Source organism: Pseudomonas sp. CFBP 13719 (genome assembly GCF_014842095.1).
Classification (GTDB): Bacteria; Pseudomonadota; Gammaproteobacteria; order Pseudomonadales; family Pseudomonadaceae; genus Aquipseudomonas.
On record NZ_JACYVB010000003.1, the window covers coordinates 115,344 to 227,817 of the forward strand.

The 112,474-nt window shown below is 59.1% G+C and carries 107 protein-coding genes, 2 tRNA genes and 7 pseudogenes (1 of these 116 running past the window's edge); 53 read left to right on the forward strand and 63 right to left on the reverse strand.

The window, feature by feature from the left end; genetic code table 11:
* The 3 genes from IFT57_RS10835 to IFT57_RS10845 all read right to left on the reverse strand — a co-directional run.
* A protein-coding gene (locus IFT57_RS10835; protein ID WP_192151375.1) for a GH36-type glycosyl hydrolase domain-containing protein crosses the window boundary here: on the reverse strand, positions 1–3,409 show its 5' end (the start). Its footprint begins 4,940 nt before the window's first position; 3,409 of the gene's 8,349 nt are visible here — the first part of the coding sequence; its start codon is at positions 3,407–3,409; its stop codon lies beyond the left edge, outside the window.
* 92 nt (positions 3,410–3,501) lie between these two features.
* Positions 3,502–3,807 carry a DUF6482 family protein gene (locus IFT57_RS10840; RefSeq protein ID WP_122715265.1) on the reverse strand — a complete coding sequence of 102 codons (306 nt, stop codon included), beginning with the start codon at positions 3,805–3,807 and terminating at the stop codon, positions 3,502–3,504.
* A 126-nt stretch (positions 3,808–3,933) separates the two neighbouring features.
* Positions 3,934–5,007 (reverse strand): FUSC family protein, encoded by a 1,074-nt coding sequence (locus tag IFT57_RS10845; protein WP_192151376.1) that lies wholly within the window; start codon positions 5,005–5,007, stop codon positions 3,934–3,936.
* 118 nt (positions 5,008–5,125) lie between these two features.
* Here IFT57_RS10845 and IFT57_RS10850 point away from each other — a divergent pair, with 118 nt between their 5' ends.
* The 4 genes from IFT57_RS10850 (at position 5,126) to IFT57_RS10865 (ending at position 9,380) form a co-directional block, all read left to right on the forward strand.
* Positions 5,126–6,937, forward strand: coding sequence for an ABC transporter ATP-binding protein (locus IFT57_RS10850; protein ID WP_122715267.1), 1,812 nt, complete (start codon positions 5,126–5,128; stop codon positions 6,935–6,937).
* A 217-nt stretch (positions 6,938–7,154) separates the two neighbouring features.
* Positions 7,155–8,063: a glutaminase B gene (glsB, locus tag IFT57_RS10855; protein WP_122476984.1), complete on the forward strand. Its 909-nt coding sequence runs from the start codon at positions 7,155–7,157 to the stop codon at positions 8,061–8,063.
* Positions 8,064–8,298: 235 nt separating this feature from the next.
* Positions 8,299–8,904 carry an SCO family protein gene (locus tag IFT57_RS10860; RefSeq protein ID WP_192151377.1) on the forward strand — a complete coding sequence of 202 codons (606 nt, stop codon included), beginning with the start codon at positions 8,299–8,301 and terminating at the stop codon, positions 8,902–8,904.
* Positions 8,901–9,380 carry a copper chaperone PCu(A)C gene (locus tag IFT57_RS10865; protein ID WP_446731194.1) on the forward strand — a complete coding sequence of 160 codons (480 nt, stop codon included), beginning with the start codon at positions 8,901–8,903 and terminating at the stop codon, positions 9,378–9,380. Before IFT57_RS10860 ends, IFT57_RS10865 begins: the two co-directional genes overlap by 4 nt.
* Before the next feature lie 47 nt (positions 9,381–9,427).
* Here the strand turns inward: IFT57_RS10865 and IFT57_RS10870 are convergent, their stop codons facing one another.
* The 3 genes from IFT57_RS10870 to IFT57_RS10880 form a co-directional block, all read right to left on the reverse strand.
* Positions 9,428–9,958, reverse strand: coding sequence for a Dps family protein (locus IFT57_RS10870; protein WP_122476990.1), 531 nt, complete (start codon positions 9,956–9,958; stop codon positions 9,428–9,430).
* 128 nt (positions 9,959–10,086) lie between these two features.
* Positions 10,087–11,478 (reverse strand): heavy metal sensor histidine kinase, encoded by a 1,392-nt coding sequence (locus tag IFT57_RS10875; RefSeq protein WP_192151379.1) that lies wholly within the window; start codon positions 11,476–11,478, stop codon positions 10,087–10,089.
* Positions 11,471–12,145, reverse strand: a complete 675-nt coding sequence (locus IFT57_RS10880) for a heavy metal response regulator transcription factor (protein WP_122715272.1) — start codon at positions 12,143–12,145, stop codon at positions 11,471–11,473. Before IFT57_RS10880 ends, IFT57_RS10875 begins: the two co-directional genes overlap by 8 nt.
* Before the next feature lie 134 nt (positions 12,146–12,279).
* Between IFT57_RS10880 and IFT57_RS10885 the strand changes: the two genes are divergently transcribed.
* The 3 genes from IFT57_RS10885 (at position 12,280) to IFT57_RS10895 (ending at position 14,266) form a co-directional block, all read left to right on the forward strand.
* A complete protein-coding gene (locus IFT57_RS10885) occupies positions 12,280–12,747 on the forward strand; it encodes a heme-binding protein (protein WP_122797715.1) in 468 nt (155 codons plus the stop codon).
* A 14-nt stretch (positions 12,748–12,761) separates the two neighbouring features.
* Positions 12,762–13,163: a hydroxyisourate hydrolase gene (uraH, locus tag IFT57_RS10890; RefSeq protein WP_122797714.1), complete on the forward strand. Its 402-nt coding sequence runs from the start codon at positions 12,762–12,764 to the stop codon at positions 13,161–13,163.
* 134 nt (positions 13,164–13,297) lie between these two features.
* Entirely contained in the window at positions 13,298–14,266 is a 969-nt protein-coding gene (locus IFT57_RS10895) for an XdhC family protein (protein WP_192151380.1), read from the forward strand.
* Here the strand turns inward: IFT57_RS10895 and IFT57_RS10900 are convergent.
* Together IFT57_RS10900 and IFT57_RS10905 are read right to left on the reverse strand one after the other, a co-directional pair.
* Complete coding sequence (locus IFT57_RS10900) at positions 14,261–16,525, reverse strand: heavy metal translocating P-type ATPase (RefSeq protein ID WP_192151381.1); 2,265 nt, start codon at positions 16,523–16,525, stop codon at positions 14,261–14,263. The genes IFT57_RS10895 and IFT57_RS10900 overlap by 6 nt on opposite strands.
* A gap of 57 nt (positions 16,526–16,582) precedes the next feature.
* On the reverse strand, positions 16,583–16,786 hold the full coding sequence (locus IFT57_RS10905) for a hypothetical protein (protein WP_192151382.1): 204 nt from the start codon (positions 16,784–16,786) through the stop codon (positions 16,583–16,585).
* A gap of 155 nt (positions 16,787–16,941) precedes the next feature.
* Here IFT57_RS10905 and IFT57_RS10910 point away from each other — a divergent pair, with 155 nt between their 5' ends.
* Positions 16,942–18,075 (forward strand): glycerate kinase, encoded by a 1,134-nt coding sequence (locus IFT57_RS10910; protein ID WP_192151383.1) that lies wholly within the window; start codon positions 16,942–16,944, stop codon positions 18,073–18,075.
* Positions 18,076–18,094: 19 nt separating this feature from the next.
* Here IFT57_RS10910 and IFT57_RS10915 read toward each other — a convergent pair whose 3' ends face one another.
* Positions 18,095–19,294, reverse strand: a complete 1,200-nt coding sequence (locus IFT57_RS10915; protein WP_192151384.1) for a hypothetical protein — start codon at positions 19,292–19,294, stop codon at positions 18,095–18,097.
* 222 nt (positions 19,295–19,516) lie between these two features.
* Here IFT57_RS10915 and IFT57_RS10920 point away from each other — a divergent pair, with 222 nt between their 5' ends.
* Positions 19,517–19,924 (forward strand): SRPBCC family protein, encoded by a 408-nt coding sequence (locus IFT57_RS10920; protein WP_192151385.1) that lies wholly within the window; start codon positions 19,517–19,519, stop codon positions 19,922–19,924.
* Positions 19,925–19,968: 44 nt separating this feature from the next.
* Positions 19,969–20,928, forward strand: a complete 960-nt coding sequence (locus tag IFT57_RS10925) for a tyrosine-type recombinase/integrase (protein ID WP_192151386.1) — start codon at positions 19,969–19,971, stop codon at positions 20,926–20,928.
* A 30-nt stretch (positions 20,929–20,958) separates the two neighbouring features.
* Here IFT57_RS10925 and IFT57_RS10930 read toward each other — a convergent pair whose 3' ends face one another.
* Together IFT57_RS10930 and IFT57_RS10935 are read right to left on the reverse strand one after the other, a co-directional pair.
* On the reverse strand, positions 20,959–22,323 hold the full coding sequence (locus tag IFT57_RS10930) for a nucleobase:cation symporter-2 family protein (RefSeq protein WP_192151387.1): 1,365 nt from the start codon (positions 22,321–22,323) through the stop codon (positions 20,959–20,961).
* Between the two features lie 179 nt (positions 22,324–22,502).
* Entirely contained in the window at positions 22,503–23,174 is a 672-nt protein-coding gene (locus tag IFT57_RS10935; protein ID WP_043189407.1) for a Bax inhibitor-1/YccA family protein, read from the reverse strand.
* A gap of 143 nt (positions 23,175–23,317) precedes the next feature.
* Here IFT57_RS10935 and IFT57_RS10940 point away from each other — a divergent pair.
* Together IFT57_RS10940 and IFT57_RS10945 are read left to right on the forward strand one after the other, a co-directional pair.
* A tRNA-Ser gene (locus IFT57_RS10940) sits at positions 23,318–23,408 on the forward strand.
* Between the two features lie 91 nt (positions 23,409–23,499).
* On the forward strand, positions 23,500–23,667 hold the full coding sequence (locus tag IFT57_RS10945) for a hypothetical protein (RefSeq protein ID WP_192151388.1): 168 nt from the start codon (positions 23,500–23,502) through the stop codon (positions 23,665–23,667).
* Positions 23,668–23,680: 13 nt separating this feature from the next.
* Here the strand turns inward: IFT57_RS10945 and IFT57_RS10950 are convergent, their stop codons facing one another.
* Positions 23,681–24,331 carry a DUF2238 domain-containing protein gene (locus IFT57_RS10950; protein WP_192151389.1) on the reverse strand — a complete coding sequence of 217 codons (651 nt, stop codon included), beginning with the start codon at positions 24,329–24,331 and terminating at the stop codon, positions 23,681–23,683.
* A gap of 242 nt (positions 24,332–24,573) precedes the next feature.
* Between IFT57_RS10950 and IFT57_RS10955 the strand changes: the two genes are divergently transcribed.
* On the forward strand, positions 24,574–25,248 hold the full coding sequence (locus tag IFT57_RS10955) for a glycosyltransferase (protein WP_192151390.1): 675 nt from the start codon (positions 24,574–24,576) through the stop codon (positions 25,246–25,248).
* Positions 25,249–25,406: 158 nt separating this feature from the next.
* Positions 25,407–25,655, forward strand: a complete 249-nt coding sequence (locus IFT57_RS10960) for a CsbD family protein (RefSeq protein ID WP_122477013.1) — start codon at positions 25,407–25,409, stop codon at positions 25,653–25,655.
* Positions 25,656–25,756: 101 nt separating this feature from the next.
* Here the strand turns inward: IFT57_RS10960 and IFT57_RS10965 are convergent, their stop codons facing one another.
* Both IFT57_RS10965 and IFT57_RS10970 read right to left on the reverse strand, forming a co-directional pair.
* On the reverse strand, positions 25,757–26,290 hold the full coding sequence (locus IFT57_RS10965; RefSeq protein ID WP_192151391.1) for a hypothetical protein: 534 nt from the start codon (positions 26,288–26,290) through the stop codon (positions 25,757–25,759).
* A 121-nt stretch (positions 26,291–26,411) separates the two neighbouring features.
* Positions 26,412–27,698, reverse strand: coding sequence for a DUF2254 domain-containing protein (locus tag IFT57_RS10970; RefSeq protein ID WP_192151392.1), 1,287 nt, complete (start codon positions 27,696–27,698; stop codon positions 26,412–26,414).
* Positions 27,699–27,928: 230 nt separating this feature from the next.
* On the opposite strand from IFT57_RS10970, the gene IFT57_RS27125 reads away from it, so the two are divergent.
* From IFT57_RS27125 to IFT57_RS10980, 3 genes are all read left to right on the forward strand, one after another.
* Entirely contained in the window at positions 27,929–28,054 is a 126-nt protein-coding gene (locus IFT57_RS27125) for a hypothetical protein (RefSeq protein WP_090358366.1), read from the forward strand.
* A 52-nt stretch (positions 28,055–28,106) separates the two neighbouring features.
* On the forward strand, positions 28,107–28,274 hold the full coding sequence (locus IFT57_RS10975; protein ID WP_192151393.1) for a DUF6021 family protein: 168 nt from the start codon (positions 28,107–28,109) through the stop codon (positions 28,272–28,274).
* Between the two features lie 141 nt (positions 28,275–28,415).
* The gene (locus IFT57_RS10980; protein WP_192151394.1) at positions 28,416–28,685 is read left to right on the forward strand and encodes a DUF1652 domain-containing protein; all 270 of its coding nucleotides are present in this window, start codon (positions 28,416–28,418) and stop codon (positions 28,683–28,685) included.
* On the opposite strand, the gene IFT57_RS10985 is transcribed toward IFT57_RS10980, so the two are convergent.
* Together IFT57_RS10985 and IFT57_RS10990 are read right to left on the reverse strand one after the other, a co-directional pair.
* Entirely contained in the window at positions 28,686–29,936 is a 1,251-nt protein-coding gene (locus IFT57_RS10985; protein ID WP_122797701.1) for an MFS transporter, read from the reverse strand.
* 766 nt (positions 29,937–30,702) lie between these two features.
* Positions 30,703–31,854, reverse strand: coding sequence for an aldose epimerase family protein (locus IFT57_RS10990; RefSeq protein ID WP_192151395.1), 1,152 nt, complete (start codon positions 31,852–31,854; stop codon positions 30,703–30,705).
* 292 nt (positions 31,855–32,146) lie between these two features.
* On the opposite strand from IFT57_RS10990, the gene IFT57_RS10995 reads away from it, so the two are divergent.
* The 3 genes from IFT57_RS10995 to araH all read left to right on the forward strand — a co-directional run bounded on the left by IFT57_RS10995 (position 32,147) and on the right by araH (position 35,711).
* A complete protein-coding gene (locus tag IFT57_RS10995) occupies positions 32,147–33,148 on the forward strand; it encodes a substrate-binding domain-containing protein (protein WP_122797700.1) in 1,002 nt (333 codons plus the stop codon).
* Positions 33,149–33,224: 76 nt separating this feature from the next.
* A complete protein-coding gene (gene araG, locus IFT57_RS11000) occupies positions 33,225–34,724 on the forward strand; it encodes an L-arabinose ABC transporter ATP-binding protein AraG (RefSeq protein ID WP_192151396.1) in 1,500 nt (499 codons plus the stop codon).
* Positions 34,725–34,745: 21 nt separating this feature from the next.
* Positions 34,746–35,711, forward strand: a complete 966-nt coding sequence (gene araH, locus IFT57_RS11005) for an L-arabinose ABC transporter permease AraH (RefSeq protein ID WP_192151397.1) — start codon at positions 34,746–34,748, stop codon at positions 35,709–35,711.
* A gap of 106 nt (positions 35,712–35,817) precedes the next feature.
* Here the strand turns inward: araH and IFT57_RS11010 are convergent, their stop codons facing one another.
* On the reverse strand, positions 35,818–37,170 hold the full coding sequence (locus tag IFT57_RS11010; RefSeq protein WP_122477027.1) for a GntP family permease: 1,353 nt from the start codon (positions 37,168–37,170) through the stop codon (positions 35,818–35,820).
* 105 nt (positions 37,171–37,275) lie between these two features.
* Positions 37,276–37,806, reverse strand: coding sequence for a gluconokinase (locus IFT57_RS11015; protein ID WP_122715290.1), 531 nt, complete (start codon positions 37,804–37,806; stop codon positions 37,276–37,278).
* Between the two features lie 181 nt (positions 37,807–37,987).
* On the opposite strand from IFT57_RS11015, the gene IFT57_RS11020 reads away from it, so the two are divergent.
* Positions 37,988–39,004, forward strand: coding sequence for a LacI family DNA-binding transcriptional regulator (locus IFT57_RS11020; RefSeq protein WP_122797697.1), 1,017 nt, complete (start codon positions 37,988–37,990; stop codon positions 39,002–39,004).
* A 195-nt stretch (positions 39,005–39,199) separates the two neighbouring features.
* On the opposite strand, the gene IFT57_RS11025 is transcribed toward IFT57_RS11020, so the two are convergent.
* The gene (locus tag IFT57_RS11025) at positions 39,200–40,084 is read right to left on the reverse strand and encodes an AraC family transcriptional regulator (RefSeq protein WP_192151398.1); all 885 of its coding nucleotides are present in this window, start codon (positions 40,082–40,084) and stop codon (positions 39,200–39,202) included.
* 169 nt (positions 40,085–40,253) lie between these two features.
* Here IFT57_RS11025 and IFT57_RS11030 point away from each other — a divergent pair, with 169 nt between their 5' ends.
* From IFT57_RS11030 to IFT57_RS11040, 3 genes are all read left to right on the forward strand, one after another.
* Positions 40,254–41,306: an NAD(P)-dependent alcohol dehydrogenase gene (locus IFT57_RS11030; protein ID WP_122478292.1), complete on the forward strand. Its 1,053-nt coding sequence runs from the start codon at positions 40,254–40,256 to the stop codon at positions 41,304–41,306.
* A gap of 338 nt (positions 41,307–41,644) precedes the next feature.
* Positions 41,645–42,715 carry a glycosyltransferase family 4 protein gene (locus tag IFT57_RS11035; protein ID WP_244657297.1) on the forward strand — a complete coding sequence of 357 codons (1,071 nt, stop codon included), beginning with the start codon at positions 41,645–41,647 and terminating at the stop codon, positions 42,713–42,715.
* On the forward strand, positions 42,708–43,760 hold the full coding sequence (locus IFT57_RS11040; RefSeq protein WP_192151399.1) for a hypothetical protein: 1,053 nt from the start codon (positions 42,708–42,710) through the stop codon (positions 43,758–43,760). Before IFT57_RS11035 ends, IFT57_RS11040 begins: the two co-directional genes overlap by 8 nt.
* 16 nt (positions 43,761–43,776) lie before the next feature.
* Here the strand turns inward: IFT57_RS11040 and IFT57_RS11045 are convergent, their stop codons facing one another.
* The 6 genes from IFT57_RS11045 to IFT57_RS11070 form a co-directional block, all read right to left on the reverse strand.
* A complete protein-coding gene (locus tag IFT57_RS11045) occupies positions 43,777–44,052 on the reverse strand; it encodes a DUF1652 domain-containing protein (protein ID WP_122715805.1) in 276 nt (91 codons plus the stop codon).
* A gap of 127 nt (positions 44,053–44,179) precedes the next feature.
* Positions 44,180–45,484: an MFS transporter gene (locus IFT57_RS11050; RefSeq protein WP_192151400.1), complete on the reverse strand. Its 1,305-nt coding sequence runs from the start codon at positions 45,482–45,484 to the stop codon at positions 44,180–44,182.
* Between the two features lie 99 nt (positions 45,485–45,583).
* Entirely contained in the window at positions 45,584–46,525 is a 942-nt protein-coding gene (locus tag IFT57_RS11055) for a sugar kinase (RefSeq protein WP_192151401.1), read from the reverse strand.
* Positions 46,518–47,300, reverse strand: a complete 783-nt coding sequence (locus IFT57_RS11060) for a TIM barrel protein (RefSeq protein ID WP_192151402.1) — start codon at positions 47,298–47,300, stop codon at positions 46,518–46,520. Before IFT57_RS11060 ends, IFT57_RS11055 begins: the two co-directional genes overlap by 8 nt.
* Before the next feature lie 64 nt (positions 47,301–47,364).
* Positions 47,365–48,366, reverse strand: coding sequence for a LacI family DNA-binding transcriptional regulator (locus tag IFT57_RS11065; protein WP_446731187.1), 1,002 nt, complete (start codon positions 48,364–48,366; stop codon positions 47,365–47,367).
* A gap of 982 nt (positions 48,367–49,348) precedes the next feature.
* The gene (locus tag IFT57_RS11070) at positions 49,349–51,703 is read right to left on the reverse strand and encodes an FdhF/YdeP family oxidoreductase (protein ID WP_192151403.1); all 2,355 of its coding nucleotides are present in this window, start codon (positions 51,701–51,703) and stop codon (positions 49,349–49,351) included.
* Between the two features lie 242 nt (positions 51,704–51,945).
* Here IFT57_RS11070 and IFT57_RS11075 point away from each other — a divergent pair, with 242 nt between their 5' ends.
* Positions 51,946–53,622, forward strand: coding sequence for an NAD-dependent malic enzyme (locus IFT57_RS11075; RefSeq protein ID WP_192151404.1), 1,677 nt, complete (start codon positions 51,946–51,948; stop codon positions 53,620–53,622).
* An 11-nt stretch (positions 53,623–53,633) separates the two neighbouring features.
* On the opposite strand, the gene hyi is transcribed toward IFT57_RS11075, so the two are convergent.
* The 3 genes from hyi to IFT57_RS11090 all read right to left on the reverse strand — a co-directional run bounded on the left by hyi (position 53,634) and on the right by IFT57_RS11090 (position 57,139).
* Positions 53,634–54,416, reverse strand: coding sequence for a hydroxypyruvate isomerase (gene hyi, locus IFT57_RS11080; protein WP_192151405.1), 783 nt, complete (start codon positions 54,414–54,416; stop codon positions 53,634–53,636).
* Positions 54,417–54,544: 128 nt separating this feature from the next.
* A complete protein-coding gene (locus tag IFT57_RS11085; RefSeq protein ID WP_122797681.1) occupies positions 54,545–55,831 on the reverse strand; it encodes an MFS transporter in 1,287 nt (428 codons plus the stop codon).
* A 96-nt stretch (positions 55,832–55,927) separates the two neighbouring features.
* Entirely contained in the window at positions 55,928–57,139 is a 1,212-nt protein-coding gene (locus IFT57_RS11090) for a pyridoxal-phosphate-dependent aminotransferase family protein (RefSeq protein WP_192151406.1), read from the reverse strand.
* Between the two features lie 153 nt (positions 57,140–57,292).
* Between IFT57_RS11090 and IFT57_RS11095 the strand changes: the two genes are divergently transcribed.
* Positions 57,293–58,000 (forward strand): GntR family transcriptional regulator, encoded by a 708-nt coding sequence (locus IFT57_RS11095; protein ID WP_192151407.1) that lies wholly within the window; start codon positions 57,293–57,295, stop codon positions 57,998–58,000.
* A gap of 198 nt (positions 58,001–58,198) precedes the next feature.
* Here IFT57_RS11095 and IFT57_RS11100 read toward each other — a convergent pair whose 3' ends face one another.
* The 3 genes from IFT57_RS11100 to nhaR all read right to left on the reverse strand — a co-directional run bounded on the left by IFT57_RS11100 (position 58,199) and on the right by nhaR (position 63,255).
* On the reverse strand, positions 58,199–60,853 hold the full coding sequence (locus tag IFT57_RS11100; RefSeq protein ID WP_192151408.1) for a filamentous hemagglutinin N-terminal domain-containing protein: 2,655 nt from the start codon (positions 60,851–60,853) through the stop codon (positions 58,199–58,201).
* 163 nt (positions 60,854–61,016) lie between these two features.
* Entirely contained in the window at positions 61,017–62,258 is a 1,242-nt protein-coding gene (gene codA / locus IFT57_RS11105; RefSeq protein WP_192151409.1) for a cytosine deaminase, read from the reverse strand.
* Between the two features lie 94 nt (positions 62,259–62,352).
* Positions 62,353–63,255: a transcriptional activator NhaR gene (nhaR, locus tag IFT57_RS11110; RefSeq protein WP_122797677.1), complete on the reverse strand. Its 903-nt coding sequence runs from the start codon at positions 63,253–63,255 to the stop codon at positions 62,353–62,355.
* Positions 63,256–63,436: 181 nt separating this feature from the next.
* Here nhaR and IFT57_RS11115 point away from each other — a divergent pair, with 181 nt between their 5' ends.
* Entirely contained in the window at positions 63,437–64,192 is a 756-nt protein-coding gene (locus IFT57_RS11115) for a TerC family protein (protein WP_192151410.1), read from the forward strand.
* A gap of 84 nt (positions 64,193–64,276) precedes the next feature.
* Here the strand turns inward: IFT57_RS11115 and IFT57_RS11120 are convergent, their stop codons facing one another.
* Complete coding sequence (locus tag IFT57_RS11120; RefSeq protein WP_192151411.1) at positions 64,277–64,462, reverse strand: hypothetical protein; 186 nt, start codon at positions 64,460–64,462, stop codon at positions 64,277–64,279.
* A 213-nt stretch (positions 64,463–64,675) separates the two neighbouring features.
* On the opposite strand from IFT57_RS11120, the gene IFT57_RS11125 reads away from it, so the two are divergent.
* The gene (locus IFT57_RS11125; protein WP_122797675.1) at positions 64,676–65,347 is read left to right on the forward strand and encodes a peptidase C39 family protein; all 672 of its coding nucleotides are present in this window, start codon (positions 64,676–64,678) and stop codon (positions 65,345–65,347) included.
* 281 nt (positions 65,348–65,628) lie between these two features.
* Here the strand turns inward: IFT57_RS11125 and IFT57_RS11130 are convergent, their stop codons facing one another.
* The gene (locus IFT57_RS11130; RefSeq protein ID WP_192151412.1) at positions 65,629–66,912 is read right to left on the reverse strand and encodes an NAD(P)/FAD-dependent oxidoreductase; all 1,284 of its coding nucleotides are present in this window, start codon (positions 66,910–66,912) and stop codon (positions 65,629–65,631) included.
* 172 nt (positions 66,913–67,084) lie between these two features.
* On the opposite strand from IFT57_RS11130, the gene IFT57_RS11135 reads away from it, so the two are divergent.
* Together IFT57_RS11135 and IFT57_RS11140 are read left to right on the forward strand one after the other, a co-directional pair.
* Positions 67,085–67,161: transfer RNA gene (locus tag IFT57_RS11135), tRNA-Val, on the forward strand.
* A gap of 56 nt (positions 67,162–67,217) precedes the next feature.
* Positions 67,218–67,412 carry a hypothetical protein gene (locus IFT57_RS11140; protein WP_192151413.1) on the forward strand — a complete coding sequence of 65 codons (195 nt, stop codon included), beginning with the start codon at positions 67,218–67,220 and terminating at the stop codon, positions 67,410–67,412.
* A gap of 76 nt (positions 67,413–67,488) precedes the next feature.
* On the opposite strand, the gene IFT57_RS11145 is transcribed toward IFT57_RS11140, so the two are convergent.
* From IFT57_RS11145 to IFT57_RS11155, 3 genes are all read right to left on the reverse strand, one after another.
* Complete coding sequence (locus IFT57_RS11145) at positions 67,489–67,722, reverse strand: DUF6555 family protein (protein WP_122715321.1); 234 nt, start codon at positions 67,720–67,722, stop codon at positions 67,489–67,491.
* Between the two features lie 150 nt (positions 67,723–67,872).
* Positions 67,873–68,046 (reverse strand): hypothetical protein, encoded by a 174-nt coding sequence (locus IFT57_RS11150; RefSeq protein ID WP_192151414.1) that lies wholly within the window; start codon positions 68,044–68,046, stop codon positions 67,873–67,875.
* 88 nt (positions 68,047–68,134) lie between these two features.
* A complete protein-coding gene (locus IFT57_RS11155) occupies positions 68,135–68,431 on the reverse strand; it encodes a DUF6388 family protein (protein WP_192151415.1) in 297 nt (98 codons plus the stop codon).
* A gap of 145 nt (positions 68,432–68,576) precedes the next feature.
* Here IFT57_RS11155 and IFT57_RS11160 point away from each other — a divergent pair, with 145 nt between their 5' ends.
* Complete coding sequence (locus tag IFT57_RS11160; RefSeq protein WP_192151416.1) at positions 68,577–69,149, forward strand: SPOR domain-containing protein; 573 nt, start codon at positions 68,577–68,579, stop codon at positions 69,147–69,149.
* A gap of 30 nt (positions 69,150–69,179) precedes the next feature.
* Here the strand turns inward: IFT57_RS11160 and IFT57_RS11165 are convergent.
* Both IFT57_RS11165 and IFT57_RS11170 read right to left on the reverse strand, forming a co-directional pair.
* A pseudogene (locus IFT57_RS11165) lies at positions 69,180–69,503 on the reverse strand (endonuclease); the annotation flags it as partial.
* A 436-nt stretch (positions 69,504–69,939) separates the two neighbouring features.
* Complete coding sequence (locus tag IFT57_RS11170) at positions 69,940–70,401, reverse strand: helix-turn-helix domain-containing protein (protein WP_192151417.1); 462 nt, start codon at positions 70,399–70,401, stop codon at positions 69,940–69,942.
* A 331-nt stretch (positions 70,402–70,732) separates the two neighbouring features.
* Between IFT57_RS11170 and IFT57_RS11175 the strand changes: the two genes are divergently transcribed.
* From IFT57_RS11175 to IFT57_RS11185, 3 genes are all read left to right on the forward strand, one after another.
* On the forward strand, positions 70,733–71,179 hold the full coding sequence (locus IFT57_RS11175) for a hypothetical protein (protein ID WP_192151418.1): 447 nt from the start codon (positions 70,733–70,735) through the stop codon (positions 71,177–71,179).
* Between the two features lie 86 nt (positions 71,180–71,265).
* Positions 71,266–71,661 carry a hypothetical protein gene (locus tag IFT57_RS11180; RefSeq protein WP_192151419.1) on the forward strand — a complete coding sequence of 132 codons (396 nt, stop codon included), beginning with the start codon at positions 71,266–71,268 and terminating at the stop codon, positions 71,659–71,661.
* A gap of 28 nt (positions 71,662–71,689) precedes the next feature.
* Complete coding sequence (locus IFT57_RS11185; RefSeq protein ID WP_192151420.1) at positions 71,690–71,971, forward strand: hypothetical protein; 282 nt, start codon at positions 71,690–71,692, stop codon at positions 71,969–71,971.
* Between the two features lie 256 nt (positions 71,972–72,227).
* On the opposite strand, the gene IFT57_RS11190 is transcribed toward IFT57_RS11185, so the two are convergent.
* Positions 72,228–72,491 carry a hypothetical protein gene (locus IFT57_RS11190; RefSeq protein WP_192151421.1) on the reverse strand — a complete coding sequence of 88 codons (264 nt, stop codon included), beginning with the start codon at positions 72,489–72,491 and terminating at the stop codon, positions 72,228–72,230.
* Positions 72,492–72,831: 340 nt separating this feature from the next.
* Positions 72,832–73,164: a hypothetical protein gene (locus tag IFT57_RS11195; protein ID WP_192151422.1), complete on the reverse strand. Its 333-nt coding sequence runs from the start codon at positions 73,162–73,164 to the stop codon at positions 72,832–72,834.
* 433 nt (positions 73,165–73,597) lie between these two features.
* Between IFT57_RS11195 and IFT57_RS11200 the strand changes: the two genes are divergently transcribed.
* Entirely contained in the window at positions 73,598–74,338 is a 741-nt protein-coding gene (locus IFT57_RS11200; protein ID WP_192151423.1) for a GIY-YIG nuclease family protein, read from the forward strand.
* A 157-nt stretch (positions 74,339–74,495) separates the two neighbouring features.
* Here IFT57_RS11200 and IFT57_RS11205 read toward each other — a convergent pair whose 3' ends face one another.
* The gene (locus tag IFT57_RS11205) at positions 74,496–75,527 is read right to left on the reverse strand and encodes an AAA family ATPase (protein ID WP_192151424.1); all 1,032 of its coding nucleotides are present in this window, start codon (positions 75,525–75,527) and stop codon (positions 74,496–74,498) included.
* On the reverse strand, positions 75,512–77,077 hold the full coding sequence (locus tag IFT57_RS11210) for an ATP-dependent nuclease (protein WP_192151425.1): 1,566 nt from the start codon (positions 77,075–77,077) through the stop codon (positions 75,512–75,514). Before IFT57_RS11210 ends, IFT57_RS11205 begins: the two co-directional genes overlap by 16 nt.
* Positions 77,078–77,522: 445 nt before the next feature.
* Here IFT57_RS11210 and IFT57_RS11215 point away from each other — a divergent pair, with 445 nt between their 5' ends.
* Positions 77,523–79,733 carry a hypothetical protein gene (locus IFT57_RS11215; protein ID WP_192151426.1) on the forward strand — a complete coding sequence of 737 codons (2,211 nt, stop codon included), beginning with the start codon at positions 77,523–77,525 and terminating at the stop codon, positions 79,731–79,733.
* Positions 79,734–80,064: 331 nt separating this feature from the next.
* On the forward strand, positions 80,065–80,241 hold the full coding sequence (locus tag IFT57_RS11220) for a hypothetical protein (protein WP_192151427.1): 177 nt from the start codon (positions 80,065–80,067) through the stop codon (positions 80,239–80,241).
* 296 nt (positions 80,242–80,537) lie between these two features.
* Here IFT57_RS11220 and IFT57_RS27250 read toward each other — a convergent pair whose 3' ends face one another.
* A complete protein-coding gene (locus tag IFT57_RS27250; RefSeq protein WP_080898798.1) occupies positions 80,538–80,972 on the reverse strand; it encodes a MerR family transcriptional regulator in 435 nt (144 codons plus the stop codon).
* A 91-nt stretch (positions 80,973–81,063) separates the two neighbouring features.
* On the opposite strand from IFT57_RS27250, the gene IFT57_RS11230 reads away from it, so the two are divergent.
* On the forward strand, positions 81,064–82,026 hold the full coding sequence (locus IFT57_RS11230) for an arsenic resistance protein (RefSeq protein WP_192151428.1): 963 nt from the start codon (positions 81,064–81,066) through the stop codon (positions 82,024–82,026).
* A gap of 25 nt (positions 82,027–82,051) precedes the next feature.
* Here IFT57_RS11230 and tnpC read toward each other — a convergent pair whose 3' ends face one another.
* From tnpC to tnpA, 3 genes are all read right to left on the reverse strand, one after another.
* Positions 82,052–83,578, reverse strand: a complete 1,527-nt coding sequence (gene tnpC / locus IFT57_RS11235; RefSeq protein WP_192151429.1) for an IS66 family transposase — start codon at positions 83,576–83,578, stop codon at positions 82,052–82,054.
* Positions 83,579–83,639: 61 nt separating this feature from the next.
* Positions 83,640–83,975 carry an IS66 family insertion sequence element accessory protein TnpB gene (gene tnpB / locus IFT57_RS11240; protein WP_122797586.1) on the reverse strand — a complete coding sequence of 112 codons (336 nt, stop codon included), beginning with the start codon at positions 83,973–83,975 and terminating at the stop codon, positions 83,640–83,642.
* Entirely contained in the window at positions 83,972–84,304 is a 333-nt protein-coding gene (gene tnpA / locus IFT57_RS11245) for an IS66-like element accessory protein TnpA (protein WP_054096639.1), read from the reverse strand. The genes tnpB and tnpA overlap by 4 nt, the downstream gene beginning before the upstream one ends.
* A 103-nt stretch (positions 84,305–84,407) precedes the next feature.
* Between tnpA and IFT57_RS11250 the strand changes: the two genes are divergently transcribed.
* Positions 84,408–85,598: a restriction endonuclease gene (locus IFT57_RS11250; RefSeq protein ID WP_192151430.1), complete on the forward strand. Its 1,191-nt coding sequence runs from the start codon at positions 84,408–84,410 to the stop codon at positions 85,596–85,598.
* A 411-nt stretch (positions 85,599–86,009) separates the two neighbouring features.
* Here IFT57_RS11250 and IFT57_RS11255 read toward each other — a convergent pair whose 3' ends face one another.
* Positions 86,010–86,300: a hypothetical protein gene (locus IFT57_RS11255; protein WP_446731195.1), complete on the reverse strand. Its 291-nt coding sequence runs from the start codon at positions 86,298–86,300 to the stop codon at positions 86,010–86,012.
* A gap of 71 nt (positions 86,301–86,371) precedes the next feature.
* Positions 86,372–86,938, reverse strand: coding sequence for a hypothetical protein (locus IFT57_RS11260; protein ID WP_192151431.1), 567 nt, complete (start codon positions 86,936–86,938; stop codon positions 86,372–86,374).
* A gap of 246 nt (positions 86,939–87,184) precedes the next feature.
* Between IFT57_RS11260 and IFT57_RS27160 the strand changes: the two genes are divergently transcribed.
* Together IFT57_RS27160 and IFT57_RS11265 are read left to right on the forward strand one after the other, a co-directional pair.
* Positions 87,185–87,382 carry a hypothetical protein gene (locus IFT57_RS27160; RefSeq protein ID WP_342030341.1) on the forward strand — a complete coding sequence of 66 codons (198 nt, stop codon included), beginning with the start codon at positions 87,185–87,187 and terminating at the stop codon, positions 87,380–87,382.
* A 27-nt stretch (positions 87,383–87,409) separates the two neighbouring features.
* Positions 87,410–87,595: a hypothetical protein gene (locus IFT57_RS11265; protein WP_192151432.1), complete on the forward strand. Its 186-nt coding sequence runs from the start codon at positions 87,410–87,412 to the stop codon at positions 87,593–87,595.
* A 291-nt stretch (positions 87,596–87,886) separates the two neighbouring features.
* Here IFT57_RS11265 and IFT57_RS11270 read toward each other — a convergent pair.
* A pseudogene (locus tag IFT57_RS11270) lies at positions 87,887–88,138 on the reverse strand (hypothetical protein); the annotation flags it as partial.
* A 58-nt stretch (positions 88,139–88,196) separates the two neighbouring features.
* Between IFT57_RS11270 and IFT57_RS11275 the strand changes: the two are divergent.
* Positions 88,197–88,331: pseudogene (locus IFT57_RS11275) on the forward strand (transposase); the annotation flags it as partial.
* Here the strand turns inward: IFT57_RS11275 and IFT57_RS11280 are convergent.
* Positions 88,311–89,402: an acyltransferase family protein gene (locus tag IFT57_RS11280; protein ID WP_342030342.1), complete on the reverse strand. Its 1,092-nt coding sequence runs from the start codon at positions 89,400–89,402 to the stop codon at positions 88,311–88,313. The pseudogene IFT57_RS11275 and the gene IFT57_RS11280 overlap by 21 nt on opposite strands.
* 574 nt (positions 89,403–89,976) lie before the next feature.
* The gene (locus tag IFT57_RS11285; protein WP_192151433.1) at positions 89,977–90,615 is read right to left on the reverse strand and encodes a hypothetical protein; all 639 of its coding nucleotides are present in this window, start codon (positions 90,613–90,615) and stop codon (positions 89,977–89,979) included.
* A 227-nt stretch (positions 90,616–90,842) separates the two neighbouring features.
* Between IFT57_RS11285 and IFT57_RS11290 the strand changes: the two genes are divergently transcribed.
* Entirely contained in the window at positions 90,843–91,352 is a 510-nt protein-coding gene (locus IFT57_RS11290; RefSeq protein WP_192151434.1) for a ProQ/FinO family protein, read from the forward strand.
* A gap of 514 nt (positions 91,353–91,866) precedes the next feature.
* Here the strand turns inward: IFT57_RS11290 and IFT57_RS11295 are convergent.
* Together IFT57_RS11295 and IFT57_RS11300 are read right to left on the reverse strand one after the other, a co-directional pair.
* Positions 91,867–92,412 carry a cysteine hydrolase family protein gene (locus tag IFT57_RS11295; RefSeq protein WP_192151435.1) on the reverse strand — a complete coding sequence of 182 codons (546 nt, stop codon included), beginning with the start codon at positions 92,410–92,412 and terminating at the stop codon, positions 91,867–91,869.
* 99 nt (positions 92,413–92,511) lie between these two features.
* The gene (locus IFT57_RS11300) at positions 92,512–93,402 is read right to left on the reverse strand and encodes an MBL fold metallo-hydrolase (RefSeq protein WP_192151436.1); all 891 of its coding nucleotides are present in this window, start codon (positions 93,400–93,402) and stop codon (positions 92,512–92,514) included.
* A gap of 132 nt (positions 93,403–93,534) precedes the next feature.
* On the opposite strand from IFT57_RS11300, the gene IFT57_RS11305 reads away from it, so the two are divergent.
* Positions 93,535–94,557 (forward strand): GlxA family transcriptional regulator, encoded by a 1,023-nt coding sequence (locus tag IFT57_RS11305; protein WP_192151437.1) that lies wholly within the window; start codon positions 93,535–93,537, stop codon positions 94,555–94,557.
* Between the two features lie 18 nt (positions 94,558–94,575).
* Here IFT57_RS11305 and IFT57_RS11310 read toward each other — a convergent pair.
* The 4 genes and pseudogenes from IFT57_RS11310 to IFT57_RS11325 form a co-directional block, all read right to left on the reverse strand.
* Positions 94,576–95,223, reverse strand: a pseudogene (locus IFT57_RS11310) (hypothetical protein); the annotation flags it as partial.
* Between the two features lie 133 nt (positions 95,224–95,356).
* Positions 95,357–96,331 (reverse strand): GlxA family transcriptional regulator, encoded by a 975-nt coding sequence (locus IFT57_RS11315; RefSeq protein ID WP_122797565.1) that lies wholly within the window; start codon positions 96,329–96,331, stop codon positions 95,357–95,359.
* Positions 96,332–96,963: 632 nt separating this feature from the next.
* On the reverse strand, positions 96,964–99,045 hold the full coding sequence (locus tag IFT57_RS11320) for a TonB-dependent receptor (protein WP_122797567.1): 2,082 nt from the start codon (positions 99,043–99,045) through the stop codon (positions 96,964–96,966).
* A 109-nt stretch (positions 99,046–99,154) separates the two neighbouring features.
* Positions 99,155–99,550: a DUF2946 domain-containing protein gene (locus IFT57_RS11325; RefSeq protein WP_122797568.1), complete on the reverse strand. Its 396-nt coding sequence runs from the start codon at positions 99,548–99,550 to the stop codon at positions 99,155–99,157.
* A 176-nt stretch (positions 99,551–99,726) separates the two neighbouring features.
* On the opposite strand from IFT57_RS11325, the gene IFT57_RS11330 reads away from it, so the two are divergent.
* The 3 genes from IFT57_RS11330 to IFT57_RS11340 all read left to right on the forward strand — a co-directional run bounded on the left by IFT57_RS11330 (position 99,727) and on the right by IFT57_RS11340 (position 102,796).
* On the forward strand, positions 99,727–100,611 hold the full coding sequence (locus IFT57_RS11330; RefSeq protein WP_122797750.1) for a LysR substrate-binding domain-containing protein: 885 nt from the start codon (positions 99,727–99,729) through the stop codon (positions 100,609–100,611).
* Positions 100,612–100,706: 95 nt separating this feature from the next.
* Positions 100,707–101,873 (forward strand): pyridoxal phosphate-dependent aminotransferase, encoded by a 1,167-nt coding sequence (locus IFT57_RS11335; protein WP_122797569.1) that lies wholly within the window; start codon positions 100,707–100,709, stop codon positions 101,871–101,873.
* The gene (locus IFT57_RS11340) at positions 101,870–102,796 is read left to right on the forward strand and encodes an AEC family transporter (RefSeq protein WP_122797570.1); all 927 of its coding nucleotides are present in this window, start codon (positions 101,870–101,872) and stop codon (positions 102,794–102,796) included. Before IFT57_RS11335 ends, IFT57_RS11340 begins: the two co-directional genes overlap by 4 nt.
* 234 nt (positions 102,797–103,030) lie before the next feature.
* Here IFT57_RS11340 and IFT57_RS27255 read toward each other — a convergent pair whose 3' ends face one another.
* The gene (locus IFT57_RS27255) at positions 103,031–103,360 is read right to left on the reverse strand and encodes a sunset domain-containing protein (RefSeq protein WP_446731196.1); all 330 of its coding nucleotides are present in this window, start codon (positions 103,358–103,360) and stop codon (positions 103,031–103,033) included.
* Between IFT57_RS27255 and IFT57_RS11345 the strand changes: the two are divergent.
* The 6 genes and pseudogenes from IFT57_RS11345 to kefC form a co-directional block, all read left to right on the forward strand.
* Positions 103,313–104,269: pseudogene (locus IFT57_RS11345) on the forward strand (FAD-dependent oxidoreductase); the annotation flags it as partial. The gene IFT57_RS27255 and the pseudogene IFT57_RS11345 sit on opposite strands and share 48 nt — an antisense overlap.
* 444 nt (positions 104,270–104,713) lie before the next feature.
* Positions 104,714–105,046: a carboxymuconolactone decarboxylase family protein gene (locus IFT57_RS11350; protein WP_007252395.1), complete on the forward strand. Its 333-nt coding sequence runs from the start codon at positions 104,714–104,716 to the stop codon at positions 105,044–105,046.
* Positions 105,047–105,088: 42 nt separating this feature from the next.
* Complete coding sequence (locus IFT57_RS11355; RefSeq protein ID WP_192151439.1) at positions 105,089–106,195, forward strand: alkene reductase; 1,107 nt, start codon at positions 105,089–105,091, stop codon at positions 106,193–106,195.
* Positions 106,196–106,225: 30 nt separating this feature from the next.
* On the forward strand, positions 106,226–106,444 hold the full coding sequence (locus IFT57_RS11360) for a tautomerase family protein (protein WP_122797573.1): 219 nt from the start codon (positions 106,226–106,228) through the stop codon (positions 106,442–106,444).
* Positions 106,445–106,553: 109 nt separating this feature from the next.
* Positions 106,554–107,074: pseudogene (gene kefF / locus IFT57_RS11365) on the forward strand (glutathione-regulated potassium-efflux system oxidoreductase KefF).
* Positions 107,075–108,898, forward strand: a pseudogene (kefC, locus tag IFT57_RS11370) (glutathione-regulated potassium-efflux system protein KefC). It abuts the pseudogene before it with no gap.
* Positions 108,899–108,931: 33 nt separating this feature from the next.
* Here kefC and IFT57_RS11375 read toward each other — a convergent pair.
* The 5 genes from IFT57_RS11375 to IFT57_RS11395 all read right to left on the reverse strand — a co-directional run bounded on the left by IFT57_RS11375 (position 108,932) and on the right by IFT57_RS11395 (position 112,130).
* A complete protein-coding gene (locus IFT57_RS11375; RefSeq protein WP_122797574.1) occupies positions 108,932–109,261 on the reverse strand; it encodes a thioredoxin family protein in 330 nt (109 codons plus the stop codon).
* 63 nt (positions 109,262–109,324) lie between these two features.
* Positions 109,325–110,023 (reverse strand): DsbA family oxidoreductase, encoded by a 699-nt coding sequence (locus IFT57_RS11380; protein ID WP_122797575.1) that lies wholly within the window; start codon positions 110,021–110,023, stop codon positions 109,325–109,327.
* A 3-nt stretch (positions 110,024–110,026) separates the two neighbouring features.
* Positions 110,027–110,617, reverse strand: coding sequence for a TetR/AcrR family transcriptional regulator (locus tag IFT57_RS11385; RefSeq protein WP_122797576.1), 591 nt, complete (start codon positions 110,615–110,617; stop codon positions 110,027–110,029).
* A 93-nt stretch (positions 110,618–110,710) separates the two neighbouring features.
* A complete protein-coding gene (locus IFT57_RS11390; protein ID WP_192051342.1) occupies positions 110,711–111,484 on the reverse strand; it encodes an SDR family NAD(P)-dependent oxidoreductase in 774 nt (257 codons plus the stop codon).
* Positions 111,485–111,575: 91 nt separating this feature from the next.
* Positions 111,576–112,130: an OsmC family protein gene (locus IFT57_RS11395; protein ID WP_192052840.1), complete on the reverse strand. Its 555-nt coding sequence runs from the start codon at positions 112,128–112,130 to the stop codon at positions 111,576–111,578.
* Between the last annotated feature and the right edge of the window lie 344 nt (positions 112,131–112,474).

Below are 112,474 nucleotides of genomic sequence, written 5' to 3' on the forward strand. Positions count from 1 at the left end.
CTTGCTCTTCGATGACCAGCAACAAGGTGTCGTACAGGCCGGAGGAGGGGGCGAGCGGGCCTTGCTCGGCCCACTGTTCACAAGCGTTGGCCAACGCGATCAGGTGCCCGGCCAGATTGCCGCTGTCGACCGCCGACACGTACACCGGTGGCAGCGGACGCAGGTCCTGGGTGTCGTACCAGTTGTAGAAATGCCCGCGAAAGCGTTCTAGCGTCTGCATGACCGCCAGGCTAGCCTCCAGACGCAACAAGGTCTGGCGGGTGCCCGCCCAGCCGAAATCCCGTGCACTGGCGGCCGCCAACAGGTACAGGCCCATGTTGGTCGGTGAGGTGCGGTGGGCCACCACTGGGTGGGGCTGTTCCTGGAAATTGTCGGGTGGCAGATGGTTGTCGTCGGCCGTGACAAAGGTTTCGAAGTAGCGCCAGGTACGTCGGGCAATCAGCCGCAGGTCTTGTGCCTGCGTGGCGTTGACCTTGGCCGAGGGGGTGATCGAACTGCTGCGGCTGACCCACTGTGCGATGAACGGGGCCGTTAGCCACAGCAGGGCAAACGGCACGATCAGCCCGGCATTGCCGGGCGCCTGGGCCAGTGCGACGGCGCAACCGGCCAAGGCCAGCAGCAGCCCCGGCGCCATACGACGAGCGTGTGCGCTAATACCTGGGCGGGGCGCGGCACCGGCCTGGGCGGCAGTGGTCCACTCCAGCAGGAGGCGCCTGCTGTGAAAGACTCGGTAGAGGCTGCGGAAGATGGCATCAAGCATTGACCAGGCCTGGTCGGGCAGCCAGGCCAGGTCGAGCGCGAACTGCCAGCTGGCCAGGCGCAGGTCATGGGTCAGGCGCTGGGCATGGCTGCGCCAAAGTACCGCCGGGCGCTTGCGCGGCGCGGCCAGGAGCAGTGCCAACACGGCAGGCAGGGCGCTGCAGGCAAGCACGGCGAGGGTCGCGATCCAGGCCGCTGGCCCAGGCAGGCACCAGGCGACCAGCAGGGCGCCCAACGTGGCCGGCGCGACCAGCGAGCGACGCAGGTTGTCGATGATTTTCCAGCGGCCGAGTGCCGGCAGTCGCGACTTCAACAGCCACGGCAGCAACTGCCAGTCGCCCCTTGTCCAACGGTGCTGGCGACGCATCGCAACGTCGACCCGCGCCGGAAAGGCTTCGACCACTTCGATCTCGCTGACCAACCCGGCCCGCGCGTGAATCCCTTCGAACAAGTCATGGCTGAGCATGCTGTCGTCCGGTACACGGCCGTCCAGGGCGGCCTCGAAGGCATCCACATCGTAGATGCCCTTGCCGGTGTAGGACCCCTCGCCGAACAGGTCTTGGTAAACGTCCGATACCGCTGCCGCATAGGGATCCACCCCGCCTGGGCTCGAGAACACTCGCTGGTAGAGGGAGCCTTCGGCGTCGAGCGGCAGGCTGGGCGTGACCCGTGGCTGGAGGATGCCGTAGCCGGTGACCACACTACGCCCGTCGCGACTCAGACGCGGTCGGTTGAGCGGGTGCGCCAACTTGCCCACCAGCCGCTGTGCGGCGTCGCGGGGCAGGCGGGTGTCGGCGTCCAGGGTGATCACCAGACGCACGTCTGTCGGCACGGTCTGCTTACCGAAACTGGTGTGCGCATCGCCGCGCAACAGTCGGTTGAGTTCGTGCAGTTTGCCGCGCTTGCGTTCCCAGCCCATCCAGCATCCCTGTGCAGGGTTGTAGCGGCGCTCGCGGTGCAGCAGCATGAATCGCGCGCCGGCCTCACCAGGCCCGTGCCGCCGGTTGAGTGTGGCGACGGCCGCATGGCCGACCTCGAGCAGGGCTTGATCGCCGGACCTGTGCTGTTCGGCGGCGTCACCGCCATCGACCAGCAAGGCGAAATACAGCTCGCCACAGTTGCCCGACAGGTAGTGCACTTCCAGTTGCTCGATCTCTTCCAGCAGATCTGCTTCGCTGCCCAGCAACGTCGGCACCGCCACCAGGCTGCGCCATGGGCTGGGCACGCCCTCGAGCATGTCCAGCCCCGGCAGGGCGATGGCGCCGAAGGATCGCGTCACCGCCCGGTTGAGCAGGGCGCTGGCCAACTGTGAGGCAGGCAGCGCGGCCAGCACCACCAATGCCGTCAACCACAGGGCCGGCGCGGCGGGCAGCAGCGCCAGCAGGATGCCCAGCAAGCCTGCGGTCAGTGCCAACAGCAGGCCGACATAGCCGCCGACGCCCAGCTGGCGTTGCCAGCGCAGCCAACGCAAGCCGACCGATGGGCGAAAGTCTATTGCCGCTTCCAGCAGGGGTCGGCCTTCGGCGATCAATACGTGGCCCGGATCGGCTTCGCGCTCTTGCTCGGGCCGGGCGCTGGTCAACTGCAGGGCCTGTTCGGCAATCTGCAGTTCGGAAAAGGTAGAGCCACGTGCCAACTGTTCGATGGCACTGCGGTAAAGATTGCGCGTGGTGAAGTCCATGGCGGCGAAACGGCTGCCCGCACGCAGCCTGGCGTCCACCAGGCTGACGTCTTCGAACCATTGCGCCCAATCCAGTGAAGAAATCTGCCGCAGGCTGGTGATCACATTGCGCACACTGAGGTTGGAGGCACCTTGGCGCTGCTGGGCGTGACTGACGGCCTGGCCGACGCTGCTGTTCTGTTCGTGCAGGCGTTGCGCAAGCCAGGCCAGTGCCGGGGTCGTGATCGGGTCCTTGTCGCGCAGGCGCTTGGCCAATTGCGCGGCGAACAGTTCCGACAAGGGCTCGGCATTGCGGCTGCGGATGTCCTCGTCCAGCGCACTTTGCGCGCAGCCGGCAGCGAACAGGCGATCGGCCAGGGCTTCGGCATCCAGGCGGGCGAGGTCAGCGGCGGTGATCTGATCGGTCAGCCGTCGCAGGTTCTCGATCAGCACGATCCGAAGGGTGATCGCCACCGCCCACAACTCGCCGATGGTCAGCGGCTGGACCTTTTGATAGGCGTCGATGAAGCGCTGCAGCGTCGCTGGATCGAAGAAGCTGTCGGTGTGCGCGACGAACGCCCAGGCCAGGCCGAACACCCTTGGGTAGCCGGCGAAGGGCCCGTTCGCCAGCTTGGGCAACTGGCGGTAGTAGCCCGCAGGCAGGTCTTCGCGGACGCCGCGTACGTGCTCTTCGACCAGAGGGTAGTTGTCCAGCAGCCACTGGGCGGCAGGTACCACGGCGATTCCATCGGCGACCGCCGCCGCGCTGGCACGGTAGGCCACCAGCAGCACCTGGGCGTTGTCCTTGAGGCGACGCTGCAACGGCAACACCCGCGGCGGCCGGGTGCTCACGGTCTGCGCGGCAGCCAGGCTCTGGGCATGCTGCTCGAGGCGTTCGATACCGAACAGTTCTTCACGTACGGGGGCGGTGGCAAGCCAGGGATCGCTGCGCAGGGCAGCTCGGAAGGGGGTATTCAGAAACGCGTTCATGGCGGTTGTCCGTTACCCGAAGGGGCCATGCAGCATGGCACATCCAGGGATGTGCCATTGGACAGTTCGCCGTCGTTGCGGAGAAAGGCGTGTTACAGGCTGGAACGCAGGGGGATTTCTTCGCGCATGACCTGGTGGCCTTCTTCGGGGTTGCCGATCATTTCGTCGTGGGCATTGCCCTGCACCAGAAACAGCTTGATATCGGCGACACCGGACAGCACCTTGCGCGCTTCCTCCACCGAGGCCACGTGCAGGGTCGCACCCTTGGCATCGGCGACCGGCTGCGACACGCCTTCCAGGATGGCGTGCAGCACGTACGAGCCACCTTCCATGGACACCAGGTTCACTTCGCTGACGTCGCCATTGTTGACGTGACTACTCAATTTATCGATGTTCATGCACGACCTCGAAACGGCGTGATGGACCGGAATGGCCATCGCTCTTGCCTCATGCATCGTTTGAGGCGGGCCAGACCGACGGAGTTCAATCCAGTGGCGGTGTGCGGCCCATGGCTGCAACCAGGCTCAGATCTTCCAGCGCCCTGCAGTCTTGGCCAGCAGTTGCTGCAGTCCATCGAGGTTATTGACCAACTGCAGCGTCAGCAGGCGATAGCCGATCAGCTCACCGGGCACCACATTGGGCGCGTCGGCATCGGCGCTGGCATAGTTGCGCTCGAGCCGCTCGGTGGCGCCGTCGCGCAGCGCGCGGGCCATGCCCACCAGTTGCCGGCGAATGTGTCGGTGTTCGCCGCTCAGGCATTGCTGCAACTGCGCCATGGCATTGCGGTCGGTGCCGCTGGGGCGCAGGTTGGCGAGGATTTCCAGGGTGCTCAGGCACATGCGGAAGTGGCCCTGGATCGCGTCCAGCTCGGTCATGGAAATCTTCACTTCCTTGGACACCGACGGCAGCAGCGAGCGCAGCTGGACCATGTTTGCGTTGAGCTTGGCCATCAGCTTCAGGTGCTCATCGGCCGAAACCGGCTGGCCACTGATGATGCGGCTATGGATGGTGGCGCAGCCGCGCAGGCCGGTGGCCAGGTTGTAGCGCCACGAATACACCGCGTACAACGGCAGGGCGAACGAGAACGCCAGGGCCAGGGCGATACCGATGAGGATGTCTACGGTGCGCCACAGGCCATCGGTGATCGGGTTGTCGCCGTGGCCAGCGACGATGAACAGGGTGATGGCCGAAAGCAGCGCGGTATAGCCGCCCTTGCCGATGGCATGGTAGGCGAAGAATCCACACGCTACCGACATCAGCAGGTAGGTCACCATCGGCATTTCGAAGTAGTTCTGCTGGGCCACCACCGCCAGCCCGAGCGCGGCACCGATGAGCGTGCCGTAGGCACGTTCGACCGATTTCTTGCCGATGTTGCCGTGATGCTGCAGGCCGCCAATCACGATCAGCAGGGTGACCGAGGCCCATTCACCGTGCGGCAGGCTGAAGCCGCTGGTCAGCAGGATGGACACCAGCAGGGCGACGACGATGCGCGCCGCGTGGATCAGGCGGGCGTGCCGGTAACGGCGGTAGGGATCGAGCAATGGCCGCAGGACGCGACGCAACCAGACGGGTAGGGCGATAGATTTGAATGCATTCATCCGTTAAATGACCATGGGTGCCTGGAATAAGTCCGCCACGCAGTTGTCGACTTTGGGCTGGAACCTAAATTGTGTCATGGCCGCGGCCATTTATCTCGTTCAAGGAATGCTTTCGTCGATGCCTGCCTTCTCCCGCCTCAAGACTTTTCTGGGCCAGGCCCGGCGCGCCCTGCAACTGGTGTGGGCGACCTCGCCCGGCCTGTTGCTGGGGCTGGTGCTGGCCACGCTGGCCGCGGGCATCCTGCCGGCACTGGCCGCCTGGCTGGGCCAGCGCATCGTCGATGCGGTGGTGGCGGCCATGCAGTTGCACCAGCAGACCGGCGCGGCACCCTTGTGGCCGGTGCTGCGCTACGTGCTGATGGAAGCCGGCGTGCTGGCATCGCTGGCGGCGGCGCAGCGCGGCCTCTCGGTGCAGCAGGCGCTACTGCGGGTGCAACTGGGGCAGAAGGTCAATACGCTGATTCTGGAGAAAGCCCAGACCCTCTCGCTGATGCAGTTCGAGGATTCGGAATTCTACGACAAACTGGTACGGGTACGCCGTGAAGCGTCTACGCGGCCGCTGGCGTTGGTAAGCAAGTCGCTGGGCCTGGTGCAGAACCTGATCTCGCTGATCAGCTTCGGCGTGCTGCTGGTGCATTTCTCGCCTTGGGCGCTGGTGATTCTGGTGGTAGGCGCGTTACCGGTGTTCTTTGCCGAAGCGCATTTTTCCGGTGACGCCTTCCGCCTGTTCAGTCGTCGTGCACCGGAGACGCGCCGGCAGAATTACATCGAAACGTTGCTTTCCCATGAAGGCTATATCAAAGAGGTGAAGCTGTTCGGTTTTGCGCCGTTGCTGCTGCAGCGCTACCGCGACACCTTCACCAAACTGTATACCGAAGACCGTCGGCTGACCTTGCGCCGTGACGGCTGGGGCTTCGTGCTGGGCCTGCTGGGTACGGCGGCGTTCTACCTGGCCTACGGCTGGATCGTCATCGATACGGTGAACGGCCATATCACCCTGGGCCAGATGACCATGTACCTGGTGTTGTTCAAGCAGGGCCAGAGTGCGGTGAGCAGCAGCCTCACGGCGATCGGCGGCTTGTATGAGGACGGCCTCTACCTGGCTGATCTGTATGACTACCTGGCTTACCCGGTGCAGCCTGCACAGGGCGATATCACCCAGGGCGTGAAACCGGGCGATGGCTTGCGCTGCGAAGGGCTGGGTTTCAGCTACCCCGGCGCGAGCCGCGCGACCCTGCAAGGCATCGACCTGCACCTGGTGCCCGGCAAGAGCTTGGCGCTGGTGGGCGAGAACGGGTCGGGCAAGACCACCTTGATCAAGCTGCTGACGCGTCTATACCGTCCCGATCAGGGGCGCATCCTGCTCGACGGCAGCGATCTGCAGGAATGGCAGGAAGACGCGCTGCGCCAGCGTATCGGCGTGATTTTCCAGGATTTCATCCGCTATCAGTTCAGTGTCGGGGAAAACCTGGGGGTCGGTGACACGCGCGCGTTCGACGATACGCAACGCTGGCGCGAGGCCGCGGTGCAGGGCACGGCCGAGCCGTTCATCGAGGGTCTGGAGCACGGCTATGCCACGCAGCTGGGGCGCTGGTTCGCGGGCGGTCAGGAGTTGTCCGGCGGCCAATGGCAGAAGTTGGCTTTGTCGCGGGCCTACATGCGCCGCGATGCCGACATCCTGATACTCGACGAGCCCACCGCCGCGCTCGATGCCAGCGCGGAAGCGGCGGTGTTCGAGCATTTTCGCGAGTACGCCCAAGGCCGCATGACGCTGTTGATTTCCCATCGCTTTTCGAGCGTGCGCAATGCCGATCATATCGTGGTGCTGGAACAGGGCAGGGTGCTGGAGCGCGGCGATCATGAACAATTGATGGCCCAGCGCGGACGCTACGCCGAATTGTTCGACCTGCAGGCGCGGGGTTATCGCTGACCGGCCCAGCGCATAGCGCCCTTCGCGGCCGATGACCGCTCCTACAGGGGAAGCGCGGTCACTTGTGGGAGCGGTCTGTGGCCGCGAAGGGTGCGCTGCGGTTTTACCGGTTCACCGCGTGCCATTCTTCGCGGGCAGAGCCCGCTCCCACAGGGGAACTGTGATTCGGTCGCGAGAGCGGCCGTCTATGGCTTGATCCCATGATGCGAGTAGCCCGATGCAAGCGCTTTTGGTTGAGATACTGGATGCCGTCCGCCCCCTGATCGGACAAGGCAAGGTTGCCGATTACATCCCGGCGCTGGCCGATGTGCCTGCCGCGCAATTGGGCATCGCCGTCTACGGCAACGACGGCGAGGTGTTCAGCGCAGGCGATGCGCACACGCCGTTTTCCATTCAGAGCATCTCCAAGGTGTTCAGCCTGGTCCAGGCGATTGGCCATTCGGGTGAAGATATCTGGCAGCGTCTGGGCCACGAACCCTCCGGACAACCCTTCAATTCCCTGGTGCAGCTGGAGTTCGAACGCGGTCGGCCGCGTAACCCGTTCATCAACGCCGGTGCACTGGTGATCTGCGATATCAATCAGTCGCGGTTTGCCGCACCGGCGCTGTCCATGCGTGATCTGGCGCGACGGCTGTCGGGTAATCCACAGGTGATTGTCGACGGTCGGGTGGCGGAGTCGGAATACCAGCACCGTGCGCGCAACGCTGCCATGGCGTACCTGATGAAATCGTTCGACAATTTCCACAACGATGTCGAGGCCGTGCTGCGCAGCTATTTCAGCCATTGCGCACTGCGCATGGACTGCGTCGACCTGGCTCGCGCGTTCTGCTTCCTGGCCAATGATGGCTACTGCAAGCACAGCGGCGAGCAGGTGCTCAGCCGGCGCCAGACCCAGCAGGTCAACTCGATCATGGCTACCAGCGGTTTGTATGACGAGGCCGGCAACTTCGCCTACCGCGTCGGCTTGCCTGGCAAGAGCGGTGTAGGCGGTGGCATCGTCGCGGTGGTACCGGGGCAGTTTACGGTTTGCGTCTGGTCGCCGGAGCTCAATCCTGCCGGCAATTCCCTGGCCGGCATGGCGGCCCTCGAGCTGCTCAGCGAACGGATCGGCTGGTCGGTCTTTTAGAAGTGCGGCGAGTCACTTTACCTCCGTAGGAGCGGTCATCGGCCGCGAAGGGCGCGATGCGGTGTGCCTGGCCGACTGCAGCGCTCCATTCGCGGCCACAGACCGCTCCTACGTAGGATCCCGGTACGTGCATAGGACCGATCATCGCCCGCGATTAAACAAAATGTGACAGGTTGCGGTGCCCAAGCCTGGCGTTGGCCTTTAAACTGCGGCCCTCTCCAGAGGGCACAATGGCATGAACGATTTTCCGACCCGCCGCCGAGTACTCGCCGGCATGGGCATCCTCGGTCTCGGCGCGCTGGCCGGATGTGGCGACAGCAACAAACTGTCGTTCAAGCACGGCAAAGACCTGAGCAACGAGATCCTCGGCCGCACGTTCCGGCTCAAGGATCCGCAAGGCAACGAAAAAACCCTGTCCAGCTTCCGCGGCATGATGCCCATGGTCTTCTTCGGCTTCACCCAGTGCCCGGCCGTCTGCCCGACCACGCTTGCGCGGGCGGTCCAGGCCAAGAAGCTGATGGGCCGCGACGGCGACCGTCTGCAGGTGATCTTCATCACCCTGGACCCCGAACGCGACACGCCCGAAGTGCTCGACGCCTACGTCAAACTCTTCGACCCCACCTTCGTGGCCCTGCGCGGCACCCTGGAACAAACCGCCGATGTCGCCAAGGAGTTCAAGGTGTTCTTCGAAAAGGTCCCGGTCGGCGACACCTACACCATCTCCCACACCTCGACCAGCTACGTCTTCGACTCCCGCGGCGTGCTGCGCCTGGGGTTGTCCCATTCCCTCACCGCACAAGAGTGCGCCGAGGATCTGCTCACCGTAATGGAAGTCTGCTGATGAAACCCGTTGCCAAGAAGAACACCGTCCGCCAACTCGCCACGCTCGTTGCAGCCCTGAGCCTGACTGGCTACGCCATGGCCCAGACCACGGTCGAAGATGCCTGGGCGCGCGCCACCGTGCCGGGGCAACCTGCCACAGGTGCGTTCATGACCCTGAAAGCGGACTCCGACAGTACCCTGATCAGCGTACAGTCGCCTGTCGCCAAAGACACGCAGATCCACCAATCGACCATGAATGGCGATGTCATGAGCATGCTCCCGGTCGACGAAGTCAGCCTGCCTGCAGGTGAACCCGTGGTATTCGATGCCAATGGCTATCACGTGATGCTGATGGGTTTGATAACGCAGGTGAAGGAGGGCGACGCGGTGCCATTGACCTTGAAAATCAAGAACGCACAAGGGGAGGAGGAAACTCTGGAAGTTGAAGCCGTGGCCAGGGCACTCAATGCCCCCGACCACGTTCATGCTCATTGATGCAATGACGCGGGGCTGATGCCAGCGTCAAACACCCGCCATCGGCATCACTTGCCGACGGTCTGACCCAGGAACCAGGCGCGTTCTTCGGCCTGGTCGATCCACTCTTCCAGCAGGCTGGTAGTGGACAGGTCGTTGGCTTCGTCGGTAACGCCGTGGGTGGTACGCATGTAGGCAGCCAGCGACTGGTTGTCGTCATGCAGTTCGGTCAGCATGTCTTCTGGCGACAGGTCAGCCACTTCGCTGCTGGCCAGGCGCTTGAGTTGCACCATCTGCTCCAGCGAACGCACGGTTGGCTCACCGATCTTGCGGGCACGCTCGGCGATCACGTCGGTGATGGCGTAGATCTGTGTGGCTTGCTCTTCCAGCAGCAGATGGTAGTCGCGGAAGTGCGACCCTTTCATGTGCCAGTGGTAATTTTTGGTCTTGATGTACAGCGCGAACACGTCAGACAGCAATACTGCCAGTTCCTGACCGACCTGGGCCTGGTTCTGCAAGCTGGCGCCTTCGCCTTTCTCGGCCTTGGCCTTCACGGACGATACGGTCTTGAGTTCCTGTTTCACATTGGCAACGGCCATTTGAAATCTCCTGGTACGGGTTTGCGGGATTGGGTCTGTAACCACTATGGAAATCGACCGCAGCAAAACCGGTATTGCTCAGAGATATTTTCTATCCAGCCGATGAAGTGTCGCTATGACGCCTTGCTTCATGGTTTCAATGCGTCTGTTGCGGGATAGCTCAAGATGAATCTGGTCACGCCCTCAGCGCTATGGACACTGACGCTGCCACCCACCAGAACCATGATCGACTGCACGATGGCCAAGCCCAGCCCACCCGAGTCTCCCGGTTCCGTGCGCGACGGATCGACGCGGAAGAACCGATCGAACAGTCGCGCCAGATGCTCGGGTGCAATGGTGTCGCCTTCGTTACGCACCGTCAGACGAACGAACCCTGCCTCGTCGTGCCGGCTGAGCAGCACCGTGGTGCCGGGGCGGGCATGGCGGACCGCGTTGGCGAGCAGGTTGCCCAGCGCCCGCTGCAGCAATTGCAGGTCGGTCTGCAGGGTGCCGTGCAGCGCGTGCTGCAGGGCGGCGCCGCGCTCGTCGGCGAGCAGCTGGAAGTAGTCACACAGTTCTTCGCCCAAGTGAGCGAGGTCAATGACCTGCAGATGCACCGGTCGCTGCCCATGGTCGGCACGTGCCAGAAACAGCAGGTTTTCCACCATGCGGTTCAGCCGCTCGTACTCTTCGATGTTCGAGCCGAGCAGTTCTCGGTACTCGTCCACGCTACGAGGCAGGTTGAGTGCCTGGCCGGTGCTGCCCAACAGGGTATGCAGCGGCGTGCGGATTTCATGGGCCAGGTCTGCCGAGAACTGTGACAGCCGTTCGAAGCCCTGTTCGAGCCGCACCAGCATGCCGTTGAGCGCCTGGATCGGCGCCTGCAGCTCAACCGGCGCGGCGGTATCGGCCAGTCGCCGGTGCAGATTGCGCAGATCGATCAACGCCAGCGCGTCGGCCATTTCGCGCAACGGCGTCAGGGCGCGACGCACCAGCAAAAGGCCGATCACCCAGGCCAGCAGCGCACCGGCAGCCACCGCCAGGTACAGGCGCAGCCGGTAGCTGGCCAGGATCGCCTCGCGCTCGTGTAGGCGTTTGCCAACCATCACCGTCAAGGCTTCGCCGGCTGGGCCCACAGCGTCGCCGGCCAGCACCGAGGCGCCGTGGTCCAGGCGAATATCGGCCCGGCTCGGCTGCCGAGCCAGACCGATGCGCGGTGGATCGCCCAGCGTCTCGCCGTGGGGGTTGATCTCGAACACCACGCTGCCATCGGCGCGCCGTACGCGCAGCACGCTTTCCTGATTGCCGAGCATGTTCTGATACAGCTGCGGGCGCTGCTGCAGCGCGCCCAGGCTGTCGCTGTCGTGCAGCAGGGTACGCACCTGCTCGAGCCGTCCGAGCAGCGCGATGTCGTCGCGGTAGGCGATCTCGGCCGCCAGCGAGCGGTAGAGAAACACCGCGACCACGCTCATCACCAGCGAGCAGACCACCGCCACGGCCAGCGCCAGTCGCCACGCCAGGGAGTGGCGGCGTTCACTCATCCAGGTGCTCCAGCCGGTAGCCCACGCCACGCACGGTATGAATCAGCTTGGGCATGAACGGGTCGTCGACCTTGGCCCGCAAGCGCCGGACTGCCACTTCCACCATGTTGGTGTCGCTGTCGAAATTCAGGTTCCACACCTGGGATGCAATCAGCGTGCGCGACAGCGCTTCGCCGGGTCGGCCGATCAACATGTGCAGCAGGGCGAATTCCTTGTTGGTCAGGTTGATGCGCTGCCCACCGCGGCTGACCCGGCGACGCAGCACGTCCACCTCCAGGTCTGCCACCTGGTAGTGCTCGACCTCGCGCACCGCGCCCCGGCGCAGCAACGTCCGTACCCGCGCCAGCAATTCGGCGAAGGCGAACGGCTTCACCAGGTAGTCGTCGGCGCCCAGTTCGAGCCCACGCACACGGTCTTCGATGGCGTCCTTGGCGGTCAGGAACAGCACCGGTGTCGCGCCCTGCTGGCGAATCAGCTTGAGCAACTGCCAGCCGTTCAGGCCGGGCAGCATGACGTCCAGAATCACCAGGTCATACGCCTGCTGTTCGATCAGGTAGCGCCCATCCAACCCATTGAGCGCCACGTCCACGGCAAAGCCGGATTCGCCCAGACCCTTGGCGAGAAAATTCGCCGTTTTCGCTTCGTCTTCAACCAGCAACACACGCATCGTTCAGCTCCTGTACCCGCGCATAGGCTAGGCCTCCGGCGGCCGATTGCCTATTACAAAGTTGTAATCGCTGCGACGGGGTTCTGTCGCGGGCGGGTTGCTAAGGTGCCGGCCACTGATCACGGAGACGCTCGATGAAAGCCCTTTGCATGACATTCACCCTGGCTTGCCTGCTGACCACCCAGGCCCACGCCGCGCTGGCCCAGCACCCAGACCTGGACCTGGCGACCGCGCAGCGGCTGGCCAATGGCAGCGGCTGCATGGCCGCCGTGGCGGTGTTGGACCGTGGCGGCAACCTCATCGTCCAGCAACGCGGCGATGGCGTTGGCCCGCACAACACCGAGGCCGCGCGGTTGAAAGCGTACACCGCGCTGTCGACCAAGACGCCGACGCGGCTGTTCGCCGAGCGTGCCCGCAACAACCCCGAAGCCGCCAATCTGACCTCACTGGGGCAATTGCTGCTGCTGGGCGGCGGCGTGCCTGTCTACGAAGGCAAGCAGTTGGTCGGTGCGATCGGCATCGCCGGTGCCGGCGGCGCCGAGCAGGACGAAGCCTGCGCAATCAAGGCCACCGAATCCGTCGGTCTGGCCATTCATTCTTGAAGGAGCAATACACCATGTTGAAGAAAATGCTTTTGGCCGCCAGCCTGGCCTCCCTGTCCAGCCTAGCGATGGCCGCCAACCCCCTGAGCGTGCATGTACTGAACCTGGAAACGGGTGTGCCTTCGGCCGGTATCGAAGTGACCCTGGAGCAGCATTCGGGTAACCAGTGGCAACCGTTGGGGCAGGGCGTGACCAACGAGCAAGGCCGGATCGCCGGCCTCTACCCGGAACAGCGTACCTTTGCGCCCGGTGAATACCGGGTCGTGTTCAAGACCGGCGACTACTACCGCAAGGTCGGGCATGAAACCTTCTTCCCGGAAATCCCGGTGATCTTCGAAGTGAAGAACACCGAGCAGCACTATCACATTCCCTTGCTGCTCAGCCCCTATGGCTTCAGCACCTATCGCGGGTCCTAGTCGCAAGCCGTTGCCGTCATCCTTTCACGGTGCCCGGAAAACTATTGCCCTGTAGATGCGGTCTGTTGCACCAGAGCGAGCGCCGCAGGGCAGGGCGCCGGCACATTGCGCAGGACGATGACGGGTATCAATAGATGAAGCAGCTTGATCTGCAGGTCATACAGCAGGCGCGGGCCTGGCTCGGCCAGGGCCGCGCCGTATGGCTGTGCACGGTATTGTCGACCTACGGCTCGGCGCCACGCGGGCCGGGGGCGATGCTGGTCGCGCTGGACAACGGCGAACACTGCGGGTCGCTGTCCGGCGGCTGTGTGGAAGATGATTTTCTGGAGCGCGTCGCCGCCGGGTATTTCACACCGGTCAATCAGGTCGTGCGCTACGGCGACGGCGGCCTGGCGCCGACCATGGCGCTGCCTTGCGGCGGCGTTCTCGACGTGCTGGTCGAATACCTCGCGCCTGATGCAGGCACGCTGGAGCATCTGGCGCACATCGAGCAGGCGTTCGCGGGCGGCGAGCTGGTGGCGCGGCAGGTGGTGCCTGGCAGCGATCGGCGCAGCATTCGTGCAGGGCACATGGGCGATGCACGGGTACGGGTGAGCGACGAAGAAATCTGCATACGCATCGGCGCCGTGCAGCGGCTGATTCTGGCCGGCCTGTCGCCAGTAGCCGAATTCTGCGCCGGGTTCGCCCTGACCCTGGGCTACGAAGTAATCCTCTGCGAGCCGCGTCCGGAAGTGCTGGCCCGTTTCGACCTGCCCGGCGTGCAAGTGCACGAAGTCTTGCCTGCGGTGTTTATCGCCGAGGGCGGCTGTCATTCGGCGACTGCGGTAGTGGCGTTGACCCATGACCCTCGACTCGATGACCTGACCCTGCTCGAGGCCGTGCGCACACCGGCTTTCTATATCGGTGCCATGGGCTCGATGCGCACCAGCGAGAAGCGTTTCGAGCGTCTCGAGCGCATCGGAGGGTTGGACGCGACCACCCAGCAGCGTATCCACGCACCGATCGGCCTGAACCTGGGCAGCAAGACGCCTGCCGAGATTGCCCTGGCCGTCATGGCGGATATCCTGCGCGTGGCCAACGGAATCGACCGGCAACGCCTATGATCGCCTGGCGGGTGCCTGGAAGCCTTTGAGCCGCAGCGCATTGGCCAGCACGAACACCGATGACAGAGCCATGGCACCTGCCGCGAACTGCGGCGACAGGGTCAGCCCGTTGACCGGGTACAACAGCCCCGCAGCCACCGGAATCAGCGCCGCGTTGTAGGCGAAGGCCCAGAACAGGTTCTGGCGGATGTTGTTCAGGGTCGCCTTCGACAGCGCAATGGCCGTGGCCACCGCGCCGAGATCATCCGACATCAGCACCACATCCGCAGCTTCGATGGCGATGTCCGTGCCGCTGCCCACCGCGATGCCGACATCGGCCTGGGCCAGTGCCGGTGCATCATTGATGCCGTCACCCACGTAGACCGTGAGGCCGTACTCACGCTGCAATGCCTGTACAGCGGCCACCTTGCCTTCCGGCAGAACCTGCGCCACCACCTGATCGATACCCAATTGGGTAGCGATGGCCTGGGCGGTGCGGCGGTCGTCCCCAGAGATCATCGCCACTGTCAGGCCGAGCCGGTGCAGGGTCTGGATGGCCGCCGAGGTTGTCGACTTGAGCGGATCTGCCACGGCGATCATCGCGGCCAGTTGGCCGTCCACCGCCGCATACAACGGGCTCTTGCCCTGTTCGGCCAGCGTCTGTGCAGCGCTGGCGAAGGGCGCTGTGTCCACCCCCAACTGCGTCATATAGCGTTCGGCACCGATGGCCACGTCCTGTGCGCCGACCGTTGCGCGCACGCCACGCCCGGTGTGCGCCTGGAAATCCCGCGCCTCGGGCCAGTCGAGCTGAGCGTCCTGCGCCGCCGTCACGATGGCCCGTGCCAACGGGTGCTCGGAGAGCGCTTCCACCGCTGCGAGCAAAGGCAATAGCTGCTCGCGGGTGAAGTTGGGGAGCAGTTGCAGGTCGGTAAGACGCGGTTGGCCTTCGGTGAGCGTGCCGGTCTTGTCCAGTGCCACGACACGCGCGCGGCTCAGCTGCTGCAATGCTTCGCCCTTGCGCAACAGAATGCCCAACTCGGCGCCACGGCCGGTGCCGACCATGATCGAAGTGGGCGTGGCCAGGCCCATGGCACACGGACAGGCGATGATCAGGACCGCAACCGCATGCACCAGTGCCATGCCCAGGGCTGGCGTCGGGCCGAGCCAGTACCAACCGATGAAAGTGGCCAGCGCCAGCACCATGACCACCGGCACGAACCATAAGGTCACCCGGTCCACCAAGGCCTGGATCGGCAACTTGCTGCCCTGGGCCTGTTCGACCATGGCGACGATCCGTGCCAGCATGCTGGCGCTGCCCAAGGCGGTCGCCTGGACCCGCAGTGTGCCGTTCTGGTTGAGGGTGCCGCCGACCACGTGGTCGCCGGTCTGCTTGCGCACCGGCATGGGTTCGCCGGTGAGCATCGACTCGTCGACGAAGCTGTCGCCGGCGAGCACGGCGCCGTCCACGGCGATCCGCTCGCCGGGGCGAACCTGCACCACGTCGCCCTGTATCAACTCTTCCAGCGCAATTTCGATCAAGCCGGCCTGGCGTTGCACGTAGGCAGTCTGTGGCTGGAGCCCGAGCAGGCGCTTGATGGCTTGGGATGTGCGGCCCCTGGCCCGCGCTTCGAGGGTGCGGCCCAGCAGGATCAGGCAGACGATCACGCACACCGCTTCGTAGTAGACGGCGGCCGTGGCGGTGGGTAGCACGTGCGGGGCGAACGTAGCCACCAGCGAAAAGCCGTAGGCGGCGAAGGTGCCCACCGCCACCAGCGAGTTCATGTCCGGCGCGCCGCGCAGCAGCGCCACGGTGCCATTGAGGTAGAAACGTTTGGCGCAGGTGATCAGCACCAGCGTGGTCAGGGTGAACTGCATGAGCCAGTTATCCTGCTGGCTCAGGTGGCGGTCGATCCAGGCGTGGAAGCCCGGTATCAAGTGCGCACCCATTTCCACTATCACCACGGGCAGTGACAGTATCACCGACCAACCCAGGTCGCGTCGCAGACGCGCGGCGTCCTGCTGGCTTTCCTGATTGGCCTGGGCCATGGCGTCTTCAGTGCGTTCAAGCGGCCTGGCGCTGTAGCCGGCCTTGTCGATGGCGGCGATCAGGGCCTGCGCGTCCATGCTGTGGCCTTCGACCCGAGCGCGCTCGGTGGCCAGGTTGACCGCCGCTGCCGTCACACCTGGCACCTTGAGCAAGGTACGCTCGACCCGACCCACGCACGATGCGCAGGTCATGCCGTGGATACCCAGCTCGATCACACTTTCGTTCGCAGCCACGCTGCCTTCCTCCTTCCAGCCTGTACCTCGACTCTGACCCTTCCCACCATGGGAAGGTCAAGCCCCCGCTCGCACGCGCTCAATGTGGGAGCGGGCTCTGCCCGCGTAGAGCCCTTCGCGGCCGATGACCGCTCCCACGAATAGTTGCGAACTCATGTAGGAGCGGTCCGTGGCCGCGAAACCGACACCGCGGTCCACCAGGCACACCGCGCCAAGTCCTTCGCGGCCGATGACCGCTCCTACGGATATTTGCGAACTCATTGTGGGAGCGGTCCGTGGCCGCGAAAAGGGCACCACGGTGCACCAGGCACACGGCGCCAAGCCTTTCGCGGCCGCTGACCGCTCCTACGCGTGACGGCAGTCGCGCAGCGGCGGTGAAAATGGCAGCATGGCTGCACAAGAACTGGAGAACTGCCATGAAGATCGTCATCGCCCCTGACTCATTCAAAGACAGCTTGAGCGCCGCCGATGTTGCCTCGGCCATCGCCCGGGGCTTGCGCCAAGCCCTGCCGGACGCGCAGCTCGTCGAGCGGCCAATGGCCGATGGCGGTGAAGGCACCATGCAAGCCATCATGGCAGCCTGCCAAGGCGAACTGCGCAGCCTCACCGTCGAAGGCCCCCTGGGCGAGCCCGCCCAGGCCCGCTGGGGGTGGTTGCCCGAGGAGCGCACCGCCGTCATCGAAATGGCCGAAGCCAGCGGCCTGCAACTGCTCCAGCGGCAGCAACGCGACGCCTGCAACAGCAGCACGTATGGCACTGGCCAACTAATCGCTGCAGCTGTCGAGGCCGGTGCGCGGCGCATCATTCTCGCCATCGGCGGCAGCGCCACCAACGATGCCGGCACCGGCATGCTCTGCGCGCTCGGTCTGCGCCTGACCGACGCACAGGGCAGTGAATTGCCGCGCGGTGGCCTGGCGCTGGCACAAGTAGCCAAGGTCGACGCCAGCGGCCTCGACCCACGTCTGGCCGATGTGCAGTTCGAAGTCGCCGCAGATGTCGACAACCCGCTGTGCGGGCCCCACGGTGCCTCGCACATTTTCGGCCCGCAAAAAGGCGCCACCGCCGAACAGGTGCTGGCGCTGGACAAGGCGTTGGGTCATTTCGCCGACCGTTGCGTCCCGGTGCTGGGCCAGGACTGCCGTGATGCGCCTGGTTGCGGCGCGGCGGGCGGCATGGGCTTCGCGGCCAAGGCTTTTCTTGGCGCCTCGTTCCGCCCAGGAGTCGAAGTGGTAGCGCAACTGGTGGGCCTGGCCGATGCCGTCACCGGCGCCGACCTGGTAATTACCGGCGAGGGGCGTTTCGATGCCCAGACCTTGCGCGGCAAGACGCCCTTCGGCGTGGCCCGCGTTGCGCGCGCTGCGGGTGTCCCGGTGGTCGTCCTGGCGGGCACGCTGGGCGAGGGCTACCAGGACCTGTACGCCCATGGCATCGATGCCGCTTTTTCCCTCGCGTCCGGTCCGATGACCCTGGAACAGGCTTGCGCCGACGCCGGTGCGCTGCTCAGCGATCGCGCCCGCGATATTGCCCTGCTTTGGCAGTTGCGCGGTTAGGACACAAGCGCGCCGTCGGTCAATCGCGCTCGCGCATGAAGAAGCCCGCCACGTACTTGCGGAAGGTCTCCAGACTCTTGAAGTCGGCCAGGCGCTTGAAGGTTTCGGAACTGGGCTCCGGCCCCAGCGGCTCCTTCATCAGCGAAACCGAAAGGACCCGGTCCAGGTCCGAGCTGAGCACCAGTTCGTCCATCACCATGGCGCCGATCACCGGTCGGCGCATCACGACCTTGACGCCTTTGCTGGCCATCCAGTCGATCAGCGACACCAGCATCTTCAACGCTTCGCGCTCCTCGTCGCGGAATACCGGGAACAGATGCCCGCGGGTCAGCACCGGCACCGTCGCCACATGGACCATTTCATAGAACTGGCTGCCGGCGGTCGCCGGTGAGTACAGGGCCAGGGCCAGCAGCGGCCCACTGCTGCGCGCGCCACCCCACAGCAGATGATGGCCCTGGAAGTCGAAGCCGGCGTTGCTGCGCTCGGTCATCACCTTGCGCCCGACCACGTCGGACACGCAGTCGAGCAGCAGCCCGTAGCGGCGCTGACCGATGAACGCGGTGGAATCCTTCAGGCGTCCCTTGAGCATCATCATGTGCTTCATGTCGATGCGGGTTTCCAGATAGTTGCTCGCCGGCACCCGGTCGATCAGCGGATAGCGTGTGGCCACTTCGCGCAGGTCGGCGAACTGGCGGGTCAGATCCTTCTTCAGATGCGTGGCGTACACATTGAGTCCGGAGGCTTCGATAAAGGTCAGCAGCAGCGAGAGCAACCGGTGCTGCTCGCGCCGCTGACTTGCCACCACGGCGGTGCCAAGCGTGCCGGGCGTGGCCGGGGCACGGAAATCGCCAATCAGCTTCAGCGGGACATCGGGGGGCAGCCAGGCGGCCGGCAGAGGCCCTTCATCGTCGCGCCCAGGCGTACTGTCGCGCTCGTCATGGATGAAGGGGCAATCTTCGGCATGCTCGGCCGTGCCGGGGTTGTTCTTCAAAAACAGCGTGCCGGTACTGCTGTTGAGCGTCACGTTCATCACCGGCAGCGTGCCGGGTCGACAATCGCACGCCAGCCACTGGCCCTGAGTGCGGACCTTCATCAGCCATTGATTGGCCTGCAGCAGTTTTGGGCCCTCACTGCGGCCTTCGGCGAATTCGGTCACCAACTGCTGTTCGGCAGGGGTCAGGGCGCGTACTGGCGCGCCGGTCTTTTCGATGATTCTCATGACGCTGCAAACGCCCCTTCAATGAACGGATTCAGGCCGGGCTGGCTTCCATGGGACAACGTTCGCGCAGCATGTTTCCATTGCTCGTGCCGCGCCCGAGCCCCCTGCCAGGGCATGTGCGACCCAGCTGGATCGGCCGCATGAACGAATGCACTAACGGCTTGCCGCGCACTCGAACGCCCGCTACCGTTGTAGCCTCAGCCCACCGACAGGAGCCATTACATGGCAAGCACGCAAGCGAGCATCGACATTCCGGCATCGGCCGATCAGGTCTGGAATCTGGTGGCCGGGTTCAACTCCCTGGCCGACTGGCTGCCCATGATCCAGCACAGCGAAGCCCAGGAAAACGGCCGGCTGCGCCACCTGACCACGGTGGACGGTACCGTCATCATCGAGCGTCTGGAGACTTACGACAACGCTGCGCGCACCTACAGCTATTCCATCATCGAAGGTCCCTTTCCAGTGAGCGATTACCTGGCGACGCTGAAGGTCATCGAGGTGGACGCCGGCAACAGCCGAGTGGAGTGGGGCGGTCGCTTCACCCCGGTCGGCATGAGTGATGCCGAGGCGGTGGAAATTTTCGACGGTGTCTATCAAGGTGGCCTGCAGGCGCTGCGCGGCAATTTCTGATCGAACCGGCCGGGTAAGGGCGGACGGGTCAGGCACCGACGCGGATGCTAGAATGGCGGGCGTCCACCCTGGCACTCAAGGATCCCCACGGTTTGTCTGATCTGCAGAACCCTCTGTTGCAATACCTCGCGCGGCTGATGCCGTCCAGCCGCACGACCATGCAATACGTATTGCAGGATGCCGCCGACCGGCTGGGCTTCGACGAGGTCGACATTCGCGAGGTGCCCTGGCACCGCCTGGAACCCGGGCACGTTACCTCGCTGGTGGCCGCCCTGCGCGAAGATGGCTACGCCCCCAATACCACGTCTCTCTACGTCAATGCGGTGCGTGGGGTAATGAACGAAGCATGGCGGCTGAGCCTGATCGACCAGGATCACCTGCTCAAGATTCGCTCGGTCAAGCCCATGCAGGGCACTCGCCTGGGTAACGGCCGCAACCTCAAGCGCAGCCTGATCCGCGACCTGATGGAGGTCTGCGCCAACGATCCGCGGCCGCAGGGTCTGCGCGACGCCGCCGTTATCGCCATCCTGTATGGCTCGGGCATGCGCAAGTCGGAGTCGGTCAACCTCGGCCTGGCCCAGGTCGACTTCAGCGAGCGCAGCCTGCGCGTAACCGGCAAGGGCAACAAGGAACTGATCAAATACGCACCCAGCTGGGCATTCGCGCATCTGCAGACCTGGCTGGCGTTTCGCCGCAGCCAGCTTCCCGCAGGGCAGGCCGATGACGACTTTCTCTTCAACCGCATTCGTCGCGGCGCGCACATCACCCGCGAACGCATCACCAAGCACGCCATCTACTACATCGCCCGACAACGCGGCGCCCAGGTGGGCGTGAAGATCATGCCTCACGATTTCCGTCGCTCGTTCATCACCCGGGTGATCGAAGAGCACGACCTGTCGATTGCCCAGAAGCTGGCCCACCACACCAATATCCAGACCACCGCGGCCTACGACATGCGCGACGACAACGAGCGTCGCCGCGCCGTGGATCGCTTCGACCTTTGAGCCCGTACCGAGTGGAAGCGTCGATCCGGCTCAATGACGGGCCACTGGCCCCGCAGGCAAAAACCAGTTCAGCAGCAGCGCGCAGATACCGCCAGTGGCCACGCCTGACTCCAGCACATTGCGCAATGCGCCAGGCATGTGCGCAAGGAACTCCGGCACCTGGGCCACACCCAGGCCGAGGGCGAGCGATACGGCGATGATCAACAACGCCCGGCGATCGAGCTCGACGCTGGCAAGGATATTGATGCCCGATGCGGCGACAGCGCCGAACATCACCATGGCAGCGCCACCCAGCACCGGTTCGGGCACCGCCTGGATCACCCCGGCAACCGTCGGGAACAGGCCAAGCAGAACCAGCATCCCGGCGATCCACACGCCGATGTGGCGACTGGCGATGCCGGTCAGCTGAATCACTCCATTGTTCTGCGCGAAGATAGAGCTGGGGAAGGTATTGAAGAATCCGGCCAGCAGAGAGTTGGTGCCATTGACCAACACGCCGCCCTTGATGCGCTGCATCCACAGAGGGCCCTCTACCGGCTGGCGCGACACCTTGCTGGTTGCCGTCACGTCACCGATCGCTTCCAGAGAAGTCACCAGGTAGATGACCAGCATCGGAATGAACAACGCCCAGGAGAAACCAAGGCCGAAGTGCAGCGGCACGGGCACCTGGAATACGGCGGCTTGGTGCATGCCGGTGAAATCCAGTCGGCCCAGGTAACCGGCCAGCGCGTAGCCCATGGCCAGGGCAATGACGATCGCGGCGCTGCGCATCCAGGTCACCGGAATCCGATTGAGCACCACGATGATCGCCAGTACCAGGCCGGAAAGCATGAGGTTTTCACCATTGGCGAACGTGCCATTGGCCATGGCGCCGAAGCCGCCGCCCATGCTGATCAGACCGACCTTGATCAAGGTCAGGCCGATCATCAGTACGACGATACCAGTTACCAGCGGCGTGATCAGCCGTTTGACGAAGGGCAGGATCCGCGAAATACCGATTTCCACGAACGACCCTGCGATGACCACGCCGAAGATCGCCGCCATCACAGCTTCCACCGGTGTGCCCTGCTGCACCATCAGTGCGCCACCGGCAATCAGCGGTCCGACGAAGTTGAAACTGGTGCCCTGCACGATCAAGAGGCCCGCGCCGAACGGGCCGATGCGTCGGCATTGAACGAAGGTAGCGATGCCTGAAATGACCAGCGACATGGAAACGATCATGTTGGTGTCACGGGCGCTGACGCCCAGTGCCTGGCAGATCAGCAGGCCAGGCGTGACGATCGGTACGATGATCGCAAGCAGGTGCTGCAGCGCGGCAAGCATGCCCAGCAGTGGGCGAGGGCGGTCTTCCAGGCCCAGGATCAATTCGTCGCTGGGTGGCTGTGGGGTGCTCATGGCAAGGGCTCCTGAGAAAGAGCGCGAAGGCTCCGGCAAAAAGAGCGCGATGGCTCAATCGAAAGGAGCGCGATTCTACGGCGCGGCGCCCATGGGGCAAACCGGTTTTTGCTGAGGATGTTCGAACCAGGGGCAAGAAAAAGCCCGCACGAGGCGGGCTTCGACAGGGCAACGGTGAATCAGTCGTCGCGACCCATGATGCCGAACAGCTGCAGCAGGCTCACGAACAGGTTGTAGATCGACACGTACAGGCTGATGGTCGCCATGATGTAGTTGCGTTCGCCACCATGGATGATCGCGCTGGTCTGGAACAGGATGCACACCGACGAGAACAGCACGAAACCGGCGCTGATCGCCAACTGCAGACCGGCGATCTGGAAGAAGAAGCTCGCCAGCACCGCACCCAGCAGCACGAAGAAGCCTGCGGTGATGAAACCGCCGAGGAAGCTCATGTCCTTGCGGGTGATGAGCACATAGGCCGACAGGCCGCCGAACACCAGCGCCGTCATGGCGAAGGCCGAGCTGACAACTTCGGCGCCGCCCTGCATGCCCAGGTAACGGTTGAGGATCGGGCCGAGCAGGAAGCCCATGAAGCCGGTAAGGGCGAAGGTGGACACCAGGCCCCAGGCCGAATCACGCAGCTTGTTGGTCAGGAAGAACAGCCCGTAGAAACCGATCAGCACGACGAAGATGTTCGGGTAGCCGACGCGCATCTGCTGCGCGACGTAGGCCATCACGCCACTGAAAGCCAGGGTGAGTGCCAGCAAGCCGTAGGTGTTGCGCAGGACGCGGCTAACTTCTAGCTGCTGCACCTGCGAGCCTTGATTAACTGCATAATCCTGTTCGCGCATGGCGAGACTCCTTTGATTGAACACGTCTGAAACGTTCAGATGCAAAGATCATATCAGACCCTTGAGTAGCCGCTCTATCCAGAGTTTGACAGCGTGTTTCATTCCGGTATTATGGCGCCCGCAAAGCAAACAGCAAGACATTCGGGAAATTGGCAGAGTGGTTGAATGCACCGGTCTTGAAAACCGGCGAACGTTAATAGCGTTCCCAGGGTTCGAATCCCTGGTTTCCCGCCAAATATCGAAAAGCCCCGCATTGGCGGGGCTTTTTCGTTTTCGCTGTTCCAGAAGTGCCATGTCGCGAAACCCACTTGTGCAGGTGTCCTGATTGTTGCGTTACAGCAAGAAAAAGATGTCGAGGTTGATCAGGAAAGGCGTCGTCTACGTGACGGTCATGGGGGTAATGGGCAATTCCGGCAGGATCTTCGATCACCTTTCCGTCTGGCAGCCATGGCGCCTGGCCAAACAGATGCTCGGCTATGTATTGATGCATTGAGCTCCTGGGCGCCTCAGTGCGAAGTCAACCGCCCGCGCAGCGCCGAAACCCCGGCGCGCAGCGCATGGCCGCGGCATGTCAGCACCACCAGCGAAGCAGCGGCCGCCACGGCCATGTCTTTCTGGGCATCCCAGAAGTCGCCCTGGGCACCGACGAAGGCCGAGTCGCCACCGCCCACGTACGCAGCACCTGCCCACTCCATCAGTTCATAGAGCATCGAGGTCGACAGCACCAGCGACCATGCGATCAAGGATGCCCATGCGCCCTTGAGCCTACACTTCTGCACGACAATGTCTCTGAGCGGCAGGCTCAGCAACACTCCGTAAGCAAGGTGGACGAATCGGTCGTATTGATTGCGTTTCCAGCCGAACGCCGCATTCAGATCGATGCCGCTGATCCGATGCATAAGCTCGTTGTAAGGGACTTGCGGATAGGTGAAGTGCGTGCCTACCTGATGCAGGCACAGGAACGCGACTACCATCACCCATGACCGGCGGCTCCACTGGAAGTCGTGGCGGGTGAACCATACGGCGAGGGCGCCCACCAGCACCAGGATGTTTTCGATCAGCCAGGTCTGGCGGTCCAGCGGCTGCCAGCCCGAAGCGATCACCGCCAGCAGCAACACACAGTGCCAGTAGCCAATGCCTGTGGTTCGAGTTCTCATCAGCACGCCCTTCGCCAAGTCTCATGCTACAGTTGATCACTGTACCTTTCATTAATTCGCTTCGGCTTGCGCGGCAAGTGCATGCCGCCCGGCTGCAGGTGGAGGCAGTGAAAAAAATCTCGAATCCGACTGAACATTTGCCGAACTACCACCCGTCGTATCTATCTGCAACCAACGCGCGATAGATAGGTCAAGAGACTTACAGCCGCCGGATGCCGGCATCCCCATGACAGGTATCGTCCATGATCGGAATCATCGTTCCCGCGCATAATGAAGAAGCAGTGGTTGCTCAGTGCATCGAGTCGTTGCTGATTGCCGGTGAACATCCGGCTCTGGCGGGCGAGGAGGTGTGCGTGGTCATCGTGCTCGACCAATGCACCGATGGTACCCAGCGTGTGGTCAACCGCTATCCGGTGCAAAGCCTGGTCGTCTCCAACTGCAACGTCGGGCGCACGCGTGCGGCCGGGGCCGAGTTGCTGCTGGAGCAGGGCGCTCGTTGGCTTGCGTTCACCGACGCCGACACATTGGTACCACCCACTTGGCTGGTGGATCAGCTGCGCTTTCGCACCGACGCCGTCTGCGGCACCGTTCGTATAGATGACTGGTCGCTGCATGCCGAAGAAGTCCGCGCTCGCTATGATTCGCTCTACACGCCTGTCGAAGGCCACAAGCACGTTCACGGCGCGAACATGGGGGTAAGCGCTCAAGCTTACCGCCGAGTGGGCGGCTTCAAGCCGCTCAAGGCCCATGAAGATGTGCACCTTGTCGCCGATCTGAACGAAGTCGGGGCATCCATTACCTGGACCTCGATCAACTGCGTCACCACCAGTGCCCGTCTGGATTGTCGCTGCCGCGAAGGCTTCGGCGACTACCTGCGCTCGCTGTCGATCAGCGCCCCGCTCGAAGCCGTCGGTTGATCGTGCTTGAGCGTCCCAGTTGGCGAACATGAACACTGCAAATAAGATCGGAACTATTTTCAACCGGCAACGCCCTAAGTTCAGGCATCAAGTACGAAGCTTACGGTTTACATACTTCAAGTACTGTCACTAAAACGATGATCAAAGTGAGGCTCAACATGAAAAGCGAACAAATCGAAGGCGTAGCAGAAAAGATCGCCGGCAAGGCTCAAGGTGTAGTGGGCAAGCTGGTCGGTGACCACTCCCTGCAGGCAGAAGGCGCAGGCCGTGAAGCGGCTGGCCAGCTGACCAAGACCTACGGCGACGCGCTGAACAATGTGTCTGCTTTCGTCAAGGAAAAGCCAGGTGCCTCGTTGGCCATTGGCGCTGCCATTTTCGTACTGGTCAGCCGTTTCCTGCGTCGCTGATTCTGCTGCGCGTACAGTGTCTTCCCAACCGTTCGATCCCTGGCTTTCAGCCAATTGAACGGTAGGGAAGTGCAGCAGCCTTTCGCACTTCCCCTAATGCTTCAACCTCCCCAACCCAGCGAACGACGAATGACGTCTCTGTAAGGCGTTTCTAGTTGCTGCGGCAGTTGCTCAATGTATTCCCGTGCATGTACTCGCACTTCTCCCGTCAAACTTTGCAGATAGTCGATCACGTCATCGACGGTGGGTATCCGTGCCTCTATACCCGCGAATCGCGGCGGCAAAGCGGTCCAGATGACTGCATCCAGTTCTCGCTCACGAGCCCATTGGGCAAGGACCCCGGTCGACCGGTCGCTGCAGATGAAACTGCCGATGCCATCATCACGCGAATGGGGTATCTGTTCACGTTCGCGCAGTGCCTGGCAGGCGTCCTCGAGCGAGGGTGTGTCCAGCAACGCCCAGAGCGTCGGAACAGCTGGCGCATTCATGCAGATCGCCGTGGCCAGCTCACCGCCGTCGCCGACTCTGCAAAGCTCTACGGGCAACGCTGGGCCGTCGGTATGCCACAGGCTGCGGACCGGTAAAGCACCCGGCTTCCATACGAGCGATCCCCAGGCCAGGCACGCTATCTTCATCATCGTTTTCCGTTTTGGCAGTCGTTGTCTGTAAGTGCAGGTGTCAACTCAGGCCCGCCGAGAGCGACACAAGTTCAGCACCATCGCCCCAGTGGCCGCTTCGGGCGCCGGTGCTCGGCGTTCAGCCCAACAGGGGTTTCGCCAATTCACGCAGCCGCTGCTTGTCTTCATCCAGAGTAAGCGCGCTGTCCGCTCGTTTAAGCAGGCGCGTCGCATGCAGCCGGCACTGGACGGCAAAGGTTTGCGGGCTGATGTCATTCAGGCTGATCAGCGCCTTGATCATGCGAACGTCGACTTCCAGCAGCCCGGCGCCGTCGCGCGCCACGAAGGTAAAGAAGTCGTCGAAAAGATCGGCCACCTGCAAGCCGCGAACGTGCACTCGGCGGCAGTGCGGATCGATCTCATGGGATGTCGCATCGGCCGTGCCATGCACGTGCCAGGCGGTGAAGCACCTGACCCCGCGACCGATCACGTCGATCACCGTACCCGAGTCGTTGGTGGCCGGTGACAGGGCGCGCGAGGCAATCTCCGCCAGCACCGAGATGCCGAAGCGCGGGTCCTGTTCGAAGCTACGGCGCAGGCCGACCGTTACAGCCGCATGGATCTGTGCGGCGAGGTCTTCGCGCGCAGTCGGCTGGTCATCGCTGTCCTTTGTGAACCAGGCCACGGGCGCGCCAAGGTGAAGGAAAGCGCCTGGCAGTACGCTAAGGTAGATCTGCAGCCCGTGCTTCTCGGCGAGTGCGCCAAGGGCAGCGATATCGATGTGCTGCACGTAGCCGGTGTTCTCGCTGCGCACGGTGGCTGCCGTTGGCGGAGTCATCAGATCAAGCGGGTAGGGCGCTGCACCCATGTACGGCCAGCGCGCGCGGTTTTCCAGGGATTGCAGCGCTGCGGCTTCGACGCGGTCGATGGTTTCGCCGACCCGGCCCAGCTTGGACAGGTGGTCGATCCAGCGCAACAGCGTGTAGACAATCAGGATGATCATGACAATGGTCACCGCGAACAGCACCACCCGCCCTTGGGCGCCATAGGCGCCGGTGCTCAGGGCAATGATCCCGACCAGGCTGAACAGGAACGAACCGATGAATGTCGCCAGCGCGTTCTGGGTCGTGGTGTCTTCCATCACCAATGAGGTGGCACGGGGCGTCACGCCGCTGCTGGCAGCGCTGTAGGCACTGACCATGGTGCTGAGCGAAAAGGTGGTCACCGCGAGCATGCTCGAGGCGATGATGGCCAGGATCTTGTCGACCGAGTCGGCACCGATCCGCGTCGGCAGGTCGGCGGGTACGAATTCCTTGAAGACGATGGCGATCAGTGCCGTGGCGATGCCGGTCAGGGAGAACAGGCTTGCGCGGAACCACAAGCGTTTGGTCATCTGACCCAGGGCCCAGCGCCAGCGAGCGATCATCGTGTACTCCTCGGGATTGTCAGTCGGACCGCCAGCAGCCATGCGGGCGCGGCTGCACATTGAGTGCCAAGAGCTGACGAAAGTTTCATGCCACCGTAGGAGCGGTCATCGGCCGCGAAAGGAGCGACGCGGTGTATCGGCCATGACGACAGCGGCCTGGTCGATTGCACGGAACCCCGGATCGGTCTGCAGGCTCACAGTGTAGAGACCCTCATTTAAAGGAACCTATCATGGCCGATGACAAGCAACCGCCCGCCGAGGACACCGAAGACCAGACGCCCGCCCATTCCACTCCGGAAGAGAAGGAACGGCTGAAGGATTTCAACAAGGATGGCATCCCGCCAGGCGTGGCCTGAGGCTGGACGACCGCCAACGCAGCAATGGCCCACATCCAAGACTGGAGCAGTTATGAGCAACGATACCAAGCCTGATAACGACCTAGGGTTCGATCCGGATTCCCCTGATCTTGCTGACCCGCAGATCGATCCGCCCAAGCCGGCCAAGAAGCCCGAAGGCGACACGTCGGAAAAAACCGATGATGCAGATAAATATCCGCCCTATGGCAGCAAGGACTGAGTCTGGTAGCCTTGTGCAGGCAGCCTTCGGAGCCTGCCTGCCGCAATACGCTGAAAGGGTGAGCGCGCCGCCGCTGCCGAGCGGCCGTGCACCCACGCTGCGACACGTCTCCAGCCATGACATCGCCAGGAGAAGCTCTAGATGATTCCCACCACTGAAATGCGCCGCATCGTCGAAGCCAGCTTCACGCCCCTCAAGTGCCACTGCACGTTGAATCCGGGCGGCACCATGACGGTCGAGGTGTCCGATCCGGCCAGCGGTCAAGTCGACCTGTTGATGGTAGGCGTCGATACCCAGCCGCTGTCCAACAGTCGGGCGATAGCCGAACTGGTGGCGCAGCTGCGTGCCGAGCTCAAAGGCAACCAGGAGTGGTTCTGCCGACATGCCCCGCGTGGCGCTACCCGGTCGTGATCAGGCCGGGTCCTTCTGACGCTGGGGCAGTGCCTGCTCGTTGTTCTCGATGGTCCACAACGGTCTGAACAGTCGGGTCCACATCGCCACGATGACCAGTGTGCTGACGGCGCCGAACAACGCTGCCGGTACCGTGCCCAGTGCCGTTGCGCTGACCCCTGCGCGGAATTCGCCCAGCTCGTTCGAAGAACCGATAAACAGCATGTTCACCGCGCTGACCCGTCCGCGCATGTCGTCGGGCGTGGCGAACTGGATCAGCGAAGAGCGAATGTACACGCTGATCATGTCCGCTGCCCCCGCGACGAACAGCGCCGCGCACGACACCCAGAACCAGGTGGACAAGGCAAACACCAGATTGGCCACGCCGAACACCGCCACCGCGAGGAACATGCGTTGGCCCATCCGCGCGTTGAGCGGGCGGATGCTCAGATAGAAGCCCATGCCCAGCTCGCCCAGCGCGATGGCACTGCGCAGCAGGCCCAGCCCGGCAGGGCCGACATGGAGAATCTCCGCAGCATAGATCGGCAACAGCGCCACTACGCCACCGAGCAGCACCGCGAACAGGTCCAGGGATATCGCGCCCAGGATGATCGGTCGCGAGGTGATGAAGCGGATGCCGGCGGTAAAGCGACTCACTGCAGTGGTCTGGTCGTCTACCGGGCGTACGATGCGTACGCTGGGCACCCACTGCAGCAGCAACACACCCAACGCAAAGCCCAGCAGGCAGATGCCGAATGTCCAGCCACCGATGGCGGCATACAACAGCCCGCCCAGCAGGGGGCCGGCAATTACCGCCACTTTCATGATCATGCTGTTGGTGGCAATGGCTTGGGCCAGGTGCTCGCGCGCAACGATCTGCGGCAGCAGGCTCTGCACGGCGGGCCCGGTGAACGCGCGGGTACAGCCGAACACGAACAGCGCGACGTAGTAGGGCCAGGTGTCGACGGTTTCATTCAGCGCCAGCCATAGCAGCGCGGCGGAGGAAAGCACCGACACGCTCCAGCTGATCTGCAGAATCCGCCGTCGGTCGAAGCGATCCAGCAGATCCCCGGCTGGCAGCAGCAACAGCACCATCGGGATGAACTGGGCCAGGCCGACGTAGGCCAGAGTCAATGGATGACGGGTCATGTCGTACATATGCCAGGCGACGACGATGGCCTGGATCTGCATGGCGAACATGGCCGCAAGACGTACCATGAGAAAGGCACTGAAGCCGGGCTGGGAAAAGATGGCGGTGGAATTGCGTTTCAAGGTCGACGTTCTTGTGCCAGTCAATGGGTCGCGCGATCAGCGCATACGTATCAAGATGTTAACGAAACCGAGTGTACGTTATGAGGCGTGAGGTGCGCACCCGGTTGCGCACCGTTCGGGTCCTGCGGCACGTTTCATGTGTCGATAGTGACTATTGACGAACGCAATAGTGGCGGCTCGATTCGGCTGGTATCTTTGATTTCGAAGATTGAATACAAGGCCAGGCGCTGATTCTTCCCCGCATAGTGACTGGCCAAGTGCTCTGCTTCAACTCTCTTTGGTTAAATTTTCAGCCACCTCACGTCAGTGCGGTGGCTTTTTTTTTGCTCACGATCCATGCCCGATATCCGTAGGAGCGGTCCGTGGCCGCGAAACGGGCGCTGCGTTGCGTCAGGCACACCGCAGTGAGCCTTTCGCGGCCGATGACCGCTCCCACAGGTGGCCGCTATCGCAAGCCATCGCCGATGTCCTGTAGGAGCGGTCCGTGGCCGCGAAACGGGCGCTGCGTTCCGTCAGGCACACCGCAGCCAACCTTTCGCGGCCGATGACCGCTCCCACAGGTGGCCGCTATCGCAAGCCATCGCCGATACCCTGTGGGAGCGGTCCGTGGCCGCGAAACGGGCGCTGCGGTCCGTCAGGCACACCGCAGTGAGTCTTTCGCGGCCGATGACCGCTCCTACAGATGGCCGCTGTCGCAAGCCATCGCCGATGTCCTGTAGGAGCGGTCCGTGGCCGCGAAACAGGCGCCGCGGTCCGTCAGGCCGAATCACTGCGCCGAGAAGGCAAACACTGTGGTGTGGGTGTAGGTCTGGCCCGGATCGAGGCGGGTGCTGGCGAACTTGGGCTGGTTGGGGGCATCGGGGAAGTGCTGGGTTTCCAGGGTGAAGGCACCCCAGTGCGGATACACCTTGCCACCCTTGCCGCGAACGGTGCCGTCGAGGAAGTTGCTGGTGTAGAACTGCACCCCCGGCTCGGTGGTGTACAGCTTCAAGGTACGCCCCGAGACCGGGTCGGTCACCTTGGCCGCCTCGCGTTTCAAATCTCCTGCGCTGTCGAGCACCCAATTGAAATCGAACCCGCCTTGTTTCGGCTCGGCGAATGCCAGTTGCTCATGCTTGGCGCCGATGTGCTTGCCGATGGCGGTAGGCGCGAGGAAATCCATCGGTGTGCCTTTCACCGGCGCCAATTCGCCGGTCGGGATCAACTTCGCCGTCACCGGCGTGTAGCGGCTCGCATGCAAGGTGGCCACCTGCTTCAACACATCGCCACTACCAGCACCGGCCAGATTGAAATAACTGTGGTTGGTCAGGTTGAGCACGGTCGGTTTGTCCGTGGTGGCCTTGTACTGCACGCGCAGCTCGTTGCGCTCGTTCAGGCTGTAGGTGACCTCGGTCGACAGGGTGCCGGGAAAGCCCATCTCGCCATCGGGCGAGCGATAGGTGAAGGTGGCCGCGACCTGATCGGCATCTTGCGTGGCCTTGACCGCCCACACGTGTTTGTCGAACCCTTGGGTGCCGCCGTGCAGCGCATTGCTCTTGTCATTGAGCGGTACCGAATAGGTCTGCCCGTCCAGGCTGAACGTGCCCCCGGCCAGACGGTTGCCGAAGCGCCCGATGGTCGCGCCGAAATACACGGTGGGATTGGCCTGGTAGCCCTGCACGTCATCGAAGCCCAGCACCACATCCGCTACCTGGCCCTTCTTGTCGGGCACGTGCAGTGCCTGCAAGGTCGCGCCGTAGGTGATGATGCTGGCTTTCATGCCGTGGCTGTTGCTCAAGGTGATCTTTTCCAGTGGCGTGCCATCGGGCAGCGCGCCGAAGCTTTCGCGGGTCGAAGTCAGGCCTGCCGCATGGGCAGAGATGGAAGCAGTCATGAGGGTCAATCCGATAGCGCCGAGCAGTTTTTGATGAATGGGCATGTAAGGCGTTCCGTATGTTTTTATAGGAATGGGCTGAATGCCAAGGTTGGACAACCTGGCTCCAGTGATGGCTGCAATGGCAGGTATAGCTGAAATTCGACGACCGCTTCAATAAATGGTAATACTATTTGCCGGCCTCGCCGCTGTCTCGCTGATGGCAAGATATCCGCCTGCAAGCCTTCGGCAACGTGTGCGTGACGTTACGTTACAAATGCCTATCCGGATATATGGTATGACTATTCATTGATGTTGCTGGACGCTGTAGCTATTCAATAAAAATAAGGAGTTAGCTATGCTGAGTCGTCATGGGATCCGTTCCCTGTGTTGTGCCGCCCTGACCGCCGCGATGTTCGCAGGCTCGTCGGCTTCGTGGGCCGAAGAGGTCAAGATCGGTTTTCTGGTCAAGCAGGCTGAAGAGCCTTGGTTCCAGACCGAGTGGGCCTTTGCCGAGAAGGCCGGCCGGGACAAAGGCTTCAAGGTCATCAAGATCGCCGTGCCTGACGGTGAGAAAACCCTCTCCGCAATCGACAGCCTGGCCGCCAATGGCGTCAAGGGCTTCGTCATCTGCCCCCCGGACGTCGCGCTGGGTCCGGCCATCGTGGCCAAGGCCAAACTCAACGACATGAAAGTGATGGCCGTCGACGATCGCTTCGTCGATGCCAAGGGCAACTTCATGGAGGACGTGCCGTACCTGGGGATGGCCGCCTTCGAAGTGGGCGAGAAGCAGGGCATGGCCATGGCTGGCGAAGCCAAGAAGCGTGGCTGGGACTGGAAAGACACCTACGCCATCATCAATACCTACAACGAGCTGGACACCGGCAAGAAGCGCACTGACGGCTCGGTCAAGGCCCTGCAGGCGGCGGGCTTGCCGACCGAGCACATTCTGTTCGCCGCGCAGAAGACCCTCGACGTGCCCGGCAGCATGGACGCCACCAACTCCACGCTGGTCAAGCTGCCGTCAGGCGCCAAGAACCTGATCATCGGCGGCATGAACGACAACACCGTGCTAGGTGGCGTGCGCGCCACCGAGAGTGCCGGGTTCGCCGCAGCCAACGTGATCGGCATCGGCATCAACGGCACCGATGCCATCGGCGAGCTGAAGAAGGCCAACAGCGGCTTCTTCGGCTCCATGCTGCCCAGCCCCCATACCGAAGGCTACAACACGGCAAGCATGATGTTCGAGTGGGTCACCACCGGCAAAGAGCCGCCCAAATACACCGCCATGGATGACGTGACCCTGATCACCCGCGAGAACTTCAAGCAGGAACTGGAAAAGATCGGTTTGTGGAACTGATCCGACCGATGGCCTCTGCCCCGGCAGAGGCTGATTCTTCACGGCCTGCCGTGATGCCTGCTCTGGAGTTGTATCCATGCGTGTAGAGTCATTGCGTTTCAACGGTATCGGCAAGAATTTTCCGGGCGTGCGCGCACTGTCGGACATCAGCTTCGAAGTGAGCCCGGGCAGCGTGCATGCCCTTATGGGCGAAAACGGTGCCGGCAAGTCCACCTTGTTGAAGATCCTCGGTGGTGCCTACCAGCCCAGCACGGGCAGCCTGCAGATCGGTGCCCAGGCCCTGGTGTTCAAGTCCGCCGCCGAGAGCATCGGCAGCGGTGTGGCCGTGATTCACCAGGAGCTGCACCTGGTGCCGGAAATGAGTGTCGCCGAGAACCTGCTGCTGGGCCACATGCCAGCGCGGTTCGGCCTGATTGATCGCGGCGCCATGCTGCGCCGGGCCGCAGAACTGCTGGCCGGTCTGGCCGACGAAATCGATCCGCGCCAGCGCCTGGGCAGCCTGTCCCTGGGCCAGCGGCAGTTGGTCGAGATCGCCAAGGCGATGTCGCGCAATGCCCATGTGATTGCCTTCGACGAGCCGACCAGCAGCTTGTCGGCTCGCGAAATCGACCGGCTGATGACGATCATTGCCAAGCTGCGCAACGAGGGCAGGGTGGTCCTCTATGTCTCCCACCGCATGGAGGAGATATTCCGCATCTGCGACGCCGTTACGGTGTTCAAGGACGGTCGCTACGTACGCACCTTCGATGACATGGCCGAGCTGAGCCACGACCAACTGGTGACCTGCATGGTCGGTCGTGACATCCAGGATATCTATAACTATCGTCCGCGCCCCCAGCAGGGCGAGGCGCTACGGGTGGACGGGCTGCTCGGACCAGGGCTGCACGAGCCGGTCAGTTTCAGCGTCGCCAAGGGTGAAGTGCTGGGCTTCTTCGGCCTGGTGGGCGCAGGTCGCACCGAGCTTTTGCGCTTGCTGTCGGGATTGGCGACGAGCAAGGCGGGCAGCCTGACTCTGGAGGGACGCACGCTGACCCTGGCCAATCCGCGCGATGCCATCGCCGCTGGCATTCTGCTGTGCCCGGAGGACCGCAAGAAGGAAGGCATCGTGCCTCTGGCCAGCGTGGCCGAAAACATCAACATCGGTGCGCGCGACCGCCACCTCACCCTGGGGTGCCTGGTGCAGGGCGCGTGGGAAAAGGACAACGCCGCGCGCCAGATCAAGGCGCTGAACATCAAGACCCCGTCCGCCGAGCAGCCGATCATGTACCTCTCGGGCGGCAATCAGCAAAAGGCCATCCTTGGTCGCTGGCTGTCGATGCCGATGAAGGTGCTGTTGCTCGACGAACCCACTCGCGGCATCGACATCGGTGCCAAGGCCGAGATCTACCAGATCATTCATGGCCTGGCCGCCGATGGTATCGCGGTGATCGTGGTGTCCAGCGACCTGATGGAAGTGATCGGTATCAGCGATCGAATCCTGGTGATGAGTGAAGGTGCGTTGACCGGCGAAGTGCTGCGCGAACAGGCGCAGGAATCCAGGTTGCTGCAATTGGCACTGCCGCGCACTCGCGGCTGAACAATAACAACAGAGGTGCTTATGTCTACGCAAAACACGCTGCCGGCGCCCCGTCAGGGCCTCAACCTGCGTCTCTTTCTGGACGAGTGGGTCATGCTGCTCGCCGCGCTGGCGATCTTCGTGCTGTGCACGATGTTCATCGACAACTTTCTCTCGCCATTGAACATGCGCGGGCTCGGCCTGGCCATCTCGACCACCGGCATTGCGGCCTGCACAATGCTCTACTGCCTGGCGTCCGGGCATTTCGACCTGTCCGTGGGGTCGGTGATCGCGTGCGCCGGGGTCATTGCGGCGGTGGTCATGCGCGACACCGAAAGTGTGTTGCTGGGCGTGGGCGCGGCTTTGCTGATGGGTCTGGTGGTTGGCTTGATCAACGGCATCGTCATCGCCAAGTTGCGCATCAATGCCTTGATCGCGACCCTGGCGACGATGCAGATCGTGCGCGGACTGGCCTACATCTTTTCCAACGGCAAGGCCGTCGGGGTCATGCAGGAAGATTTCTTCATCTTCGGTAATGGCCAGTTGATGGGCGTGCCGGTGCCGATCCTGATCACCATCGTCTGCTTCATCTTTTTCGGTTGGTTGCTCAACTACACCACCTATGGGCGCAACACCATGGCCATCGGCGGCAACCAGGAAGCCGCGCTGCTGGCGGGCGTGCATGTGGATCGCACCAAGATCATCATCTTTGCCGTGCACGGGGTGATCGGCGCGCTGGCCGGTGTGGTGCTGGCGTCGCGGATGACCTCGGGTCAGCCGATGATCGGCCAGGGCTTCGAATTGACGGTGATATCGGCTTGCGTGCTGGGCGGGGTGTCACTGGCCGGCGGCATCGGCATGATTCGCCACGTGATCGCCGGGGTGTTGATTCTGGCGATCATCGAGAACGCGATGAACCTGAAGAATATCGACACGTTCTATCAATACGTGATTCGCGGGACGATTCTGTTGATCGCGGTGATCATCGATCGCTTGAAGCGGCGCTGATTTGCGGAGCGGCTTTCGCGGCCGATGACCGCTCCTACAGGGGAATGCACATCTGTAGGAGCGGTCATCGGCCGCGAATCAGGCGCTACCGCAGCAACGGTCGGGCTCAGACCACCATCGACAACAGCAGGATGAAGATCAGGCCGACGACGGACAGGATGGTTTCCATCACGGTCCAGGTCTTCAGGGTTTCGGTCACGGTCATGTTGAAGTACTGCTTGACCAGCCAGAAACCAGCATCGTTGACGTGCGACAGGATCACCGAGCCGGCGCCGGTGGCCAGTACCAGCAGCTCACGGTTGACGCCGGGCATCATGCCGATGACCGGGGCCACGATACCGGCACCGGTGATGGTCGCGACCGTTGCCGAACCTGTAGCGACGCGAATCACCGCAGCCACCAGCCACGCCAGCAGAATCGGGTTGACCTCGGCCTGTACGGCCATCTGGCCAATGATGTTGCCCACGCCGGTATCCACCAGCATCTGCTTGAAACCACCGCCAGCGCCGACGATCAGCACGATGGCAGCGGTAGGCGCCAGGCTCTGGTCCAGCAGCTTCATGATCTTCGAACGGTCGAAACCGCGCGCCACACCAAAGGTGTAGAAGGCCAGCAACAGGGCCGCGAGCAGTGCGGTGATCGGGTGGCCGATGAAGTCCATCCACTGGCGGAACAGGTTCTCCGCTGGCAGGGCCACGTCGGCGAAGGTCTTGAGCATCATCAGGAACACGGGCAGCAGGATGGTGATCAGGGTTACCGCGAAGCTGGGCAGGTTCTGGTTGTCCGACTCCTTGGCGATCTGGTCCATCAGCTCCTTGGAGGGATTGCCCGGAATGTACTTGGAGATGAACGAGCCGAAGATCGGGCCGGCGATCATCGCAGTGGGCAGGCCAACGATCAGACCGTAGAGAATGGTCTTGCCGATATCGGCGTTGAAGATGCCGATGGCCAACAGCGGACCCGGATGCGGCGGCACCAGGCCATGCACCACCGACAGGCCGGCAAGCAGCGGGATGCCGATCTTCACCAGCGACACGCCGGAACGGCGGGCAACGATGAACACCAACGGGATCAGCAGCACGAAGCCGATCTCGAAGAACAGCGGGATGCCCACCAGGAACGCGGAGAACATCATCGCCCAGTGAATGCGCTTGACCCCGAACTTGCGGATCAGGGTTTGCGCGATCTGGTCGGCGCCGCCCGAATCGGCCATCAGTTTGCCGAGCATGGTGCCCAGCGCAAGGATGATGCCGACGAATCCAAGAACCCCGCCAAAGCCGTCCTGAAACGACTTCATGACTTTGACGACCGGCAAACCGGACGTCAGGCCGAGGAAGATCGCCGCGATGGTGAGTGCGACGAAAGGGTGGACCTTGAACTGGGTGATAAGCACGATCAGACCAATGATGGTGACCAGTGCATCAAGCAGCAAGTAGGTGTCGTGAGCTAAGCCAAACATAAAGGTTTGCCTCGTGTTGTCGTTGTTGTGGGCGCAACGGTTGTGGTTGGGGACATCAAACACTGCTGCGCGGAATGCCCAGACAGCGCTGTCTTCGAGTACCGATCAAGCCAGCGTGGAAGCGCCGTGCTCGACCAGCCAATGTTCCACCTGCTGCGCCAGCTCCACGATGGGAGTGGTCGCGTCCAGGTCCAGGGTCAATGGTTCGCCGGTCGGCGCTTCCAGGGCAGCGAATTGGCTGTCGATCAGGCTGGCCGGCATGAAATGGCCGGGCCGATGGGCAACGCGGTTGGCGGCTTCTTCGCGGGTCAATTCGAGAAAGACGAAGCCCAGGCCGGGCACAGCGTCGCGCAGGGTCTTGCGATACTTGAGCTTGAGCGCCGAGCAGGTCAGCACAGGGCGTTGCCCGGACTCGATGCAGGCACGCATTTCCTCGCCCAGGCGCACCAGCCAACCGGCGCGGTCATTGTCGTCGAGGGGGTGGCCGGCGCTCATCTTGGCGATGTTGGCCTCGGGGTGAAAGCTGTCGCCTTCGATCAGGCGGCCGCCGCTGCGGCCAACGATGGCGGCGCCGACGCTGCTCTTGCCGCAGCCGGAGACTCCCATCACCACCAAAGCGTTCAGAGGGGCATTCATCAAGTCACTCCTGCTGGGGCCGGCCGTTCGTGGATACGGCGCCCTCATCTTATTGATCTTGTCAAAGCAGTCTGGTGCAGCCTGCGGTAATAGCAAGGCACAAATCATTATTGCTCTGGATTCGAGACAGCGCTACCTTACCTCAACTCTTTTTCATTGCAAGTAGATAACAACAAGAATCATGGCGCGAATCGGTTCACGTGCAACTGGCCTGCCGACCCTGGCCGAAGTTGCCAAACTTTCAGGTGTTTCCCCTATCACGGCTTCGCGCGCCCTGCGCGGAGTGTCCACAGTCGCTCCGCAGTTGGCCAGCAAGGTGCTGGAGGCCGCGCAGACCTTGGGTTATGTAGTCAACCCGGCCGCACGCGCCTTGGCCTCGGCGCAGAGCCAGTCGGTGGTGGTGCTCATTCCCTCGCTGTCCAACCATTTGTTCATCGACACGCTGGAAGCCATCCATGAAGTGATGCGTCCGCGCGGGCTGGAAGTGCTGATCGGTAACTACCACTACGATGTCGACGAAGAAGAAAACCTGATTCGCAATTACCTGGCCTACAAGCCGGGCGGCATCCTGCTGACTGGCATGAGCCGCAGCGAACGCTCGCAGGCCATGTTGCACAACAGCGGCGTGCCGTGCGTGCACATGATGGAATTGGGCGCCGGCGGCGCGCGCGCCTGTGTCGGCTTCTCTCAGGAGCAGGCTGGGAGCGTGGCGGCCCAGCATCTGCTGGACGCCGGTCGCCGACGCCTGGGGTACGTGGCCGCGCAGCTCGACCCCCGCGTGATGCAGCGTGCCGAGGGGTTCAGGGCGGCGCTGGTGAGGGCGGGGGTGCATGATCGCCAACTCGAGGTGCTGTGCCCGCAGCCTTCGTCGATCGGCCTGGGCGGCGAGTTGTTCGCTGATTTGATGCAGCGTCATCCGGATGTCGACGGGGTGTTCTTCTGCAACGACGACCTGGCCCAGGGCGCCATCTACGAGGCCCAGCGCCTGGGCATCGCCATCCCGGGACGAGTGGGCATGGTGGGCTTCAACGATCTGCCGGGTTCGGCGCATCTGGTACCGCGCCTGACCTCGATCCGTACCCCGCGCGCCGAGATCGGCCGCAAGGCCGCGCAGATGCTGCTCGACAGCATGGCTGGCAAGTGTGGCAGCGCCCAGGCAATCGACCTGGGCTTCGAACTGGTCGTACGCGAAACCTGACCGGGCGTCCCTGATGCCCTGCGGTGATGCCGGACGCGGCTTGCGCCGCTGCTACAGGGGATCGCGGTGCTTCTGTAGCAGCGGCGCGAGCCGCGTCGGCGGTGGGTGCGGTGTGCCTGATACCACGCGGTGAAGCCGGACGCGGCTTGCGCCGCTGCTACAGGGGTGGTGCTGTACATGATGCCGCGTCGGGGTTCAGCGCGTTACTCGTTCCTGGCCGGGGCTGTGGTTGAACAGGCGTTTATATTCCCGGCTGAACTGCGAGCTGCTCTGATAACCCACGCGCAACGCAACCTGGTTGACGTTCATTGCGTCCGCTACCAGCAGCGCACGGGCCTTGAGCAGGCGCAGGCGTTTGATGTACTGCACGGGGGAGGCGAGGGTGTTGCGCTTGAAATGCTCGTGGAACGTCGATGCACTCATGTTCGCTCGACGCGCCAGATCATCGACCTGCAGCGGCTGCTCGTAATGCGCGTGCAGCCAGGACAATGCACCGGCGATACGGGCGAATTGGCCTTGCTGTTCCACGAGGGCGCGCAACACATGCCCGTTGGGCCCGCGCAGTGCGGTGTAAAGCACCTCGCGCAAACGCGCCTGACCCATTGCCAGGCGGTCCTGCGGATCGTGCAGACACTGCAGCAGCCGTTCCACGGCCCCGCGCATGGGGTCGTCCAGCGGTACCGCGGTCATCGACTCGGTGGTCTGCGCCTGGCTCGGTCCGGGCTCCATGGCCAGCACCAATTCACCCAGCAATGTGCGGTCGATCGGTATCGACACGCCCAGTAGAGGCAATTGTTCGCTGGCGAAGGTTTCGCATTCGAAGGGCACCGGCAGGGCCTGGATCAGGTAATGGCCGGCGCCGTACTCCAACGTGCGCTCGCCCAGGTACGCCAGTTTGCTGCCTTGCGCGATCACCATCAGGCTGGGTTCATAGATCTGCGCGGTACGCGCCACGTGACTGCGACACGAGACGATGCGCAGACCGTCGATGGAGGTCGGAATCCAGTCATCGGCAATGGCCAGCGGGCGGATCAGCTGTACCAGGCCAGCGTTGGCGTCGAGGTGTTTGGTCAGGCTCATGGGATACCACGGATCAGGCATGAAATCGGTCGCGGATGATCGCACGTTCGGGCCCCGTTTGCGGGGTGCTCGGAGGAATGGGCATTCATCGCGCAGGATCGGACATGGCCTCGGGCGCGCGGGAAAGCCACAATCGGGGCCTGATCATTTTCATTTCGAGAGGTTTACCATGTCCAAGGCACTCGGCTACGCCGCGCTTTCGCCCACCACGCCCCTGGCGCCCTTGAGCTTCGAACGTCGCGCCTTGCGCCCTGACGATGTCAGCATCGAAATCCAGTATTGCGGCGTGTGCCACTCCGACCTGCACCAGGCTCGCAACGATTGGGGCATCGCTGTGTACCCACTGGTACCGGGCCACGAAATCGTCGGCCGCGTGGTCGCTGTCGGCGCCCAGGTGCAAAAGTACGCCGTGGGTGACCGCGTCGGTGTGGGCTGCATGGTCGACTCCTGCCAGCATTGCGACGCCTGCCACGCGGACCTCGAGCAGTACTGCCTGGAAGGCCCGACCATGACCTACGCCACGCCTGATCGGGTCGATGGCAGCAACACCATGGGCGGTTATTCCGACAGCATCGTGGTCAGCGAGAATTTCGTCGTGCGCATTCCCGACGGCCTCGACCCGGCCAACGCCGCGCCGATCCTCTGCGCCGGCATCACCACCTACTCGCCGCTCAAGCATTACGGCGTCAAGCCGGGTGACAAGGTCGGTATTCTGGGCATGGGTGGCCTGGGCCACATGGGCATCAAGTTCGCCAAGGCCCTGGGGGCTGAAGTGACGCTGTTCACCCGTTCGGCGAGCAAGGCTGCCGAAGGCCGTCGCCAGGGTGCGGACCATGTGATCGTATCGACCGATGCCGAGCAGATGAAGGCCGCAGCCGAGACCTTCGACTTTCTGCTCGACACCATTCCGGTGCCTCACGACCTGAACCCCTACCTGGAAACCCTGCGTTTCGACGGTGTGCACATTCTGGTCGGGCTGATCCAGCCGGTAGATCCCGCTTTGCATGCGGCCAACCTGGTGCTCAAGCGCCGCGTGCTGGCCGGTTCGCTGATCGGCGGTATCAAGGAAACCCAGGAGGTGCTGGATTTCTGCGCCGAGCATGACATCACCTGCGATATCGAGATGCTGGACATCAAGAACATCAACGAGGCGTTCGAACGCATGCACGCCGGTGACGTGAAGTACCGCTTCGTGATCGACATGGCTACCCTCAAGGCCTGATACGGCAGGGCATAACCTGTGTAGGAGCGGTCCTTGGCCGCGAAGCGGGCGCTGCGGTGTGTCAGTCAATCCGCGTTGTGCTTTTCGCGGCCGCTGACCGCTCCTACGGGTACGGGGTCACCGGTAGGAGCGGCCTGAGGGCGCCAAACGGGCGCTGCGGTGTGTCAGTCAATCCGCGGTGTGCTTTTCGCGGCCGCTGACCGCTCCTACGGATACGAGGTCACCTGTAGGAGCGGTCTGTGGCCGCGAACCGGGCGCCGCGGTGTCCCGTCGCTACTTTATGCAACCATTCCTGCGCGCCAGCCTCAAAGCTGCAATCCGTGCCAGGAACATCCCCGATGTCTTCATCTTCCGCCCGCCCGTTGCGCATCGGTGTGCTGACGCACATCAAACACCCCATTCGCCAACCGTTCGCCGGCGGCCTGGAAGCGTTCACCCACGATGTGACATCCGGGCTGATGCAGCGCGGCCATGACGTTACGCTGTTCGCCAGTTCGTCCAGCGATCCGGCGCTCAACATCGTACCGGTGTGGGATGACACCACCTACAAGGACGGTCGACGGGCCTGCCTGAGCTCCGAGTACATCGAAGAGCATCACGCCTACCTCAAGGCGATGCAGAACATCGACGACCGCCGTTTCGACGTCATCTTCAATAACAGCCTGCACTATGTGCCTGCGACCATGGCCTCGATGATTCGCACGCCGATGCTGACGGTGCTGCACACCCCGCCATTTTTCGAATTGATCAACGCCTACAGCGGCGAACGCCGCGCCGGGCATTTCGCAACCATCTCCGAGGCCAATGCACGGCAGTGGAAAGACGTCATTCCCGAGTGCCATATCATCCCCAACGGTATCGACCTGCAGCTGTGGTCGCCGCGCGCGGCACCGCTGGAGCATGCCATCTGGTTCGGTCGGCTGGTGCCGGACAAGGGCGCGCACCTTGCCATGGACGCCGCAAAACTGGCCGGCGTGCCGCTGCGCCTGGCCGGTCAGGCGCTCGACCCGCGCTACTTCAAAGAGCAGATCCAGCCGCGCTTGAGTGACCAGTGCCAGTACCTTGGCCACTTGGGTCGCGACGAACTGGCCATCGAGCTGGCCAGCGCATCCGCTGCCTTGGTCACGCCCTGCTGGGAAGAGCCCTTCGGCCTGGTCGTGGCAGAAGCGCTGGCCTGCGGCACACCGGTGGCGGCCTTCGCCCGTGGCGCGGTGGGCGATCTGCTCACCGACGCTACCGGTGCGCTGGCTGCAGGCGGGGATGTCGAAGGCTTGGCTCAGGCGCTGCGCCTGGCCCGGCGCAAGTCACGCCTGGCCTGCCGCCTGCACGCCGAGAGCCAGTGGAGCCACGAGGTCATGCTCGATCGCTACGACACGCTGCTACGGCAGGTGGCCGACGCCGGTGCCTGAGCGCGCGCAGGTTGGCTACTACGTGCATCACCACGGCTCCGGCCATGGCATGCGCGCGCTGGCCATCGCCCGGCACATGGACTGCGAGGTCACGCTGATCGGCTCACGCCTGCCCGAAGGCCGCTACCCCGCCACGGTCAGATCCCTGCTGTTGCCCGGCGACACCGCCCCAGGCATGCACGTGGAGAGCTTTGCGTCACTGCATTACGCCCCGTTGGCCGTGGACGGACTGCGCGAGCGCATGGCGCTTCTGGCCGACTGGATGCGGCGCGCTTGGCCGTGCCTGTTGGTGGTCGATGTGTCGGTAGAGGTGGCGATGCTGGCGCGTCTTTTCGGCGTACCGTGCGTGTACATGCGCCAGCACGGCGAACGTACCGATCCGGCCCATCTGCAGGCCTATGCATCGGCCTCGCGCTTGCTCGCGCCATACCCGGCGTCGATGGAGTGCAGCCAGATGCCCGACTGGGTGCTGGCCAAGACCGATCACTGCGGTTGGGTGTCCCGGTACAGCGAACGCAGCAGCGTGCAGGTCGAGCCCGAGCGTGGCGCGGTGCTGGTAATCACCGGACAGGGGGGCACGGCGTTCACCGTCGATTCGCTGATTGCCATTGCCACACGCTGCCCCGAAGATCGGTTTCGTGTGGCCGGACCGTTGCCCGCCAGTGATCTGCCGTTGCCGGCAAACCTGATACTGCTGGGGCAACTCGCCGACCCCTTGCCGGAACTGCTGCGCGCCGAGATCGTGGTGGGCAGTGCCGGTGACAATGTGGTCGCCGAGGTCGCACACCTGGGCGGTCGCTTGATCGCCATCGCCGAGCAGCGGCCGTTCGACGAGCAACGCCTGCAGGCGCTGCAGCTCGAAAGCTTGGGCGTCGCGCTCGGTGTGTCCGGCGTGCCAGTGGCAGACGAATGGCCGGCCCTCCTGCAGCGGGCTCGGCACTTGCCCGGTCGCAGCGGCTGGCAGGGGTTGCTCAACGACAATGCCGCGCCGGATGCCGCCCGCATCATTCTGGATACGCTGCACAGCCATTTCGGATCGAAGTGAGGGACTGATGGGGCGCTCAGCCCGCCTTGAGTGCCAGCGGCGGGATGAACGCCTCGAGCTCGGCTTCTACCGCCTCGATGATGCGCTCGACATCGGTGGCATTCATGACCGTCGCACAGGGCAACCCGGCGATGGCCAGCAGGGTTTCGCCGCTGCTGCGGTCGAATAGCCTGGCCACCATGCTGCTGGGCGCGTCCATGCTGCCCTCGAAGCCCATGGGGTGAAAGTGCCAGCGCATGACCTGGCAAGCGTTTGGAAATGTCATCTTGTTCATCGCGCCCACCTGTTGCACGCCGCACGTGGCAGGGCAGGCCATCCGAATGGATAGCCTGTCGAGTGTTAAAAGTAGCACTGCCTGGATGACAGCTGTGCGCTTTGGGGCAAATACCGCGCGATTTCACCAAGTTTCATGATCTGCGTCAGTTTTTGCAGGACGCAAGCGAGGTGGCACCCGGTTTACCGACCACCACATCGCAGCCTCCGGGCTTGAGCATGATGGTCAGCAAAGCCGAGAGCAGCAGCGCTCCGCTCATCAACAGGTAGGACGCACCCGGGTTGCCGGTGCTGGCGTTCAGATAGCCGACCAGGTAGGACCCGGCGAACGAACCCAGCGCGCCCATGCTGTTGATCAGCGCCATGGCGCCACCGGCCACGTTGGCAGGAAGGATTTCCGGCACGATGGCAAAGAACGGACCATAGGGCGCGTACATGCACGCTCCGGCGATCACCAGCAGTGCATAGGACCACCAGAAGTGCTCGCTGCCCAGCGCGTAGGAGCCGTAGAACGCCAGTGCCGCCAGCAGCAATGGTGGCCAGACGAAGCGCTTGCGCCGTTGCATACGGTCGGAAAACCAGCTCACCACCAGCATGCCGATCACGGCTGCGAGGTAGGGCAGGGAAGACAGCCAGCCGGCCTCGATCATGTCCATCTGCGCGCCCTGCTTGAGAATCGACGGCAGCCACAGCACGAAGCCGTACACGCCCACGCTCCACAGGAAGAACTGCAACGACAGGGTGATGACCTTGCCCGAACGGAAGGCTTCGGCGTAGTTCTTCACCGGCTTCATGCCCACCTGCTCGGCGGCCAGGGCCTGCTGCAGGTCGTCCTTTTCCTGTTGGCTCAGCCATTTCGCCTGGGCGGGGCGATCATCGGCCAGGCGCCACCAGATGAATGCCCAGATGACGGCGGGCAGCCCTTCGATGATGAACATCCAGCGCCAGCTGTAATGCTGGATCAGATAGCCGGACACCACCGACATCCACAGCATCGTCACCGGGTTGCCCAGTATCAGGAAAGTGTTGGCCCGCGAGCGTTCGGCGCGGGTGAACCAATGGCACAGGTACACCAGCATCGCTGGCATGACCACGGCTTCGACCACGCCGAGCATGAAGCGGATCACGATCAGCCAGTAGGCGCTGGAGACGACACCGGTCAAGGTGGCCAGGCTGCCCCAGAGGATCAGGCTGACGAAGATCAACTGCTTGACGCTGTGCTTCTGCGCATAGATCGCGCCGGGGACCTGGAAGAAGAAGTAACCCAGGAAGAACAGGGCACCGAGCAGCGACGACAGGCCCGGCGTTATGTTCAGGTCGGCGGCCATGCCCAAGGCTGCGGCGAAACCATAATTGGCCCGGTCCAGATAGGCCAGGCTGTAGGTGATGAAAACGATTGGCATGATGTACCACCAGCGACGGCTGGCGAGTTTCACGGTCTGGCTGTGCATGGTCTGACTCCTGAGCATTTTGTAATTGTCGCAACAGGTAGGGCGTTCTAATTCACGGGTGCAGCGCGCAACGTTTTGCGGGTGGCTTTTTTGCGTGCGTCAGTGGCTTTCGTCCTCGATCAGCGCGGCGCGCGTCGGCAGGCCTTCCATGTCGCCCGGGCTCTGCACCGCCAGGCTGCCGATCCAGTTGCCGCGCGCGGCGGCCTGGGCCAGGTCGCGGCCTTCGAGCAGGGCACTGATGACGCCCACGGCAAAGCCGTCACCTGCGCCGACCGTGTCCACCACCTTGGCCACCGGGCGGCTGGCCACGTAGCCTTGCTGCTCGGCGCTGCAATAGAATGCGCCGTCCGCGCCCAGCTTGATCACCACCGCTTGCACACCAAGGTCCAGGTAGAAGCGGGCAATGTCTTCGCAGTGTTCGTGTCCGGTGAGCAACCGTCCTTCGGCCAGGCCCGGCAATACCCAGTCGGCGAGTGCAGCGAAGCTGTTGATCTGCTCGATCATGTGCGCCTGGCTGGGCCACAGCGAGGGGCGCAGGTTGGGGTCGAACGAGACACTGCGCCCTGCGGAGCGCATGGCAGTCATCAGGCCACGGGTCAACGCGTGCATGCTCGCTGACAGCGCTGGGGCTATGCCGGTGGCATGCAGGTGGCGGGCGTCGAGCAATCGCGCAGGTACATCGGCGATGCCCATATGGCTGGCTGCCGATCCGCGGCGGAAGTATTCGACCGTGGGGTCGCGGCCATCGTCCTGCAGCGACTTGAACTGGAACCCGGTGGGGTGCTGTGAATCCACGCCGACATGGCTGCAGTCCAGGCCCTCGCGCTGCAACGCCGCGACGATGAACCGACCGAGCGAGTCGTTGCCCACTCGGCTCAGCCAGGCGACGTTGAAGCCCAGCCGCGACAGGCCGATGGCGACGTTGTTGTCGGCACCGGCAATGCGCTTGTGGAAACGCTCGACATCCGCCAGTTCGCCGGTCTGCTCGGCGACGAACATGGCCATGGTTTCGCCGAAACTCAGCACATCGAACTCAGCCATGCGCCACCTCCTGCGCGGCTTGGCCAAGGCAGGCGAGGGTGGCCACCTGGGCCTTGCCGACCGCCAGCAGATCGCTGCCCTGCAACGGGTACTCGATGGCCCGCACCAGGCCTGGTGCCATGTGGCAGAGCAGGCGTGACCATTGGTGCAGGTCGGTCAGCTCGGGCGGCGTGGCGACCAGCTTGCCGGCGGCGGTGCGTTGTACTGCCTTGCAATGGATGTACTCGACGAAACGGCCCAGCTGTCGAGCGGCATTCGATACCGACTGTTGCTGCCATTGCCAGTTGCCGATGTCGAAGGTCATGCCCACGGGCAGGCCTTGCCGGGCTATCGCAGTGAAGAAGTCGACCAGCGGCTCGATCCGACCACCGTGGGCGGTTTGGTCGTTCTCGATCAGCAGGCGCACGGGTTGATCGCGCAACTGGTCATGCAACAGGTGCAAGTCGCTGGCAGTGGAGAAAAAGCCCAGCGAGACCTTTAGCCAGATCGCGTTGCACGCGGCCGCGCGAGCGAGCGCCTGTTGCAGCTGCGGATTAGGCGCAGCCTGGCCGGGCTGCCAGAGTTCGAGCGGCGAGGAATAGACACAGGTCAGGTCTTGCGCGGCGATCGCGCTGCGCAGTGAGGGCGCATCGAAGTCACCGAAAAGCTCCTCGCGCAGTTCGATATGGCTGGCACCGGTCTGGGCAACCAGCGGTGCCAGGCTGGCCTGACCCTGTGAACGGACGTGGTCCGCGCCGAAACTGGAAAGGCTGATGGAGACGGGATAGGGATACATTTTTATTGTCCTCTGAAACCGGTTTCAAATTTGGCCTGCGCAAGGCGTACGTAGCAGTGTTCGGTTAGCGTGGCGGTGTGGAACCTCGGATGATCAGGTCAGGGGTGAAGTGGAACGTCTGGGCTGGACCTTGCGCACCCTGCAGCCGCTTTAACAGGCATTCCAGGGCTTGCACGCCGATGGCATGGGTGGGTTGGGCGAGGGCGGTGATACCGTTGCCTACCAAGGGGTACCAGTCGAGATCGTCGAGCGCGATCAGTCCCACGTCTTCCAAGGCCGGGCTGCCCAGTTCCCGCAGGGCCAGGGTGCACGCCAGCGCCGCCACGCCATTGGCGCAGAACAGCGCCTTGGGCCCGACGTCGGCGCTGGCGAGGAAAGTCCGCAGTTGCTCGCCAAGGTTGCCACCGGTGTAGAACACCGGGCCGCCGGTGCGTTGTGCGAAGGCCTCGATGCGTTCGGTACGGGAGCTGGTGCCATCGACCGCTTCACTGACCAGCGCAAGGTGGCGATAACCCTGCCCGTGCAGGTGGTCGAGGGCCATGCCGACGGCCATCCGGTTGTCCAGCCCGACGAGGTCGCTGGGCAGGTCGGCCACCTTGCGGTCGACCAGCACCATGGGCAGTTCCCGTTGCAGCTCGCGCAGCTCATCCAGGTGGTGGCCGAGGGTGTTCACGATCAGACCCTCGACGTTGTAGGCACGCATGGCCTGCAACTGCTGGCGTTCCTGTTCCGGGTCGCGATCGGTGTTGCACACCACCAGGCTGTAGCCATGGCGACGGCAGGCGGTTTCCACGCCATGCATCACGGCCACCGAGTAGGGGTTGCGGATATCGGCCATGAGCATGCCGATCAGGCGCGTACGACCGCGCTTGAGGCCACGGGCCATCTGATTGGGGCGATAGCCTAGGTCGTCGATGGCGCGGGCGATGCGTGTGGCGATGACGTCGGACAGCAGACCGCGATCATCACCGATGAAGCGCGAAACACTGGCCTTGGATACACCTGCGCGCTCGGCAACGTCGAGCATGGTCACGCGGGGGCGCACAGGAATGGAAAGACGGGTCACGGCCTGAGTCCTTTTATGGATGTTATGGGCAGGCGATCGTTGAATTGAAACCGGTTTCAGGAAACACCAGATTTAAGTTGCCGTCAACGGGGGGCGGCAGATTTTTGTGGGTTGCAGAAAACCCAACGCCGCGGTGTGTCAGGCACTCCGCGGTGCCCCTTTCGCGGCCGATGACCGCTCCTACAGGGGTACCGGGGTCCCGTTTGGCACAGGTGTACGCGGACAAACTGTAGGAGCGGTCCGTGGCCGCGAATCAGGCGCCGCAGTGCATCAGGCAATCCGCGGTGCCCCTTTCGCGGCCGATGACCGCTCCTACAGGGGTACCGGGATCCCGTTTGGCACAGGTGTACGCGGACAAACTGTAGGAGCGGTCCGTGGCCGCGAATCGGGCGCCGCGGTGTGTCAGGCACTCGGCGGCGTCTCTTTCGCGGCCGATGACCGCTCCTACAGGGGTACCGGGATCCCGTTTGGCACAGGTGTACGCGGACAAACTGTAGGAGCGGTCCGTGGCCGCGAATCGGGCGCCGCGGTGTGTCAGGCAATCCGCAGTGTCTCTTTCGCGGCCGATGACCGCTCCTACAGGGGGACCGGGATCCCGTTTGGCACAGGAAGTACGCGGACAAACTGTGGGAGCGGTCCGTGGCCGCGAATCGGGCGCCGCGGTGTGTCAGGCACTCCGCGGTATGCCTTTCGCGGCCGATGACCGCTCCTACAGGGGGACCGGGATCCCGTTTGGCACAGGAAGTACGCGGACAAACTGTGGGAGCGGTCCGTGGCCGCGAATCAGGCGCCGCAGTGCATCAGGCAATCCGCGGTATGCCTTTCGCGGCCGATGACCGCTCCTACAGGGGTACCGAGATCCTCTGTGGCACAGGCGTACGCGGACAAACTGTAGGAGCGGTCCGTGGCCGCGAATCGCGCCGCGGTGGGTCAGGCAATACGCAGTGTCCCTTTCGCGGCCGATGACCGCTCCCATAGGGTGCTAGATCACCTGGTCGGCCAATGGAATAGCGTGGGCCATGTCTTCGGCACCGGCCTGGGCCTTGTGCAGGGTCACCGGGATCGACTTGGCGGCGGGCACCTTGCTCTTGCTCGCGTAATGCCACAAGGGCACCAATGCATTGCATTCGGGGTAGTAGGCGCCCGCGCAATTGATCGGGATATCGTAGGCGATGATCTGCATCGGCCCCACCTCGCGGCGCACCTGCGGCTCGATGGCGGTACGAATCGTCACCCAGTCGCCCGGATTGAAACCCAGCCGGACGATGTCGTTACGGTTCAGGAAAATCACGCTGCGCGTGCCCTTGACCCCGCGAAAACGGTCCTCGTAGCCATACACCGTGGTGTTGAACTGATCGTTGCTGCGCAGCGTCATCAGTTGCAGCACATCGCGCTGTCCGGCGTTCTGCGAGACGTCGTCGTCCTCGTCAAGCGTCTTGGCCGTGACGAACTGCGCCTTGCCCGAGGGCGTGGTCCACTGGCGCTCGCAGGCGCCCAGCGGCCGATGGAAACCACCGGGCTCCCACATCCGTGTCTCCATGTCATGGAAGATCTCTGGATAGGTCTGGGCGATGGCCTCCCGCACGCGGGCATAATCCTGGCGCCACAGCTCCCACGGAATCTGCTCGTTGCCGCTCAGCGTCGCGTGGGCCAGGCCGGCGATGATCGCCAACTCCGCGCGCAAGTGCTCGCTGGCAGGCTCGGCGCGGCCTTCCCAGGCGCGGATGCAGCCGGTGCTGTCCTCGGTGGTGTAGACCTGGCGGCGACCGTCCTGCACGTCGCGCTCGATGCGCCCCAGGCACGGCAGCAGCCAGCCATGCTGGCCGGGGAACAGGTGCGTGCGATTGAGCTTGGTGGCGATCTGTACGTTGAGGGTCAGTCCTGCCCAGGCCGGCTCGATGCGTTGGGTGTCCGGCACCGCGCGCAGAAAGTTGCCGCCCAGGCCGATGAAACCCTTGACCGTACCGGCCACGATGCCCTCGCAGGCATCCACCGTGGCCATGCCCTTTTGCTTTGGTACCTTGATGCCGAACAGCGACTCGATCTTGTCGACCGGAACCTTGGCCGGATCCTCGGTGATGCCCACGGTGCGCTGGCCCTGCACGTTGGAGTGACCGCGCACCGGGCAGATACCGGCACCTGGCTTGCCGATGTTGCCGCGCAACAACAGCAGGTTGACCAGCATCTGCACGTTTTGCACGCCATGGCGATGCTGGGTCAGCCCCATGCCATAGATGATCATCACCCGGTTGCTGCGGGCATACACGGTGGCAGCGGCCTCCAGCGCCGCGCGATCCAGGCCGCTGCGCTGTTCCAGCGCGGCCCATTCGTGCTGATCCACCTGCGCCAGGAATTCATCGACGCCCTCGGTGTGCTCGGCAATGAAATCATGGTCGATCACCGAAGGCCGGCCGTCGGCACGCGCCGCCCGGTCCATCGCCAGCAGAGCCTTGGCGATACCCATCACCGCCGCCGTGTCACCCCCGATGGCCACTTGGTGATACTGCGTGCTGATCACCGTGGAATCGGGGCCAAGCATTTCCACCGGCGATTGCGGATTGACGAACCGTTCCAGACCGCGCTCGCGCAGCGGGTTGAAGCTGATGATCGGCACCTGGCGCTTGCGCGCCTCCTGCAGTGGATGAAGCATGCGCGGGCTGTTGCTGCCCACGTTCTGCCCGAAGAAAAAGATGCAGTCGGTCAGCTCGAAATCCTTCAGGTTCACCGTTCCGACCGGTACCCCGATGCTTTCCTGCAGGCCGACCGACGTGCTTTCGTGGCACATGTTCGAGCTGTCCGGCAGGTTGTTGGTGCCATAGGCGCGGGCCAGCAACTGGTACATGAACGAGGTTTCCAGCGAGGCCCGTCCCGAGGCATAGAACACTACGCTGTCCGGCTCCAGCCCACGCAGTTGCTCGCCGATGCCCTGGTAGGCTTCCTCCCACGTGGTGGTCACATAACGATCACTGGCCGCCTCGTAACGCATCGGATGAGTCAGGCGCCCGTTGCGTTCGAGCTCGTAGTCGCTCCAGGTGCGCAACTCGCTGAGGCTATGCTTGGCAAACAGCTCGGGACCGGTGCGCAGCGCGGTCAGCTCCCAGGCGGTCGCTTTCGCGCCGTTCTCGCAGAATTCCAAGGCATGAGGATTGCCCGGCTTCGCCCACGCGCAGCTGACGCAGGCGAACCCGTCGGGCTTGTTTTGTCGCAACAGCGCAGCAGGGCCCTTGCCCAGCGCCTGCTGGCGCCAAAGGATATTCATCACCGAAAACGCCGATCCCCAGCCTCCGGAAGAAGAGCTGTAGGGTTGATAGCGCGCTTTCGGATGAATGATCTGCATGGTGTCGTTCCTCGGGTGCGAATGCCTCGGTGCATGAGGCCTGCATTTACGACGGCCCGTGATCGGCAAAGGTTCGAAGAGCTTTGCGCAGCGCCGCCTGCAGGCCGTTCTCGTGCACGTCGACCGGCATGAACCCGCTGCCGGTGCTGGCGCCACGGCGGCGATTGCGCTAAAACCGATGGCACCCTTTGGCAAAGGCGTCTATTTTGAATGCAAAATACAAAAAGCAAGGGAGAGACAGCATGACCAGCTCCGCCAAACGCCCGATCAAGGTCCCGTTCACCGGCCCGGCACTGCTTGCCACGCCGTTGCTGAACAAGGGCACCGCCTTCACCGCACAGGAGCGCGACAACTTGCACCTGCAAGGCTTGTTGCCCCAGCAGATCGAAACCATCGACCAGCAATGCGCGCGGGCCTATCACCAGTTCCAGGCATGCTCGACCGACCTCGAACGTCACGTACTGCTGCGCTCGATCCAGGATTCCAACGAGACGCTGTTCTACCGCCTGGTCGACGACCACATCGACGAGATGCTGCCGATCATCTATACACCCACGGTCGGCAAGGCCTGTCAGGAATTCTCGCGCATCTACCGCAGCCATCGCGGCTTGTTCATCAGCATCGACGATGTCGAGCGCATGGACGAAATCCTCAACAACGTGACCAAGGACAACGTCAAAGTCATCGTCGTCAGTGACTGCGAGCGAATCCTTGGCCTGGGCGACCAGGGCGTGGGCGGCATGGGCATTCCCATCGGCAAGCTGTCGCTGTACACCGCTTGCGGTGGCATCAGCCCGGCCTACACCCTGCCGGTGGTGCTCGACGTGGGCACCAACAACCCCGAGCGACTCGCCGACCCGCTGTATTTCGGGCGCCGCGAAGAGCGCGTGCGCGGTGAACGCTACGAAGCCTTCGTGCAGGCGTTCGTCGAGGGCGTGCAGCGGCGCTGGCCGGAGGCGATCCTGCAGTTCGAGGACTTCGCCCTGAGCAATGCCATGCCACTGCTCGAGCGGTTTCGTGACCAGCTGTGCTGCTTCAACGACGATATCCAGGGCACCGCCGCCGTCACCGTGGGCACGTTGCTGGCCGCGTGCAAGGTCAAGGGCCAGAAGCTTTCCGAGCAGACCGTGGCATTCGTCGGCGCCGGTTCCGCCGGGTGTGGCATCGCCGAGCAGATCATCACTGCCATGCAGCTGGAAGGGTTGAGCGACAAGGAGGCGCGCAGCCGTGTCTATCTGCTCAACAGCAAGGGCTTGCTGACCGACCGCCAGCCCGACCTGTACGACTTCCAGCAACGCCTGGCCCACGACAGCGAGACGCTGACCTCCTGGTCGTTCGCCGGGCAGTGGCCAACCCTGCTGGAAGTGGTGAGCAACGCCAGGCCGAGCGTGCTGATCGGCGTTTCGGGCAAAGCCGGGCTGTTCACCGAAGAGGTGGTGAAGACCCTGTACCAGCATTGCCCCGCACCGATCGTCATGCCGTTGTCCAACCCCACTTCACAGATCGAAGCTCACCCCAAGGACATCCTGCAGTGGACCGAAGGCAATGCGCTGGTGGCCACCGGCAGTCCGTTCCTGCCGATCGAAGTGCTGGGCCGTACCTTCCCGATCGCTCAGTGCAACAACTCCTACATCTTCCCCGGTGTGGGACTGGGTGCCATTGCCAGCCGGGCCACGCGCATCACCGACGGCATGCTCATGGCTTCGGCACAAGCGCTGGCCGACAGCGCGGCAGCGGGACAAATGTTGCCACCCTTGCGCGACGTGCAGGCGGTCAGCAAACGCATCGCCCTGGCGGTAGGGCTGGCAGCGCAGAAGGACGGTGTGGCCGCGCCGATGGATGAGGCCGCGTTGCGCGAGGCGATCGACGTGCATTTCTGGAAGCCGGAATACCGCGCCTACGAACGCCAGCCTCTGTAGCGCGCCGCAGCTCAGGCCAGGTTGTGGCTCTTCATCCAGCCCAGCCCGGCCTCGGTGCCATTCAACGGTTTGTACTCGCAACCGACCCAGCCCTGGTAGCCGATCCGGTCCAGGTGCTGGAACAGGAAACGGAAATTGATTTCCCCGGTGCCGGGTTCGTGGCGGCCGGGGTTGTCCGCCAGTTGCACATGGCCGATAGCCTGCAGGTGCGCCTGCAGCGTGCGCGCCAGATCTCCCTCCATCACCTGCATATGATAGATGTCGTACTGCAGAAACAGATTGTCGTGGCCCACCTGTTCGCGAATCGCCAATGCTTGCGGTGTGCCGTTCAGGTAGAAGCCGGGCATGTCGCGGGTGTTGATCATCTCCATCACCAGGCGAATGCCATGACTCGCCAGCGCTTCGCTGGCGTAGCGCAGATTGTCGACGAGGGTTCGTTGCGTCTGCTGCGGATCGCTGCCCGGCGGGGCGATACCGGCCAGGCAGTTGATCCGGGTGTTGCCCAGCACCTTGGCGTACTCGATGGCCGTGGCCACGCCGGCGCGAAACTCCTCGCGGCGGTCTGGCAGGCAGGCGATCCCGCGCTCACCGCTATCCCAATCGCCGGGCGGCAGGTTGAACAACACCTGGGTCAAGCCGTGCTGCTGCAGTCGCGCCTTGATCTCGGCGCTGTCGAAGTCGTACGGAAACAGAAACTCGACACCCCTGAACCCGGCCTTGGCGGCGTGGGCAAAGCGCTGCAGGAATTGATGTTCGGTGAACAGCATCGAAAGGTTGGCACACAAACGAGGCATGGCAGGCTACTCCGGGCAGGAGGCATGGCGGCGGGCAAGCTATCCAGGCTGGCCCGCCGCCTTACCGGTCTTGGTTATCGTACTCCTTGCTCAGAATTGTTTCGCGCCTGATGTCATTGCGCCAGAAGTCACTTGGGTACCGCGACAGCCACCGGCGCGGCGGATGTCGGAAGCTCGTAGACGAAGCGGTTCTGTGGGCGCATGCGGAACGACAGCACCACGCCAATGGCCAGCAGCACGATGCTGACCATGAACGGCAGCTGCCAGTTGCCGAACTTGTCGATCAGCAGTCCGGCGGCCACCGGGCTGATGATCGCGGCCATGGCCGATCCGGTGTTCATCATGCCACTGGCGGTGCCGCAATGGTCCGGAGCGATGTCCATGGGAATCGCCCACATCGGCCCGATGGTCATCTCCGAGAAGAAGAACGCAATCGCCAGGCAAGCCAGCGAGACGTACATGTCGTGGGTGAACATCAGCGGCAGCAGGGCCACCAGGGTCAACGACAGGCAGATCGCAACCATCAGGCTGCGCGCCCGGTTGAGGTTGCCGGTGCGTTTGTAGATGCGATCACTGACGATGCCGCCCAGGGTATCGCCGACCACGCCACCGAAGAATACGGTCGAGGCGAATATGGCCGTGCTTTTCAGGTCCAGGCCCATGTTCATGAAGTACATGGGTACCCAGCTCAACAGCAGCCACAGGGTCCAGCCGTAGCAGAAGTAGACGATGGTGACCGGGGCCATGCGCCGGAACAATCTTCCCCAAGGCAGCTTGATGGTGTTCTTGGGCTTGGGCGGGGGCAGGGCGTCGAGCTCCTGCTGGGTGATGCGCGGGTGATCCTTGGGTTGCTCGGTGAACACCAAGGCCCACAGCGCGACCCAGACGAAACTGATGCCGGCACAGACATAGAACGACTCGCGCCAGCCATAGGCCGCCATCACCGCGACCATCGCCGCCGGCGCCAGCGCGTTGCCCAGGCGGGCAAAGGCATGAGTGATGCCTTGGGCGAAGCCACGGTTTTCCTTGCCAACCCAGCGCGACATGGCCGCAGTGGCGGCAGGGAAGGTGGCGCCTTCGCCCAGCCCCAGCAACACCCGCGCCACGATCAGCGAGACGAACCCGCCGGCCATGCCGGTGAGCACCGTGGCGCTGGCCCAGATCAGTCCGCACACCACCAGGGTGCGTTTGGCGCCGAAACGGTCGCTGACCCAGCCGCCGATGATCTGGAACACCAGGTAGGGATAGGCGAATGCCGAGAAGACGATGCCGATCTCGGTTTTGGTGAGGTTGAACTCCTTGCCGAAACCGACCGCGGCGGTACTGACGTTGACCCGGTCCAGGTACGTGATGAAATACATGGCGCACAGCATGACCAGCACCATGGTAGTAGGGCGCAGATATAACCGCTTCATGTTCTATCTCCAGTTTCTTATTGTTTACGCCCGCAGGCGTTGAGTCGGGATAGTCAGTCGCATCGGGCGCAGCCAGAGGCGGCGGCGCCGTTGGTTTCACTCGCGGCGCAGGGGCACGTGCTGCCCGCCCAGGTAATCCATCGCGGCCAGCACGCCGCTGGCGTCCAGTTTCACCCCGGCCATCTGCAGGCCCATTTCGCAACCGCTCAGGGTGGCCATGAGGGTCAGGTCGTTGCAGTCGCCCAAATGACCAATACGGAACATGCGCCCCTTGAGTTTGCCCAGGCCGGTACCCAGCGACATGTCGAAGCGTTCGTAAATGGTTTTGCGCACCTGGTCGGCGTCCACGCCTTCGGGCGTCATCACACCCGTGAGCACGGGGCTGTAGACGCTGGGGTCGGCGCACTGGATGGGCAGGCCCCAGGCCTGCACGGCAGTGCGACAGGCTTGAGCCAGGCGCTGATGGCGGGCGAAGACGTTGTCCAGGCCTTCGCCGAGGATCATGTCCAGCGCTTCGGAGAGCCCATAGAGCAGGTTGGTGTTGGGGGTGTAGGGCCAGTAGCCGGTCTTGTTCATCTCGATGATGTCATCCCACGCCCAGAAGCTTCGCGGCAGGCCGCCGCGCTGGCTGGCCTCGATGGCCTTGGGCGACAGCGCGTTGAAGCTGATACCGGGCGGCAGCATGAGTCCTTTCTGCGAGCCTGAGATGGTGACGTCCACGCCCCATTCGTCATGGCGGTAATCAGCCGAGGCGAGCCCGGAGATGGTGTCCACCAGCAACAGGGCAGGGTGCCCGGCGGCATCGATGGCCCGGCGCACGGCGGGAATGTCGGAGGTCACCCCGGTGCTGGTTTCGTTGTGCACCACGCACACGGCCTTGATCCGCTGCTCGCTGTCCTGTTCCAGGCGCGCCTGGATCATGTCTGCGCGTACGCCACCGCGCCAGCCTTCGATGCCTGGCAGGCCGATGAATTCGGGCTTGAGCCCCAGGCTGATGGCCATCTTCTGCCAGAGGCTGGCGAAATGGCCTGTTTCGAACATGAGCACCTCATCGCCTGCGCTCAACGTGTTGCACAGTGCCGCTTCCCACGCACCGGTGCCCGAAGCGGGGTAGATGATCACCGGGTGGCGGGTCTTGAAAATCCGTTGAATGCCTTCGAGCACTTTGAGACCCAGTTCGCCGAACTCGGGGCCGCGGTGATCGATGGTCGGGTAGCTCATGGCGCGCAGGATGCGATCGGGCACCGGGCTGGGGCCGGGGATCTGCAGAAAATGGCGGCCGGCAGGATGGAAGTCGAGCTTGAGCATGAGTGAACCCTTTGTTGTTGTATTTTGAATGCAAAATTACATTAGCAGCTGGGCCCGCTGTGTCAAACCACTGAATTGCGCTAATATCGGCTCAGATTCGCGCTTTTTAGAATAAGAAGAGCTCGCGTTAACCCATTGATACAAGGAGTTTGCATGCAGTCATCGTCAATGGCCGCCCCGGCCACGCCCGCGCTGCAGTTGCCACGGCTCGAACGGCAGCGCCTGCACGACACCGTGGTAGAGCACCTGCGTGGGTTCATCACCGAAGGGGTGCTGTCGCCCGGGACCAAGCTGAACGAGCGCGAGTTGTGCGAGACGCTGGGTATTTCCCGTACCCCGCTGCGCGAGGCCCTGAAGGTACTGGCCGGGGAGGGCTTGATCGAGATCAATCCCAACCGCGGCGCCAGCGTGGCGCGCATGAGCGAGTTGGAAATTCGCGAAGCGTTCGAGTTGATGAGTGGTCTGGAGGCCTTTGCCGGCGAACTGGCATGCGAGCGCATCACCGAAGCGGAGCTGGACCAGATCAAGGCTTTGCACAACGCCATGGTGGTGAGCAAGAGCCAGCATGATCTGGTGGGCTACTACCAGCGCAACCGCGCCATCCATGACTTGATCAACCTGGCTTCGCGCAATTCGGCCTTGCGCCAGATGTATCTCACGGTGAACCGCCGTCTGCAGGCGCTGCGTTTCCTGTCCAACCAGCAGGCGCCGAAGTGGGACCGGGCGCTGCATGATCATGAACAGATGATCGAGGCCCTTCAGGCCCGCGATGGCAAGCGCCTGAGCGCGATCCTGCGCCAGCATCTGCTGGAAAAGCGCGACGCGATCATGTTGCTGGTGCAAAACAGCGACCGCCCCTGATCCAGACACACCGCGCCGGCGGCCCACGTGGCGTGGCAAGGAGAACGCGTCGCACCCGGACGCGGCTTGCGCGGTGTGACGGGGCGAACGCGTCGCACCCGGACGCGGCTTGCACCGCTGCTACAGGGGAGCGCGGTCTGTAGCAGCGGCGCGAGCCGCGTCGGCGGCCCACGCGGTGTGACAGGGCGAACGCGTCGGTCAGCGCAGTGTCAGCGGCATGTTCAGATCCTTGACCCGCTGGGCGGTATCGACGCCGACACCGCCGGCGACGAACGATGACGCAAGGGTGGTGCCTTTGCTGGCCCCCAGGGATACGTCCAAGGCGGCGAGCGGCACCCCCGCCAGAGCCCCCCAGCTCGATTGCTGCGCGAAGACATGGCCGTGGTAATGGCGGCGTATCGCATCACTCTCATCCACCGGGGTATCCTTGAAAAACGCCAGTTTTTCCGAAACGGTCAATTGCCCCGCAGCGGTCACCGAAGCCGCATGGGTGGCCAGCCTCTGCGCGGAAATGTCGACGTCACCTCCGGCCTTCAGTGAAAATCCGTTATGGATACGGTCAGTGATCCGTGCGCGCTCTTCATCGTCGGCGGACACGAAGTAACTTTCGGGCAAATCATTGTCCAGCCAGACTGCCTGGTTACGTGGCCCCGTGGCCTCCAGGCTGCCGGTAAACTGAATATCGCTGGCTGCAACCTTGATATCTCCCTTGCTCTCCAGCGCCGCGCCAGCCACGTCGAGCATGTCGCCTGCCGTCAGCCGCACAGAGCCTCCAGCAATGCTGCTGCGCGCCTGCGACTCGCGGAACCCTGCGTTGCTCCAGCGGACGTGCTGCAGTTCGCCCGGCACCGGGCTCCACTGCGGCCCGCTCAACTTGAAACTTTCCTGCTCGACCATGCCGCTGATCCACAGGTTGCTGTGAGCGTCGATATTCACCGCCTGGTTGGCCGAAAGGTGCGAACCGGCGACGGTGATATTGCCAGCTCTGAACCGGGAGCCGCGTGCACGTAACGAAAGCGTGTCGCGCGCCGTCACCACCGTCGACGCGTTGCCTTGCGACGTGCGTTCGAAGCTGCGCAGCACCTCATCGGCACCCGGACGCGCACCGTCCAGATGCACGCTCTTGCTGGAACCGACAATGACCAGGTCCCCTTGGCTGTCCATGCTCACCTTCGCACCCGCGAGCCTGGCGGCACTGATACGGATGCCTTCGCCACCTATGGACAAATCGCCGTCGCGTGCGCTTATTTGGGCTTGCTGCTGATAGACGTCTTCTCGATAAGCCTCGTGCACGCGGCTGCCGGACAGCGTGACACGGCGCACACCGCTACCCTGGGAGGCCGTGCGCTTGAGATCCAGCCCGCTGATATCTGTTTCGCCAAACCCGCTGATACTCACGGACTGAGCCCCGTCAATCCAGGCGCCGGTCAGCTTGGCGCTGGGCAGGGCGATGGAACCGCCCTGGATATGGGTGGACTGCGCACTTTCGACGTAGGTGGAGGCGCTGTCTTCGGGGGCATCCGAGGAGCCCAGTCGAACCGTACGCCAGCTCTTGTCCACCTTCGCTCCGGCTTTGAGTCCTCCGCGTACCGTGTACATGCCGACGAATTCCGGACCTTCGATACGGGTCGCCGCCATCTCGATACCGTCGCCGTCCAGTCTGACCGTGCTCTTGGACATGACGCTGTTGCCGACATGGAGCAGGGCGCGTTCTTCGATCTGCGCGTCCAATTCGCCGGGTGCCAGGGTGAACCACTGGTCGTCGGCAGTTGCCTGTCGCCGCACCAGGGTCTGGTTGCTCAACGTGTCGAACGTCAAGCGGCCACCGGCCCGAGCGTCAATCAGCTGTCCGCTGAGTGCAAGCGACGTCAAGGTCATGTCGCCGGAAGACGAAAGCCGCAGGTCTGCGGTACCGGCGTCGATCGACGCCTGCGCGTGCTGCCCATCGCGCAGGGCGGCGGAACTCATCGTCAGCGCCCCGGCGGAGGCGATTTCAATGCCCTGAGCCGCGCGCAACTGTGTGACTCCCATGTTCACGCCTGCACCGTCCTGGGTGCTGATGATCTTGATGCGCCGGGCCTGCATGGCGCCCAGCAGGCTGGCGTCGACTGCCGTCTCTGGCTGTATGACGTCGCTGCTGGCCAACGTCTGCACATCGAGCCGCTGGCGACCCAGCAACAGGCTCAAATCTCCACCCGCCGTCATTTCGCCTTGGGTCTGGAGGGAGGGCGCGATCAACTGCACGGAACCCGCGCCGCCATCCAGGCCGTCCTGGCCGACTACCAGGCCCTGCTGCGCCGAGCGCGTGTCGTAGTGCTGGATGCGGCCGTCGGTCAGTTCCGCTGTGCCCACCACATACGTCGCGGTACCGGCCTGCTCCAATGCCAGGCGCGCGCCGTTGAGGACAATGCCGTTAGGGTTGCTCAACACATAATCGGCAGCCTCCCCGAAGATGACCTGTTCGCCAGCTACAGTAGATCCACGACTGCCTACGACCTCGTTGAGAATGGTGCTGGCGGCTCTGTCACTGAAGTGCACGTTGGTATTGACGTCGAGGGTCGTACCGGCGACCTGCGCCTGGCCCGCAATCAGGCTGTTGTTCAAGACCAGACCAGCGCTGCCGACGTTGTAGTCCTGCCAGCGGTTATGGGAAAGGCCTTCTGCGTTCGGCGCAACGATATCGACGATCGGCACCTGAGCTTGAATTTCGACGGTGGCAGTACCCATCGGTCCCTCGACTGCCACCAGGTTGTCGGCCGAGGCTGGGTTGAGTGTGGTGAGCAGAACAGCCGAAATAGCCAGTGCTAGCGTGTGCCGGGCGAACGCATGGGGTTTGGGCGTGGCTGGGTGCATGATGGTGCTCCTCTCTGGGGGCTATGGAATGTTGGCAAAGCGGCGGGACGAATCCGCCGCAAGCCACTCTAGAGAGGAGCGAGGCATGGCAGTGAGTGTAGGAATGATTCTCGCTATGTAGGACGTATCTGTCAGATTGCAGGGTCGCTCATTGCCTCGGCACTCAGCCGGCGTTGAACTCAACGCGCTCCGGTATCCGCGTCATCAACACCCGGCCGCCGCGAATCGATACCCGCGCCTTGGCCTGCTGACGCACGGCTTCGTAGTCGTTTTCAGCCCCCAGGATCACCATGTTGGCCGGGCGGCCTGCGGCGATGCCGTAGCGCTCGCCCAGGTTCAGTGCGCGAGCGCTGTTGTCGGTGACCAGGTCGAGCGAGCGCTGCAGGTCTTCGAAGCCCATCATGTGGCAGATGTGCAGGCCGGCGTCCAAAATCCGCAGGATATTGCCGTTGCCCAGCGGGTACCACGGGTCCTTGATGGAGTCCTGGCCGAAGCAGACATTCATGCCCGCCCGATCCAGCTCGGCTACGCGGGTCACGCCGCGGCGCTTGGGAAAGGTATCGAAGCGCCCCTGCAGGTGAATGCTTTCGGTCGGGCAGGAAACGAAGCTGATCCCCGACTGCTTGAGCAGGCGGAACAGCTTCGAGCAATAGGCGTTGTCGTAGGAGCCCATCGCCGTGGTATGGCTGGCCGTGACCCGGCTGCCCATGCCGCGCACGCGGGCCTGTTCGGCAAGCACTTCGAGAAACCGTGAATGCGGATCATCGGTCTCGTCGCAATGCACGTCCACCAGGCAACCAGTGCGCTCGGCCAGGTCCATGAGGAAGCTGATCGAGCTGACACCCTGTTCTCGAGTGTTCTCGAAGTGCGGAATTCCACCCACCACATCGGCGCCCATGGCCACTGCGCGCTCCATCAGTTGGCGCCCGTCAGGGTAGGACTCGATCCCTTCCTGGGGAAACGCCACTATCTGCAGATCGATCAGGTGGCGCGCTTCCTCGCGCACTTCGAGCATCGCCCTGAGCGCACCCAGGGTCGGATCGGTGACATCAATGTGCGTGCGCACGTGCTGGATACCGTGCTCGGCGAGCATGCCGATGGTGATCAGGGCGCGCTGCTTGGTGTCTTCGTGGGTGATGCTCGCCTTGCGTTGGCCCCAGCGTTCGATGCCTTCGAACAGCGTGCCGCTCATGTTCCATTGCGGATCACCGGCCGTGAGGGTGGCATCCAGGTGAATGTGCGGCTCGACCAGCGGCGCTATCAGCAAGTGCCCCTGTGCGTCGATGTCATCACCCTGCGCCTGGACCTTGTCGGTTTGCGCCTGCACCGCTGCAATGCGGGCGCCGCTGCAGGTGACGGTGTGCAGGCCTTCGGTCTTGCGCAACCTGGCGTTGATGATCTTCATGGAGGCACCCTTTGTGTAAAAGCCGATGACCAATGTTGCCATAGTTGTCGGCCGGCTCCCGGAAAAAAACTGCGGCGCGGCGCGCGGGTGGCGGTCACGCAGGCGTCGTGAACAGCTCGCGGCGTGCACCTTCGGTGATGGCCACGATGCCGGGATGCTTGACCTTGCGCTCCACCGAAATCACGTAGAACGACTCGGTGACGGCTTCGGTCTGCCCGATCAGCCGCACCTGGTACTGGGTCATGATTTCATCGGCAATGACACTGGGCGCGATGAAGATGCCGCTGCCCGACTGCCCGAAGGCCTGCATCAACGCACTGTCGTCGAACTCGCCGACGACTCGCGGCAGCAGGCCCTGATCGCCGAACCAGCGCATCAGCCGACTGCGCAGCACGCTCTCCTGACCAGGAATGAGCAGCGGTGCGCCGTGCAGGCATTGCGGGAAGTCACCACCATGGCGCGCGGCCAACTGCTCGGTGGCGAAGAAGCTGATGCCGCACTCGCCCAGCTTCTGGCTGTAGCCTTTGATGTCCAGGTGTGATGGCATCGGACTGTCGGAGATGACCATGTCCAGACGCTGGATCGCCAGGTCCGCCAGCAGCCGTTCCAACTTGTCTTCGCGGCAGGTAATGCGCAGCGGTTCGCTCAGTTCCATGGTCGGTGCAATCAGCCGATAGACGATCGACTTGGGTACCACATCCGCCACGCCCACCCGAAAAGGGATCTGTTCCTCATCGGGTTGGGTCCGCAGCACCGCCTCCAGTTCTCCGCCAATCTGAAACATCCGCTCGGCATAGGGCAGGGCCTGGCGGCCAGCCTCGGTCAGCTCCAGGTGCCTGCCAACACGCCGAAACAATTTCACGCAGAACGTTTCTTCAAGCAGGCTGATCTGACCGCTAATGGTTTGTGCGGTGAGGTTGAGTTGCTCACTGGCACGCACGATGCTTCCGGTGCGCGCAACGACCCAGAAATAGTGAAGCTGACGATAATTGAGCACGGCGACCTACACTTCGTAAAAACCGAAGTGTAACTGGTAAAAATACGAATTTTCCAGAGGTGTCCGTGTCTCTAGAATGCCTCGCTAGCAAAGAGCCAGTAGTTGGGGCTTGCTAGCGTGCGCGGCACCAGCCGAGCCTCTCCAGACATTCAGCGAACCGTGATAAGGGCAGGAACGATACATGGAATACCTACTGGAACTGGCTTCAAGCCCCACCGCCTGGGTGGCATTGGTGACCCTGGTGATCATGGAAGTCGTGCTGGGCATCGACAACCTGATATTCATCTCGATTCTGACCAACAAGCTGCCCAAGGAAATTCAGGCCAAGGCACGCCGTATCGGTATCAGCATGGCGCTGATCCTGCGCCTGGGCCTGCTGAGCACCGTGGCTTACATCGTCCAGCTGACCGAGCCGGTTTTCTCCGTGCTGGATCACTGGTTCTCGTGGAAGGACGTTATTCTGATCGCCGGTGGCTTGTTCCTGTTGTGGAAAGCGACCAAGGAAATCCACCACACCGTGGACCCGGTCGACCAGGAAGAAGCGAAGATCGGCGACAAGGTCACCATGAGCTTCGCTTCGGCGATCGGTCAGATCCTTGTGCTGGACCTGGTGTTCTCCATCGACAGCATCATCACCGCCGTAGGCATGACCGAGCATTTACCGATCATGATCATCGCCGTGGTCAGCGCCGTCATCGTGATGCTGGTGGCTGCTGAGCCTTTGGCCAAGTTCATCAACGACAACCCAACGGTAGTCATGCTGGCCCTGGGCTTCCTGATCATGATCGGCATGACGCTGATCGCCGAAGGCTTCGGTGCACATGTGCCTAAAGGCTATATCTACGCAGCGATGGCGTTCTCGGCAACGATCGAGGGCTTGAACATGTGGTCGCGAAGGTCCAAGCAGCGCAAGCTGGCGGCCAATCGCGAGGTGTAAAGGCGGCAGACAAAGCGAGGGGGCATGGATGCCCCCTTTTTTCGCCTGTGTATTTTGGCTGGCTTGACGTCTTGTACCGACGAGTCAGACGTGCTGAGGCGCCCCGGTACGACGAGGTGCAGCGGGCGCAGAGCGCTTGGTTACCTGGGGCTGCGCCTGCGGCTGTGAATGCTGGTGGCGGCGGGCAATTCGCAGCACGCCCCAGAGCATGGCGGCCGCCACGGCCATCCAGCCGGCGATCAGGCCGAAGATTGTCATTGCAAGGCTCATCACTACCTCCATTGCTTTCGCGTCTTCTAGGTCACGTAATAAATGACCTTGAGGGTCTGCGTGCGTTTCAACCTATTGACGAAAGGTCATTTGCGTGAGTCGGTCGGGCCTGTGCGGCCGCCCATTCTTCAGCCGCTATACCGCTGGCTGCGGGAAATCTATGATGGCCGTTCCGGCGGCACGCTGTGTGGCGCCACGGAGCAAGGGAATACGATGCAGCCCAGATCTAACGTCGTGGCCGGTCTACTGCTGATGTGCAGTCTGGTAGCAGGCCTGGCTGGTTGCGCTAGCAACAACGGCCCGGCACTGCCTGGCCTGGCGGACCGAGTGGAGCTCAACGGTGTACCGTTCTATAGGGGCAACGCCAATCAAAGCGGCTCGATGGTGCTGGCCAGCATGCTCTCGCAACAAGGCATTACCATTACACCCGGGTTGCTCGATCCGGCGCTGAAACTGCCCGGTGAAACCGATCGCCTGCAGCAGAACATCACGCGGGTAGCCCGCGAGTATGGCTTGCTGGTGTATGCGCTCGATCCGCAGCTTAATGCGTTGCTGACTCAAGTGGCGGCGGGTAACCCGGTGTTGCTGCGCTACAGCGAAGGCTCGGCGTTCTGGTCGCAACCGCGGTATGCACTGCTGGTGGGTTATGACCGATTCAAGCGGCACGTTTTGCTGCGCTCGGGGATGAACCGACGGCTGCCGATGGATTTCGACAGCTTCGATTCGGCGTGGAAGAGCGCCGGCGCCTGGGCCATCTTGGTACAGCAGCCCAACCAACTGCCGGCCAAGGTCGATCGCCAGCGCTGGTTGGACGCAGCCCGCGAGACCGCTGCTGCCGGCCAGGAACCCGCCGCCGCCCGCGCCCGCAAAGCCCTCGGCTCCTGAACGCTTCCCGTGGGAGCGGTCATCGGCCGCGAAGGGGGCGCCGCGGTATGCCTGGAGGATCACGGTGGCCCTTTCGCGGCCACGGACCGCTCCCACATGGGGTAGCGGGTTACCCGTAGGAGCGGTCATCGGCCGCGAAAGGGGCGCCGCGGTGTGACAGGCAAAGCGCCTATACCGCCGACGCGGCTTGCGCCGCTGCTACAGGGGATCGCGGTGCCTGTAGCAGCGGCGCGAGCCGCGTCCGGGGGACGCCGCAGGATTTCAGGCTGCTCGCGCTTCGATCAAAACCCCAGGCGATCGCGCAGGCTGTAATACCAGGCGCCCAGTTGTGTCAGCGGCGCGCCAAAGGTGCGGCCGCCGGGGAAGGGATAATGTGGCAGATCGGCAAAAGCATCGAAGCGCTCGGCCTGGCCGCTCAGCGCCTCGGCGAGCACTTTGCCCGCCAGATGGGTGTAGGTCACCCCATGGCCGCTGCAACCCTGAGAGTAATAGATGTTGTCGCCCAGGCGGCCCATCTGCGGCAGCCTCGACAAGGTCAGCAGGAAGTTGCCCGTCCAGGCGTAGTCGATCTTCACCTGCGCCAGCTGCGGGAACGCCTTGAGCATCTTCGGCCGGATGATCGCTTCGATGTTGGCTGGATCCCGTGCGCCATACACCACGCCACCGCCGAAAATCAGGCGCTTGTCGGCGGTCAGGCGGTAGTAGTCGAGTAGATAGTTGCAGTCTTCCACACAGTAGTCCTGCGGCAGCAGGCTGCGTGCCAGCGCTTCTCCCAAGGGTTCCGTGGCGATCACCTGAGTGCCGCAGGGCATGGACTTCGCGGCCAGTTCAGGCACCAGCTCGCCCAGGTACGCATTGCCGGCAACGATGACGAATTTTGCCCGCACCAGGCCCTGAGCGGTATGCACGACTGGATTGGCGCCACGCTCGATACGCAGGGCCGGCGACTGTTCATGGATGCGCCCGCCCAGCGACTCGACCGCGGCCGCTTCGCCCAACGCCAGGTTCAATGGATGGATATGCCCGCCACTGACATCCAGCAGACCGCCCACGTACTGCTGGCAATCGACGACCTGACGGATGCGGCCCTGATCCATCAGCTCCAGCTGGGTATGCCCGTAACGTTCCCACAGGCGCTGTTGACCCTCCAGGTGCTTCATCTGTTTGACCGTCAGCGCAGCGAAAACGCCGCCGTTCTTCAAGTCGCAATTGATCCCGTAGCGTGTCACTCGCTCACGGATGATTCGTGCGCCCTCGAAGGCCATGTCGCCGAGCAACCGCGCCTGTTCGGCACCGACGCTGCGTTCGATCACATCCAGATCGCGGCTGTAGCTGTTGACGATCTGCCCACCGTTGCGCCCCGAAGCACCGAAGCCGACCTTGGCCGCCTCCAGCACACAAACGCTGAAACCGCGCTCGAGCAGAAACAGCGCACTGGACAGCCCGGTATAGCCTGCGCCGATGATGCACACATCCGCTTCCACGTCGTCCTGAAGGGCAGGGCGAGGCGGCGCCGCGTTGGCAGACGCGGCGTAGAAGGACGGGGGATATTGCATGCTGGACATCGGGCAACCTCGGCTGGGTGGATTTCGCCTGTGCCGGGATGCTAACGCAGTTGCCCATACCTCACCAGCGCGTCGAATTCACGACTGCCAAAAATAATTCCGCTTTTCATAGGGTTAGCGAAAAAAAGGAGTTGACAGGCAATCCCGAATCCGTAGAATGCCGCCTCACAGCAGGCACGTAGCTCAGTTGGTTAGAGCACCACCTTGACATGGTGGGGGTCGTTGGTTCGAGTCCAATCGCGCCTACCAAACAAAATCCGCTCTGCTGGGCGGTCTTCAAAGGCTCACCGAAAGGTGGGCCTTTTTTGCGTTCAATGGGTTATATGCTCGAGACGCTCGATGAGGTTGGCCAGTTCTGCACTGCGCTGTTCGAGGTCAGCGAGCACCTGGTGAACTTCCGCACCCACGCCGGGCCGGTGCAAGCAGCGCCTCACATCGTCCAAAGCACCTGCATACGCCTGCTGGTGATGGTGGAGACGCATCAGATACAAAGCCAGTAGATCGTGCTCGACCATTGCGGCTACCTCATTGCGGATGGCTGCAGCCTGTCAATGCCTGATGCCCGATGCCGCAGATTCAGGTCAACGGCCGCCACTGCACGTCACGCAGCCCGCGGCGTTCGACATGCCTTCTAAGCTGCGCCGCATGTTCCGCCGGGTTGGTGCCGCCGTAGACCAGCCCGATGCCCGAGTGCAGCGCGGCGTAGTACCAGGCATCGGCATCGCTCATGTGCGTATCACGCTGCTGAAAGCGCCTGGCCTCACCGTTGAGGACGTAGCGAATCTCGTAGTCCGTGAACCGGCTTGTCATAGTTTACTCCCGTGTTACCGGGCATCAGACATGCAGGCCATTGGCCAGTTCCGTAGTGATGGCAAAAAACTACTATTGATCGTTTGGATATCGGTTCGCCAAGGCGGGCTTCATGTCACCCTGGCGTACTGCCGGACTGATGCTCAATACTCAGCTGGGCTCGGTAGACGCATCGGCGCCGTCGATGTCCGGATCGTCCGGGAGCACTTCGGGCTCGCCGTCATCGGCGTCGTTCAGCGCGGCGCCGTCACTGTGCACCTCATCGTCAAGAGGTGATTCCCCGGCCTGGCCGATAAGCGGGATGGGATCGAGATCGATAGTCATGGCATGCCTCGCAGGTTGAAGTGGGTGTCATGCTTTCGAGGCGTGATCGGCGAGCAGGGTTCGATCGAGCTTGAGACCGTCGGTCATGTCACAGTTCGACGGCATTGAATTCGCAATAGTCTTCCCAGCTCAGGCCCAGTGCGTCCGCCACTTCCTGGTCAACCTCCAGGCGCATGGTCTTGAGTTCTTCCGGGCTTTGCGCGATCAACTGCAGCGCCAACTCCCACGGTTCCAGGCCCTGAGCCTGGGCTTCATCCTCGAACGCCCACTGCACCTGTTCCGCTTGCTCGCGGCTGTCGAGCACCTGAATCTCCTCGCGCAATTCGGGGTGGGCGTCGAGGAATATCGCCAATGCGGCTGAGTTGCGGTCTTCTTTGGCGATCATGTCGGGGCCCTGCTGGCTATTCGAAAAGGTAAGGATTGCATGATGCCACGACGTGGCCGAGCCGTCAGCGGCGGTCGATGCGCAGACAGGCGCCGGCAGCGTGGATAGTGATAAAATCGCCGCCTCGAATTCTGGAGGTAGCCGTGTGCGCAAGTTGATGATGGTGATGGCAATGCTGACGTTGGCCGGTTGCGGTACCGCGTTCGAAAAAGCCCATGAGGCGGTGTCGCAGTTGTTGGAGAACCCCAAGACGGCGCGCTTCACCAACGTTCGCACCACCGATCAGGGCAACTACTGTGGACAGGTAAAGGGTAAGAACGCCCAGGGCGTCTACGGACCTTATCGCAGCTACGCGGCCGTTCCCCATGGTGATCAGTTCGAAGTGGTCATCGACAACGACGGCAACGACCCTCGCGTGCGCGAAGTGTGCGGCAGCGCAGAGGAACTGCTGGCGCCGGTCGATGTGGCCGAACAGCCAGGGCAGCGCTGGGAAGTGCGCATCGTTTCGGGTCGCAACATGGGCTCGGTCACCGATATGGCGGCGCGGCTGGTGGAAAACGGCTTCGTTGCCAGCTTCATTCAGCGTGACGGCCAGACCCTCGTCTACCTAGGGCCGTTCGACAGCCGGGCCGAGGCCGACAAGGAGCGCGCTCGGCTGATGGGCTCGCGCGGCATCGAATCGGTGGTGATGCCGTTCAGCGAAGCTGACAAACCCTGAAGCGCGGTTGCAATTCAGGGCGTGCCGGGTTCAGCCGCAGGCCTTGAGGTCCACCGGTCCGACGAAGGCGTTGCCGTGGCCCATCACGCAGGCCACCTGCTGGTTGCGCTGGCGCTCCCAGACCTGCACCGGGTAGGTCTTGTCCCAGGCTTGGTACAGCTGGGTGTCCTGGCGCGAAAGGCGCAGCCCGTACTGTTTGCTCATGTACATGTAGGTGCGCGCGATCATCCCGCGGATCGAAGGCCGTGGCATGACCTTCTTGGCCTTGAAGTCGACCTGGGTCAGGCATGAGCCGTACTGCCCGCGTTGTTCGGGCAGCCAGCCGAAACTGAAGTTGCTGCGGTCGCCATTGATACTGTTATCTGCCCATTCGTTTTGTTGACAAGCATCGGATAGATGATATTTCACCATACTGAACAATAGGTTATGAATTTCCCGAAGATTGAGTTTCTTGATGCAGTGCTGTCAACATTGACACATTCTTTTTGAGTCACTTCAGATTTCTGTGGCGCTGGATCTTTTGTCGGGGGGGACTTGTCTCGCCGCGCTGGAGTGTCGAAGGCGGGGGTTATATGTCGCTTGATCCGCTCAAAGCGCTAAGCGTTTTGTCCTGTCGGACAGGAACTGACAATGCTTCGTGTTTAAAGCATCTACGAGCGAGACAGCGCCTATCTTGATCCCTGAGGAAATCGGCGCTAGCTATGGAGTAGTAATGGCTCCACTAGGCATCAAAGTGTCGAGGAGCTTAAAAAATGAGCAGCCCAGATCCCGCTGGCCCACGGGCCTAATGTCAATCTGAAAGCGTACGGCGCCACAGTCGTCGCACCGTCGACTCAGGAATGTCAAGCCGCCTGGAGGCCTCTGCTTGGGTAGCACCCTCGGATTTCAGTTCTTGGACGGCCATCCACCTCTTTTTGGCTTGGGATACATTGAGCGGCATTGTGTCCTGTGGCTCCGTTGGCAGCGTAATATCGGCCAAGCCCATCGCCTCTATCTCGTTCAGTGACGCGAGCAATATTTCCCTAGTAGAACGCTGATCATAAGAAGCCATAGTCATCGCTAGAAGCGTGGTGGGGCTGACCTGAAGACCAGTTGCCAGTGCATAGCTTGTATCTACCGAAACAGAGCTCTTGGCTAGCTCAATCTTGCTGACAGTTGTCTGATCCACATGCTCGGACATAGCGGCTTGGGATAGCCCTTTCCGCACGCGCAGCAGTTGGAGCACTGCCGCGAAGGAATAGCGCAGCGACATAAGTGTTTCCCAAAAACTAAACCGTATGCCGCGTTTGCGTGACGCCAAGCAAACGTCTATAGTCGTATATGTGGCGGATCTCCAGATAGACCTAATGTTTTATGGATATTGCTTAGCTGAAGCGAGGGTGATGGATGGTTCATCGGAAAGCGATCAGCGACGGCTTCCTCGTCCGGTTAAATGTGACTGCGGGGACGTCCAGGCATCCAAGATACAGTTAGAACTCGCCGGCCTGAGATGCCCTATTTGAGCTCACGATTGAGCCATACTCCTCAGGTAAGACCGCTGGGAGCGATCGGGGCAACAGTGACAGATAAATGAGGGTAAATAGATGTTCCGCACATTAGACGAGCACCAAGCCGGCATCCCCGGAATGCTCGGAGAAGGCCTCTCCCACTGGCACGAAGTTTCCCGGGTGCTAAAAACACATTGGTACCACGTTACGTTGAGGGGGCAGCACGATGGACGCTCGATCGAACTCTCATTGATGGTAGATAGCGAACCTTGGCTCCAAAAGCTACTTGTTTCTCAAGATGAAGACGCCGGGATCATCGACATTCAGGTGATGACGCCGTCTTGGATGAATGGCGGGAAGAGATGGCAGATGGAGCCTTTAGCCAAGGTCACTCACGGCGAGGACAAAGCGGGTTGCAGCGTTTTTCTGATCGAAGTCGAAAGCGGTGCGACCTACCATACTTCACACAACCCGGGCTTTAGTAGCAATTTGCTAACAAACCTTCGACCAATTTTCCGCTCGAGCATGATCAAAGCTGCCTAGGGAATACCAAAAAATGCGCATGAAATCAGCAGACATGGTTGCGTGGCAGATTCCTGGTAAAAGCCTTTACGACGGACGCAGAACCCATGAAGACTCAGACGAACAACAATATTGACCTCATGTTTTACAGTAAGCGCCACACCTGCTTCGACCTCAGACGCCTAGTCAAGGCGAAGGAACAGGCATTCTCTGCTCCCGTCACGGCCTACCTCTGCGGGGTGTTCATTACCTCGCGTACTGGCGTTGGCATTGTTTTCGATCACGTACGTCGAAAAGCGAACGGCTTATTCGAAGATGGCCACTTGATCCGGACATCCGACGTAGTGTCAGTGGAGAAAGAAGGGCGATTCTGGGTTATGACTACCGACAACTCTCGCTATGTGATTGCTACATTTCAGCGCGAAAATGGCCGGGGGAGCCTGCGTGAATTTCGGCGCTTGTCGAATGGGCAGCACCATGTTTCTCCGCACAAGCTCCATTGATACCCTTTTAGCCGCTTGAGGTAAGGACATGCTCATCAAAAAAGGGGAGGTTCTGACGATTGCCTCAGGTATTTACGAAGGGTATGACCGATCAGGCCCGTTCGTTGCTACTCAAGATTTTGATTTAGCGACATTTGTGGCATCGGCAAAAGCTACCATTGAAGAGCCTTGGGAGGTGGCTGGTCTGATGTATGAGATTCCAAGGATGCTCTATGCGCAAGGCCTGCTGGCCAAGCAACCGTGCCGCAGAATCTATTTTGAGGGAATGATGGATTTTGAGCTCGGTGAAGAAAAGGACGATTTTCCATGATACCAGGCGATGTTCAACTTAATATGTTGGGATCATTTAGTTGCGAAGACCTTGTCCGGCTTGGTCTCGTTAAGCCAAAAGCTCAAGAGTCGCTCTTGAGCGCCTTAGATCTGGTCAAGAATTTCGAGTACGACATTCATGCACCGTTGCTACAAGAGAACGAGTGATGAAGTGGGGCAAATTCCATGGCCCCAGTCATCTACCGGGTTACATCCCTGCCGCGCTTTAGGCGGGAGGTGGATACCCTTTCATGCCATTAGGCGGCCCAAGGTACTTGGATGGGTTCAACCATCAAAACCTTGATTTTCTGCTTCGGACACGTGATTTCATCATCGCTTTCTACGTAGTTTCGGCCGCCTTCATAGGCTGCTTCGATATCTCTAATGGAGCTGCATCCCAAGTATGCGTAGGCTCGAGTGTCGATGATTTCGTGCTTGATCGTACTCAACGTAGAACCGTCGCCCAGAGCAATTGATTTCACGGTGATATCAACACTGACGTAACTTACAAGAAATTTCATAACTGCCCCAAAGCACAATGTTTTTCTAGTTCGATAATCGTGGGCGTCGTGCACGCCGTGATTCTTGACGAATTTCGGAAAGAGTTCAAGAGGCCAGTAATAATAATCCTTGAGTCATTCCTCACCAGTGAGACTTCTTAAATCTCACTGGTGAGGAATGATCGCAAAGTGAAAAGCTGAATTCTAGTCAGCCCGCTTTGGTTTATCCAACCCTGATCGCTGAGGCACTCAATTCAAAAGTTGTAAGTTTCGCAGGGTAGGATGCGTTGAGGAGGGAAGCTTTACTGCTCTTGCGGCGGCGACTCAGCTTGAGATGAGCTGGATGAATTATCCAAGTGGGCTACATCGATTTAACTGAGATAACTTCTACGTACCTGTATTTCTTCCTCGCCGCCTTCGTTGCCTCTTGCTCTGCCAGCAAGGTGCTCAAGGTGTCAGCCTCATGAGTCATCTCAAACGTCTCGCCTTCATACTCATTTCCGACCCGGAGCGTGACCTTCAGTCTCGGAGTGAACGCTTTCGCGGCTTTCTTCTTCACCAGGGGTTTGCTAACCGGCAGAATCACCGCTTCTGGAACGTGCCCCTGATTGACGGGTGCGTTGATTGGCTCGGGCTCATCTACATCGCCGAAAAGGGCACGGCGCATCTCTTCTTCTGTCAATTTTGGGTTCATGGACGGTCTCAAAAATTTGCGTTTGCTGCACATTCCATTCTAGCAGCACCGCTGGTGGCTATTAAGAACTGGTCATCTGGTCGAAGCGCCCATAAACGCTGAGAACCTACATAGTAGGGCATGCTGCTCTGCGGTCAGCTGTCATTTCCCAGCTCAATTTGCGTCTCGAACCTCCGGGCCTCCATGATCACGCTTCTGATGATTCTGGGCCGCGCCCTCGGTTTTACGAATGCCTCACATAGGGGCTGGCCAACAGCCTAGAACAGAATCAGGTTTGAACAACGGCGGGCACTCGAAAAAAATCTGGGGTTTGCTAGGGGGTTGAGTTCTGCATACTCCCGACTGCTATTGACGCCAACGGGTAAGCTAATGCAGATTTGCTTAGCCCTAATGATTATTGAGCGTGCGCTGAGCTACGTTTGGAGAGTGCAGGATGCTGACCCCGGCGAAATATTGGAGAGTTGCTTGTCATCTCGACACAGAGACTCTGCAACCCGCATCATCGTTTTCTTTGCCGAATGAGCTAGCTAGCCAAAAATCCCCTCCCGCAGTCGGTCATGGCATCACCATCGCTGCCTACGACGCCACGACGCAAACGGGAGTTCTCCGATGGATAGGTGTCATCACTGGAGTATCAGGCTCAATCCGCGAAGTCGACTGGAAACCAACATCTGCAGAAATCTGGGTTGATACTGGTGCAGGTCGAGGGCGATGGAGCAGTGGAGCATTTGGCTTCGCGCCGTCAAAAATTGCTGACTATGGTCTACATGAACTATGGAGCGGCAGCTTTCCGGAAATGGAGCTTCGTACTACAGCCACTATGTCCGAAAGGCCAAAAAAAGCGTTGAAGCCCCGAACCAGTTCTGTCGACTCCGGCAGGCTGAATCCCATTGAAGTAATCGGCGACCCGATGACTGGGGCGAAGTCGGGTGTTGTCTACCTATTAAAATCGGCTTACGGATACAAGGTAGGCAGAACGCGTAATATTCCCAACCGAATGCGGGCTTTCGGCGCGAAACTGCCGTTCATTTATACGATTCCGTTATGCGCCTGGTTTGACGATTGTCACATCGCAGAAGCCCGTTACCACGCGCGCTTTGCCAGCAAGCGAATCAACGGAGAATGGTTTGATTTAGACGATGGGGACATTGAGTCAATTAGGAGGCGAGCATGAACCTCAGAGTAATATACTTACTCAGACCTCAGTTTCTGCTCTCGCTTATTGACTGTTAAGAGGTAGCAGCATCTGCCCCCAGTAGCATTCCCCATCAGGGGAGCATCGCATTGGATAGGAGGAGGTCGAAGACTCAGGAATTGGGACGTCGAGTCCCTCAAGATTTCTTGTGAACTGCGAAGAGATGCTCGGGAGCGAAATAAATTTTGCCGCGCGCACGGGTGCAAGCCACATACAGCTTGTTTTTGGTTCTAGGCTTCATTTTATACAGCTGCCCATTTTCGTACTGCTGCCATTGAGTTTTGCTCAAGATAATGCATACGTCCTCGTAGTGGTCTAGACCCTTGCATGCCCCCCAGTTATTTGAATGGCATTCGTAGCGGTGATGCGTATCGTAGAACAGTTTTACAGTGTTATTGTCGCTGCGGACAAAGTCAGCGAAAGTCTGATCATGGATCTTGATTATTCCGGTGTGGCGTTCATTAGTAGGGTATATTTCGATCTTGAGGTTTTCCCTGATGAAGTCGCAAACTGTCGTCCCGCATCTCCAGCTAGCCTTAAGTGTTTCCTTGTTGACCTTGTATCCCGCTGTCGCAAATCGCTTTTCATATTTGACTATGTCGTTATGAAGGCTGCAGTTAATTCTCCCATCTCGGCTGGTATCGAAGGTATGTTGATAAAAGTCACCGACGAAAAGCATTTCTATTTTGGCGGGTGATAGAGCCATTAAAAAATTAAAGTCATTCGCGGCGAAGTCTTGAACCTCATCAATGAAGATTTGATCATAGAATCGTTCCAAACGGTTTATGACGTCAGCGTATGATTTGGTTTGATCGAGAAATTTTGCAAGCCTGTTATAGTAGAGCCGTCCAGTGGAGTGACGGTAGTGAGACATTTTATCTTTGGCCCGCGTTACCGATTCGGCAGGCAGCTTAAGGTATAGACCTTTGGTTCTCATTTTCTGCTGGAGCAGGGGGCGGTAACAGAAACCATGCAGAAATGAGAAATAGGTCATAACGCTGATGTGGCTCGGCATGTACCCAAATTTTTCCATCACCTTGTTCCGGAGATGCTTGTAGTTGTTTTCAGTGTAGGTAATGAGAATGGCACGTTTGCCGGCGTTCAGCCTGTTGACAATCTCGCTAGTTTTCCCAGATCCAGCGACTGCAAAAATCACTTTCTTATCCATGATACAGCCTCCTTGATATAGTCAGGAGCAGTTAGGCTTTGATGATTGTCTTCAAGCAACGCGAAGGCCGCCTCTGCTTTATTCTTCAACATGTAGTCCTGAACGCTAAGCGTCTTTCGATCCTTGCCAAAAAGTTTGTCGCAGATTTCCTTGTTGTCTAGATACAGGCCGACTTCGAATGTATAGCGCTGGCTATCCTTGTCAGAGAAAATTTTGGCGCTTTCGGAGGTGTGGCCTTCGTAATTTTCTACGCAATTCTGTTCATAGTTTTTGTCGTTGTCCCGGATTGCTGCGACTTTTATGTTCAAAAGATTCGCTAGTTCAAGATAGCGCTTGAAGCTAGTGCCGCCAATAGAAACTATGTGAACTTGGTCGCCTTGGGGTGTTCCCCCTCCAGAGATGCGATTGTAGAATTGTTCCATCAGAATAAACTCAGCGTCACCCTCGACCAAAATTACCTTCTTAGACAGCGCAAACTCCAGCACATTATTATCGGGAGCTTTCATAAAGAATCCTGCGGTCTTAGGAGAAAGCTTTTTCAGTCGACCCGTATTTTGAAGAGTTCCCAGCAGAAGTGCGTTACGCAGGTCGAGCCTAGAGCAGATGTGGCTGCTATGGGTGGCAATAAAAAGCTGTGTTGATCCGGTGTGAGCGAGCTGTTCCACCAACCTTTTCATATTGGTGTGGCTGAGGTGATTCTCTGGCTCCTCAAGCAGTAGTACATCAAGGCCTCCTTGCACGTCGCGTCGACCCAAAGCGAACTCGGTTTTGATAAAGCACTGAGCGCCTTTGCCTCGATTCTCAATCGATATCCCGTCCTGAGTAATGACCAAGTCTGTTTCTAAACTCGCCCGAGTGCTACTGCGGATGCCGAACTCATAGGGAGGAAGCTTCTTGTTGACCTCACTTAGCTGTTTGTCCCGGAAGCCTTCCTTGCCCCTTCTGTAAAGGTTCTCGAGTCGGTGTCTGTCGGCAATTTCTGTATGAAGGCCGAAGACCGCTCGTGTGTACTCTTTGGCGGCATATTCACTATCGATCCGGGAACTGTCCAGGTGAAGATGCTTGAGCGGACGCCGGTAGCTGTTGAACGGCTCTCCAGAAAAGGTATGGAATGTGACGGAGTAGTATTCAAAAGGAAAGTTTTGAGGGTCGTGCTCTAACATCTGTTCGATCGCGAGATGGTAGTCATCTGATACGGCGATTTTCATCCGTATGCCATCGTAATCGTCACCTATCTGGTTTTGTCGTCCATTGAAGTAAGGTTGATAACCCTCTTGCAGGAAAACGTCAACCATCACGACCGGTAAGTCTGAGAATTTTTTCTCGCTATCTAGGTAGGCTAGGACTGCTTGACGGTTAATGATCGCTTCTAGCCCAAGAGTTTCGACGCGGCTGCGGCTAGCGCTGTTCACTAGATCAATCGCGAGCAGCACGGTGCTTTTACCCGTTTCGTTATCCCCGATAAGCACATTCGTGCCAGGGTCAAAATCCATCTCGAGAGCAGGAAACTGCTTGAAGTTTTGGAGCATCAGTTTGGTGATAGCCGGCATCTCTAATCCTTAGTCATGACTTCCATGGCCTGGACACTTAAGCGCCCAGGTCAACGCGTGCTCCTTTGATGTCCTCGAATTGGCATCGCTCGACGAGGCGGGATCTGAAGCTGATAGCCTATTGATACCTAATTTCTCGGCTGTGATCGAGTGTGGAAAGCAAAGGACGTTGAAAATTGCTAGCGCCGCCACTGTGGAGGCGGGGAGCCGCTGGGCGAACCGGTTGAGCGCTTCGCCTCCAGACGTCCGGCGTTTGATCAGCGCCTGGTCTGCGTCAGTTGGTAGCCACTGCCCTTTTGCACTATTGCGATGCGGCGCTAGGCGTATGTGCAAGCCTAGAGGCACCTCGACGGTCGATTGGTTTCCCTAGACAGGGTCAGCTATCCTGATCCAGCGTTCTTTACCGTCTTCAGGTCGTTGGCCGCTATCAACCCAAGGAAGAATTATGTCAAAGGCAAAGCTCCCTCCAGAGTCCGAAGTAGTGTCTTGGCTAAAACAGATCATCGAGAATGAGGAACTGCTCGAGTTGATCCAAGGGCGAGAAGCGATCACTTCCTTGACGGATGCTGTTGTTCAGGAGCATTTCCTTCCCTCCTTTGGCATCGATTACATCTCTCGACGAGCCTCAGCTGAGGCGGCAAACTTTGTGCTGGGTCGCTTGAGTTTGCTAGAAATCATATCGATCAACACCAGCATTTCATTGACCACCGGAGAGGTGCTACGCCCGGACATTCTTTGTTTCAATCCTGAAACCAAAACGCTGGTGGTATTTGAGGTCAAGCGAGCGAGCGAAACTGAGCGCCAAACTGTCACTGAGCTAGCCGGGTACGAGCAGGAGCTTCGAAACATGCTTCCCTTCCTAGGCGGTTTCGACGTGTGCTTTGTAGTCGTAGCTGCTGACTGGTCAACACTTCTTGTCCATGCCGTCGGGAGTATGAACGCCTGGTCTGGTAAACAATGCTTGGCACTCAAGCTGATTAATGATGACTCTCGATTTGGCCTAGTGGCTCATCTTCCTGAGGCCTGGCACCTCACCGGTAGTACAAATCTCCCGGTAGAGGCACTTCCTTCAATTGATCTTTATCTGACTTACAAAGGTATCGACGAGGGTATTGACCAAGGGGAGGTCGATTCCGTCAGGGCAGATGACGCGGACGGAGTATGGCCTCCGAGGGTTGTTCTTACCGCCATGGATGTGATTTCACGGGCTGGGGATAGGGCTGGATCGCATGGTTTTATGATGCTTTGGCGTGACGTGAATAGCTTTGGACGTGGTCGGTGGTGCATTACCCTTGCGGCCATTGATCCTTACACAATGCACGCTTGGTGCCGAGACAATGGTCTGCCACAGAGAGGATCGGAAGCCGCAGCTTTTCTTCACGAGCGCAGAGGTGACCTCTTAGGGCAGACGCCCACAACTGTCTATGACATTGCTAAAGCTGCATTTCCGATACTCCAGGAACATTTTGATCCTGAGTTTGGTGGGGATTTCCATTGGCACCTGAAGACACGCCAGTACCGCCACAGAGCAGTACCAACAAGGTTTGATTTCTGGGGTAGCCTCGGCCAGCACGCCCGCGAATTCGTGTGCAATCCTGCTGTACGGAACAATTACATGCCCTTTGTAGGATTCAGCCAGTTGGATTGGACGGATCCCGCAGTTGCGATGCCGCTAGTGACGAACCTGTCACAGGGAAATCCGTTTCCAAGAGGGGTTATCAAGTGCAGCGACGCGTTTTTAGTCGGACGCGTGCTTGGGGATCTCTTAGGGGCAGCCTTCAACACTGCTCCTGACAAGGAGCTAGCGGCGAAGTTTGAGCCCCTGGTGGAGTGGGCTCAACTGGAGGCGCTGCGCTTCGCGATAGAGATGAAACAAATGTACGACATCACGGACGAAATAATTACGCCGATGCCCATGCTTTCTAGAGATCCAGCTAAGCGCATGCAGGCGACGGTGGAGCTAGCCCAATGGGTTAGCACGGATCTCATCAGTAAGCGGCATCCGTTCCATCAAGCATGCTTTGATCTAGGTTACCGACACGCTTGGCTATTCAACCTGCTGGCTGCGCAGCGCGCTGATCAGGCTGACCCGAGCGAGCATGAGGCAGCAGCATCAATCACCCGCAATATTGCCAAGGGGCTACTTTCTCGTGCGGAGGGTAGCCAAGGGCAAATGTTCCAATCCTCCGGTTTCGTAGATTTTATGGCTTTCCTTGAACCGCATTCTGCCAATGGGCTCGATCTGAGCGATGCGCAAAAAATGAATGAGGTGATTGAAGCTATCCCCACCTATGCGCTGCTGGCGGGGTTCCCAAAAGCTATCGTGGTTGGCGCAGATTCTATAATCCCCGTAGTCCTCCACAGGACTCGTGCGCCTTTCCCCGCCCGAGTTGATTGGGAATGGCTGAAGAGCGGCATCCTGGCATTGTTTGAAAGTGGAGATCATTGCCCTGCTATCGTTTTTAGCCAGGATGGAACGGTAGGCAGTTGTCGCTTGGTAGAGCCTTTCAGGCTCCTTTCCCCCATCAGTGATCCCAACGTGGAGGTATATGTCCTTGATGAGTCGTCTGCAGTGAATATTGCGATCAAAATGACTTGGAGCGAGGTGAAGGATTTCTATGCCAAGCGAACTCAGGAGTATGAGGCTCTAGAGTGATTGGGACTGTTCCAAGGTATGCCGCTGTTCGCAGTATGCTGAGGGTTGCTTGAAATCACACGAGAGTCTCAATGATCGTTTCCTTCTAGGATCTGCTCTAGTTTATCGAGCTGACACAGTTGAAGCATTTTGTAACATTGAGAAATACCCGGTATAAATCAGCTCTCCCTTGTCACATTTTTGCGCTCCTCTCCCAGAATGTGACGCCCATTCATGCCATCGCGTCATATACCCATTCGCCATCATCCCTATAATAAACTTATGAATTGCGCTTGATAATGATTCTTCCTGCGGCGAAGGCCGACAGATCGAATGATTGAAGGAAGCGTTCATGACTCTCAAACTCAAAGCGTCTCTTATTCTGGCAACCTCGGGAATTTTCACCTCCCTTTCGACGGGCGCGAATGCGGCCTCGCAGGCCCAAGCAGCAGATGCGTTTGACCTAATTCCTGAACGCCCCTCCAGTGTCTACGTGGATACGACTGCAACGAGCTGGTTACAGGTGTGACTGTGATCGCTTTGGCCGTGATTGGGCGCTTATCAGCATCGTCAGGACTTGATCAAACACGCCTCTGTCACAGTCTCGATGGACGAGCTGATGGCACTGAGCTATGTTCGCTTGCAAGATAAGCGCGAGACCGCGCAATGCCTCGAGAAAGGAATCTATGCGATGATTTGTAAGCGTCTGCCGAACACATCTTGTACCAGCCCGTTTGGTGTAGACAGACGCTCGAAACACCCTGTCGAGGCTATCGCGCTATTCGGTTTCGATGGCAGCTTGCTCCCCCTATGCTCTTGACTCGTCTAGGAGCAGCAACCAGAGCGAACCCCAGCAGCGGGTTCAAAAAGTGACTCAACAATCGTGCAGTCTGGAGTGTTTGAACCTAGGCATGTTGACTCACACATACTTGCCATTGAGAGCAGCTCTACCCGGATTTGCTGAAGCTTTGCTACCTTCGACTCTACTTCCGCTAGGTGCTTTTTGACCACAGAAAGCGCGTCAGCGCACGGACGATCAGCATCTGCTGCGAGCGCGATGAGTTCTCGGATATCTTCGAGCGGGAAACCCAATTCACGATTCTGCCGGATGAAGACGAGTCTTGATCGATGCTTTTCAGTATAGATTCGATGCCGCCCAGCCGACCGCAGGGCGGGAGGTAGAAGGCCTATTTTCTCGTAGTAGCGAATCGTTTCAATGTGGCAACCCGTTGATTTCGACAGCGCCCCGATTCCTGACATGCAAATTCTCCAAGCATTTTCTTGAACCTGTAGTAGCTACAGATATTAACCTGTCTTCAGAAAATAACTTCACGCGCTTGAAGGGCATTTTGTGGACAGAGAACAGCTAGAGACGAACCAGATTCCCATTTACTTCATCGCGGTCATTGTCGCGGCCCTCGGAGGCCTGCTCGCCCCCAATGCGTCTGAAGCATTAGGGTTGACGGTGACACCCACCATCGCAGTGCTGATGTACGCCATGTTTCTACAGATCCCGTTCTTGGATCTCCGTAATGGCCTCGCAAATAAGCGTTTCATGGCGGCGCTGCTCACAGCCAACTTCGTGGCAATCCCCTTGCTGGTTTGGGCATTGACGATGGGGATAACCAATCACCCGGCGATTTTGGTGGGTGCCCTGTTGGTCTTGCTGACGCCTTGTATCGACTATGTGGTGGTTTTTACCCACATCGGTAAAGGCGACTCCAAACTCACTCTGGCGGCCACCCCATTGCTTCTTTTGATGCAGCTTGTGCTGCTGCCGGTGTACCTGACCTTCATGCTGGGTAACGACTCAGCAGTGGTCATTTCTATAGGCCCATTTGTTGAGGCCTTTGTGATGCTGATCGCTTTGCCTTTGATCTTAGCGGTAGCAACAGCTGCCGGGGCAAAGAGATCACGCATCGTTGAAAGCTGGAACAACGCATGGGCCTGGATGCCTGTACCGGCTATGGCGGCTGTATTGGTCGTAGTGATCGGCTCTCAGATTTCAACGGTGGTCAGAGACATGGACAAGCTGCTGCCTGTTATTCCCGCCTACATTGGTTTCATGCTCTTGGCACCAGTGGTAGGTGCGCTGGTGGCTCGGGCGTTTAAGTTACCGGCCAGCACGGCAAGATCAGTCGCTTTCAGCAGCTCGACACGAAACTCATTAGTGGTTCTGCCATTGGCATTGGCCTTGCCCGAGGAAATCAGAGGGCTCGCTGCGGCAGCAGTCATTACTCAAACGCTGATTGAGTTGGTCAGCGAACTAATTTACATCCGAGCAATTCCTGCTTTGGTGTGGCGCAAAATGTAGATGCCAGGGCAGACACCCTGCGCGATTAAACAGGCGCCCACATGTGCGGCAGCAGCTTGTTAATCTCACTCGCGCGCTGCGTCGGCAGGCGCATGAGAACATCCTTTAGATAGGCGTACGGATCATGGCCATTCAGCCGCGCTGACTGGATCAGGCTCATGATCGCCGCAGCCCGTTTTCCGCTGCGCAGCGACCCGGCGAAGAGCCAGTTCTTGCGCCCAAGAGCCCATGGCCGGATCTGGTTCTCCGCCCAATTATTATCAATGGGAACCGCCCCGTCATTGAGGTAGCGCGACAGCGCTGCCCAGCGTTTAAAGCTGTAATCGAGTGCTCTGCTGATGGCCGAACCTTCGGGCACAAGATCACGCTGCGCGATCATCCAGGCATGCAGCCTGTCCATCACCGGTACGGCTTTTTCTTGCCGTATTCGGCGCCGTAAATCCGGCTCCAGGTCTCTGACTTCTCTTTCGATTTCGTACAACAACTGGATATAGCGCAGGGCTTGCTCGGCGAGCGTGCTTTTATTCGTAGCGTGCAGTTCGAAGAACTTGCGCCGTGTATGGGCCATGCAGCCGATCTCTGTCACGCCGAGTTCAAAGCTGGCCTTGTAGCCGCCAAAATCGTCGCAGACCAACTTGCCCTTCCAGTCCTGAAGGAAGTTGCGAGCATGCTCTCCGGCGCGACTGGAGCTGAAGTCATAAACCACCGCTGCCACATCCGAGAACTGGCTGGTAGCGTAGGCCCACACATAGGAGCGATGGGTTTTCTTTGTTCCCGGCATGAGCATCTGCACCGGTGTTTCATCTGCGTGGATGACTTGTTGCCCAAGCACTACTTCGCGCAGCGCATCGACCAGCGGCTGCAACTGAACTCCGGTCACGCCAACCCACTGAGCCAAGGTTGAACGTGGAATCGCCAGGCCCGCTCGACCGAAGATCGATTCCTGACGGTAAAGCGGCAGATGGTCAGCAAACTTGGCGATCATGACCTGTGCGAGCAGGCCCGAAGTCGGGATGCCCTTATCAATGACCTGCGCCGGAACCGGTGCCTGGATCAGCGTTTCGCAGTTATCGCAGACCCACTTGCCACGGACATGGCGCTCGACGGTGAACACGCCGGGCGTGTAGTCCAGCTTCTCGCTAACGTCCTCACCGATGCGCTTGAGGGCGCAGCCGCATGGGCAGTGAGTGTTGTCCGGTTCGTGATGGATCAACGTTCGCGGAAATTCTGCCGGCAATGCCGTGCGCTTGGGCTTTTGCTTTTCCTCGGTCGTCGTTGGTGCTATTTGCAACGCCTGAAGCTCGGCCTCAATCGCCGCGATATCAGTATCGATCAGGTCATCTAGCAGGCTGGCCTGTTCAGGATTCATCTGCTCGCTGCGCTTGGCAAACTTCAAACGCTTGAGCTGGGCGATCTCATGGGTCAGTTTCTCAATGACTGTTTGATCACGGTTGATTTTCTTGCCCATAGTGTCGACTTGCGAGAGCAACTGCGCTGCGAGGACGCGCAGTTGAGTGGGAGATAGTTGGTCGAGATTGGGCGAAGAAGTCATACGCCGGACTTTGCCAGAGCAGGCTTTTCGCGACGATAGACCGATAGGCTAATGGCAGCCGTTAAAGCAGTATGATCAAGCCTCCAGAACCTGCGCGTTGCCATGGCAGCCCCAGCACCAATGCTTGAAGTTGCTCGGCATCCAGTTCCATCTCAGAACCATGGCGAATGCCAGGCCAGTGGAACTTGCCTTGGTTTAACCGGCGCGCCGCCAGCCATATTCCGAAGCCGTCATGCACCAGCACTTTCATGCGATTGGCGCGGCTGTTGGCGAACAGATAAGCGCAGTGCGGCTGCGCCGCACCGAACACCGCGATCACCTTGGCTAGCGCCGTTTCGGTGCCTGCGCGCATGTCCATCGGTTCGGTGGCGAGCCAGATAGAGTCGATGCGAATCATCGCAGAATATCTCGAAGAAAAGTCGCGCAGGCGGCAGCACTTTCAGTGGGCCAGTTCACTTTGATGATGCCGCGTGGGTGCTGTATTTCAACGCAGATATTCGATGATGCTGGATGGGAGTTCGCCCCGGCCAGCGGCATGGCTAACGGAATAAATGCAGGTGGCGGCGCCGGGATTTTCTGCGCTTGCAGCCGAATCCATTTGTGGACGAGGTTTGCGTTGAGGCTATGACCGAGCGCGACGCTGGCAATCGAAGCGCCCGGTTGGGCGCACTCTTGAATGATCTGGGCTTTAAAGGATTTGGAATAGGAACGGCGTGTTGGCTGCATGAAATACCCGCTTGAAAGGCTAGAACTGGTGTCCACTTAATTTAAGTGCACACCATGTCTTCGCTTTGCAGGGCTGGGTAGATGACTTGGCCGGACGGTTACGATGATTTACCAGTGCAATGGATGCAATAGGACTACCTTCGAGACAGCGTGCCCATGGTGCATGGGCTCCCAGGTGTCGCCATCATCAGAGCTCACGTTGCGCCACCTTACGCCATTGGATCCTTCCTTTTATCCCGACTTTCAATACAGATCCAAAGGCTTGATTCAAGACTTTTTTGGGAAGAAGAAGGAGCAAGCCCAGCTCAGCGACCTTCTGAACAATGTCTTGAGAAAATACGCGGAGCTGAAGCATCCATATTTCACAAATTTCATCCACACGACCCGCGAGAGTGCAGGTAATAGTGATGATGCGGGCATGCCAGGCCCACGCTTGGATGGTGTCTACAGCGAAAGGGAGCTGTTCAGGGAGGTTTTAATTCGCAAAGGTTTTGACGAGCTCGAAGGGCTTCCTTCTCTCATGGACAAGCTGCTGCAAACAACCGCCTTCAACTCAGTCTATCTGGGTTTCTCCAGAGAGCTTACCCGCCACATGCGCGCTGACCTAGCCGACACCTTGCGCTCTTGGATTGAAGAGGCTGGGACAACATTTAGGTCTGACTTGGCTTTGTTCTATTACTACCTTTGGGAAAATGACGTTGCATTCCCCAATGTCCAATTCAATTACCAAGCGGCTTCGACATCTGGTGTGCCACTTCTCCCGCTACAGGTTTTTCGGACTGGCCTGAGCCTCTGCGAGGAGATCTATTTCGACATTCTCGTTGAGCGGCTAGGGTCTCAGCTAGAGCATTTCAATCCGAATCAGTTCATCACCATGTATCTGGTGGATGCTATGGACGGGTTTCAGTTTGAAGCCTTCCTGGTCGAGATCTTCCAGACCATCGGCTACGACGTTGAAGAGACTAAGAAGACTGCTGATCAGGGCGCTGACCTTTTCGTTACCCGTTTCGGTAAAAACATGGTCATTCAGGCAAAGAACTATTCAGGTTCTGTAGGCAACGCGGCGGTGCAGCAGGCCATCGCTGCTAAAGCCTTCTACGGGTGTGATGAGGCCATGGTCGTCACGAATTCCTACTACACGAAATCAGCGAAGGAGTTGGCCAGCACTGCGGGCGTGCGGCTAATCGACCGTGATGGGCTTCAGAGCTACCTCGATGACTACAACCAGAAGCTCATTGAGGTCTTCCAGGCAGAGGAAGAAAGCGCCGACGCCCTCACACGTCGGCGGCCATGAGTACAATCACTAGGACGGTATCTTGCGTGGACATCAGGGAGAGATTCGACATGTCAGGGGTACGACAGCACTTCATTCCAAGATTTTTGCAGAAAGGGTTTAGAAATCAAGGTAGCAGCAAAATCGTCCGGTGCTGGGTATACGAACAGGATAAGCCCCCCCAGATCTGCGAACATTCAAGATGTAGGGTTTGAAAGGCATTTCTATGCCATCAAAGCGCAGCCATGTCCGCATACTCAACGAATCTATGGCGCCACCTATGCGTGCCCATCGCTTTAGCGCGCTTCACTATTCAGTTTGCAAATTTGAACCTGGCACAGTAAGGCCCGGTTGGGTAACGAGCATCTAGAGATGATCCGCTAGAATCGATGTCTACGATAATGCTTCCAATCACCGCTTAAGAGTCTGATTCTACCACTTAAGCTTCTTAGTGCTTGCGTCTAGGTTCTGCTGATACATCATCCAGATGTTTGAGTAGCTGCACATATCGACACGGTGACAGTAATCATGAATCACTGTGTCCATGATCTCCCGATTCTTTGCTTTTGCAGCCTGTTTGAAAGATTTGAGGTCGCTCGCCTCCATCATCCGTAAAGTAGACGCATCGCACATGTCCACCTTACCGCAGTAATCCTTCTCGACCGTCTCGGTAATGTACTGGATCACCTGATCCTTTTGCTGTTCCGTACCGTTAAATTCCATGGGATGCACGAAGTCAGCTCCCAGCGCGGTAGGGCAAACGACAGCGAGAATTAGCAGTGGAATTGCTCGTATCACAGTTCGTCCTTTTTCTGCACGATGAAATGCTTAGTCTGCGTGAAGGCCGCCATCATATTTTCTTGATAGCTTTTCAGATCTTCGAGGTTTTTGTTGATGCCGTATCCAGCGGCAAGATCGCGATTTGACTCGTCGATTGTGAGGCGAAAATCCTGTGCATGCTCGGCTTCGTAGCGGATGTAAGTGGTGGTTTTGACTGATACTGGGGCAGTCCACGCAGCGTCGGTATAGGACAACTTCGTCTTTTTTCCATCTTCACCTTTGGCACCGCCATCGCGATTTACGGAGTCAATTTGCTTCTTGAAAGTGGCGTAGGCACCGTTGTAGATCTCTGGAGTGCGCGTAGATGCAGTCAACAGCACCGTCCCGTCCTCAGTGTTCGTGACTGTGTAATCGGTCATAAGAATTTCTTTGTAGACCTTACCTAGTCTGACAGCTCCCGCTTGCGTCTGGAGGACGTTTTGGTCTGAGACGACAGTGCTGATCGCACTTGTACTGAGCAGAGCGGCACAGGTGATTGCGGTTAAGCTAGCCAGCAATGCTCCTGCAATTGTCAACTTCATGTGAGGCCTTCCGTGGATGCTAAACTTAAGAAACCAGAGTGCCATCATGAAGCGCTTTTTGGAAGCATGACGTTGAGGAATGGTTTCAATATTGCGAGGCTTACCAATCGAGCCTGACGTGCAGCGCAACCTTGAACCTACCGGGGCCTCACCCGTTGATAGGCTCGGAACCAAGATGTAGGGCTGGCGTATGGCCACCTTCGCGAGTATTCTCGCCACCCCGCTACTATGGAATCGGAATCCACCATGAAGTGCAGTGCTGCAATCGTGCTACTGGCTACAACCGCTCTCGCTGGTTGCGTCCAGACGGCGTATACCAAAAGCGTTTCCGTCACAAAGAACGCCGATGGACGTATTGTCCAAACCGTCGAGACAGAGACGGTCACTCAGCCTGGCCAAGGCTACCAAATGAAGCTCGAAAAAATCAAAGGCGTCCAGCCATAATAATTTTTAGATTTCTAGGGATAGAAAATGATCAAGTTCTTCTGGGGTATATCTCTTCTCATGTCAGTAGTCGGTGCATTTGTCGCCTACACCGGGATCGCGGCTGCTAAAGGTGCGCCTCAAGAGGCGGCGGCAGCCGCTATGGGGTTAGCGATTGCTGTAATTCCATACTGCTTCTCTCGCGCAGCCACTGAAATGAAATCGAAAGACTAATTGATACCGCCGCCTTGCTTTTGTAATAGGCAGTGCAGGGCGGCTAAACGTGTCAGTCCCATCGCCGGATTAAATTGAATAGGGGCTCGTGTAGCCGCTGCTCAACCTTCCGCAGGCGCAGGGCTGGCTAAAAGGAGAGTGGCGTTGAGCTTTATCGGTCGCGATGCTTCTCGTATTTTGCTTAAGAACTAGAGCTATCATGGCTTTTCATTACAGGTAGCCAGGTATGGAGCTCGTGCACCGAATCCTATTTGAGCTTCATCGCCCACTTCTTTTTTGACCTGGCTCTCTTCACATAATCTCCTTGGTAGCACACTGGACACGTGAATCTTCCAGCATTTCACGCGCCCTACGCACCAGATGGCTCATTGCGAATGGCTTCGTAATCACGGCCATCCCTTCGTCCAGATTACCATTGCTTACCGCAGCATTCTCAGCGTATCCGGTGATGAAAAGCACCCTCAGGTTTGTTCTCTCCTTCCGTGCTGCATCGGCCACCTGCCTTCCATTCATGCCCCCCGGCAAACCTACATCAGTTTGTAGTGGTCTACTAACCCCGGACACCTTTTAGGAGAGAATGATCGCCACACAGAGGTGTCTGATGACCAAACAACGCCGTGCCTTTACCCCTGAATTCAAGCGCGAGGCTGCATGCCTGGTGCTCGACCAAGGCTACAGCCATACCGAAGCAGCCCGTTCGCTTGGGCTGGTTGAGTCAATCAGTTGTCAATGGCTGAGATCGGCCGACCCCTTCGGTTTGCATAATGCTCGGTTTGCGCACTCTGATGAACGGTTTTTCCACCCAGTTGAATGTGACGTAGGACAGCAGGGCTACGGTGAGCAATATCGCAGGGAAATGGACGACGAAGTCAGTCAGCTGAGTGTCTTCGAACGAATAAAGATGCAAAATAGAAAACGCAATGTAGAGCACCACGCCGTGGGTTAGATACAGGCTGTAGCTCACTTCGCCAAGGGACTTTAGGCCCCGGCTGGCTAGTAAACCGAACAAGTCGTTGCCAAGGGCCAAGATCATGAAGGGCAAGGCCATTGTGGCGATTTGAAGTACAGAATAGGCTTCCAGCTTCATAGCGCACGCTATCAGTAGTAGAGCGGCGACTGATACCAACGGGTGGGCCATGTAGGCGATGCTTTTGGGAAAGTGACGCTTGATGAGTACCGGAATGAAACCGGCCACGAACAGCAGCAGCAAGGCAGGCTTGACGATGCCGAGCATCATGCAGACAGTGATCACCGCGAACACCAGCAGCGAGGCCAGCGAATATTTGCCGTACCAGGCCTTATTCACCAGCGCGGCGATCACTGGTAACGTCAGGTAGAACAGCCATTCGTACCGTAATGTCCAGTGCACGCCTCCGGTCATGATGTTGCTATGAATGAAACCATTGAACGAGCCTCCGGAAAATACTAGCCACTTAAAGACTTCCTGACCCAATTCCTTCAGCGTGATAAAGGCAAAGCCCGTTTCGTACAGGCTCAATAAAACCACGAATATAAGCGCAAACGCATAAAGTGGCATGATCCGCAGCACTCGCGATTTGAAGATGTCTAGAAAGTCCGGGCGGCGCTGATAGATTTTTCCAAAGAACAAAAAACCGGTGATCATGAAGAATAACGATACCGGTACAGCGCCCAGATTATTAGGTACAGCACTTTGAGGAGGGATCCAAATGCCGGTTGCTTTCCAGAAATAGGTGACCACAAAGTGATGGCAGATAACCGCAGTCGCCAAGATGCCACGCAAAGCATCGAGCGGTGAAGAACGGGCCGCAGTGGATGCGGTGAGCACCGGTATGCGAGAGAACAGCTGACTTAAGGCGAGGAGGGAAACGCAGTAAACAAGCAAGATGACCGTAGCGGCATCCAGTCTAGAATCCTTTCGTTATGATCGTAGCATTTGGGAGTCAGCAGCTGGATTCAGAGCAGGAGAGTAAGCAGCATGCATTCGGGGAGCGGCAGAATAATGGGGTATTTCAAAACAAACAAACTTCTAGCTAACGCAGGCTTTTACGTCAAAATAATGACGAATTTAATTTGCCAATTTTCACATTTGCTTGTCAGATGTGTCTCTGACGAGGCTGGTTTTGGATGCTTTAATCGTTAGGTGCCACTGCGCATTCGCCAAATGGCACATCCTGAAGTGAAATAATGCATACCGCGTCAGTCGAGGCGGGCTTTGTGAACGGGGAAAGTCGGATTCGATATTGATCCTGATCTAGGCCTCCGCCTCCCCAGTGGCTTGTCAACCACTACATCGCCGGCTCATTGCTGAGATCAGAGACGTATTGGAGGCGGTATGGACTTCATAAACCCGGAGTGACAGCCTGTCACGATATATCAGCTCCTTTTCCAGCCATTTCTGATCAATGATCGGGAGCTAATATCTGGGCTTTCCAGCTTAGGTGTCGCTGTGCCCGTTTCACAATGACATAGTCGATGAAGTCTGTCGCCAAATACCTTGCGAGCAGCATCGCTAATCCGAACAACAACAGCCCCAAAGCCCACATAAGCGTCGCGCCGGTGAGAACCAGCTCAGTTAGATATCCAACCCCTAAGGCCAGAGTCAAGAGTGTACTAAGACCACTTATCCACGCGCTCAACCGATCCAGGAAAGTCACTGATAAAACAGGGGTTTCGCTACCGGGCTGCAACGCCAGAAATTTTTCAAGGCTTTGCAGCTGCATACGGCTCCACCGGCCAGTTTCATCAAGCTGAAGCAGATACTGCATCTTTGAGCGGCTAGTGCTTACGCCCGATGCGATTCGAAACATCTCCAGCTCGATAGCATCGTCCAGATATTTAACGAGCCGAGCACTGGCTGCACCTGATCGCACGTCCTTGAGGCAAGAAAGACGTTTGCGAACAAAGCGCTGATCGTGCCAATCCATTGCTTTGGTGATATGAGCCACAATCTTCAAGAACACCGTTAGCATGGCTGCGACTGCTACAAAAATGCTGTAATCGCTGTTGACCAGCGATTGCAATAGCTGAATGACTTCCATTTTTTGGCTTCTTTCCTATTTAGACTGCGAAATTCTATTCCTAAAGATGACCAAAAAGGATCGGTTTCAGGGCGTGGTAGTGATTAGGGGGCTTTCCTCAGATGTTTTTAACGTACCGGACGTCGCCTTGATTCGAAATCTGGGGCGATTTGTGCTGTTTGAGCTGCTCCTAAACGATGCATAGAATATCCTTGCACCACGCAATCGACATTTGAGTAGTGAGAACGATGGGTTTTGAACAACTAGCTGAGTTACGTGACCGCCTGCGGGCTGAAAGAGAGCCTGAAGAGGCAGATCGTGCAAAAGACCTCAAGCGAAAGCCTTCCCCACAAGCGAAGCCTCGCATCCCGGATCCTGCTGTTGAGGCGATCTGGCCGCTGCAGAAGCACTTCCCGCTGGCGTTCCCTGTCAACCCAGCTCCAAAGGTTCCGCTCAAGGAAGGTATTCTCAAGGATGCTGAACAGCATCTAGAGTTACTCGGATTAACCCGTGAGCAGCTGAAGCTAGGCATCTCGACCTGGTGTCGGGGAACCCGGTATTGGGTAAGTATGGTAGAGAATGCCCAGCGCTTGGATTTGAATGGGGAACCTGCCGGCGTGGTAACCGCTACTCAGGCTACGTATGCGAAGCAGCAGGCCTCGCGGCAACGTGGCCAAGACCGACGGCATCGTGCTAGGTCAAAAAATGGTGGCCAAACCCTCGTTACCGATACTGCGGTGGAGCGGAGTACGAACTGAATCCAGGTTAGGAGCCTGGGGCGGGGCTGGGATATTAGACAGCCCTCTGGCAATTATTAGCATGGCTTTAGGAGCAACCGGTGTAGTGATCAACTGATAGCGGACACTGCGTTAAGTTCTTCCTCGGCAACGGCAGGCGCCAAGCCTTCGCTGAACTGATGCGGTCGCTGCCAGTTGTACCGCTCCATCAGAAACCGACCGATATCCTGTTTCACCAACGCACTGCTCAGGCGCCCACCCTTGGTACGGTACGTTTCGCAGTTTCAATGTCCATTCCAACATTCCGTGCGAGAGGAACCACGGCCTCTAGATCGGGAAGCTGTTGCGCTGCAAGATAGGGTTGATAAGGGGAATCGGTATAAATCGCTAGCGCTCGAGTGGGCAGTCAAAAAAAGTGAGTTTCTTGACTCTGAGGCGATGGAAGCTAAGTACGTCGTCGCCGCCAACAGATTGTTAATGCGTTGACGCTGAAAACAAGGGCCCCAGAGAGCCCTGGTTGAATGTCGTCACACGGTCACGCCGATAGGTGATCGTTCACCGATTTGACGGTAGCGTAGCCGAACTCCAAGGCTGCCATGATCGTTGCATGCACCTGGGCGGCAGGAACGTCTACACCATTGAATGTGAGATCCAAGGTAGCGCAGGCATCGTGCAGCACGGTAACAGGATAGCCCATGTCTGCCGCCGCCCGTACTACCGCGTCGATGCACATGTGGCTCATGGCACCGATGACTATGAGTTCTTGGATATCCGCAGCTTCCAGCTGCTGCTTGAGATCAGTTTCACGGAGGGCGTTGATGTGTTTTTTTACAATCACAGGCTCGTGGCCTACAGGGGCAACAGCCAGTTGAATGTCTGCGCCGCTAGAGCCCTTGACGAAAATCGGAGCGTCTTCATCACCGGACTCGTGCCGGATGTGAAAAACAGCAACATCTGCTCGGCGCGAGTGGCTGATCACTCGAACAGCATTCGCGACAGCCGCTTCGATGCCGGTCAGCGGCAGTTTGCCGGTGGGCAGGTATTCGTTTTGCAGATCAACTACTATAAGGCCACGTTTCATGACGATCTCCGGTCGGATTATCCGAGAATGGGTACAGGGGTGAAGCTTGAGGTCTAGGGGCTGGATATCTTTCCATAGTCCAGCGCCAAAAGATGGCAGTCAGAACGCCAGTGAAGCCCCGTCTTCCGGTATGTCTACACGACTTTCGATACCGTGCTCTTTGACGTAAGTGTGTAACTCGTTGCGGGTCAGCGACATATGGTTGACTGCGTCCATGTGAACGGCGACGATTTTGGCGTTTTTAGCGGCCTGTGAAGCGCGCAGAACATCCTCCTCACCCATAATAATCGCGCCTTCGAAACCGTTCACCTTTGCTTTCCCTGCGTTGAGAACGACGACTTCGGGATGATACTTCTCCAGCGTCTGGTCTACCTCCTTACGCCAGACAGTGTCGCCCGCAAGGTAAAGGGTCTTGTAACCGGGCGCTTGAAATACAACACCCATGGCCTCGCCGAGAAGTTTTGCAAGAGGGGGAGAGGCATACATTGCGTCTGTGCCATGTTGCCCCCCAACCTGGGTGATTTTGACGCCGCCGAATTCAGCTTCGTCAGTCAGCACGCGCACATTCTTGAAACCTTGGGAGCGAATCAATTTCGCATCGTCTTCATGCTGTGCAAACAGAGGGATGTCTTTGGGTAACGCTTTTTGAGCGGCATCATCCCAGTGATCGAGATGCGTATGCGTGACGATGACAGCGTCTACGCCAGAAATCACTTCTTCGGGCGACTCTGTCAGATCGACGAGGGGATTACGCAGGTTGCTGCGGTAAGTATTGTCAAATCCTGGGTAAGTACCTTTCTTGGACAGCATCGGGTCGATCAGAAAAGTTGTGTCGCCATAAGAGATTTTCACCGTTGCATTACGGATTTGCTGCAAACCGACTTTATGAGCTGCATCGGGAGTTTTGTGAGCGTCGGAACCTGCGAATGCCAACGGAGTGGCCGCAGCGCAAGCAATGCTCAGGGCGATGGGAAGTGTTTTGAGATTCATGGGCTTAGTCCTTTGAATAGGTTATGACCCCATTCTCATGCAACGGTATACCGGGTACCAGTGGCCTGAATGACATATTTCGATATAATCGGGCCATGTAATCAGCCCTGTTCACGAATGTGAGGCTTACCGATGAAATCCATCAGGGTTGCTGTTCTGGCTTTCGAAGGCGTGAGCCTGTTCCATCTCTCCGTGCCCGGAATGGTGCTGGGGACGGCTCAATCCGCTCCTGGCGAACCTCAATACGAGGTCAGCTACTTCACAGAGTCGCCAGGTATGGTCAGCAGCGACCAAGGCATCGGCCTAAAGGTCAGTCACGGTCTGGAGCTGATGGAGATATCCGACGTGATTGTCATTCCGGCGTGGGGCGATCAATCGGTCGCTGCGTCTGCAGAACTTGTGAAAGCCTTGCAGCTCGCGAACACTCAGGAAAAACTCATCGTGGGCTTATGCCTGGGCGCGTTTGTGCTCGGGGCTGCCGGACTGCTTGATGGTAAAGAAGCCACCACTCACTGGGCAGCCCGCGACGAGTTCGCACGCCGTTTTCCCGAAGTTCGTTTCAGGCCCGAAGTGCTCTATGTCAGTGATGGCAACATCATGACCTCGGCGGGTACTGTGGCGGCAATCGATTGCTGCCTTCATCTGGTACGCCAGCGACTTGGCGCTGATATCGCGAATCGCACCGCGAAGATGCTGGTGACCCCGCCGCACAGGCAGGGAGGCCAAGCGCAATACGTGGAGCACCCGGTGCCGCAGCTATCCAGCGAGACGCACTTATCTGATGTACTAGGGTGGGCCCGGAAGAATCTGGCCAAAGATCTGACGCTCGACGTGCTGGCGGACAAGGCGAAAATGAGCAGGCGTACATTTACCCGGCGATTCAGAGACACCACTGGCAGTACCGTCTCGAAATGGTTGAACGCAGAGCGCGTCGTCAGAGCACAAGAGCTATTGGAAACCACCGATTTGCCGATCGAATGTATTGCCGGCGAGGCAGGTTTCGGAACGCCTTTGTCGCTGAGGCAACAATTCGCTGTTCATCTCGGGACATCGCCGTCTGAATACCGACGGGCGTTTTCTCACAAAATGAACCCAGGCCGCAAGACGAGCGGCAGTACGCTCATCGCCAAAGAGTCGGCTCACTCTCCTGCATGAAATAGAGATCTCGAGTGGTCAGGCAGTATCATCTCTGACCACTGCGAGCAGCGCCTGCAGCGGATGCAAGATGGTTACTGCGTCCTGTCGCTTAACTTGGCTTCGGCAAGAATATCCGTCAGCCAATTACCGGCCTCAAGCGTTAAGCTTTTTCACAAGCGGTCTTCATGACTGTTTGTAAATTACGCCAGAAGTGCCAGCGTTCTTTGCCTCATGCCCATAGGTGCCGGACATGCCACAGCATCCGCTGGCTTGAACGCTCATCTTCAGTCCCATGCGCTCATAGACTCGCTGCCAAAGAACGATGCTGTTTGGCTCATTTGTCTTTTCAGTGCAGTGGGGAAGGAAATGATAGGGTTCGGCATCTTTCACAATTTGCGACTGTGGAAGCGTATTGGCGAGCCACTCCTGCGGCGGGAGTACGGTAGGAACCTTGTGGCTGCCAAGTGTCTTCGCATACTCCTGGCGATACACCAACGTCATCGCGTGATCGAGGCCCACCAGCGGTATTTCGTACTCCTGAAGCTGGTGCAACGCTTCACCGTTGAAACGTGCGGCCTTTTCAAAAGCTTTGATGAAGCCTTGCACCTGAAGCGGTTTGCCATTGGGTGCAGAGGGTGCGATATAAACCTGATAGCCAGGCCTTGAGATCAGTTCGATCCAATCAATGAACGTGACTTATCGACACTTATCAGCCTGATGCGTAAAACAAAAGATAGGGTTGAGAAACTTTTTCTACTTAGATCTCAAGCAGGGTTGCAAGCTCAAAGTCATTCGTAGGTGCAAACGCTCTGAGCACTCATTCTTGTGCTTCCTCGCCAGACCTAAAGCGTTCGCGATACTCGCCAGGCGTCACAGCATAGGTTTTCATAAAACTACGTATCAAGGTCGCTTCATTAGATAGGCCGCATTTTCGGGCAATTGTTTTGAGTGGCGTACGTGACGTTAGCAGCATATGACAAACGGCTTCCAAGCGGATTTTTTCGACCATTTTGCTAGGTGTAAACCCACTGTCCTCACGATATTTTCGAGCAAATGTTCGCTCACTCATATTCATGAAGTTTGCTAGTGAAGATACCGATAGATCGCCACTAATATTAGTGTTGATCCATGCGTGAAGGTCGGAGAAATTGCTGCTCTTTGACTGTAGGGTTAGTGTTGAACTGAACTGATTCTGATCGCCGGAACGCTTCAGAAAGACAACCAGATGTCGTGCAACCTCTAGTGCAGTAGCATACCCCAGGTCTGCCTCGATAATTGCAAGAGCTAAATCGATTCCTGAGGTGACGCCAGCAGATGTCCATATATCTCCATCGTTAATAAATATAGGCCCGCGCTTCACCTTGATAGATGGGAATTCAATTTCCAGCCTATCGTAGGCCGACCAGTGTGTTGTGACATTTCGTCCGTCTAATCTTCCGGCAGTCGCCAGTGCAAAGACCCCTGTGCAAACTGAAACTAAGCGAGATGCTTTTTCACAATGCCCTACAAAACTTCTAAAGAAATCTGGATGTTCACAAAAGTTGTGAATTCCAGGCCCGCCCGGCACGATCAGCGTGTGCGGTGCTGGTGTATCTATGCCCAAGACTTCGGCGCTGAACGAGAAACTAGGAAATATCTCCGTAGTTGGATCTAACGACAGAATGGATAATGAATATGGTGCATGATCAGCTTGCGCAAAATGGTTGGCAGCAATGAAAACGTCTAAAGGGCCGGCTAAGTCAAGCAGGCTGACTTCAGGATAGGTAACGAACTGAATACATTTGGCAGGCATCTGCGATCGACCCTCGTCTAGAGACTACTATGCGGATTTGTGAATCTTGGCAGGAATCGGCAACGTTTTGGCATTTTTTTTACCAATTTTCGTTTATTTTAGCCTCTTGAGAGTTATGCAGGTTGGATCGATGGTAACTGAGGTTTTAGTAATATTTCGGTTTGTCTATATTTAATTTAGCAGTTTACCTAAATTTATAAATTCTTTTCAGCTGGGAGGTTTAATTTATGCCGAGTCTTATGAGAACAGCTATGGGATTCGAGATTAAGATGGATGATGATTTTCAGAACAGGATATCTCACGTTCTTGAATTGTTAGAAAGCGATTCTGTGGGTAATGCAACATGCGAGTTAAAAAAAGGTTCCGAATCAGATGGCTGGGTAGTAGAGTGTTTATGGCATGATCAAAATGCTATGCATGCTCATTTCGTGTCGAGTCACCTGCAAGATTTGATAGCCCTCCTTGCTTTGCGATCCCGTATAATTAAATTCGAGTGTGGAATTTTATTGATCTAATTTCCAATGGTGCTGGGGTTTTATCAGGTTATTTCCTCTTTCGATGAACAGGTATGGAAAGCAGGGCACGTTAAAACATTGGCGGCTGAGGCCCAGTAGGCCTCAGCCCACTACCTATTAGAACTCCACAGTCACTCCAGTATAAAGTGCACGACCATCACCTGGCGAATGCAGGGATGCCTGCGCGCCATCCGGGTCGTACCAGACATATTCATAGTATCGATTCGTGAGATTCTTCAGCTGCAAGTCAACACTCACTGATTGAGTCACCTTGTAGGTTGCGCCAAGGTTCATTAGCACGTAACCGCCGTAAGTCCCCTTCGTATTTTCCCGCTCCAGATAATAATTAGTCTGACCGTTCATCCACGCGGTCAGCTGTAATGCAGGTGTCGCGTCATAGCTGATGCCAGCGTTGTACAAGTGATGCGGGATGTGGTCGATTTCCTGACCTTTGCTGTTAGGCAACGTGGCACTTGGCTGGAGTATTTTCGAATACTGCCAGGAGTAACCCATCCAGATATTGGTGCGTTCATTCGGATACAGGTTCATCTGTAAGTCGTAACCCCAGCGACGTGTTTCACCGACATTATCGGATTCGCCGCTCGGGTCGTTCAGCCGGCGACTGACTTCCCCAGAGGCCTTTTGCTGCCAATAGGCGACGCGTCCATCCACCCAGTCAACCGGCGTGAATTTGATGCCTGTTTCCCATCCCTCGTTGATCGAAGGTGCTAGGTCAGTATCTCTGGGCGGAATCTTGTAAGCCGCCGCCCCGCTGCCCACCTGGAAGGTACGCCCCCAGTTCGCGTAGAAGCTGGCAACTTCCCACGGAGAATAGACAACGCTAATCTTCGGCTGCTTGATCAGTCCGTAGTCGTTGATGTCGAAATTTGTGCCGGTCGTTTCATTAGTGAAATCGCCCTGGATCTTGTCGACCCGGTAGGCGGGTACGATCTTCAGAGATTCGAAAGGTTTTATCTCTGCTTGGGCATAAGCGCCGTAGGTGTCGAAGTCGAACTGCTGGTCGCGGGTTGTAGCTAGACGCTTACGGTCTCTGGTGCGATATCGCTCACTTTTGTTTTGCTGCTGCTGTACGTCCGCGCCACCTTCCAACGCGAAGTCGTATAGCCATTTGACTTCCGGTCGCCAGGTCAGGGAGGTGAGGGCGCCATATTGCGTCTCATAAGCGTCGCGTTCCTGTTGTGCGCTGGTGCTCCAGTATTGTGTCCAGCGCCTGTCATCGAAGGTGTTGACGTAGGTCTTCGCTGACCAGGCAAGCGTATCAGCCAAGTCTGTATCGAAATGCAGACTGACCTGATTCATACGACGAGTACCCTTGTCCGTCGCGTTGAAGCTGTTGGTCATTTCCGGGTGATGACGTGCATCATCTTCACTCAGATAGCCTGGCTCCTGAGCCTCGGTTTCGTAGTGACGAGCGATCAGTCCAATACGGTAACTGTCATCGTCCGGCGTATAGAACCATTTGCCCGACATCGAAAACTTATCTGCTTCAGCGTGATCTCTGTAGCCATCAGATTTTTGATAGGCGAAGAAATAGTTTTGCGTCCAGTTGCTGCCCTCAATGCCATTGGCAAGTTGGGCCTCGTGGGTATTGAAGCTGCCATAGCGCAGCCGCGCCTTGTTGTAGTCGCCCCCCGTGCGAGTCAGCATGTTCACGTTGCCGGCAATATTGTTCAGGCCATAGCGCGCATCGCTGGTGCCGCGCACCACCTCAATGCTGTCCAACTCCATGGGGAAAATCATGTCCATGTACGGCATATTGCCGTCATTGCTGTTGCTTGGGATGCCATCAATCAGCAATTTTACTGCGTTCACTTCACCTTCGCCGTTGAAGCCTCGGAAGGAGATTTTGCCTGACGTGGTGCCTTGGTTGAACTCAGTCAGCATTACCCCCGGAGCGCGGCGGAACAGCTCCCAACTGTAATTGACTGGCATCTTTTCGAGGATTTCCGCGCCCAAAATATCCACCGAGCTGAGTACGCTGCGGGTAGCCAAAGGGCCACTGGCGGAGCCTTGAACGCTTACGGCGCCCAAGGTGAGCGTCGAGCTTCCGGGCTCGCCGGCTTCAGCCTGTGCCAAGGACAGCGGGCTGGATACCAGTACGCCTATCGACAATACAGGCCACATAGAACGGGACACAGACAAACGCTTTGCAGAGCGCAAAGAAAATGGAGCAGGCATGGCACGCACTTCCTGATCATCAAGAAACTTCAAGGGCGTTCAGCAACCGTTGCAGATCGCTGAAAGAATTTAAAGCGAGCAACACCGCACGCAGTGGGCGGTGTCGTGATCAGGCAAAAGGGGAGGCGCGTGGACTCAGGCTGGGCCAGCGGATTCTTGGGTGCAGCGTTGGCAGTTCAGGATCTTCAAGGACAACGCCGGGTGTGTACTGCGGCAAGAAATGGCGGTAGTAATCCGAGGGCAGGGCTGCCAGCCCGGCATGGCCGCAACAGCAGTCCGCATGGTGCATGGCGTGTTCGGGTTCGGATTGAGGTATCTGAAGCGCCTCGATCGCCTGGCGAAACTCAGCTGAGACGACGCTCGAGTTTCCCCCGGAACAAAATCCGCCCCACAGCATGAGATTTACATCGGGCGCTTGCATCGCACGGCTGAGCGGCATGGCCAGAATGTTCAGCAAGATCGCCAGGCAGGCAATCCAGGGTCGGATACGTCTCAACGAACTCATGAATGAAATCGCTGCAAAGGGGAGGCTATTTAGCGCTCTTTAACACGCGATGTACATTTTACAAGGGTGCGCCATTTCGCCGCAGGTACATTGAGCAGGAGCAGAAGGGGTTTCATCCAAACACCACGCATGTCCAGACTGGTAAGCTCGCCCATCAATTCGATGGATGAATGGCTATGTCGCTACGCGCACTTCGAACACTGCTCGCTATTTCCCAGCACGGCTCTTTCGTCAGAGCAGCGGATGCCGTGCACCTCACCCAGTCAGCAGTCAGCCTTCATGTTCGGACGTTGGAGGAGGATTTCAACGCACTTCTGTTTGATCGTTCAAGGCGGCTGGCGGTGCTCACGGATGCAGGTCATATCGCAGTAGAGCGCGCACGAGAAATCCTATCCCTATACGACGGCATCTCATCCGAGATTGGTGGCGACAGTGAGCTGCGCGGCAGGCTTAGAATCGGCGCCATTCAGACAGCGCTGGCCGGCGTCCTGCCCCATGCGCTATCAGCACTGCGTACCGATCATCCCCACCTGCGAATCACGGTTGCTTCGGGCATGTCCGCAGAGCTGGCTACGCGCGTTGAAGCGGGCGAGCTTGACGTTGCGATCACAACGGAGCCGGTCAAACCGCACCCATATGGTCTGACGAGCACGGCGCTTTACGAGGAGGGATTCTGGATTATCGCGCCGGTGTCACTTGCTCTTCAAGACCTGCAGTTGCTGCTCAAAAGCCAGCCGTTCATTAGGTTCGACCGCCGCGCCTGGGCAGGTCGAACCATTGAGCGCGAGCTACGCGCTATGAAGCTGCGCGTGCAGACTAGCATGGAGCTAGATAGTCAAGATGCAATAATAAAGATGGTTTCGAATGGACTTGGCATCTCCATTATTCCGCTTGCTCAGCATCAAGTCGAAAGCCTAACGACACTGACCATCGCGCCGTTCGGCACGCCGCAAAAAACCAGGCGCGTCGTGTTGCTGGAGCGTGAAGACCGTCCACTTGGACGGTTGGCTTCAGCACTGGCGAACGCCGTGAAGGCGCATCTGCCAAAAACTGACCTATGAGAAAAACTTGTTGATTTCTGAATTTTAAGTCGTTTTTATTTTAGAGTCGAACTTCTTATCGTGGTGCCTATCTTGATGATTCGCTGAGGGGCACCATGATCATTTCATCTACCGACACCACTTCGTTGCGGTCTCCTATCTTAATCATGGCTGAGCGCGCCGCGCTGATACGCGCTCAGGGCAGGGATGTCATCGACCTGACATTGGGAGAGCCGGATTTCAACGCGCCGCCCCACGTGCTTGAGGCTGCGCACGCCGCGCTTGAAGGTCGCCTTACTTACTCACCTTCGAACGGTATCGAACCGCTTCGTTACGCGATCCGTATGCGCATGAAAGCCATTCGAAACCTGGATTACTCAGACGATCAGGTGGCAGTCGGCTGTGGCGCGAAGCAGATCATTTACAACGCTTTCCAAGCGACATTAAAACAGGGGGATGAGGTCATCGTTCCTGCGCCCTATTGGGCAAGCTATCCCACCATGATCAAAATGTGTGGCGCGCGACCTTTGATGGTGCCTACTACCCTAGAAGCCGGTTATTGCCTCACCGCAGAGGCTTTGGATGCAGCGCTTCGTGTGGCAAGGTCGCCCAAATGGGTCATCTTGAACGCGCCCGGTAATCCTTCAGGATCGCTCTACTCAAGCCAGCAACTGTCAGACATCGCTGAAGTCCTGCGCCGATACCCAGGAGTGATGGTGCTTTCAGATGACATCTATTCAGAAATTCGTTACACGGATGATGTATATCAGACCTTGGCGGCGGTGGCACCTGATTTGACTCACCGTATTTTGATCGTAGATGGCGTGTCCAAAGTCTACGCAATGACCGGCTGGCGGGTAGGATGGGGATGTGGGCCAACGCCATTGATCACGGCCATCAATTCGGTTCAGTCACAGAACTGTACTCAGACCAGCACTCTGAGCCAAGTGGCGGCGGTGGCTGCGTTGACTGGGCCTCAGACACTGGTGAAAGAGCGAAATGCTATTTATCGCCAGCGGCGTGATGCCGCTCTGAATGTCTTCGAGGCCTGCGAAGCGATTGATGTCGCGTGTCCGGAGGGTGCGTTTTACCTGCTACCTCGGATCAGAACGATCAAAGATGATCAGGCTTTCGCACTAACCCTACTCGAAGTAGGCGTAGCTACCGTTCCAGGTAGCGCATTCGGTATGCCGGGGCATCTCAGGCTTTCATTCGCCCTTGATGAGTCAGTTCTGATTGAGGGCTGTGAACGGCTGGTTCAGAAAATCAAGGCAAGCGCATGACGCTCTCTTTGCTGACAGCTTTGTTGCCTATCGCATTATTGATCGTGTTAGGCGCATGGCTCAAACGTAGTCAATTCTTGGCAGATAACTTTTGGGCGCAGGCAGAGCGCTTGGCATATTACGTACTGCTTCCCTCTCTTTTTTTTCACGGGCTGGCTACAGCTAAGCTTGATGGGGTGCCCTTTCAAGGCATGGTCTCTGTGCTCATCGTATCGACTGTTGTGGTATCGCTGATGTTAGTAAGCGCGCGAGCGCTCATCACCACAAACGATGCGGCATTCACCTCCATATTCCAGGGTGGTATACGTTTCAACAATTACGTGGGCGTGTCGATAGCGGCGGGATTATTCGGTGTTCAGGGCATTGCCCTGGCAGCCGTTGCGAACGCGGCGATAGTGCCCACAGTGAATATCCTGTGCGTGTTGGTCTTTGCGAAGTACGGGGCGGGTGGCAGGATGCCATTGAGCAAAGTCCTTAAGCAATTGGCTCTGAATCCGCTGTTGCTGTCGTGCTTGGCTGGTGGGTTGATCCAAGTGACAGGTTTGGGACTGCCCATCGGTGTTGAGCCAGTGCTCAAAGCGTTGGGCCAAGCGTCACTCCCTCTAGGTTTACTCTGCGTGGGCGCCGCGCTGGAGTTCGGGAGCATGAGGCAGTGGCTGCGCCCAGTTGGCTATTCGTCACTGGTGAAGTTTTTAGTCATGCCACTGGTCACGCTTGGAGCTTGCCATTTGTTCGGGCTGGAAGGAAAAGCTGCCATCGCAGCACTGCTGTTTCAGGCGCTCCCCACTGCTTCATCGTCCTACATCATGGCGCGGCAGCTAGGTGGAGATGCACCGCTTATGGCCGGAATCATTGCTTGTCAGACCCTGCTGGCGGGAGTGGCCCTTCCCATCGTTATCCTTGCGGTGACCCAGTGGGTTTGAGCCTCATATCCACGTGGTACCGTCCAAAGCACATTCATTCCCATTTGAGTTTCATTGCGAAATCTTTTACAAACGGAGGGCGCAGGTTGCTAGGCCGAATGTGGGAGTATGGACGCCCGAAGGGCCAAGCCAATGGCTTTCCCCTTGGCTTGGTTTACGACAGCCGTCCCCGCGAGGGGTCTGCACAAACACTCAAGTCGTCATCTTTAAGGACGGCATGGCCACAAGACTTGCCTACCTGCAATTACCTGCCTTTCTAAATCCGGCAGCTTCCGCTTCTGACTCTGACCCGAAAGTGATCTGATTCTTCGTTGCTACTTTGTCATAGCTCGGGCACCCACTCGGTAGGTGATACACATGGCTATTCCTGTTGCCAATAATCACTCCTGTCGAAGCGGTACTGATGACCTCAGGGGCGGACGCTGACTTCGCTACCCTCTGCGGTATCGGATTCACGATCCCATCACCAGCCGGTTTGTACCCCGGCGTCCAGGAGCGCTGCCCGGTCACGAATGGCTGATTACTACCGGTGGCTGGCCAAAGATCCCCGAAATCCCCGGTCACGAGTACGCGATCAGCTCCAATCAAGCATTCTTTCTCAAAGGTCTGCCCAAGCGCGTTCTTGTAGTCGGTGGCGGCTACATTGCCGTTGAGTTTGCCGGGATCTTCCATGGCTTAGGTGCCAGCACCACGCTGATGTATCGCGGTGATCTGTTCCTGCGCGGCTTCGACGGTACGGTACGCAAGCATTTGCAGGAAGAGTTGACCAAGCGTGGGATGGATCTGCAATTCAATTCCGACATTGTGCGTATCGACAAGCAACCTGACGGCAGCCTGAAAGTAACCCTAAAGGATGGTCGGCAGCTTGAGACAGATTGTGTCCTCTTCGGTACGGGTAGACGCCCGATGCTCGACAACCTGGGCTTGGAAAATACGGGTGTAAAACTAGACGAAAGAGGTTTTGTTGAGGTCGATGAGCTATATCAAACTGCTGAGCCGTCAATCCTAGCTTTGGGAGACGTGATAGGGAGAGTCCAGCTTACGCCTGTCGCACTGGCCGAGGGTATGTCAGTGGCACGTCGCTTATTCAAGCCTGAGCAATACCGTCCGGTTGACTACCAGATGATCCCGACGGCAGTCTTCAGCCAGCCTAATATCGGAACTGTCGGGTTGACCGAAGAGGAGGCACGTGAGGCAGGGCACGAGGTAGTAATCTTTGAAACCCGCTTCCGCCCTATGAAACTGTCATTGACCGAGTGCCAGGAGCGCACGTTGATGAAGCTCGTGGTGGATGCCAAGTCCGATAAGGTTTTGGGCTGTCATATGGTAGGCCCTGATGCCGGAGAGCTTGTGCAGGGGTTAGCGATTGCGCTGAAGTCGGGGGCGACCAAACGCATTTTCGACGAGACCATCGCTGTGCATCCGACATCCGCTGAAGAATTTGTCACCATGCGCACCCCGGTTGGAGGCTGATCGGTTTCAGGCAGTTTTTATGCACTCAGCTCTGTCGCAATGGCAGCAGCTGGGTGTAAACGTTTGCCGCGCCGTCTCGCCGTGGACGACACGCACCTGAGCATGGTTGTCCCCAGCTCCGTACAAAGAATCTCAACCTTGATACGGCAAGCTTTATCCCCCAAGCATTCGGCACATGCATCCATTCGAGCGGGCGCGCTGCTTTTTCCAACCAAATAAGATTCTCATCCTTAGAAAGGCTACCTATAGGTAGGCAGTTTTATTTGGAAGAATCTTCCAACCAATCCTAGAAAATCCCGTACCGAAATTGTCACCAAGATCTTGTCGAGTGACATGATTTTCTAATGATCTGTTGAAAGCCTACCAACTAGATGGTAGCGTATATCCAGATTCAGAAATCACCCACGAACCTGCAGGGCGTTGAACGCCCACGTGAGAGCCCCCATGCAAGATTGGAAGCAAACCCGCAAAGACATCAACACTCGTCTGGTAGAGCTGAACGGCCTTTCCCCTGAAACCATGAAGGGCATGGCTGCTCTCGGTGCTGCCGGCAGCAAGACAAATCACCTGGATGCGAAAACTCGCGAACTGATCTCCCTCGCAGTAGCTGTGACAACCCGGTGTGATGGCTGTATTGCATTCCACGCAGCGGAAGCCAAAAAGCTCGGTGTTACCAGCGAAGAAGTGGCCGAAGCACTGGGCGTAGCCATCAACATGAACGCCGGTGCCGCTCTTGTCTACAGCACCCATGTACTCGACGCTTTCGATAAGTCCTAAGCATTACGCAGACTTTCCTCTTAGACGATTTCGAGAGCAATCATGAATGAGCTGTTCACCCCTTACGATTTGGCCGGTATCCCGCTAAAAAACCGCGTTGTCATGGCGCCCATGACCCGCACCCGAACGTTGAACAACATTCCAAATGAATCGAACGCGCTGTACTACGCGCAACGTGCTTCTGCTGGCTTGCTGATCACCGAAGGCCTGCCCATCTCCGATGAGGCTCGTGGCTATCTGTACACCCCTGGTATCTACGAGGATGTGCATCTGCCGGGTTGGCGCAACGTGACTGACGCGGTGCACGCCAAAGGCGGGAAGATTTTTGCACAGCTCTGGCACGTTGGCCGCATGTCCCACGTGTCTGTACATGGCATGGCGCCCGTGTCTTCGGGCACGGTGCCTGCGGTGGATACCACGGTGTATGCCTGGATCGAGCCCGGCAAATCTGGCCCTGTACAGCCTAGTACGCCACGCGCCCTAGAAACCGAAGAAGTAAAACGCGTCATCGCGGACTTTGTTAAGTCTGCGCGTATGGCGATGGATGCCGGTTTTGACGGTATCGAAATCATGGCAGCCAACGGCTTCCTGTTCGACCAATTCCTGAGCAGCGCCTTGAACACTCGTACTGATCAGTACGGTGGCTCCATTGCGAACCGTCAGCGCTTCCTCCTGGAAACGATTGACGCGATTGCAGCTGAAATCGGTGGATCGAAAATTGGCGTGCGTTTCTCTCCGTTCGGTCGACTGTACGACTTCGGTGTGTACGAAGGCGAAGAAGAAACCTGGATGAGCATGGCGGCTGCCCTCAACGAACGAGAGCTGGCATTTGTTCACCTGAACTACCAGCCGACCATCCTGGCCGCGCAAACACCACCAGGTTTCGGCGCTGCGTTCCGTGAAGCTTACAAAGGCACCTTGATGGCTGCTGGCGGCTTCACCAAAGAGATCGCAGAGTCTGAGCTGGCCAAAGGCGAACTCGACCTGATCGCTTTCGGCACCGCCTACATCGCCAACCCGGATCTGGTAGAGCGCATGCAGAACGATTGGCCGCTGGCCGAGGGTGATCGCGAGACCTACTACGGGGTTAGCGATTCCATTGATAAGGGTTACACCGACTACCCGGAATACTCAGCTGCGAAAGCCTAATACTCCCGTTCAAGACCTTAGGAGAACACCATGCCACTCGTGACTATCAAAGGCATCGAAGGCGTTTTTACCGACGAGCAAAAAGCAGAGGTCATTCGCAAGGTAACCGACGCTATGGTGTCGGTGGAGGGCGAAAACATGCGTGCCCTGACCTGGGTCATTTTCGAAGAGGTTAAGAGCGGAGACTGGGGCATCGCTGGCAACCCCGTGACTGCACAGGATGTTTTGAAGCTGCAAGCAGGTCAATAAGGCTTCATCGCTTAACTACTAGCTCCCTGATTGCTGAGTGCATCTACGCTCAACGGTCAGGGGGCTTTTTCCGTTCTAAAAGAACGCCCAGCTTGTGGGGGATCACGCCGTGATTCTGATCATTTACGCCCATCCTTACCCTGAGAAATCCAACGTAAACGAGCTGATGCTCAGGTTCACAGCAACTAATCCTAATGTTGTAATCCGCTCCCTGTACGACCTTTACCCCGATTTCAATATCGACGTTGAAGCCGAGCAAAAGGCCGTGGAGCAAGCAGACCTGTTGGTTCTCCAACACCCTCTATATTGGTATAGCTACCCGCCACTTTTGAAGCTGTGGATCGATAAGGTCTTCACGCAGGGCTGGGCCTACGGTGCGGGCGCTACTGCGTTGAAAAACAAGAGTCTGCTGTGGGCCGTAACCACGGGCGGAGAGCACGATCATTTCAAGGCGGCGACCACCCAGGCTTCGCGGTGTTGTCCCAACCCCTTCAGGCGACCGCGAACTACTGCGCGATGAACTGGTTGAGTCCTGTAGCAATTCACGGCGCATACAGAGCAGATCAAACTGCACTACTCAAGCAAATTCGTCGTTACGGCGAGCGCCTGGCCTCATGGAAGGAAGACTGAATGGAAACCCACAGCCTGATTGAAATGCTCATCTACCTAGGCTCGGCTGCTTTGATAGTCCCGATTGCCGTCCGGTTGGGATTGGGGCCTGTTCTGGGCTACCTGATAGCCGGCTGCGTGATCGGCCCCTGGGGCTTGAAACTCGTGACTGACGTCGAGTCCATCCTGCACTTCGCCGAAATTAGCGTGGTCTTGATGCTGTTCATCATTGGTCTGGAACTCGACCCCAAGCGTCTTTGGGCAATGCGCCGTATGGTGTTCGGGGGCGGCGCGTTACAGATGCTGGCGTGCGGTATTGCCATCGCAATATTTTGCGCAGCCCTAGGCTTGAACTGGACGGCTGCATAGCTGGTCGGCCTGACGCTGAGCCTGTCGTCGACTGCTATCGCCATGCAGGCCATGAGCGAGCGAAACATGAACTCCACCGCTGTAGGTCGTAGCAGCTTTGCGGTGTTGTTATTCCAGGACATCGCAGCGATTCCCTTGGTGGCAATGATTCCACTGCTGGCCGCAGATGGTGGTACGCCCTCAGGGGCAGCGCTGGCCCTGTCTATCGCCAAAATCGTCGGTGCAATTGTCGCAGTGGTTCTCTTGGGTCAGTACGTCTCTCGGCCCGTCCTTCGCTTCGTAGCGCGCTCTGGCCTGAGAGAAATCTTTAGCGCCGTCGCACTGTTCCTGGTGTTCGGGTTTGGCCTCTTGTTGGAAGAGGCGGGCTTATCCATGGCCATGGGCGCTTTCCTAGCCGGCGTCCTGTTGGCCAGCTCGGAGTATCGTCATGCACTGGAGAGCGATATCGAACCTTTCAAAGGGCTGTTGCTGGGTTTGTTCTTCATCGGCGTGGGTATGTCGATTGACTTCGGAACGCTGATCGACGCCCCTCTGAAAGTCATCACCCTGACGTTGGGCTTCATCCTGATCAAGCTACTCGTGATCAAGCTTTTGGGTCGATTCCTGAATGTCCCAAATGACCAGCGTTCATGGCAGGCGGTATTTCTCGGTCAAGGCAGTGAGTTTGCCTTTGTCGTATTTAGTGCCGCCACGGTCGCCGGAATCCTAGTCGACCCTTGGGGTAAAAGCTTGACGCTGGCGGTGGCGCTGTCCATGGGTGTAACGCCTTTATTGATCCTCTTGCTCAATCACCTGGAGTCAGCGAACAAACAGGGCAGCAAGGAAGCGGACACCATTGACCAAAGTAATCCTCGAGTGATCATCGCCGGCTTCGGAAGATTTGGTCAGATCGCGGGACGTCTGCTGATGTCCTGTGGTTTCGAGGTAGTGGTCTTGGATCACGACCCAGACCACATCGAGACACTTCGCAAGTTTGGGGTGAAGGTATTCTACGGGGATGCCACTCGTCTCGATTTACTGCACGCTGCGGGTGCCGCACAGGCCGTGGTGCTTATCAATGCCATCGACAATCAGGAAGATAACCTGGCACTGACCAAGCTGGCCCAAGAGCATTTTCCATCCTTGAAGCTGGTCGTGCGCGCTCGTGATATGGGACACATCATCACGCTGCGTCAGATGGGTATTGAAGACGTAGAGCGAGAGACCTTTGAAAGCGCACTTTCTCTCGGGCGCAGAGCTTTGGAGCAACTAGGGATAGGACGCTACGAGGCCCGTGAGCGTGCGGATCGGTTCCGCCGTCTGAACCTGGAAATGCTGGAGGAGATGGCCGCTCAACCCGATGAGGATACCGACTTCAGATACGACGCTTACAAGCGAGCGAACGCTTTACTAACTGAGATCTTCAATGAGGATCGCGCTCATCCAATTGACGCTGGCCCAGGTAAAAACGAGTCTTCGACATCACCAGGTGCATAGGCGACCAGACTGATGAGCATGGAGGACGCCCGATTAGCTGGCGTCTTCCAGCTCAGCGATGATCGCTTTCTTCAAGGCTGAGACCGATTTAGACCCTGCGAAGACTTTCAACAACCGGCCTTCGTTAAACACGGCCAAGGACGGCACAGAGCGGATGCCGTACATCTGCGCAATCGTCGGAGACACAGCGATATCAATCTTCCCAAAAGATGCTATCGAATGGAGTTTTGCTTCGAGCTCAAGAAAGACCGGCCTCATTTCTTTACAGGGTTTGCACCAAGAGGCGGAGAACATAACGACACTGCTGCCTTTGGCTACGAAGCGAGCAAATTCGGGAGCACTCAACTCAACGATACGGCTCATCTGGGTCTCTCGTTCTGTGTCAGGGAAAAGCGGCACCTTGAGAGTGCCGCCATCCAATGCCAGTCAAATTTCGCAGCCATCGATCCCGCAGACCTGGCCCATTGATGCGCTATCCAGGGATTTCGCCTCAGCTGCCATCTGATTCAACGCCTGAAGGAAGGAGGCGTCTGTCTGTGCGCCTGATACCGAGACCGCATTATTGAAGACGAACAGCGGTACGCCGGAACCCAATTGGGCGGCAAACTGTTCATCCGCTTTCATCTCAGCGCGCAGCTCTGCAGATGACCAAGCCAGTTGGATGGACTCATCCGACACACCTGCGCCTTTAGCAATCGCCGCCAAGCTGGCGCGATCAAAAAGGGACTTACCGTGGCTGGTACTCTGCTCGTACAGCGCTTCCACAAGACGCTTTTTTACCTCCGAGTCTTCAACAGCTTTTACCAGCACATGAGCATCCGCAGTATCGCCAAACATCATGGTGTCAAAGCGGTAATCCAGCCCGTCGGCCTCGCCATATTTACTGACGGTACTCATCATCGATAAAGCGGAGTTTGCGTTACCGAGCTTACGCTTCAAGGCCGGAATCATCGGCTCCGGAGCATGGTTGGCAGCCAGCCGATAGGCCCGAACGTTGACCTGTACCTCGTCCTTCTCTGGGAAGCATTCAAGTGCTTTCTCAAAGCGGCGCTTGGCAATCCAGCACCAAGGACACACATAATCAGACCAGATATCGACAACGTATTTTTTCGAAGGAGTTTTCATGATTTATCCTGCACGAAGAAATGAAGACTGAATTGCCACCATTTCAAGCAAATGGTTAAAACCAGCCAAAGGGTCGGTTGATCGACCGAGTGTCCAATCAATGAGGCTGGCTCCCTCCAACATGCTCAGCAGCATGAAGGCGAAGTTTTCAGCGGTTGTTCCCAGTGACCAGTTGTGCTGCCGGACGGCGTCCTCGAGGGTGCTTTGAAGCCAGGCGAGCTGCGAATTGAAGAAATCCCTGGTAAGCCCTTGGAGCGATAAAGGCAACGCAGCCATTTCCGCTGCCAAGGCGCCGCATAACGGCAGCAGCCCCTCATTCGCGCTGATCACGAAAAGTCGGGAAAAAGCCTGTAAGCGCTGCAGTGGCTCGGAATGCATGCTCTCGATTGAGAGCAACGTCTCATTGAATCGAGCGATGTAGTCGTTGATCAGCTCCGCGCCCAGGCACTCCTTGGTAGGAAAGTGATGGTGAATGCTGGCTTTTTTGATACCGATCTTCGCGGCGAGATCAGCGTAACTAAATGCTGAATAACCCTTGGAACGCATCTGGGTTTCCGCATAACTCATAAGCGCAGCTTTTGTCGTGATAGACATTCAGAACTCCTACAGCCAGCACCCTTTCCACCGAAGCAGTGCATTGGAAAAGCGCCTAGCTGGAAGGCGCTACACGCAGTGCTTGCTACGGTATTAGGCGCGTACCGCCATCACCCCTGCGTCCACATCCCAGATAGCGCCGGTCACCCAGGACGTTTTATCGGAGAGCAAAAAGAGGATGGTGTTGGCGACGTCTTCGGGAACACCCACTCGACCCAACGGGTGGAAATCATTCAGCGACTTCATCGCATCCGGGATTGCATCCTTGTCCATGAAGCCTTCATAGATCGAGGTGTGAACAATGCCAGGTGAAACGGCATTGACCCGGATACCTGAGTGAGCCAATTCAACTGCGAGGTTTCGGGTAACTGCATGCAGACCCGCCTTGGCCATCGAATAAGCAGTCGCAGGAGAGCCTGCCAGGGCGGCTTGGGCACCAATCGAACCAACGTTGACAATGGAACCTTCGCGTTTGGCGGCAAGCATGTTCTTGACCACAGCCTGAGTGATGAAGAATGTGGCGCGGTTCAGATCCAGGTACATGTCGTAGTCAGCCTCATCGTGCTCGATGAAAGGCTTGGGAATGAATATGCCTGCAGAGTTCACCATGAAACCAATGTCGCTATGGTTGGCATTGATCTCGTTGCGTACATGATTCATCCCTTCCTCCGTCATGAGGTTGGCAACGATCACGGATACGTTCCCCAGCGGACTCAGCTCGGCACGCACAGTCTCGGCTTTATCCTGTTTGCTGCCGGTGATAACCACGCTCCCGCCCGACTTCAAGAACTGGCGAGCTGTTTCCAAGCCCATACCACTCGTGCCGCCGACGACCAACAGTTTTTTGCCTTTAAAAAAATCGTTCATTGCAGACTCCGTTTATCCAGATTTCATTGAGGGTGGCACCGGCAAGCAAACTGCCGGTGCACGCCTGGCTCGGATGTGACAAGGCTTGGGATCAGCCCTCACGCACTTCGAGGGTTGGCACCATGCGAATGGCTCTGGAGAAGTTTGCGTAGTTGACCGATGTCTTGAGCACCAAGTTGTGCAGCTCTTCCACACGCTCACGCGAGGCGTCGGTGTGCAGGCGAATGACAACACTGACTTCGTCGTAGCCTGGGTTAACGCTTTCGTCGATGCCCAGGAAGCCGCGCAGGTCGAGGGTGCCGTCAGTCTCGATCTCCAGGCTGTGAATTTTGATGCCCATCATCGCGGCATTGGCGGCATAGCCGACCGACATGCAGGCGTTGAGAGCAGCCATCAGCAGCTCCTGAGGGTTCGGCGCAGTGTTTTCACCCAGCAATTCATTTGGCTCGTCGGCAACGATTTCGAAATCACGCGAGTAGGTTTCACCGGCGAGGCTGTAGCGGCTTACTTTGGCCACGGAGCGGGTCTGGCCTTTCCACGCGGTCTTAACGTTGAAGCTGGCGTGGCGCTTGTTCGCATTCTCAGCAACACCTTGAGCAAACTGTTGCAGGGCAGCTACGTCAATACCGTTCAGGTTGTTAGTCATTTGGTAAATCCTCTAGGTTACGTAAGGTCGCTTGAATGAATCGCTGACCAAACAACCCTACCAACTAGATGGTTTGCTTGCAAGGAGTTTAGCCAAAATTCTTAAGCAGGTAGCTGTAGAGACCAGCATATTGGAGTGCGCATCGAGGCCTCTCCCCGCGAGTAAATCCAGGCTAATCAATGGGATAGGGCGATGACTGGTCAAGAATCAGAGAGATAGCGCGGGAGGAAATCAGCGGCTTCCACATCCGCTGAGCGGCTGTTTGAAAGGGAAATAACGATTAGAAAATGCTGACAGGGATGTGCTCTGTTCTTGCCCGAGCCGTGCAGTGCCAAGCCATACGC

Excerpts from the sequence above, each read along its gene's own strand:
- IFT57_RS10840 (WP_122715265.1), bottom strand. The coding sequence starts at position 3,807 with ATGAACATCGATAAATTGAGTAGTCACGTCAACAATGGCGACGTCAGC.
- IFT57_RS10845 (WP_192151376.1), bottom strand. The coding sequence starts at position 5,007 with ATGAATGCATTCAAATCTATCGCCCTACCCGTCTGGTTGCGTCGCGTC.
- IFT57_RS10850 (WP_122715267.1), top strand. The coding sequence starts at position 5,126 with ATGCCTGCCTTCTCCCGCCTCAAGACTTTTCTGGGCCAGGCCCGGCGC.
- glsB (WP_122476984.1), top strand. The coding sequence starts at position 7,155 with ATGCAAGCGCTTTTGGTTGAGATACTGGATGCCGTCCGCCCCCTGATC.
- IFT57_RS10860 (WP_192151377.1), top strand. The coding sequence starts at position 8,299 with ATGAACGATTTTCCGACCCGCCGCCGAGTACTCGCCGGCATGGGCATC.
- IFT57_RS10870 (WP_122476990.1), bottom strand. The coding sequence starts at position 9,958 with ATGGCCGTTGCCAATGTGAAACAGGAACTCAAGACCGTATCGTCCGTG.
- IFT57_RS10875 (WP_192151379.1), bottom strand. The coding sequence starts at position 11,478 with ATGAGTGAACGCCGCCACTCCCTGGCGTGGCGACTGGCGCTGGCCGTG.
- IFT57_RS10880 (WP_122715272.1), bottom strand. The coding sequence starts at position 12,145 with ATGCGTGTGTTGCTGGTTGAAGACGAAGCGAAAACGGCGAATTTTCTC.
- IFT57_RS10885 (WP_122797715.1), top strand. The coding sequence starts at position 12,280 with ATGAAAGCCCTTTGCATGACATTCACCCTGGCTTGCCTGCTGACCACC.
- uraH (WP_122797714.1), top strand. The coding sequence starts at position 12,762 with ATGTTGAAGAAAATGCTTTTGGCCGCCAGCCTGGCCTCCCTGTCCAGC.
- IFT57_RS10895 (WP_192151380.1), top strand. The coding sequence starts at position 13,298 with ATGAAGCAGCTTGATCTGCAGGTCATACAGCAGGCGCGGGCCTGGCTC.
- IFT57_RS10905 (WP_192151382.1), bottom strand. The coding sequence starts at position 16,786 with ATGAGTTCGCAAATATCCGTAGGAGCGGTCATCGGCCGCGAAGGACTT.
- IFT57_RS10910 (WP_192151383.1), top strand. The coding sequence starts at position 16,942 with ATGAAGATCGTCATCGCCCCTGACTCATTCAAAGACAGCTTGAGCGCC.
- IFT57_RS10915 (WP_192151384.1), bottom strand. The coding sequence starts at position 19,294 with ATGAGAATCATCGAAAAGACCGGCGCGCCAGTACGCGCCCTGACCCCT.
- IFT57_RS10920 (WP_192151385.1), top strand. The coding sequence starts at position 19,517 with ATGGCAAGCACGCAAGCGAGCATCGACATTCCGGCATCGGCCGATCAG.
- IFT57_RS10925 (WP_192151386.1), top strand. The coding sequence starts at position 19,969 with ATGCTAGAATGGCGGGCGTCCACCCTGGCACTCAAGGATCCCCACGGT.
- IFT57_RS10930 (WP_192151387.1), bottom strand. The coding sequence starts at position 22,323 with ATGAGCACCCCACAGCCACCCAGCGACGAATTGATCCTGGGCCTGGAA.
- IFT57_RS10935 (WP_043189407.1), bottom strand. The coding sequence starts at position 23,174 with ATGCGCGAACAGGATTATGCAGTTAATCAAGGCTCGCAGGTGCAGCAG.
- IFT57_RS10950 (WP_192151389.1), bottom strand. The coding sequence starts at position 24,331 with ATGAGAACTCGAACCACAGGCATTGGCTACTGGCACTGTGTGTTGCTG.
- IFT57_RS10955 (WP_192151390.1), top strand. The coding sequence starts at position 24,574 with ATGATCGGAATCATCGTTCCCGCGCATAATGAAGAAGCAGTGGTTGCT.
- IFT57_RS10960 (WP_122477013.1), top strand. The coding sequence starts at position 25,407 with ATGAAAAGCGAACAAATCGAAGGCGTAGCAGAAAAGATCGCCGGCAAG.
- IFT57_RS10965 (WP_192151391.1), bottom strand. The coding sequence starts at position 26,290 with ATGAAGATAGCGTGCCTGGCCTGGGGATCGCTCGTATGGAAGCCGGGT.
- IFT57_RS10970 (WP_192151392.1), bottom strand. The coding sequence starts at position 27,698 with ATGATCGCTCGCTGGCGCTGGGCCCTGGGTCAGATGACCAAACGCTTG.
- IFT57_RS27125 (WP_090358366.1), top strand. The coding sequence starts at position 27,929 with ATGGCCGATGACAAGCAACCGCCCGCCGAGGACACCGAAGACCAGACG.
- IFT57_RS10975 (WP_192151393.1), top strand. The coding sequence starts at position 28,107 with ATGAGCAACGATACCAAGCCTGATAACGACCTAGGGTTCGATCCGGAT.
- IFT57_RS10980 (WP_192151394.1), top strand. The coding sequence starts at position 28,416 with ATGATTCCCACCACTGAAATGCGCCGCATCGTCGAAGCCAGCTTCACG.
- IFT57_RS10990 (WP_192151395.1), bottom strand. The coding sequence starts at position 31,854 with ATGCCCATTCATCAAAAACTGCTCGGCGCTATCGGATTGACCCTCATG.
- IFT57_RS10995 (WP_122797700.1), top strand. The coding sequence starts at position 32,147 with ATGCTGAGTCGTCATGGGATCCGTTCCCTGTGTTGTGCCGCCCTGACC.
- araG (WP_192151396.1), top strand. The coding sequence starts at position 33,225 with ATGCGTGTAGAGTCATTGCGTTTCAACGGTATCGGCAAGAATTTTCCG.
- araH (WP_192151397.1), top strand. The coding sequence starts at position 34,746 with ATGTCTACGCAAAACACGCTGCCGGCGCCCCGTCAGGGCCTCAACCTG.
- IFT57_RS11010 (WP_122477027.1), bottom strand. The coding sequence starts at position 37,170 with ATGTTTGGCTTAGCTCACGACACCTACTTGCTGCTTGATGCACTGGTC.
- IFT57_RS11015 (WP_122715290.1), bottom strand. The coding sequence starts at position 37,806 with ATGAATGCCCCTCTGAACGCTTTGGTGGTGATGGGAGTCTCCGGCTGC.
- IFT57_RS11020 (WP_122797697.1), top strand. The coding sequence starts at position 37,988 with ATGGCGCGAATCGGTTCACGTGCAACTGGCCTGCCGACCCTGGCCGAA.
- IFT57_RS11025 (WP_192151398.1), bottom strand. The coding sequence starts at position 40,084 with ATGAGCCTGACCAAACACCTCGACGCCAACGCTGGCCTGGTACAGCTG.
- IFT57_RS11030 (WP_122478292.1), top strand. The coding sequence starts at position 40,254 with ATGTCCAAGGCACTCGGCTACGCCGCGCTTTCGCCCACCACGCCCCTG.
- IFT57_RS11035 (WP_244657297.1), top strand. The coding sequence starts at position 41,645 with ATGTCTTCATCTTCCGCCCGCCCGTTGCGCATCGGTGTGCTGACGCAC.
- IFT57_RS11050 (WP_192151400.1), bottom strand. The coding sequence starts at position 45,484 with ATGCACAGCCAGACCGTGAAACTCGCCAGCCGTCGCTGGTGGTACATC.
- IFT57_RS11055 (WP_192151401.1), bottom strand. The coding sequence starts at position 46,525 with ATGGCTGAGTTCGATGTGCTGAGTTTCGGCGAAACCATGGCCATGTTC.
- IFT57_RS11060 (WP_192151402.1), bottom strand. The coding sequence starts at position 47,300 with ATGTATCCCTATCCCGTCTCCATCAGCCTTTCCAGTTTCGGCGCGGAC.
- IFT57_RS11070 (WP_192151403.1), bottom strand. The coding sequence starts at position 51,703 with ATGCAGATCATTCATCCGAAAGCGCGCTATCAACCCTACAGCTCTTCT.
- IFT57_RS11075 (WP_192151404.1), top strand. The coding sequence starts at position 51,946 with ATGACCAGCTCCGCCAAACGCCCGATCAAGGTCCCGTTCACCGGCCCG.
- hyi (WP_192151405.1), bottom strand. The coding sequence starts at position 54,416 with ATGCCTCGTTTGTGTGCCAACCTTTCGATGCTGTTCACCGAACATCAA.
- IFT57_RS11085 (WP_122797681.1), bottom strand. The coding sequence starts at position 55,831 with ATGAAGCGGTTATATCTGCGCCCTACTACCATGGTGCTGGTCATGCTG.
- IFT57_RS11090 (WP_192151406.1), bottom strand. The coding sequence starts at position 57,139 with ATGCTCAAGCTCGACTTCCATCCTGCCGGCCGCCATTTTCTGCAGATC.
- IFT57_RS11095 (WP_192151407.1), top strand. The coding sequence starts at position 57,293 with ATGCAGTCATCGTCAATGGCCGCCCCGGCCACGCCCGCGCTGCAGTTG.
- IFT57_RS11100 (WP_192151408.1), bottom strand. The coding sequence starts at position 60,853 with ATGCACCCAGCCACGCCCAAACCCCATGCGTTCGCCCGGCACACGCTA.
- codA (WP_192151409.1), bottom strand. The coding sequence starts at position 62,258 with ATGAAGATCATCAACGCCAGGTTGCGCAAGACCGAAGGCCTGCACACC.
- IFT57_RS11115 (WP_192151410.1), top strand. The coding sequence starts at position 63,437 with ATGGAATACCTACTGGAACTGGCTTCAAGCCCCACCGCCTGGGTGGCA.
- IFT57_RS11120 (WP_192151411.1), bottom strand. The coding sequence starts at position 64,462 with ATGAGCCTTGCAATGACAATCTTCGGCCTGATCGCCGGCTGGATGGCC.
- IFT57_RS11125 (WP_122797675.1), top strand. The coding sequence starts at position 64,676 with ATGCAGCCCAGATCTAACGTCGTGGCCGGTCTACTGCTGATGTGCAGT.
- IFT57_RS11130 (WP_192151412.1), bottom strand. The coding sequence starts at position 66,912 with ATGTCCAGCATGCAATATCCCCCGTCCTTCTACGCCGCGTCTGCCAAC.
- IFT57_RS11145 (WP_122715321.1), bottom strand. The coding sequence starts at position 67,722 with ATGACAAGCCGGTTCACGGACTACGAGATTCGCTACGTCCTCAACGGT.
- IFT57_RS11150 (WP_192151414.1), bottom strand. The coding sequence starts at position 68,046 with ATGACTATCGATCTCGATCCCATCCCGCTTATCGGCCAGGCCGGGGAA.
- IFT57_RS11155 (WP_192151415.1), bottom strand. The coding sequence starts at position 68,431 with ATGATCGCCAAAGAAGACCGCAACTCAGCCGCATTGGCGATATTCCTC.
- IFT57_RS11170 (WP_192151417.1), bottom strand. The coding sequence starts at position 70,401 with ATGTCGCTGCGCTATTCCTTCGCGGCAGTGCTCCAACTGCTGCGCGTG.
- IFT57_RS11175 (WP_192151418.1), top strand. The coding sequence starts at position 70,733 with ATGTTCCGCACATTAGACGAGCACCAAGCCGGCATCCCCGGAATGCTC.
- IFT57_RS11180 (WP_192151419.1), top strand. The coding sequence starts at position 71,266 with ATGAAGACTCAGACGAACAACAATATTGACCTCATGTTTTACAGTAAG.
- IFT57_RS11185 (WP_192151420.1), top strand. The coding sequence starts at position 71,690 with ATGCTCATCAAAAAAGGGGAGGTTCTGACGATTGCCTCAGGTATTTAC.
- IFT57_RS11190 (WP_192151421.1), bottom strand. The coding sequence starts at position 72,491 with ATGAAATTTCTTGTAAGTTACGTCAGTGTTGATATCACCGTGAAATCA.
- IFT57_RS11195 (WP_192151422.1), bottom strand. The coding sequence starts at position 73,164 with ATGAACCCAAAATTGACAGAAGAAGAGATGCGCCGTGCCCTTTTCGGC.
- IFT57_RS11200 (WP_192151423.1), top strand. The coding sequence starts at position 73,598 with ATGCTGACCCCGGCGAAATATTGGAGAGTTGCTTGTCATCTCGACACA.
- IFT57_RS11205 (WP_192151424.1), bottom strand. The coding sequence starts at position 75,527 with ATGGATAAGAAAGTGATTTTTGCAGTCGCTGGATCTGGGAAAACTAGC.
- IFT57_RS11210 (WP_192151425.1), bottom strand. The coding sequence starts at position 77,077 with ATGCCGGCTATCACCAAACTGATGCTCCAAAACTTCAAGCAGTTTCCT.
- IFT57_RS11215 (WP_192151426.1), top strand. The coding sequence starts at position 77,523 with ATGTCAAAGGCAAAGCTCCCTCCAGAGTCCGAAGTAGTGTCTTGGCTA.
- IFT57_RS11220 (WP_192151427.1), top strand. The coding sequence starts at position 80,065 with ATGACTCTCAAACTCAAAGCGTCTCTTATTCTGGCAACCTCGGGAATT.
- IFT57_RS27250 (WP_080898798.1), bottom strand. The coding sequence starts at position 80,972 with ATGTCAGGAATCGGGGCGCTGTCGAAATCAACGGGTTGCCACATTGAA.
- tnpC (WP_192151429.1), bottom strand. The coding sequence starts at position 83,578 with ATGACTTCTTCGCCCAATCTCGACCAACTATCTCCCACTCAACTGCGC.
- tnpB (WP_122797586.1), bottom strand. The coding sequence starts at position 83,975 with ATGATTCGCATCGACTCTATCTGGCTCGCCACCGAACCGATGGACATG.
- tnpA (WP_054096639.1), bottom strand. The coding sequence starts at position 84,304 with ATGCAGCCAACACGCCGTTCCTATTCCAAATCCTTTAAAGCCCAGATC.
- IFT57_RS11250 (WP_192151430.1), top strand. The coding sequence starts at position 84,408 with ATGATTTACCAGTGCAATGGATGCAATAGGACTACCTTCGAGACAGCG.
- IFT57_RS11255 (WP_446731195.1), bottom strand. The coding sequence starts at position 86,300 with ATGGAATTTAACGGTACGGAACAGCAAAAGGATCAGGTGATCCAGTAC.
- IFT57_RS11260 (WP_192151431.1), bottom strand. The coding sequence starts at position 86,938 with ATGAAGTTGACAATTGCAGGAGCATTGCTGGCTAGCTTAACCGCAATC.
- IFT57_RS27160 (WP_342030341.1), top strand. The coding sequence starts at position 87,185 with ATGAAGTGCAGTGCTGCAATCGTGCTACTGGCTACAACCGCTCTCGCT.
- IFT57_RS11265 (WP_192151432.1), top strand. The coding sequence starts at position 87,410 with ATGATCAAGTTCTTCTGGGGTATATCTCTTCTCATGTCAGTAGTCGGT.
- IFT57_RS11285 (WP_192151433.1), bottom strand. The coding sequence starts at position 90,615 with ATGGAAGTCATTCAGCTATTGCAATCGCTGGTCAACAGCGATTACAGC.
- IFT57_RS11290 (WP_192151434.1), top strand. The coding sequence starts at position 90,843 with ATGGGTTTTGAACAACTAGCTGAGTTACGTGACCGCCTGCGGGCTGAA.
- IFT57_RS11295 (WP_192151435.1), bottom strand. The coding sequence starts at position 92,412 with ATGAAACGTGGCCTTATAGTAGTTGATCTGCAAAACGAATACCTGCCC.
- IFT57_RS11300 (WP_192151436.1), bottom strand. The coding sequence starts at position 93,402 with ATGAATCTCAAAACACTTCCCATCGCCCTGAGCATTGCTTGCGCTGCG.
- IFT57_RS11305 (WP_192151437.1), top strand. The coding sequence starts at position 93,535 with ATGAAATCCATCAGGGTTGCTGTTCTGGCTTTCGAAGGCGTGAGCCTG.
- IFT57_RS11315 (WP_122797565.1), bottom strand. The coding sequence starts at position 96,331 with ATGCCTGCCAAATGTATTCAGTTCGTTACCTATCCTGAAGTCAGCCTG.
- IFT57_RS11320 (WP_122797567.1), bottom strand. The coding sequence starts at position 99,045 with ATGCCTGCTCCATTTTCTTTGCGCTCTGCAAAGCGTTTGTCTGTGTCC.
- IFT57_RS11325 (WP_122797568.1), bottom strand. The coding sequence starts at position 99,550 with ATGAGTTCGTTGAGACGTATCCGACCCTGGATTGCCTGCCTGGCGATC.
- IFT57_RS11330 (WP_122797750.1), top strand. The coding sequence starts at position 99,727 with ATGTCGCTACGCGCACTTCGAACACTGCTCGCTATTTCCCAGCACGGC.
- IFT57_RS11335 (WP_122797569.1), top strand. The coding sequence starts at position 100,707 with ATGATCATTTCATCTACCGACACCACTTCGTTGCGGTCTCCTATCTTA.
- IFT57_RS11340 (WP_122797570.1), top strand. The coding sequence starts at position 101,870 with ATGACGCTCTCTTTGCTGACAGCTTTGTTGCCTATCGCATTATTGATC.
- IFT57_RS11350 (WP_007252395.1), top strand. The coding sequence starts at position 104,714 with ATGCAAGATTGGAAGCAAACCCGCAAAGACATCAACACTCGTCTGGTA.
- IFT57_RS11355 (WP_192151439.1), top strand. The coding sequence starts at position 105,089 with ATGAATGAGCTGTTCACCCCTTACGATTTGGCCGGTATCCCGCTAAAA.
- IFT57_RS11360 (WP_122797573.1), top strand. The coding sequence starts at position 106,226 with ATGCCACTCGTGACTATCAAAGGCATCGAAGGCGTTTTTACCGACGAG.
- IFT57_RS11375 (WP_122797574.1), bottom strand. The coding sequence starts at position 109,261 with ATGAGCCGTATCGTTGAGTTGAGTGCTCCCGAATTTGCTCGCTTCGTA.
- IFT57_RS11380 (WP_122797575.1), bottom strand. The coding sequence starts at position 110,023 with ATGAAAACTCCTTCGAAAAAATACGTTGTCGATATCTGGTCTGATTAT.
- IFT57_RS11385 (WP_122797576.1), bottom strand. The coding sequence starts at position 110,617 with ATGTCTATCACGACAAAAGCTGCGCTTATGAGTTATGCGGAAACCCAG.
- IFT57_RS11390 (WP_192051342.1), bottom strand. The coding sequence starts at position 111,484 with ATGAACGATTTTTTTAAAGGCAAAAAACTGTTGGTCGTCGGCGGCACG.
- IFT57_RS11395 (WP_192052840.1), bottom strand. The coding sequence starts at position 112,130 with ATGACTAACAACCTGAACGGTATTGACGTAGCTGCCCTGCAACAGTTT.